We start from the raw sequence: 114,861 nt of genomic DNA, 5'->3' as shown, positions 1-114,861 counted from the left end.
CTGGTACCTCGGCCCCGACCTCGACCAGGCGCTCGGCACCCTCGTCCTGGGCATCCGCCCGAGCCGCCTCACCGTCTCCGCCGACTGACGCGACGCGCGACGCCGCGGCACCGGCCTCAGGCCGCGGCCGCCACCGGCACCACCGCGGACACCCGGAAGCCCCCCGCGTCCGTCGGCCCGGAGACGAACGCGCCGCCCAGCGCGGTGACCCGCTCCCGCATCCCCAGCAGGCCGTTCCCGCCGCTCGGCAGCCCGGCGTCGGTCGCCCCGCGCTCCGACGGGCCGTTCTCCACCTGCACCGCCACCTCGCCGACCCGGAGCGCCAGCCGCACCCGCGCCCGGGCCCCCGGCGCGTGCTTGTGCACGTTGGTCAGCGCCTCCTGCACGACCCGGTAGACGGCCTGCTCGACCCGCGCCGCATAGCGCGGCCCGGCGTCGTCCGCCGTGACCGACTCCCCCTCGTCGCCCTGCACCGAGAGTTCCACCGCCATCCCGGCGGCCCGGGACTGCTCGACCAGTTCGCCCAGTTCCACCAGCCACGGCCCTTCCCCCGCGGGCTCCGCGGCGTCCGCCGGCGCACCGGCCGGCCCCGCTCCCGCGGCCGACTCCGCCGACGCCGGCGCGGCGCTCCCGGCCGCCTGCCGCGACACCCGCGAGGCCACCGCCGCCAACCGCTCCGGCTCGTCCGAACCCGCCGGCCCGCGCCCCACCGCGCCCTCCGCGGTGCGCAGCACCCCGAGCATCTCCCGCAGCTCGGTCAGCGCCTGCCGCCCCATGTCCCCCACCAGGGCGGCGTTCCGCGACGCCTTCTCCGGGTCCTTCAACGCCACCGCCTGCAACGCCGCGGCATGCACCACCATCAGGCTCACCCGGTGGGCGACCACGTCGTGCATCTCCCGTGCGATCCGGGTCCGCTCCTCGTTACGGGCCCACTCCGCCCGTTCCTCGGCCCGGTCCGCCAGCAACGACAGCTCCCGCTCCAGGCCGTCCGCCCGCTCCCGCAGGCTCTCCACCAGTCGCCGCCGCGCGCCGACGTACAGGCCCCACAGCACCGGCGGGGCGGTCAGCACCAGCCCGACCGCCAGCGCCATCACGACCACGAACCACGCCGGTGGATGGAACTCCGGCTGCACCGTGACGTCCTGGCGCATGCTGAAGAACGTCGACACCACCGTGCCGGCCGCCGTCATCCCGGCCAGCAGCCCGATGATCCGTCGCGGCACGTGCGACGCCGCGAGGGTGTAGAGGCCGACGATGCTCAGCAGCGCGCCCATCTCCGCGGGGATCACCGCGATCGACGTGAGCACCACCACGACCGGCCAGCGGCGGCGCACCAGCAGCACCGGCCCGGCCACCAGGCCGAGCAGCACCCCGACGGCCACCGGCATCCCGGAGGTGTGCGCGAAGGGGATCCCCTCCGCCATGCACTCGACCGTGGACGCCAGCGCCAGCAGCACGTCCAACACCGCGCTGCGCCGCCGCGCCCACCACCAGGGACCGCCCCCCGGCCCGCCTCGTGCGGTCACGTTCTCACTTGCCCCCGTTGCGGTCATACCGACCAGCGTACGGGCGCCGGCCTGGCTTTCCCGGGCCCGCTCCCGGCCCGCCTCCGGCCCGTCACCGACCCTCACCATCCGTCATCGCGGGGGCCGTGGAATCTCCCGCGCCGACGGCCCGTCGACCGTTGCGCGGCCCGAGATTCGCGCGGTGATGATCCATACCGTCGCATCGAAGGCGGGTGGTACGGCATAGTGTTGGGTGTCGAGCGGCCAGCCTGACGGAATGTCCGGTTTGGCTGTCTTTACACTCCCCTGTGGTGTAATCGGCAGCACTGAGGTTTTTGGTACCTTAAGTCCGGGTTCGAGTCCTGGCGGGGGAGCGCAGCACTGCACGGGTCCTGACCAGCCGGTCGGGACCCGCCCTCGTTTCCTCCGTAAAACGCCCCGGTATCCTTCGGATGACCACCACCCGAAGTAGCCAAGAAGCCGAAGGGCATCCCGTGAGCGCCAACCGCCCGGCCGCCGTCGTCGTTCTCGCAGCGGGTGAGGGAACCCGCATGAAGTCGACGACCCCCAAGGTCCTGCACGCGATCTGCGGCCGATCCCTCGTCGGCCACGTCGTCGCCGCATCCCGTGAGCTGGACCCCGAGCACCTCGTCGTGGTCGTCGGCCACGCCCGCGAGCAGGTGCGGGAACACCTCGCCGCCATCGACCCCACCGCACGCACCGCCGTGCAGTACGAGCAGAACGGCACCGGCCACGCCGTCCGCACCGCGCTGGAGGAGCTGAGCGGCGACGGCATCACGCTGGACGGCACCGTCGTCGTGGTGTGCGGCGACACCCCGCTGCTGACCGGCGAGACGCTGCGCAGGCTCAGCGAGACGCACGCCGCGGACGGCAACGCCGTGACCGTGCTGTCGGCCGAGGTGCCGGACGCGACGGGCTACGGGCGGATCGTGCGGGACCCGGCGTCCGGCGCGGTGACCGAGATCGTCGAGCACAAGGACGCGACCGAGGACCAGCGGGCGATCCGGGAGATCAACTCCGGGGTGTTCGCGTTCGACGCGCGCCTGCTGGTCGACGCGCTGGGCAAGGTGCGCACGGACAACAGCCAGGGCGAGGAGTACCTGACGGACGTGCTGGGCATCGTGCGCGAGGCCGGACACCGGGTGGGGGCCGCGGTGGCGGCCGACCACCGGGAGATCCTCGGGATCAACAACCGCGTGCAACTGGCCCAGGCGCGGCGACTGCTGAACGCGCGGCTGCTGGAGCAGGCGATGCTGGCCGGCGTGACGGTCGTCGATCCGGCCTCCACGTGGGTCGACGTGTCGGTGACGTTCGAGCAGGACGCGACGGTGCACCCGGGGACCCAGCTGCTGGGCTCCACGCATCTGGCGTCGGGCGCCGAGGTGGGGCCGCAGTCCCGGCTCAAGGACACGGCCGTGGGCGCCGGGGCGACGGTGTCGTTCACGGTGGCGGACGGCGCGGAGGTCGGGCCGGAGGCGACGGTGGGCCCGTACGCGTATCTGCGTCCGGGCGCGGTCCTGGGGCGCAAGTCGAAGGCCGGCACGTTCGTCGAGATGAAGAACTCGCAGATCGGCGAGGGCACCAAGGTGCCGCACCTGTCGTACGTCGGGGATGCGACGATCGGCGAGTACACCAACATCGGTGCGGCGAGCGTGTTCGTGAACTACGACGGCGAGGCCAAGCACCACACGACGGTCGGTTCGCACTGCAAGACGGGCTCGGACAACATGTTCGTGGCGCCCGTCACGATCGGGGACGGCGCGTACACCGCGGCCGGTTCGGTCATCACCAAGGATGTGCCCCCGGGTTCGCTGGCGGTCGCGCGTGGCCAGCAGCGCAACATCGAGGGCTGGGTCGCGCGCAAGCGGCCCGGGAGCGCCGCCGCGCAGGCCGCTTCGTCCGCTCGTCAGGAATCGGAGTCGGGTCAGGGGTCTGACCGGAAGCCCGAGGGCGAGCGGTGACTGTGCCGACGGGTACGCCGTGCGGGGCGTACCGTGATGAGCGCACGCAAACTGTGATGCAAGGAGATTTGCTGTGACCGGGATCAAGACGACCGGCGAGAAGAAGCTGATGCTCTTCTCCGGCCGCGCCCACCCCGAGCTTGCCGAGGAGGTCGCGCACCAGCTGGGTGTGGGCCTGGTCCCGACGAAGGCTTTCGACTTCGCCAACGGCGAGATCTATGTCCGCTACCAGGAGTCGGCGCGCGGCGCGGACTGCTTCCTGATCCAGAGCCACACGGCTCCGATCAACAAGTGGATCATGGAACAGCTGATCATGATCGATGCGCTGAAGCGGGCCTCGGCCCGGAGCATCACCGTGGTCGTGCCGTTCTACGGGTACGCGCGCCAGGACAAGAAGCACCGTGGCCGCGAGCCGATCTCGGCGCGGCTGATCGCGGACCTGATGAAGACCGCGGGCGCGGACCGCATCGTCACCGTGGACCTGCACACGGACCAGATCATGGGCTTCTTCGACGGCCCGGTGGACCACCTCTTCGCGCTGCCGGTGCTGGCGGACTACGTCGGCGCGAAGGTGGACCGCGACAAGCTGACGGTGGTTTCGCCGGACGCGGGTCGGGTGCGGGTGGCGGACCGCTGGTGCGACCGGCTGGGTGCGCCGCTGGCGATCGTCCACAAGCGCCGGGACAAGGACGTGGCGAACCAGGTCACCGTCCACGAGGTCGTCGGTGACGTCAAGGGCCGGGTCTGCGTCCTGGTCGACGACATGATCGACACCGGTGGCACGATCTGCGCGGCGGCCGAGGCGCTGTACGCCAACGGCGCGGCCGACGTGATCGTGACGGCGACGCACGGCGTGCTGTCCGGCCCGGCCGCGGACCGGCTGAAGAACTCCAAGGTCAGCGAGTTCGTGTTCACCAACACGCTGCCGACGCCTTCGGAGCTGGAGCTGGACAAGATCACGGTGCTGTCGATGGCGCCGACGGTCGCGCGGGCGATCCGCGAGGTGTTCGAGGACGGCTCGGTGACGAGCCTGTTCGACGAGCAGTGAGCCGGCGGCCGGCGGTGGCCGGCTAGATCGACTTTGGGGCGGCCTTCCCGGCCGGGTAGACTCATCGAGTTGCTCGGCGAGGGAGGCCGCCTTCTCATGGCGGTGGTCCGTTATCGACGCGCTCTTCGTAGCAGGTCTGTCGTGGGCCGGGTGACGCCCCGCAGAGATTTCTTCCAGATACGAGGAGTGCGACATGGCCGAGATCAAGCTCGCCGCTGAGGCCCGGAACGACTTCGGTAAGGGCGCCGCGCGCCGCCTGCGCCGCGAGGCGAAGATCCCCGCGGTCATCTACGGCCACGGTGCGGAGCCGAAGCACGTGGCGGTCGACAGCCACGCGCTGATGATGGCCCTGAAGACCCCGAACGCGCTGATCCGCCTTGAGGGCGAGGGCACCGACGAGCTGGTGATCCCGAAGGCCGTGCAGCGCGAGGCGATCCGTCGCTTCCTGGTCCACGTCGACTTCCTGGCCGTCAAGAAGGGCGAGAAGGTCAGCGTCGAGCTGCCGCTCCAGACCGAGGGCGAGCTGGCCCCCGGCGGCAACCTGCTGGAGCACCTGCTCAACACCCTGCCGGTCGAGGCCGAGGCGACCCACATCCCCGAGTCCGTCACCGTGTCGATCGCGGGCCTGGACGCCGGTCACACCGTGCTCGCCAAGGACATCGAGCTGCCGGCCGGCGCGTCGCTGACCGTCGAGGGCGACACCCCGGTGCTGCAGGTCGTCGCCGCGCAGGCGGAGGCCCCGGCCGAGGCCCCCGAGGCCGAGGGCGCCGAGGGCTGAGCCCTCTCGCGGTAGTTTCTTCCCAACCGCTGTCGCGGCGCCGGGCGGCGTCGGGGCGGCGGTTGGGTCGTTTTTGAGGAGACGTGGACATGACCGATGCGGCGAGCCCCTGGCTCATCGTGGGGCTCGGCAATCCGGGCCCGGAGTACGCGGGCAACCGCCACAACGTGGGGTTCATGGTGGCGGATCTGCTGGCGGAGCGGATGGGGGGCCGTTTCAAGGCCCACAAGGCGCGGGCCCAGGTGGTGGAGGGGCGCATCGGTCCGCCGGGCCCGTCGAACCGTCGGGTGGTGGTGGCCAAGCCGTCGTCGTTCATGAACGTGTCGGGCGGGCCGACGACCGCGCTGCGGGACTTCTTCAAGGTGCCGGTGGCCAACATCGTCGTGGTGCATGACGAGTTGGACATCGACTACGGCGCGCTGCGGTTGAAGCTGGGCGGCGGCGACAACGGGCACAACGGACTGAAGTCGATCACGAAGTCGCTGGGCGCGGAGTACCACCGGGTGCGGTTCGGGATCGGCCGGCCGCCGGGGCGGATGCAGGTGGCGGACTTCGTGTTGAAGGACTTCTCGTCGACCGAGCGCAAGGAGCTCGGGTACTTCGTGGACCGGGCGGCGGACGCGGTGGAGGCGTTGGTCCTGGAGGGTCTGGAGCGGGCGCAGAGCACCTACAACTCGTGAGTGGCGCCCCGACGTACGACGGCGGGCCCGTCCGGAGGTTTCTCCGGGCGGGCCCGCCGTCGTACGGGGCGGGGGCGGTCAGCCGGTGTTGCGGAGGCCGGCGGCGACGCCGTTGACGGTGAGGAGGAGGGCGCGGGAGAGCAGCGGGTCGGGCTGCTCCTCGGCCGCGGCGGCGTCGCGCTGGCGCTTGAGGAGGGTGACCTGGAGGTAGGAGATCGGGTCCAGGTAGGCGTCGCGGACGTGGAAGGTCTGCTTGAGCACCGGGTTGGAGTCGAGGAGTTCGGCCTCGCCGGTGATGCGCAGCACCTCGGCGACGGTCAGCTCGTGCTCGGCCTTGATGACGTCGAAGACGTGCCGGAGCTCGTCCGGGACGAGGGTGTCGACGTAGTGCTGGGCGATCCGCAGGTCGGTCTTGGCCAGCGTCATCTCGACGTTGGACAGGAAGTTGCGGAAGAAGTGCCAGTGCTCGTGCATCTCGTCGAGGACGGTGTCCAGGCCGGCCTCGCGGGCGGCCTTGAGGCCGGTGCCGACGCCGAACCAGCCGGGGACGATCTGCCGGGACTGGGTCCAGCCGAAGACCCACGGGATGGCGCGGAGGCCGTCGAGGCCGGCGCCGGAGTCGGGGCGGCGGGACGGGCGGGAGCCGAGGTGGAGTTCGGCGAGCTGGTCGACGGGGGTGGAGGCGAAGAAGTAGGCGGGCAGGTCGGGGTCTTCGACGAGCCGGCGGTAGGCGCCGTGGGCGGCTTCGGAGACGGTCTCCATCGCGGCGTCCCAGCGGGCCAGGGCCTCGTCGGACTGGCGGGGGGCGGTGTGCAGCGCGGACGCCTGGAGGGTCGCGGCGACCGTCAGCTCCAGGTTCTCCCGGGCGAGCGACGGCACGAGGTACTTGTCGGAGATGACCTCGCCCTGCTCGGTGACCTTGATCTCGCCTTCGAGGGTGCCGTAGGGCTGGGCGAGGATCGCGTCGTGGGAGGGGCCGCCGCCGCGGCCGACGGTGCCGCCGCGGCCGTGGAAGAGCCGCAGCCGGACGCCGTGCCGGTGGGCGACGTCGCGGAGCAGGCGCTGGGCGCGGTGGATCTCCCACTGGCTGGTGGTGATGCCGCCGAACTTGGAGGAGTCGGAGTAGCCGAGCATGACCTCCTGGACGTCGCCGCGCAGGGCGACCAGGCGGCGGTAGGAGGGGTCGGAGAGCATGTCGTCGAGGAGCTGGTCGGCGATCTTCAGCTCGTCGGTGGTCTCCAGCAGCGGGACGATGCCGATCTTGGCCCAGCCGGCGTGCAGGTCGATCAGGCCGGCCTCGCGGGCGAGGACGGCGGCGGCGAAGACGTCGTCGGAGCCCTGGCACATCGAGATGATGTAGGACTCGATGACCTCGGGGCCGAAGGTCTTCTTGGCCTGGCGGATGGTGCGGAAGACGCCGAGGGTCTTGGCGCCGGCCTCGTCGAGGGGCGCCGGGGTGGGGGCGAGCGGCCGGCGGGAGCGGAGCTCCTTGGCGAGGAGCTTGCGGCGGTAGTCGCGCGGCATGTCCACGTAGCGCCAGGACTCCTCGCCGAGGCGGTCGAAGAGCTGGCCGAGGGCGTGGTGGTGGGCGTCGGCGTGCTCGCGGACGTCCATGGTGGCGAGCTGGAGGCCGAACGCGCCGATGGTGCGCAGGGTGCGCTCCAGGCGGCCGTCGGCGATCAGGCCGCCGCGGTGGGCGCGCAGCGAGGTCTGGATCAGGGTGAGGTCGTCGAGGAGTTCGCTGGTGCCGAGGTAGTCGCGGCCGGGCACGTGGGGGGTGTCGCTGGCCAGCCGCTCGCGGGTGTTGAGGAGCTTCTGGCGGATGCAGGTGGCCTTGAGGCGGTAGGGCTCTTCGCTGTTGAGGCGCTTGTAGCGGGGGCTGATCTCGGGGAGGAGGTCGAGGTCCCGCTGGAGGGAGGTCAGGAGTTCGTCGGTGGCGCCGCAGTTGCGGATGGAGTTGGAGAGGGCGCCGCGGAGTTCGTCGACGTGCTCCAGGGCGTCGGTGATGCCGTGCTCGTGCTGGAGGATCAGCACGTCCCAGGTGACCTGGGGGGTGACGTTGGGGTTGCCGTCGCGGTCGCCGCCGATCCAGGTGCCGAAGGTCAGCGGGCGGGTACCGGCGGGCAGCTCGGTGCCGGCGCGGGCGAGTTCGGCGGCGAGGTCCTCCAGGACGTCGCCGACCGCGCCGCGGCCGAGCTCGTCGAGGTAGTAGATGGCGTTCCGGGCCTCGTCGGTGGGCTCGGGGCGGGCCACCCGCAGCTCGTCGGTCTGCCAGATGAGGTCGATGTTCTCGGCGAGGCGGAGATCCACCCGGCGGCGGTCGGCGGCGTCGATGCGGTCCAGCAGCTCGGCGATCTTGCGGAGCTTGGTGAGGACGGAGCGGCGGGCGGCCTCGGTGGGGTGGGCGGTGAAGACCGGGCGGACGCCGAGGTTGCGGGCGGTCTCCCGCAGGTGCTCGGGGTCGGCGTCCTTGAGCATGTCGGCGGTGCGGGCGAGGATGCTGCCCTCGGCGGCGCGCCGGGCGCGGAGCTCGCGACCGCGGTGGACCTGCTCGGTGACGTTGGCCAGGTGGAAGTAGGTGGAGAAGGCGCGAACCAGCTTGGCGGCGGTGGCCAGGTCGGTCTCGCCGAGGAGCCGGGCAGCGGCCTCGCCGTCGGTGCGGGTCAGGGCGCGGACCTGTTCGACGAGGTCGAGGAGGTCCTGACCTTCCTGCCGGACGAGGGTCTCGCCGAGGAGGTCGCCGAGGCGGCGGATGTCGGCGCGCAGGGCACCGTTGTCACCCTTGGTGCCCTGGGGAGTTCCGGGGGTGGCGAGCTCGGCGGGGGTGTTGTCGGCACTGCTCACAGGTGCGGCTCCTTGCAGGGATGGTGCAGTCATTGAGCACGTCTGGGCGGGTGGCGGACCGCGCTGTCCGACGTCCCCAGGATAGGTCTCCCCGTCCAGGGGGAATCACACCGTCCGCAGGGTGGGCACCCGGCCCGGGACGACCGGGGCGGGGCCTGTCACGGCCTTGCTCGGAGCGGCGTCGCTGCCATACTTACGAGACCGTAGGTTACGGTCCCGTAGGCCGTAGCCGTGCCCCCGAGCCCCCGACGAGGGACACCACATGACCGCTGGTCCGAAAGCCGTGGAAGAGTCACCCATGCCGCTCGACACTCCCGCCGGTTCTTCTGCCGCCTCCGCCCTGCCGTCCGCGACGCTGGGCGGCGAGCAGCGCAGATCGCTGGAACAGATCACCCTGCTGTTGTTCATCACCGTGCCGTTCCTGGCCCTGGTCGCCGCGGTGCCGCTGGCCTGGGGCTGGGGCGTGAGCTGGCTGGACCTCGGGCTGATGACCGCGATGTACTACATCGGTTGTCACGGCATCACCATCGGCTTCCACCGTTACTTCACGCACGGCGCCTTCAAGGCGAGGCGCCCGCTGCGGATCGCGCTGGCGATCATGGGGTCGATGGCGGTGGAGGGGCCGCTGGTCCGCTGGGTCGCCGATCACCGCAAGCATCACAAGTTCTCCGACGCGGAGGGTGATCCGCACTCGCCGTGGCGGTACGGCGAGACGGTCCCGGCCCTGATGAAGGGCCTGTGGTGGGCACACGTCGGCTGGATGTTCGACGAGGAGCAGACGCCGCAGCACAAGTACGCACCGGATCTGATCAAGGACCCGGCGATCCGCACGGTCTCCCGCCAGTTCGTCCTGTGGACGACGGTGTCGCTGCTGATCCCGCCGCTGGTCGGCGGGCTGGTGACATGGTCCTGGCAGGGCGCGCTGACCGCGTTCTTCTGGGGTTCCCTGGTCCGGGTGGCGCTGCTGCACCACGTCACGTGGTCGATCAACTCCATCTGCCACGCGGTCGGCAAGCGCCCCTTCAAGTCCCGCGACCGCTCCGGCAACGTCTGGTGGCTCGCGGTCCTGTCCTGCGGCGAGTCCTGGCACAACCTGCACCACGCCGACCCGACCTGCGCCCGGCACGGCGTGCTGAAGGGGCAGCTGGACTCCAGCGCCCGGCTGATCCGCTGGTGCGAGCTGGCGGGATGGGCGTACGACGTGCGGTGGCCCAGCGCGGCCCGGCTCGACGCCCGCCGCAAGGACGACGCCCGGGGCGAGGAGAGGGCCCCGCTGGGGGCATGATTGACGAGTGGCGATCGACAGCAGTGCGAACAACGGCAGCAAGGGAAAGTCCTCCGCGTCCTCAAGAAACGCTGCCTCCGGATCCGCGTCCTCGGGGGGCCGGCGGGCCCGGCGGGTGCGGATGACCGGCGCGGAGCGCCGTGAGCAGTTGCTGGACATCGGCCGCACGCTCTTCGCCGAGCGCGGCTACGAGGGCACGTCGGTGGAGGAGATCGCGGCGAAGGCCGGGGTCTCCAAGCCGGTGGTCTACGAGCACTTCGGCGGCAAGGAGGGGCTGTACGCGGTGGTCGTGGACCGCGAGATGCGGCAGCTGCTGGACATGGTGACCGGCGCGCTGACCGCGGGGCATCCGCGGGAGCTCCTCGAACAGGCGGCGTTCGCGCTGCTCGACTACATCGAGACGTTCACCGACGGCTTCCGGATCCTCGTCCGCGACTCCCCCGTCGCCCAGTCGACGGGCACCTTCGCGTCGCTGATCAGCGATATCGCCACGCAGGTCGAGGACATCCTGGGCCTGGAGTTCAAGGCCCGCGGCTTCGATCCGAAGCTGGCGCCGCTGTACGCGCAGGCCCTGGTCGGCATGGTGGCCCTGACCGGCCAGTGGTGGGTCGACACCCGCAAGCCGAAGAAGGCGGAGGTGGCGGCGCACCTGGTGAACCTGGCGTGGCACGGGCTGGGGAATCTGGAGCCCAAGCCGCGGTTGATAGGGCACCGCAAGAACTGAGGTCGCCCCGTCGAGGGGCCGCGCCGCACGGCGCGCAGGGCACGCGCAGATCCGCGCCGGCCTCGAACCAGCAGCCTTCTCCTGCCTCCCCAGGCCGGCGGCGAGCTGGATGTGGTCGAGGCCGGTGCTCATTGCGGAGCGTCCGGTCAGTGGGTGGTCTTCTGGGCTACGACGAAGATGCGGCGGAACGGGAAGACCGTGCCGTGGCGGCCGGTCGGGTAGGCGCGGCGCAGGGCGTCGCGGTATTCGGCGAGGAAGGCGTCGCGGGCCTCCGGATCGTCTTCGAGGGCGGTGAGGACGGGGCGGAGGGCCGTGCCCTTGACCCAGTCGAGGACCGGGTCGTCGCCCTGGAGCAGTTGGACGTAGGTGGTCTCCCACACGTCGGTGGAGCAGCCGAGGTCGGTCAGGCGCTGTAGGTAGTCGGCGGGGTCGAGGATGTGGACGAAGCGGCGGCCGTGCCGGTCCAGCCGGTCGCGCCACTGGGGCGCGTCGCACAGTTCGCCCAGGAGGGCGTGGCTGGGCGAGGTGAAGTTGCCCGGGACCTGGAAGGCGAAGGTGCCGCCGGGGGTGAGGGCGTCGATCCAGCGGGCGAAGGAATCAGGGTGGTTGGGGACCCATTGCAGGGCCGCGTTGGAGACGATCAGGTCGTAGGGCTCTTCGGGGGTCCAGGTGGCGGCGTCGGCGGGGGCGAAGTCGAGGTGGCCGCCGCCGGGGGTCGGGCCGGCGTGGGACTCGGCTTCCTTGAGCATTTCGGGAGAGTTGTCGAAGCCGGTGATGTGCGCGTCCGGCCAGCGGTCGGCGAGTTGGACGGTGACATTGCCGGGGCCGCAGCCGAGATCGGCGATCCGGGCGGGGCGGCCGGGGCGGGGAAGTTGTGGTATCCGGGCGAGGAGGTCGTGGAAGGGCCGGGTGCGGTGACCGGAGTGGTGGAGATACTGCTGCGGATCCCAGGTCGGTACGTCGTGCATGTTCGATAACCCCTTTGCTCGTACAGGGCCGGCACGGGTTTGCGGTGCATCGATCCGAACGCCGTTCGATCGAGTTCTGGCCATCTCGGATGGATTCCGAGCTCGCGGCCACGATGCCCAGTAGTCCAGCAAAATATATCTCGACGTCGAGATACTTGTCATCAAGAGACTTTACATCGACAGACCCTTTACACTGATCGCCATGGAGGACGAGGTCGATCGACTGGTCGCAGCATGGCGCCGCGAGCGCCCGGACCTCGACGTGGAGCCGCTGGAGGTCCTCAGTCGCGTCTCCAGGCTGGCCAGGCACCTCGACCGGGCCCGCCGTCTCGCGTTCGCCGAGGTGGGCCTGGAGCCCTGGGAGTTCGACGTACTGACCGCGCTGCGGCGCGCCGGCGCCCCCTACCAGCTCTCCCCCGGCGCACTGCTCACCCAGACGCTGGTCACCTCCGGCACGATGACCAACCGCATCGACCGGCTCGCCAAGAAGGAGTTGGTCGAGCGGCTGCCGGACCCCAGCGACCGGCGCGGCGTGCTGGTCCGCCTGACGGCCAACGGCCGTGACAAGGCCGATGAGTCGCTGGCCGGGCTGCTGACACAGGAGCGCGCCATCCTGGCCGAGCTGTCGCGCGCGCAGCGCCACGAATTGGCCGGTCTGCTGCGTCGGTTGACCGGACCGTTTGACAACGTGCCGAGTTAAGGCCATAGGGCCCTAGGGCCATAGGTCCACGCGACCGGCGTCCTCTTGCCGGGCCGGCCCGGGGTGGGCTTGGATCATGGCATGAGCCAGCAGGGGACGGACGGGGCGCCAGTAGGTCCGTACTACGGCGGCGCGGGCAGACGGAGGCGGCGGTTCGCGGGGCGGACGGTGCTGGTGACCGGGGCCGCCGGCGGCATCGGAGCGGCGACCGCGGACCGGTTGGCGGCCGAGGGCGCCGCGGTGCTGCTGCTGGACATCGACGACGCCCGCGGGGAACGCACCGCGCGGCACATCCGGGCGGCCGGCGGACGGGCCTCCTACGAGCACTGCGACGTGGCCGGCGAGGACGACTGGCGGCGGGCCGTCGCCGCGGCACACACCCGCTACGGGCCGGTGGACGGCCTGGTCAGCAACGCCTACCTGCCGCACATGGCACCGGCCGACCAGACCTCGCCGGCGGACTGGGACCGGCAGTTGGGGGTGAATCTGACCGGGGCGTTCCTGGGCGTGCGGGCGGTGCTGGCGGACCTGCGGGCGCGCGGCGGCGCGGTGGTGCTCACGTCGTCGGTGCACGCGCTGGTGGGGCTGCCGGGACGGCCGGCGTACGCGGCGTCCAAGGCGGGCCTGACCGGGCTGGGGCGGCAGTTGGCGGTGGAGTACGGACCCGAGGTGCGGGTCAACTGCGTGCTGCCGGGGCCGGTGCTGACCGCCGCGTGGGACGGCATCGACGAGGAGCAGCGGCGGGCCAGCGCGGCGGAGACGGCGGCCCGGCGGCTGGGGCGGCCCGAGGAGGTCGCGGCGGCCATCGCGTTCCTGCTGTCCGAGGAGGCGTCGTTCGTGACGGGGGCGAGCCTGGTCGTGGACGGCGGCTGGAGCGTGTACAAGAACTCCTCGTGAGGCAGACCTGAAGGGGGCGGCGCTCCGCGGGCGGTCGTGGCGGGCGACGCCCGTGACGTGGCGCCGCGGTGTGCCCCAGGGCCGCCCGGCGCCGGAATCCCGTATGCGAGCCAGGAGGTCCGATGGGCATCCGATTCGGCGGCGACTACAACCCCGAGCAGTGGCCGGAGGAGGTGTGGGCGCAGGACCTGGAGCTGATGAAGGCGGCCCACGTCACCATGGTCACGGCCGGGATCTTCTCCTGGGCGAAGGTCGAACCCCGGCCGGGGGAATGGGACTTCGGGTGGTTCGACCGGGTGCTGGACGGGCTGGCGGGCGCCGGGATCGAGGTGTGTCTGGCGACCATGACCGCGTCGCCGCCGCCGTGGTTGAGCCGGGCGCACCCGGAGATCCTGCCGGAGGGGCCGGACGGGCAGCGCCGCTGGCCGGGCGCGCGGCAGCACTTCTGCCCGTCCAGCCCGGTGTTCCGGGCGCACGCGGTGCGGCTGGTGGAGCAGTTGGCGACCCGGTACGCCGACCATCCGGCGCTGGCCATGTGGCATGTGGGCAACGAGTACGGGTGCCACACCCGGCAGTGCTTCTGCGAGGTGTCGGCGCAGGACTTCCGGCGCTGGCTGCGGGAGCGCTACGGGACCGTGGCGGCGCTCAACGACGCCTGGTCGACGTCGTTCTGGTCGCAGGCGTACGGGGACTTCGCGGAGGTGCTGCCGCCGCGGACCGCGCCGACGTTCGCCAATCCGGCGCAGCAGCTGGACTATCTGCGGTTCGGCGACCAGGCGCTGAAGGACTGCTATCTGGCCGAGCGGGCGGTGCTCGACCGGCTGGCGCCGGGGGTGCCGGTGACCACCAATCTGATGCCGCAGCACAAACCGGTGGACGCGTTCGGCTGGGCGCCGTCGATGGACGTGGTGGCGCTGGACTTCTACCAGGACCCGTACGTGCCGGACGACCACGTCCGGGCGGGTTACGTCTTCGACCTGATGCGGTCGGCGCGCGGCGGGCAGCCGTGGCTGCTGCTGGAGCAGGCGGCCGGCGCGGTCAACTGGCGGCGCCGCAACGGGCCCAAGCCGCCCGGCGCGATGCGGCTGTGGAGCTGGCAGGCGGTGGCGCAGGGCGCGGACGCGGTGCTGTTCTTCCAGTGGCGGCAGTCGAGGGGCGGGGCGGAGAAGTTCCACTCGGCGATGCTGCCGCACGGCGGGACGGACACCCGGATCTTCCGTGAGGTGTGCGAGCTGGGGCGGGAGTTGGCGGCGGTACCGGGGATCGAGGGGACCCGGTCGCGGGCGTCGGTGGCGCTGCTGGCGGACTGGCAGAGCTGGTGGGCCCTGGAGCTGGACTCCCGGCCGTCCGCCGCGCTGGACCACTCGCACAGCGCGCTGGCGCACTACCGCCCGCTGTTCGAGGCGGGGGTGGCGTGCGACGTGGTGCCGCCGGACCGGGACCTCACGCCGTACCCGATGGTGGTGGTGCCCAACCTGTACCTGCTGACGGCCGACCACGCGGCGCGGCTGGCGGCGTACGTCCGGGGCGGCGGCCACCTGGTGGTGTCGTTCTTCTCGGGGATCGTCGACGCGTGCGACCGGGTGCACCCCGGGGGCTATCCGGGCCCGCTGCGGGAACTCCTGGGGCTGCGGGTGGCGGAGTTCTGGCCGCTGGCGGAGGGGGCGTCGGTGGCGGTGGGGGGCGCGGGGGCCCACGGCGGGCGGGCCGACCTGTGGACGGAGGAGATCGTGCCGGCGGGCGCGGAGGTGGTGGCGCGGTTCCTGGACGGGGAGCTGGCCGGGCGGCCCGCGGTGACCCGGCACGACTACGGGCGGGGCACGGCCTGGTACCTGGGCACCCGGCTCGAACCGGCGCTGCTGCGGGCCCTGTTGGACGACGTGCGGGCCGCGGCGGGGGTGGCGCCGGTGCTGCCGGGGCTGCCGGCGGGGGTGCAGGCGACGGTGCGGGAGGGCGCCGGGGGCCGGTATGTGTTCCTGCTCAACCACGGGTGCCGGGCGGTGGAGGTGCCGCTGCCGGAGCCGCTGCGGGACGCTCTGGCGCCCCGGGCGGCGGCGGTGACGCGGGTGGAGCTGGCCGCCCGGGGCGTGGCCGTGCTGACCGGTCCGGGTCCGGAGGGCGGTGGGGGCGCCGCGGGGTGATCCGTCCGGGCCGTCGGGCCGGGGCCGGGGTCAGGGCACGGTGAGCGGGCCCGCCGCGGCCCCTTCGAGCTCGGCGGGGCCGACGCCGGCCCGGCGTGCCAGGGCGACCGCGGCGAGGGTGGAGTGCACGCCGAGCTTGCCCAGCACGTTCTGCATGTGGGTGCGGACGGTGTGCGGGGAGAGGAAGAGCCGCTCGGCGACCGCCTTGCGGCCCAGCCCCGCGACCATGCAGCGCAGCACCTCGCGTTCGCGCGGGGTCAGCGACTCCACCAGCCGTTCGCTCTCGGTGCGGTGCTTGCGGGCCGCGGTCAGCTCCCGCAGGACGCCGGTGAGCAGGGCGGGCGGCAGATGCGTCTCGTCGCGCAGGACGCCGCGGATGACGGCCAGCAGCCGGGAGAGCGAGGAGTCCTTGGCGACCCAGCCGGAGGCGCCGGCCTGGAGGGCGGCGGCGGCCCGGCGCGGGTCGTCGCGGTCGGCGAGGACCACGGTCCGCAGGTACGGGTGGCTGGTGCGCAGGCCGGAGACGAGCGCGATGCCGTCCGTCGGGCCGCCGCGGGGCGGGCTCTCACGGGGCGCGCCGTCGCGGGCGGGCCCCTGGGCGGGCACCGCGAGCAGCGGTGCGGCCAGGTCGGCGTCGGCGAGCAGGACATCGAAGCGGCGGCCGTCGGAGGCGGCCCGGTCCAGTGTGCGCAGCGCCGCCGGGGCGCTGCCCGCCGCGGCGACGTCCACGTCCACTTCCGCGGCCAGTGCGGCCGCCAGGGATTCGGCGAAGATGCGGTGGTCGTCGACCACCAGAACCCGGATTCGTTGCACAGAGACCCCCTGTCTCGGTGAACGGACCATAGCGGGCACGGCGCCCGGTTTGAAGATCGCCTCAGCCGCACGGCTGACGCCGCGGCCCCCGGCCACCCGCCCCGGGCGTGCCCCCCACGGCCTCGCCCCCTGGTCGGCACCGGCCCCCACCGGCGCTGGTGACAGCGTACGGACGGGGTGCGGCGGGGGAAGGTGATTGACGAAAGTGGCGGGGGCGCGCGGCGGCAGGCGGGAGGTTGACGGGGGCCTACACCGCCAGGCGGTGGGCGCCGGGGCCGGGGACGGCCGGGAAGATCCGCGGGGCGGTGTGGCCGGCGGCGGCGAACGCCCCGTACAGCGCCTCGGTGACGGCCGGTGCGGCGTCCTCCTCGACGAGGACGAGGGCGGAGCCGCCGAAGCCGCCACCGGTCATCCGGGCGCCGAGCGCGCCGGCGGCGCGGGCGGTGTCGACGGCGAGGTCGAGTTCGGCGCAGGAGATCTTGAAGTCGTCGCGGAGGGAGGCGTGTCCGGCGGTGAGCAGGGGGCCGATGGCACGGGGGTGACCCGCGTCGAGATGGGCGACGGTCTGTTCCACCCGGTGGTTCTCGGTGACGATGTGGCGGACCAGGGCCTGGACGACCGGGTCGCCGGCGAGCGTGTCCAGGGCCGCGGACAGGTGCGCGTACGGGACGTCGCGCAGCGCACGCACGCCGAGCGCCCGCGCGCCGCGTTCGCATCCGGCGCGCCGCTCCGCGTATGCGCCGTCGCCCAGTTGGTGGCGGACGCGGGTGTCGACGACGAGGAGGCACAGCCCCTCCGCCGCCAAATCGAACGGAACGTGGCGGCGGGTGAGGTCGCGGGTGTCGAGGAAGAGGGCGTGGCCGGCGGTGCAGCAGGCGGCGGCGGTCTGGTCCATGATCCCGCAGGGCACGCCGACGAAGGCGTTCTCGGCGCGCTGGGCGAGCCGGGCCAGCTCCTCGCGGGGCAGGCCCAGGCCGTGCAGGTCGTCGAGGGCGAGCGCGGTGGCGACCTCCAGGGCGGCCGAGGAGGAGAGGCCGGCGCCGAGCGGGACGGTGCTGGTGTAGTGCAGGTCGGCGCCGCCGACCGGCAGGCCGGCCGCCCGCATCGCCCAGGCCACGCCCGCCGGGTAGGCGGCCCAGCCGGCCCCGGCGGACGGCGGGCGGAGCTCGTCGAGACGCAGCTCGACGACGCCGCCGTCGGCGCCGGCGGAGTGCAGCCGCAGCACCCCGTCGGTGCGGGGTGCGGCGGCGGCGAGGGTGGTGTGCGGGAGGGCCAGCGGCATCACGAAGCCGTCGTTGTAGTCGGTGTGTTCACCGATCAGGTTGACCCGGCCGGGGGCCGCCCAGATGCCGGTGGGCTCCGCCCCGTACACGGCGCGGAAGGCCGCCGCCGTGTGCTGTGCGCCGTGCGCCGTGTCTGTCACGTGGGTTCCTTCGTGCGGTCGGCTCGGGGCTCCGCCCCGGACCCCGGTCCTCAAACGCCGGACGGGCTGGAATTTTCCGGGTCGGAATGTGCCGGGTCGGCGGTGGCCTGCGCGAACTCCCAGGCGTCGGCGACGATTCCGGCCAGGTCGGTGCGGGTGGGGCGCCAGCCGAGGCGGTCGGTGGCGGTCCGTGCGGAGGCGACCAGGACGGCCGGGTCGCCGGGGCGGCGCGGGGCGGCGACCTCGGGGACGGGGTGGCCGGTGACCTTGCGGACGGTCTCGATCACCTCGCGGACCGAGAAGCCGTTGCCGTTGCCGAGGTTGCAGATGAGGTGTTCGCCCGGTTCGGCGGCCTTGAGGGCGAGGAGGTGGGCCTCGGCGAGGTCGGCGACGTGGATGTAGTCGCGCACGCAGGTGCCGTCGGGGGTCGGGTAGTCGTCGCCGTAGACGGAGATCGCCTCGCGGCGGCCCTGGGCGACCTGGAGGACCAGCGGGATGAGGTGCGACTCGGGGTCGTGGCGCTCGCCGCAGCCGCGGTAGGCGCCGGCGACGTTGAAGTAGCGCAGCGAGACGGCGGCCAGGCCGTGCGCGGCGGCCGCGCCGCCGATCATGTGGTCGACGGCGAGCTTGCTGGCGCCGTAGGGCGAGGTGGGGGCGGTCGGGTCGGTCTCGGTGATCGGGGTGTCGACCGGCTCGCCGTAGGTCGCGGCGGTGGAGGAGAAGACGAGGGTGCGCACACCGGCGGCGCGCATCGCGGCGAGCAGCGCCATGCTGCCGCCGACGTTGTTCTGCCAGTACTTCTCGGGCTTGGCCACGGACTCGCCGACCTGGGAGAACGCGGCGAAGTGCAGGACCGCGTCGTAGGAGGCGTCGAGCCAGCGGGCGGCGTCGTGGATGTCGCCCTCGACGAACGCGGCGCCGGCCGGGACGGCGGCGCGGAAGCCGGTGCTGAGGTTGTCGAGGACCGTGACGGTGTGTCCGGCCTCCAGCAGGTGCTGGGCCACCACGCTGCCCACGTAGCCCGCTCCGCCCGTCACCAGGTACTTGCTCATGACTTGCTCGCTACCTCTCGCAGTCGGTCGGCCGCGATCTCCGGCGGCACGTCGTTGATGAACACGTTCATGCCGGACTCGGAACCCGCGAGGAACTTCAGCTTGCCGGAAGTCCTGCGGACGGTGAAGAGCTCTAGGTGGAGGGCGAATTGGGAGCGGTCCGCGGCGTGTACGGGCGCCTGGTGCCAGGCGGAGATGTACGGCGTCGGGGGCGCTTCCGGGCCGAAGATCCGGTCGAACCGCCGCAAGACTTCCAGGTAGATCTGTGGGAACTCTGTGCGGGCGGGCTCGTCGAGGGCGAGCAGGTCGGGGACCCGGCGCCTGGGGTAGAGGTGGACCTCGTAGGGCCAGTGCGCGGCGTACGGGACGAAGGCGACCCAGTGGTCGCCGTCGAGGACGACCCGGCGGCCGTCGGCGCGTTCGCGGGCGACGACGTCGTCGAAGAGGTTGCGGCCGGTGGCCTCGCGGTGCGCGGCGAGCGAGGCGAGCATCCGCTCGGTGCGCGGGGTGACGAAGGGGTAGGCGTAGATCTGGCCGTGCGGGTGGCCGAGGGTGACGCCGATCTCGGCGCCGCGGTTCTCGAAGCAGAAGACCTGGGCGACGCCGGGGCGCCGGGAGAGGTCGGCGGTGCGGTCGGTCCAGGCGTCGAGGACGAGTGCGGCCTGGTCCTCGGTGAGGTCGGCGAACGAGGCGTCGTGGTCGGGGGTGAAGCAGACCACCTCGCAGCGGCCGTGGTCGCCGGCCAGGGAGGGGAAGCGGTTCTCGAAGACGGCGACGTCGTAGGCGTCGGCGGGGATCTCGGTGTGCCGGCCCTCGCGCGAGGGGCACAGCGGGCACTCGTCGGCCGGCGGGTGGTAGGTGCGGCCCTGGCGGTGGGAGGCGATCGCGACGGCGTCGCCGAGCAGCGGGTCGGCGCGGACCTCGGCGGCGGTGGCGACCGGGTCGAGGGGGCGGGGGTCGGTGGCGGTGCGGACGGTGTCGTCGGACGCGTCGTAGTAGATCAGCTCCCGGCCGTCCGCGAGCCGGGTCGTCGTCTTCTTCACCGGGAGCTCCTCACCATGGCGGCCACACCACCCAAACACAAACAAACACAATGAAGCACAACCGAACAGCATCGTCAACGCGCGGTCGTGATCGCTCCGTTGGGTTCAAGGTGCGGCCCCCCGACCTCGCATAACGGTCATAGCGGATAAATAGCGGCACATTCAAAAACCATCACCCATGATCCAACAACTGAATCAAACAAAACTATTCAGTTTTCGGACGACTGTGCGTACGTTTTTGTGCGTTCGCTTGGCGCACGCCGCTGCGCCCCCGAAAAGGCAGCACTCCCCGGAAAGAGGGCCCATGATCACTCTGGCCGACGGGCTACGACTCCCGACCAACGGGCTCGACTACGCGATCTTGGCCATCTATTTCGTCGTCGTCCTCGGCATCGGCTTCGCCGCCCGGCGCAGCGTGAAGACGAGCCTGGACTTCTTCCTGTCCGGGCGGTCGCTGCCCGCCTGGGTCACCGGGCTCGCGTTCGTCGCCGCCAACCTCGGCGCCACCGAGATCCTCGGGATGGCGGCCACCGGCGCGCAGTACGGCGTCGCGGTCGTCCACTGGTACTGGATCGGCGCCATCCCGGCCATGGTCTTCCTCGGCCTGGTCATGATGCCCTTCTACTACCGCTCGAAGGTCCGCTCCGTACCGGAGTTCCTGCTCCAGCGCTTCGACAGGTCGGCGCACCTGCTCAGCTCGATACTCTTCGCCTTCGCCGCCGTCCTGATCGCGGGCGTGAACCTCTACGCCCTGTCGATCGTCGTCGAGGCGCTGCTCGGCTGGCCGCAGTGGGTGGCCATCGTCGTCGCCGGGCTCTTCGTCCTCGCCTACATCACCGTCGGCGGCCTCTCCTCGGCGATCTACAACGAGGTGCTGCAGTTCTTCGTGATCCTCGCCGCGCTCATCCCGCTGGTCGTCCTCGGCCTCAAGCGGGTCGGCGGCTGGGGCGGCCTGACCCACTCGCTCACCTCGTCGCACGGCCACGACTTCCTGACGGCCTGGGGCGGTACGGGCATCGGCCAGGCCAACCCGCTGGGCGCCAACTGGCTGACGATCATCCTCGGCCTGGGCTTCGTGCTCTCCTTCGGCTACTGGACCACCAACTTCGCCGAGGTGCAGCGCGCACTGTCCGCGAAGAACCTCTCCGCCGCCCAGCGCACCCCCCTCATCGCCGCCTTCCCGAAGATGTTCATCGTCTTCCTGGTGATGATCCCGGGCCTGGTCGCCGCCGTCCTCGTCCCGAAGATCGGCGCCCCCGGCGGCCTGCAGTACAACGACGCGATCCCCTACCTGATGCAGGAGCTGCTGCCCAACGGCGTGCTGGGCATCGCCGTCACCGGCCTGCTCGCCGCCTTCATGGCCGGCATGGCCGCCAACGTCTCGTCCTTCAACACCGTCTTCACGTACGACATCTGGGCCAAGTACGTGAAGCCGGGCCGGCCCGACGGGTACTACCTGCGCTTCGGCCGGCTGATCACCGCGATCGGCGTGCTGGCCTCGATCGGCACCGCCTTCATCGCCTCGTCGTTCTCCAACATCATGGGTTACCTCCAGACCCTGTTCTCCTTCTTCAACGTGCCGATGTTCGTGGTCTTCATCATCGGCATGTTCTGGAAGCGGGCCTCGGTGAAGTCCGGTGTCTGGGGCCTGCTCGCCGGCACCACCGCCGCGATGCTCAACTACTTCTGGATCTACAAGCAGGGCATCATCACCATCCCCACCGACCAGGGCGCCAACTTCGTCTCCGCGATCGTCGGCTTCGTCGCGGGCGCGCTCGTCATGGTCGTCGTCACGCTCTTCACCGCGCCCAAGCCGGAGGCCGAGCTGGCCGGGCTGGTGTGGGGAACCACGGCACCGGGCCTGGAGGAGCTGCCCTCCGAGGGCGACGACGCCTGGTACCGCAAGCCCGCGCTGCTCGGCTGGGGCGCCGTCGCCCTCGCCGCACTCTGCTACCTGCCCTACTCGCTCTGACTCACCCTGACTCACCTTGACCGGAGACCCCGCCATGTCCGAACTGCACAACGAAGTGAGCGAGTTGGAGCGCACGTCGGCCACCGCGGCCCGGCTCTTCGACGTCCGGCGCATCATCGGCGGCCTGTTCGTCGTCTACGGCGTGATGGTCACGATCGCCGGGCTCACCGCCTCCGACGCCGACCTGCGCAAGGCGCAGGACATCAACATCAACCTCTGGACCGGCCTGGGCATGCTCGCGCTCGGCCTGTTCTTCCTGGTGTGGCTGAAGCTGCGGCCCACCGTCCCGCCCGCCGCGGAGGACCTCCCGGAGGAGCCGGGCGCCCGGTCCCAGGCCCGGCCCTAGGTCCGGTCCGGCCCCGACCCGCCCGATTGGCCCTGGCCCGACCGGGACCGCTGGACGCGTTCCAGCAGGCCGGTCCGGGCGGCCAGCGCGGCCGCCTCCAACCGGGAGCCCACCTCCAGCTTCATCAGCACCCGCTGGACATGCGTACGGGCGGTGCTCGGGGCGATCGCCATGCCCGCCGCGATCACCCGGGTGTCCTCGCCCTCCGCGACCCGGACCAGCACCTCCACCTCGCGCGGGGTGAGCAGCTGGAGCAGCCGCGCCCCCTCGTCGTCAGGCTGGGCGGCGGGGTGCAGCAGCTCCCCGAACGCCTGCTGGAGCAGTTGCGGGGCGACCGCCGCCTCGCCCGCCCGCGCCTTGAGCATCGCCCGCTCGACGCCCTCGATGCGCTCGTCGTTGCGGACGTAACCGGAGGCCCCGGCGGCGAAGGCGGCGGCGATCCCGCGCGGGCTGGGCACCGGCCCGAGCACCACCACCGCGATCTGCGGCCGTTCCTTCTTGATCCGGACGACCGGGTCGAAGACACCCGGCTCGGCCGGCCCCGCGGTGCCCAGCAGACACACCTCCGGCGACCGGCTCACCACCAGTTCCGCGGCCCCGGCGCTGGGCGCGGCGGCCGCCAGTACCCGGTGCCCCCGCAGTTTCAGGGCCGAGGCGAGCGCCTCGGCGAGCAGGCGGTGATCGTCGACGACCATGAGCCGCACGCCCATCGGGCGGACCCCCTCAACTCCCCGACTGCCCAGTCTCGCTCCGTGTGTCCGGGAAGCTACACGCTCGGCCGCCGATGCGCGCCCCTTAGGGGGGAGAAGACCACCGGAACGCGGGAATCCCGTCCCATCGGGGCCGATTGCCGCCCCTTTTCCGGCCCCCGGACCGGTGGCCGACACGGGCCTACGCGTCCTCGGCCAGCTCCAGCCAGCGCATCTCCAACTCCTCGCGCTGCCCGCCCAGTTCGCGCAGCTGCGCGTCCAGTCCGGCGATCTTCTCGAAGTCGGTGGCGTGCTCGGCCATCTGCGCGTGCAGCGCCGCCTCCTTCTCCCCGATCTTGTCCAGTTGGCGCTCGATCCGCTGGAGCTCCTTCTGCGCCGCGCGGTTGACGGCGGCCGGCTTCTTGGGCGCCGCGGCGGCCGGCTGGGCGGGCGCCGGCGTCGCCGCCTCGATCACCTTCTGCCGGCGCTCCAGGTACTCGTCCAGGCCGCGCGGCAGCATCCGCAGCGCCGCGTCGCCCAGCAGCGCGAACACCCGGTCCGTCGTCCGCTCCACGAAGTACCGGTCGTGGCTGATGACGATCATCGAGCCCGGCCAGCCGTCCAGCAGGTCCTCCAGCTGCGTCAACGTCTCGATGTCGAGATCATTGGTCGGCTCGTCCAGGAAGAGAACGTTCGGCTCGTCCATCAGCAGCCGCAGGATCTGCAACCGCCGCCGCTCACCGCCGGAGAGGTCCCCGACCGGCGTCCACTGCTTCTCCTTCGTGAACCCGAACTTCTCGCACAGCTGCCCCGCCGTCATCTCCCGGCCCTTGCCGAGGTCGACCCGGTCGCGGACCTGCTGGACGGCCTCCAGCACCCGCAGCGCGGGGTTGAGCTCGGCGACCTCCTGCGAGAGGTAGGCGAGCTTGACGGTCTTGCCGACCACGACCTTGCCGGCCGCCGGCTGCTGCTCGCCCCCACTACGGGCGGCGGCCTCCAGCGTCCGCAGCAGCGAGGTCTTGCCCGCGCCGTTGACGCCGACCAGACCGATCCGGTCGCCCGGGCCCAGCTGCCACGTCAGGTGCTTGAGCAGCACCTTCGGCCCGGCCTGGACGGTCACGCCCTCCAGCTCGAAGACCGTCTTGCCCAGCCGCGAGCTGGCGAACTTCATCAGTTCGGCGTTGTCCCGCGGCGGCGGCACGTCCGCGATCAGTTCGTTGGCCGCCTCGATCCGGAACCGCGGCTTGCTGGTCCGCGCCGGGGCGCCGCGCCGCAGCCAGGCCAGCTCCTTGCGCATCAGGTTCTGCCGCTTGGCCTCCTCGGAGGCCGCGATCCGCTCCCGCTCGGCCCGAGCGAAGACGTAGTCGCTGTACCCGCCCTCGTACTCGTGGACGGCGCCGCGCTGGACGTCCCACATCCGCGTCGCCACCTGGTCCAGGAACCACCGGTCGTGGGTGACGACGACGAGCGCGGAGCGCCGCGCCGCCAGATGCCGGGCGAGCCAGGAGATCCCCTCCACGTCGAGGTGGTTGGTCGGCTCGTCCAGCACGATCAGGTCCTGCTCGGCGATCAGCAGCTTGGCCAGCGCGATCCGCCGCCGCTCACCACCGGACAGCGGCCCGATGACGGTGTCCAGGCCCTGCGTGAACCCCGGCAGGTGCAGATCCCCGAACAGCCCGGTCAGCACGTCCCGGATCTTGGCGTTGCCGGCCCACTCGTGATCGGCGAGATCACCGATCACCTCGTGCCGGATGGTGGCGGCCGGGTCCAGCGAATCGTGCTGGGTCAGCACGCCCAACCGCAGGTCACCGGCGTGCGTGACCCGACCGGTGTCGGCGGACTCCAGCTTGGCGAGGATCCGAATCAGCGTGGTCTTGCCGTCGCCATTCCGACCCACGACGCCGATCCGGTCACCCTCGTTGACACCGAGGGAGACACCGTCGAGCAGCGCACGCGTCCCGTACACCTTGTCGACGGCTTCCAGATTGACGAGGTTGGCGGCCATCTCACTCCTGGTCTGTGCATCCCCGGGTCGGGGCTCGGTCGACCTCCAAGCGTAGTCGGCGCGGGGCGGGGGCCTTCGGGCGAGGACGGGGCGGCTGCCGTGGGCACGCGCGGGGGCGGTCACCCGTTGTGATGACCCACGGCGATACGGCCGCCCTGTGGACGATCAGGCCGAAGAATCCCACCCATGGAACGACACTGGCCGAGGCCCCCGGTGGACGGATACACGGTGGACGACCTGTTCACGCTGCCGGATCTCCCACGGCACACGGAACTGATCGACGGGAGCCTGGTCTTCGCGGCCCCGCGGAACAACTTCCACTGCACCGCGGTCGACCTGCTGATGAGCGGCCTGCATTCGAGTCGGCCGGCCGAGGTCAAGGTCAGTCGCGACATGACCGTCATCCTCGACAGCCGCAACGGCCCCGAGCCCGATGTGAGCGTGGTCCGGGCAGCAGCGGTCACCGGGCCGAACCAGATGAGCTTCCAGGGCAGGGATGTGCTCCTGGCCGTCGAGGTCGTCTCCCCGGACTCCGAATCCCGCGATCGCACGACCAAGCCGTGGAAGTACGCCGCCGCCGGGATCCCGAATTTCTGGCGCGTCGAGTGCGACGGAGACGACGACAGGCCCGTCATCCACGTCTACGAGCTAGACCCGCTGACCACGACGTACGTGCACATGGGCGTCCACGGCGACCGGATCAAGGTCGACAAGCCCTACCCCATCGACATCGACCTGACCGCCATCGACGAGCTCTAGGCGTCGCCCTTGAGGGCCGACACGAACGACGCCCACCCGGCGGCGGAGAAGACCAGCACAGGCCCCTGCGGCTGCTTGCTGTCCCGGACGGGGACGATGCCGGGGAGGCCGTCAGCCACCTCGACGCACTCGCCACCGGTGCCGTTGCTGTAGCTGCTCTTGCGCCAGATCGCGGCCCCAGGAAAGCCCTCGCCGACCTCGACGCAGTCCCCGCCGGTGCCGTTGCTGTAGCTGCTCTTACGCCACGAAGCGTCACTCAAGTCGAGTGCTCTGCTTGCCATTTCGGTAGTCCCCTGCCGCTGTCTCGATCACGGACAGAGACGCCGCGGGCGACAGTGCGGCGGCCCTGAGCAGATCGTACGACTCGCGGTACTGCTTCACGAGCGGCGGATAGTCGATGAGTTGGCCGCTGTGCAGGCTCTCGACGTACAGCACTGGTGGTGCATCCGCAAACGTCATGAACTTGGCCATCCCCATCGCGAACGGCCCCAGTCCGTCGTTTTCCGGAAGGAGCTGCAGAATCGAGTGTGTGGTCCTTACCACCCTCGCAATGTGCTCCAGCAGTTCCGCCATCTGCTCGCCTTGGAGGGCTGGACGACGAACCAGTGACTCGCTCAGGATCACCCAGAACTTCGGGGGTGCTTCCGCGTCGAAGATCACAGCCCGGGACATCCTGGCCGTCACCTTCTCCTCGACCTCATCGTCCGTCACCCTCGGCATAGCAGCCCGCACAACCCGCCCGCGTGTAGTCCGGCGTCTGCAGCAGGCCCGGAACAAGCAGCGGCGCCCACTCCTCGATGGTCTCCGCCCGCTGCTCCATCTCCAGCGCGTCTGCGAAGTACTCCGCGTGACCGGCCCGGCGGGCCTTCGCCGCCGCTTCGCAGCGACGCTCGAAGAATCCGTTCGTGTTGAGCTTCTTGTCCACGTGGAGGGCCAGGTCCAGCGGCATGCTCCGCTCGCCGCGTTCGATCTGGCTGAGCAGCGAGATGCCGCGATAGCTGCCCTCCGCCAGCTGTTCGAGCGTGAGGCCGGCCTGTTCCCGTAGGAAGCGCATCTCGGCGCCGTAGAAGCACGGGACACTGGCCGAGGGGTCTGCATCCTTGCGAGGGGGCATAACTCACCACCGCTGCTTGCTCGTTGCCCGGTACAAAGCGATTCCTCGGCACGCTACGCGCGCACGGCGCCGCCGCGTGGGCAATCCGCCGTAATGCGCACATGTGGGTGGCTCACTCGGGCGCCACCGGATCGTACGTTCCCTCGACCCGGTGGGCCACGTCGCGGCCCGGCACGACGTAAAGGCTCAAAGACCGGGGAAAGGACCTATCCCAACCCCTCCGACCTCCCCGTCACCCACGCCACCCACACGGGTGACTTGGGCCAACTCAGCTGGATTTGAGGAGGGTTGAGCGGCATATGCTCGCCGCGACACGTGCACCACCGCACACATGCTTCGGCCCCCGGCCGGGACGGCAATCCCGAACGAGGGCCTAACCAAGAAGGAAGCCGAAACCTTCCCTATGGCTACCACCAAGGAAGCCGAAACCTTCCCAATGGCTCTCAAGAACCCTAGCGCGCCCTCGCGCCCCGTGTCCCGCGTTCCCGCGCCGACTCCCTCGTCCGGCGTCATTCACGCCAACTCCCGTCACACCAGCCACTTCACAGTGGTGGGCAACCACCTCGCCCAGCACCGTGGACTGACGCTCGTGGCGATCGGGCTCGCCCTGCACATCCAGTCGCTGCCCGCCGGGGCCCGCATCGGCATCAAGTGCCTGGCCGCCCGCTTCCCCGAGAGCGAGGCACGGATCGCCTCCGCGCTGCGGGAGTTGGAGGCGGCCGGGTACCTGAAGCGCACGCGGGAGCGACTGCCGAGCGGGCGGGTGGTGACGCGCACGGTCTCGTACAACCAGCCGGGCGCGGCCCCCTGCCCCGTGGCCCGCCCCGCCCAACGGGCCGCGAGGCCGGAACGGGAACACGAGGCGAAGCCGACGCCACGGTCGACGCCGAAACCCGAACCGGCACCCAAACCGGCACCGAAACCGGCACGTGCACCGCTTCCCGCGCCGCGTCGCCCCAGCCCGGACGGGACGCGCCTGGCCCACCGCATACTCGTGGAGCTGCGGCGCGACGATCCGCGCCTGCTGCTCTCCGAGGCGGACGTGGCACGCCTCGCCCCGGCCGTGAGCGCCTGGCTCGAACGCGAGGCACCGCCTGATGCCGTACGCCGCACCCTCGCGGCCGATCTGCCGCCCGACCTCCGCAGTCCGGCGGCCTTGCTCGCCCACCGCCTCACGGCGTCGCTGCCGCCGCCGCTCCCAGCCAGCACACCGGCGCCTCCGCGCCCGGACCCCCTCCAGACCTGCGACGGCTGCGAACGCGCCTTCCGCGCGCCGCAACCGGGACTGTGCCGCGACTGCCGATCCAGCCTCATGGAGGCTGGCGGACGGCCTGCCGCGGTACCCGTGACGCCGCGCCCGCGCCGGCCCGTCAGTCGACGTACTCCATCGTGATGGGGGCGGTGTTGTTCGTCAGGTCCGGGTCCGGGTGCTCCGGATCGGGCTTCACGGAGATCGTGCCCTGCGCGCCCTCGACCCGCTTGTCGATGCGGAACCGCAGTATGGCGGGGTCGGTCAGGGGTGCCGGGCACAGCACCTTCCGGTTCTTCTGGTCGACGTAGCCGCAGTAGAGCGTTTCGTGCCCTTCGCCCGATGGGTGCCATCCCAGGCTGACGCCCTCGGGCAGGGTCAGGTACGTGTCACCCTCGAAGTAGCCGTTCACGTCCATCACGCTGATGTCGTTCGTCTGGCCCACCTGGCCCTTGAGGGTGAACCCGTTGACCTGCCGATCCTGGGTCCGGGCGGTGAGGAACCGCACTCCACCGTGGGCCGACTCCCGGCCGTACGTGGTGAAGAGGCTGCCGTCGACCGGGCGGAGCCCGAGCGGCGCACCGGATCCCCGCGGGGCCGAGTCGGGCAGCTGTGCATCGGCCGGTGTGTTGGGCGCGGGATACACGGTGTAGGTGATCAGGCCCTGTCTTCCGGTCTCGGCGACCGCGGCCGTGAACGGCCGGTCGGTCTCGTACGCCGCTCCGGCGGGCAGCGGCCCGGGGAACGCACAGACCGCCTTCGTCGGCGCGTCGGCCTTGTCGTAACGGCAGTTGCTGTACTGCCTGCGCAGCGTCGCCTGCCCCTTCACGTCCAGCACGACGCTGAGGGCGTCGTCCAGACCCGAGTGCCCCCTGTTGCCGAAGGCGGGCCGCACCTTCAGCTCGGAGCCGGGCGTCACATCGGAAAAGCCCTCTTCACTGCGTGCGGCCAGTTCGGGCGCCCCGATGACCAGTTGGGTGGTGTGATGGATGGCGGGGGCGTTGGCGCTGGTCACAGTGATCTTCATGGACCCGGCCGGGCCCTCCGGCGCACTCTCCCGCTGCGCCATGCTGAACAGCCAGAGGTTCGCGGAGTCTCCCGATGCGATGTTCTTCGGGGTGCAGGTGATGACGTCACCGGAGCGCTCGCATCCCTGCTGCCCCTTCGCGGTGTCGAACCTCACCGCCTTCGCGGCGGACAGCTCGACGGTCACCTTGACGTTCCTGGCAGTCACCGGCCCCGTGTCCGGGGAAAGGCCGCTCGCCTCCAGGTTGGCGTAGAACGGTTCGGAAGAGTCGGCTATTTGCTCCCGTTCCGACTTGTCGAACACCCGGAGGTAGTGCGTGTGCAGCGCGTCCTTGAACGCCAACTTCGCCCTCTGGGAAGGCTTGTCCGTCCGCTCGGAGTCCTTCGTGCCGCAGGACGTCACCGCCCCGCCGAGCGCCATCACCAGTGCGGCCGCCACGGCTGTGGTCGCGTGTCGTCGCCGGATGCTCGCTCGTGAATCCGTCATGCAAGATCAGACTCGAACGTCGTGTCGAGCGGTTGCCGGGCGGCGGACACGGTACGGACACGGCCCGGACGGCCTGGCGCCGGCGGCAGGCCGCCCGGCGGCGGAACGCGAACTCGCCGACACAGGGTGCGTGAAAGGCCCCGACCAGAAGGTCGGGGCCTTTCACCTATCACGGTCAACCGGACGCTCAGGCCGATCCGGCTACCCACCTCGAGCAGTTGTGGGGCTTGAGGTTGCCGTCCAACAGGCAAACCCTGATCTGGATGTAGCTCCACTCGGGAAGGTCCCAAGTGAGGTGGTTGCAGCTGCCGCGTCCGCCCCGCGTCCACAGGAGCTTCGACCCGTACCCCTTGGTCTGGATCTGCGTCTGCACGGTCATGCCGTCCGCCGCGTTGTCACACGCCTCGAGCCGGTCCCCGTACGACCTCCAGTTGGCCTTTCCTCCCCAGGTCGAACCATCGGTCGTATGCGCCATGGCATCCTCGGCGAACGCCGGCGTGCTGCCGAAAGCCACCATCGCCGCCGCGGCGACCCCTGTTGCAAGGAAGCGTCGTATCCTCATCTGTCCCCCATTTCGACCTCGCGTTTACTGGGCCGCGGGAAGCGGTATGCGAGGCGGAAACGCGCGCCACGTCAAGGGCTCCCCCGAGGCCGTGCTCATCCTATCCATTTGACGGGGGCATGCTCATTCGCGAATTGAGCCGCTGGGCGCTAGCCGTTGGCGACGACCCTCGCGCCCGCTACCGGACCGGCGGCGGTGCGGGCCGTGCGGCAGGTGCCCGAGGCGCGCAGCGCGGTGGCGACCCGGTCGGCCTGGTCTGCGTCGGCCGCCAGGAACGCGGTGGTCGGGCCGGAGCCGGAGACCAGGGCGGCCAGCGCCCCGGCGTCGGTGCCGGCGGCGAGGGTGGCGGCCAGCGACGGGCGGAGGGAGAGCGCCGCCGCCTGGAGGTCGTTGTCCAGGGCCGCGGCGAGGGCGGCCGGGTCGCCGGTGCGCAGCGCGGCCAGGAGGGCCGGGGACGGCTCGGGGTCGGGGATGTCGGCGGTGGTCGCGCCGGTGCCGGAGGCGTCGCGGAGGCGGTCGCACTCCTTGTAGACGGCGGGGGTGGACAGGCCGCCGTCGGCGACCGCGAAGACCCAGTGGAAGGTGCCGCCGACGGGCAGCGGCTCCAGCAGCTCACCCCGGCCACGGCCGAGCGCCGCACCGCCGACCAGGCTGAACGGTACGTCGCTGCCCAACTCCGCGCAGATGGCGAGCAGTTCGTCCTGGGTGGCGCCGGTGCCCCACAGGGTGTCGCAGGCCAGCAGGGCGCCGGCGGCGTCCGCGCTGCCACCGGCCATGCCGCCGGCGACCGGGATGTCCTTGGCGATGTGCAGGTGGACGGCGGGGTCCAGGCCGTGGCGGGCGGCCAGCGCGCGGGCCGCGCGGGCGGCGAGGTTGGTGTCGTCCAGCGGGACCTGGTCGGCGTCCGGGCCGGTGCAGGTGAGCGTCAGGGCGTCCGCGGGGGTGGCGGTGACCTCGTCGTACAGGCCGACGGCCAGGAAGACGTTGGCCAGGTCGTGGAAGCCGTCGGGGCGGCGCCCGCCGACGGCGAGTTGGACGTTGACCTTGGCGGGCACCCGGACGGTGGTGCCGGGGGCGCCGGTGCTGTCGGGGCGGCTCATCGGGTGGGCTCCTGGTCGGCGGCGTCGGCGGCCGGAACCTTGTTCTCGGCGATGGCGATGAACGACTCGATGGTCAGCGACTCGCCGCGGGCCTGCGGCGAGACGCCGGCCGCGACCAGGGCCGCCTCGGCCGCCGCGGCCGAGCCCGCCCAGCCGGCGAGGGCGGCCCGCAGGGTCTTGCGGCGCTGGGCGAAGGCCGCGTCGACGACGGCGAAGACCTCTTCGCGGGAGACCCGGGACGGGAGTGGTTCGGCGCGGCGGACGAGGGAGACCAGGCCGGACTCGACGTTCGGGGCGGGCCAGAAGACGTTGCGGCCGATCGCGCCGGCCCGCTTGACCTCGGCGTACCAGTTGGCCTTGACCGACGGGACGCCGTAGACCTTGTTGCCGGGCCCGGCGGCGAGCCGGTCGGCGACCTCGGCCTGGACCATGACCAGGGTCCGCTCGATGGTCGGGAACCGCTCCAGCATGTGGAGGAGGACCGGGACGGCGACGTTGTACGGGAGGTTGGCGACCAACGCGGTGGGCGCCGGGCCGGGGAGTTCGGTGACGTGCAGGGCGTCGCTGTGCACCAGGGCGAAGCGGTCGGCGCGCTCGGGCAGCCGGGCGGCGACGGTGCCGGGCAGCGCCGCGGCGAGCACGTCGTCGATCTCGACGGCGGTGACCCGGTCGGCGACCTCCAGCAGCGCCAGGGTCAGCGAGCCCAGGCCGGGGCCGACCTCGACGACCACGTCGTCGGGGCGGACCTGCGCGGTCCGGACGATCCGGCGGACGGTGTTGGCGTCGATGACGAAGTTCTGGCCGCGCTGCTTGGTGGGGCGTACGCCCAGCGCTGCGGCCAGTTCCCGGACATCGGCGGGGCCCAGCAGCGGGCCGATTTCGTCAGTGGTCTTGCGGTCGCTCACCCGTGAAGCTTACGGCCGCAGGCGGGCCAGGGGCTCGCGCCCCGGGTGACGTAGAGCTTCTTGGCCCGGTAGGTCTGCTCCTCGGCGGGTGCGTCCTGGGGGCGGCCGCTGCCGCCGAGCCGGCGCCAGGTGCCGACGTCGAACTGGTAGAGCCCGCCGTAGGTGCCGGAGGCGTCGACCGCGTCCGGCCGGCCGCCGGCCTCGCACGCGGCCAGTGCGCCCCAGGCGAGGCCGTCGGCGCCGCGGACGGTGGTGGGCAGCGCCCGGGTGCCGACATGGACGATCTGCGGGCGCGGCGCCTGGACCGTCTCGGTCGCGACCTTGCGGGGCTTGCGGCGCACGCCGTTGACGGTGTCCAGGCGGTAGGTGACCCGCCGCAGGCCGGGGACGCCGGGGCGGACCACGGCCTCGGTGCCGACGGTCAGCTGCGGGTCGGGCCGCTTGACGGTGCGGAACGGGATGGTCTCCTCGCGGACCTCGGTGGTGCCGGTGATCCGCAGCACCGAGACGGTCTGGTCCTCGCGGGGGAAGCTGTCCGGCGGCACCGAGGTGGTGTCGTGGTCGCGCAGTGCCAGCCCGGCCTCGGCGAGGGCCTCGCGGACGGTGGCGGCGTTGGTGCGGACCCGGTACTCGCGGCCGTCGGCGACGAAGACCAGGGAGCGCTCGGTGCGGACGTGCAGCTCCAGGCCGTGCCGGCCGATGGGCTGGGAGCGGGCGGTGGAGAGGTAGGCGCCCTCGGCGCGGACGCCGAGCTGGTGCAGCGCACCGGCGACGGTGTCGGCGGTGGTCCACACCTGGCGGCGCTCCCCGTCGAGGGTGAGCATGACCGGCCGGCCGTGGCGGACCACGACCTCGTCGCCGCTGGTGAGGTCGGAGCCGGGGGCGGGGGCGACGATGTCGTGGTCGCCGATCGCGAGGTTCTGGTCGGCGAGGAGTTCGTCGACGTCGTCGGCGAAGGTGTGCAGCGTGTGGGGGTCGCCGTCGACGCTGAGCTTGACGGCCTTGTCGTGCGCGACGAAGGCCGTGGTGCCGCCGGCGAGGAAGGCGACGACCAGGGCCCGGGGCACCAGCCGACGCAGTTGTTCGGGCCTCTCGCGGGTGCGCCGGCGGCGGCCCCGGCCGCGCCCGGCTCGGTGGCCACTGGGCGAAGGAGTCACGCTGCACCTGCCACGGGTCGTCCGGTAACCGCTCAACCGCGGAATGTAGCGGAGGGCGGGCGGCGAGGGCGAACTCGCGCCACGGCGGGGCGGGTCCGCCGGGCGCGGTGCGGCGGCCGTCAGTAGTCGAACGCGCGGGCGGTGTTGGCCGCGACGGCCGAGGCCAGCGCGTCCTCCGTCATGCCCTTGACGTCGGCCATGGCCCGCAGGGTGAGCGGGATGAGGTAGGGCGCGTTGGCCCGTCCGCGGTACGGCGCGGGGGTGAGGAAAGGCGCGTCGGTCTCGACGAGCAGCAGTTCGGGCGGGGCGATCGCGAGGGCGTCGCGCAGCGGCTGGGCGTTCTTGAAGGTGACGTTGCCGGCGAACGACATGAAGTAGCCGGCCGCGGCGCAGACCTCGGCCATCGCGGCGTCGCCGGAGTAGCAGTGGAAGACGACCCGGTCGGGCGCGCCCTCCTCGCGCAGGATGCGCAGCACGTCGTCGTGGGCCTCGCGGTCGTGGATGACCAGGGCCTTGCCGTGCCGCTTGGCGATCTCGATGTGGGCGCGGAAGGACCGCTCCTGGGCGGCCATGCCCTCGGGGCCGGTGCGGAAGTAGTCCAGACCGGTCTCGCCGACGCCGCGGACCTGAGGCAGGGCGGCGAGCGCGTCGATCTCGGCGAGGGCGGCGTCCAGCGCGGCGTCGCCGCCGGCCGCCCGGGCACCCTGCCGCGACCAGCCGTCGGAGTCACCGAGGACGATCCGCGGCGCCTCGTTGGGGTGCAGGGCGACGGTGGCGTGCACGGCCTCGTGGGCGGCGGCGGTGTCCGCCGCCCAGCGGGAGCCGTTCAGGTCGCAGCCGACCTGGACGAGGGTGGTCACGCCGACCGACGCGGCCGTGGCCAGGGCCTCCTCGACGGTGATGCCCTGTATGTCCAGGTGGGTGTGCGAGTCCGCGACCGGAACCCGGAGCGGTTCGGGCAGCGGCGGCGGGGTGTCTTTGTCCTGCTTGGCCATGGCCGCGATCCTACGAGGACCGCGGCCGCCGCCTCACTTGCGGTGGTGCTGGAAGGGGTGCAGCAGGTCGGAGAGGTGCCAGTGGTGCCGTCCCGACTCGGCGGCGGGGTCGCCGTCCGCGCCCTGGTGGGAGTTCTTCCGGTGATGCGGGCGCTGGTGCATGTTCGCGATCGCGTCGGAGACCATCGAGACCTGACCGGAGCGCATGATGCGGACGACGTGGCCGCCGCAGTTGAGGCACGTCGGACGGGTCAGGGGGGACGGGACCCGCTCGCCGTCCGTGAAGTAGACGGCGTGTGTGACGCCCTTGGCATCCACCTGGTGCTCGATCTCGTACGCCTGCTCCCAGCCGTGGCCGCAGCCCATGCAGCAGAACGCGTACGCCTCGTGGGCGGCGGGCTCGGACGGTCGGGGGCGGGGCGGGAGGGGGCTTGCAGGGGCCGCACCGGGGATGCCGGCGGTGGTCTTCGTGATGTCGCTCATGTGCGCTCCTCTTGTCCGCTGGACAAGCTCTCCGGGGACCGGACGTCCCGGTTCCCAGGGAACGCCTTTCGCGGCCGGAGCGCAGCCGAGCTGCTACCTATTGGCCCAGATTTGGCAGGTCGTAGGAAAAACGGACCGCAAGGGGGCGAATCGCTTTACCTTCGATGCCGGCCATTTACCTTCCTGTGGGTAGGTTCAGGGCTGTGGCCTGGGCTTTTATGCTCTCCCGAGCAGGGGCGCGCTCAGCGGGGCGCAGCGGGGCCCGGCGGAGCGCACCGGGGCCGGCCGCCCGATCACGACGTCCCGGCGGCACCCCGCTCGGCGTTCTTCGCCGCCACCACCGCGTCGAAGACCTCCCGCTTGGGCAGCCCGGCCTCCGCCGCCACCGCCGCGATCGCCTCCTTGCGACGCTCCCCGGCCTCCTCGCGGACCCGCACCCGGCGCACCAGCTCCGCGGCGTCCAGCTCCGCCGGCCCGCTCTCCGGCGCCCCCTCGACGACGATCGTGATCTCCCCGCGGACGCCCTCGGCGGCCCACGCCGCCAACTCGCCCAGCCCGCCCCGCCGGACCTCCTCGTAGGTCTTGGTCAGCTCCCGGCAGACCGCGGCCCGGCGGTCCGCGCCGAAGACCTCGGCCATCGCGGCGAGCGTGTCGTCCAGGCGGTGCGGCGCCTCGAAGTAGACCAGGGTGCGCCGCTCCCCGCCGACCTCGCGGAGCCGGGAGAGCCGCTCCCCCGCCTTGCGGGGCAGGAAGCCCTCGAAGCAGAACCGGTCCACCGGCAGCCCGGACACCGCGAGCGCGGTGAGCACCGCGCTCGGGCCGGGGACCGCGGTGACCTTGATGCCGCGCTCGACGGCCGCCGCCACCAGCCGGTAGCCGGGGTCGGAGACCGACGGCATCCCGGCGTCGGTGACCAGCAGCACCCGCGCACCGCCGGACAGCGCGTCCGCCAACTCGGGCGTCCGGGCCGCCTCGTTGCCCTCGAAGTACGACACGATCCGGCCGGTCGGCTGCACCTCCAGCGCCTGGGTGAGCCGGCGCAGCCGCCGGGTGTCCTCGGCGGCGATCACATCGGCGGCGGCCAGCTCGGCGGCGAGTCGCGGCGGGGCGTCCGCGACCTCGCCGATGGGCGTCCCTGCAAGTACCAGCGTTCCAGTCACCCTCCCATCCTCCCAGCCCCGCGCCGCTCCCCGGTCGGGCCCGTGCCGGTGACGCGCGCCACCGGCCGGCGCCGCGGACCCCCGCCGCACAGGCCGCTTCCCTACGATGGGCCGGGTGACAAGTGACACCACCGCGACGCACGCGGCCACCCTGCGCACCCCGGAGCCGACCGACCGGCCCCCCGTGTGGCAGCGGCGACTGCGCCGGTTCGGATACGTCGCCCGCCCCGGCGCCGACGTCCGGACGCGGCTGGTGGCGCCGTTCCCCGAGCCGGACGGGCGGGTGTGGGCGCTGCTCGGCGCCGGCCCGCGGCTCGCACGGCGCCTGGCGCGCTGGTCGGGCTGGCTCGGGCCGCTGCTGGTGACGCTGTTCGCGGGCGTGCTGACGTTCTGGAACCTCGGCAGCCCGCGCAAGGTGATATTCGACGAGACGTACTACCCCAAGGACGCCTGGTCGCTGCTCCAGTACGGCTACGAGGGCACCTGGGCGAAGAACGCCAACGACGCCCTGCTGGCCCATCCCCCGCAGATCCTGCTCTCGCCGGAGCACTCGTACGTCGTGCATCCGCCGATGGGCAAGTGGCTGATCGCGCTGGGCGAGTGGGCGTTCGGGATGAACCCCTTCGGCTGGCGGTTCATGACCGCGCTGCTGGGCACCCTGTCGGTGCTGCTGGTCTGCCGGATCGGGCGGCGGCTGCTGCGCTCGACGGCGCTGGGCTGCCTGGCCGGCGGGCTGCTGGCGGTGGACGGCCTGCACTTCGTGATGAGCCGCACCGCGCTGCTCGACCTGATCGTGATGTTCTGGGTGCTGGCCGGCTTCGGCTGCCTGCTGGTGGACCGGGACCGCACCCGGGCCCGGCTGGCGGCGGCGCTGCCCACGAACCCCGAGGGGCTGACCCGACCCGACGCGGAGGTCGGCGGCCGACTGCGGCTGGGCTGGCGCCCGTGGCGGATCGCGGCCGGGCTGTGCCTGGGCCTGTCGGCGGCGACGAAGTGGAACGGCCTGTACTTCCTGGCGGCGTTCGCGCTGATGTCGGTGCTGTGGGACATGGGGGCGCGGCGCACCGCCGGCGCCCGGCACCCGTTCCGGGCGGCGCTGTGGCGCGACGCGCTGCCCGCCTTCGTCTCCACCGTCGTGGTGGCGCTCGCCACCTACCTGGCGTCCTGGAGCGGCTGGATCGCCACCAAGGGCGGCTACTACCGCGACTGGGCCACCTCGCCCGAGGGCCGGAACAGCTCCTTCACCTGGCTGCCGGACTGGCTGCGCAGCCTGTGGCACTACCAGACCGAGGTCTACGCCTTCCACACCGGACTGACCACGCCCCACACCTACATGTCCAACCCGTGGAGCTGGCTGGTGCTGGGCCGCCCGGTCTCGTACTTCTACGAGGACCCCAAGGCCGGACAGGACGGCTGCACCGCCGCCGAGGGCTGCGCCCGCGAGGTACTGGCGCTGGGCACCCCGCTGCTGTGGTGGGCGGCCTGCTTCGCGCTGCTCTACGTGCTGTGGCGGTGGCTGTTCCGGCGGGACTGGCGGGCCGGGGCGATCGCCTGCGGCGTCGCCGCCGGCTACCTGCCGTGGTTCCTCTACCAGGAGCGGACCATCTTCCTCTTCTACGCGGTGGTCTTCGTCCCGTTCCTGTGTCTGGCGCTGGCGATGATGATCGGCGCGATCATCGGACCGCCGCGGGCCAGCGAGCGGCGCCGCACCATCGGCGCGGTCGGCGCCGGCGTCCTGGTGCTGCTGATCGTGTGGAATTTCGTCTACTTCTATCCCCTATATACGGGTCTGCCCATTTCCAAGAGCGCCTGGCACAACCGGATGTGGTTCGACAGCTGGGTCTAGCGCGGATCCACCGCGAGGCCCCGACCTGCCCCCTGTGACGAACCTGTGACGACGGTCGAACAGCGCGTCACCGGACCGTGCCCTGATCGAGACTCACCGCTTGCCCGTGTCCCTTAGAGTGCGATGGGCGTTCTTGGGTGCGTACTCAAGGACTCAAGCTCCTGGGAGGGGATCGGTGGCATGCGCCGCGAGGTGAAATACGGACTGATCGGCGGTTCGGTGGCCCTGGTGGCCGGAGTCGTCGGCGGCTTCACGCTGTTCGGCGGCTCGGACGGGTCGGCACCGCAGGCGGTCAGGGCGGCGGATGCCAAGTCCGGCGACGGCGGCCCCACGGTGCCCACCGGCCCGCTGACCGCCAAAGAGGTGAACACCACCACACAGATGTTCCTGACGGCCTGGCAGTCCGGCGACATCGACAAGGCCGCCGCGCTGACCGACGACCCGGGCGCCGCCCGCAGCGCGCTCACCTCCTTCGCCCAGCAGGCGAAGTTCTCCAAGGTGACGCTGAAGCCGGGCACCCCGGCCGGCTCCAAGGTGCCGTACACGGTCAACACCGACATCGCCTACAAGTCCGTCAAGACCCCCTTCTCGTACGACAGCGCGTTGACGCTCCAGCGCGCCAAGGCCACCGGGAAGCCGCAGGTCGCCTGGCAGCCGTCGACGCTCTACCCCGGCCTGGCCAAGGGCGACGAGCTGCGCACCGGGGAGGCCGAGGCGCCGCCGATCAAGGCGGTGGACCGCAACGGCGTCGAGCTGACCGCCAAGGACCACCCGACGCTCGCCGCGGTGCTGGACAGCCTGCGCACCAAGTACGGCAACAAGACCAACGGCAAGCCCGGCGTGGAGCTCTACGTCCACCGCGCCAAGACCACCGACAGCAACAAGCAGCAGCCCGACAAGACCCTGAAGGTGCTCTCCCAGGGCACCCCCGGCACGCTGCGCACGACGCTGGACGCCAAGCTCCAGGCCGCGGCCGAGAACGCGGTCAAGGGCAAGAAGTCGGCGTCCGCCGCGGCCGTCAAGCCCAGCACCGGCGAGATCCTGGCGCTCGCCAACTCCCCCGCGAACGGCTTCAACCTCGCCGCCCAGGGGTCGCTGGCACCCGGCTCGACGATGAAGATCGTCACCGCCGCGATGCTGATGGACAAGGGGCTGACGGCGCCGGACAAGAAGGACCCGTGCCCGAAGTTCGTCACGGTCGGCGGCTGGAAGTTCCAGAACCTCAACAAGTCCGAGATCCCGGACGGCACCTTCGCGCAGAGCTTCGCGGCGTCCTGCAACAACGCCTTCATCGGGCACGCCAAGGACCTCGGCGACGACGACCTGACCAACGAGGCCCGGGACGTCTTCGGCATCGGGCTGAACTGGGCGACCGGCATCCCCACCTTCGACGGCACCGTCCCGGTCATGCACGACGCCCAGATGGCGGCCTCGCTGATCGGTCAGGGCGGGGTCCGGATGAACCCGCTGAACGTCGCCTCGATCGCCGCCACCGCCCAGTCCGGCTCGTTCCACCAGCCGTACATCGTCGCCGCGTCGCTGGACAACCGGACGTTCGCCAAGGCCGCCCGCACCATGAAGCCGGACACCGCGTCCAACCTCAAGGCGCTGATGAAGCTGACCGCGACCTCCGGGACGGGCGCCGAGGCGATGCAGGGGATCAGCGGTGACATCGGCGCCAAGACCGGCTCCGCCGAGGTCGACAACCAGGACAAGCCGAACGCCTGGTTCGCCGCCTACCGCGACGACCTGGCGGCCGCCGCGGTCGTTCCGGCCAGTGGTCACGGCGGCACCAACGCGGGCCCGTTGGTCCGCGCCATCCTGACCGCCAACTAAGGGCCCGGGGGCGCCCCTTCACACGGGGTGTCCACCGGCCGGAAGTCGTTCGCATGGCCCGTACAGCTTTCGCTAGCGTGCGGGCCATGAGCGATTCCGGTACCGAGACCGCCCCTGCCGGCCAACCCCACCCCCGCTTCGCCGAGGCCCTCACCGCCCTCGGGCTGAGCGTGGAGGTGCGCCGGTTCCCCGAAGCCACCCCGACCGCCGCGCAGGCCGCCGCCGCGATCGGCTGCGACCTCGACCAGATCGTCAAGTCGCTGATCTTCACAGCATGGGGGTCCTCCCATGCGCCGGGCCATGAGGAAGGCGTACCGGTGCTGGTCCTGATGGACGGCGCCTCGCGGGTGGACGTGGAGCGGGTCCGGGCCGAGCTGGGCGCCACCAAGGTCCGCCGGGCCGATGCCGCGCTCGTCCGGGAGACCACCGGCTACGCCATCGGCGGCGTCCCCCCGTTCGGCCACCGCACCCGCACCACCGTGCTCGCCGACCGCGGCATCCTCGCCCACCACACCGTCTGGGCCGCGGCCGGCACCCCGCACACCGTCTTCCCGCTCGACCCGCAGACCCTGATCGCCCACGCCGGCGGCCGGGTGGTCGACGTGCGCGAGCAGACCTCATGACGCCGCTGGTCGTCGCCGCGGTGCTGCTGGCCGCCGTCACCCACGCCAGCTGGAACGCCCTCGCCCACGGCATACGCGACCAACTGCTGGCCTTCACCCTGGTCGGTGGCGGCGGGGCGGTCTGCGGCGCGGTCCTGGCCTGCTTCACCCCGCTGCCGGCGGCCGGCGCCTGGCCGTACCTGCTGGCCTCCTCGGTGCTGCACATCGTCTACCAAGGGCTGCTGATGCAGTCGTTCCGCCTGGGCGACTTCGGGCAGATGTATCCGATCGCCCGGGGCACCGCGCCGCTGGTCGTCACCGTGCTCGCGGCGGTCTTCGTGCACGAGGTACCGGACGGCTGGGCGCTGGCCGGCGTGGCCCTGGCGTCCGCGGGGCTGGTGGGCCTGGCGGTCTGGGGCATCCGGGGCTCCGGCCTCCGCCCTCACTGGCCGGCGATAGCCGCGGCGCTCGCCACCGGCCTGTCCATCGCCGCGTACACCACCGTCGACGGCCTGGGCGTCCGCGCCTCGGAGACCCCGCTGGGCTACATCGCCTGGCTGATGATCCTCGAAGGGCTGGTCATCCCGGCCTACGCCCTGGCCACCCGACGCGGCCGGCTCGCCGCCGAGCTGCGCCCCGTCGCACTGCGCGGCCTGGCCGGCGGGCTGCTGTCGGTCTTCGCCTACGGACTGGTGCTGTGGGCGCAGACCCGCGCGCCGCTCGCCCCCGTCGCGGCGCTCCGCGAGTCGTCGATCATCGTCGGGGCCGCCATAGGGACGCTCTTCTTCAAGGAGCGGTTCGGCCTGCCGAGGCTGGCGGCGGCGGGGGTGATGGTGGTGGGGATCGGCCTGATGATGGCGGGCTGACGGCCGCCTTGCGGCCGCCTTGCGGCCGGATTCTTCCCATGTTGTCGGCTTCCCCGCCGTGTGGCTGGCGCCGGGCTGCCCCTGACGTCGTCGCGTTTCCCGCCGTGCGGGTTGCGGTGTTTTCCGCCTTCGGCGGGAGGGGTGTGTGGGGCGGGGCCCCGCGTGGTGCGTGGTGGCGGTTCCGGGGGCTCCGGGGCGGGTTGTCGGACTGCTGCGCTTTACGTCCGACAACCCACCCCTGCGCCCCCGGAACCTCCCGTAGGGGACGGGAGACCCCGCCCCGGTGGGGGGATTCTCATCTGTCGTGCAGGGCGTGGCGCAGTTCGGCGTTGGCGACCAGGATGCCGCCGTCTACGGGGAGGGTGATGCCGGTGACCCAGGAGGCGTCGGGGGAGGCGAGGTAGGCGACGGCCGCGGCGATGTCCTCGGGGCGGCCGACCCGGCCCAGCGGGTAGGCGGCGGCCGCCCGCTCAAGGCGCTCCTCGCGGCCTGCCCAGTTGGGGGTGTCGACGGTGCCCGGTGCGACCAGGTTGACGCGGACGCCGCGGGGCGCGGCGTGGCCGGAGAGCGTACGGGTCAGGCTGGCCAGGCCCGCCTTGGCGGCGCTGTAGGCGTGGTTGCCGAAGTCCTGGATGCCGTTGACCGAGCCGATGTTGACGATCGAGCCGCGACCGCCGGCGGCGGCCAGGTGCGGCAGGGCGGCCCGGGCGCAGCGCATGGCGCCGCTCAGGGTGAGGTCGAGGTCGGCGGCCCATTCCCCGTCGGGGGTGTCCTCGAAGAGCGGCGGGTCGGGGTGGCAGCCGAAGGCGTTGTTGACCAGGGTGTCCAGGCCACCGAAGCGCGCCACGGCGTGATCGACGGCCGCCTCCACCGCGGCCCGGTCGCCGACGTCGCAGGCCCGTGCCTCGGCGGCGCCGCCGGCCGCGCGGAGGGCGTCGGCCGCCCGCTCGGCACGCGCCCCGTCGATGTCGGTGAGCAGCACCCGCGCGCCCTCGTCGGCCAGCCGCCGCGCGGTGGCCTCGCCGATGCCCCGCCCGGCCGCCGTGATCAGTACCCGATATCCCTCGAATCGCCTCATGGCCCGCTACCTACCCACCGGCCCGCACTTCTGCGACGGGCCCGGGTCCGTCCCTCACCCCCCACCGGGGCGGGGTCCCGTCCGCTACGGGAGGTTCCGGGGGCGCAGGGGTGGGTTGTCGGACGTAAAGCGCAGCAGTCCGACAACCCGCCCCGGAGCCCCCGGAACCGCCACCACGCACCACGCGGGGCCCCGCCCCACACACCCCTCCCGCCGAAGGCGGAACAACAGGCACCCGCGCGGCGGGAAACCCGACAACGTGGGGAGCGGCAAGGCGCCAGCCACACGGCGGGAAAACCGACAACGTGGGAAGAATCAGCCGCCCACGGCGGCAACCGCACGGACCAGCGCCTGCGCCCGCGGGTCCGCGGTCACGTTCCGCTGCATGCCGTTGGTGACGTAGCCGAAGGCGATCCCGCTCTCCGGGTCGGCGAAGGCGAGCGCGCCGCCGCGGCCGGGGTGGCCGAACGAGCCGGGGCCGAGGAGCGGCGACGCCGGGCCGTGCAGCATGAAGCCCAGGCCGAAGCGGGTGTTGACGAGGAGGGTGCGGTCGGGTCCTGCGGACTCCTCGGTGCGGGCGAGGGTCAGGGTGGCCGGCGCGAAGAGCCGCGGGTGGTCGTCGACCGGGCCGATCAGTGCGGCGTAGGCGCGGGCCAGCGCGGGGGCGGTGGCGATGCCGGCGGAGGCGGGGAGTTCGGCGGCGCGGTAGGCGTCGTCGTTCTCGTCGGGGGCCGGGGAGATCGCGGCGAAGGCGCGGCTGGTGAGGGAGTCCGGGTCGGCGTAGGCGTCGGCGACCGACCTCTTGGGGCGGACCCGCAGGCCGGCGGAGGCGGGGCGGGGCGGCGGCTCGACGGGCGCGAGGCGGCCGACGCGGGGGCGGGCCTCCTCCGGGAGGCCGATCCACAGGTCGAGGTCGAGCGGCCGGGATATCTCCTCGGCGACCCAGGCGCCGAGGGTGCGGCCGGTGACCCGCAGCACCAGCTCGCCCAGCAGCCAGCTGTAGGTCTGGGCGTGGTAGCCGTGGTCGGTGCCGGGTGTCCAGGCGGGGGCCTGGGCGGCGACCGCGGCCGGGCCGCTGACGCCGTCGATGGCCTGGGCGGGGCTGAGCGGGGTGTCCAGGGCCGGCAGGCCGGCGCGGTGCGCGAGCAGGTGGCGGACCAGGACGCGGTCCTTGCCGGCGGCCTTGAACTCGGGCCAGTACGTGCCGACCGGGGCGTCCAGGTCGAGCTGGCCGCGCTGGTGCAGCAGGAGCGGGACGGTGGCGGCGATGCCCTTGGTGGCGGAGCGGACGACCTGGGCGGTGCCGGGCTCCCAGGGGGCGGCCGTGGCGTCGTCGGGGTCGGCGTCGCCGTCCTTGGTGCCGGCCCGGAGGTCCACGACCTTGCGGCCGTCCCGGTAGACGGTGACCGCCGCGCCGCGCTCGCCGCGCTCGGCGAAGTTGGCTGCGAAGGCGTCCCGGACCGGCTCGTAGCCGTCCTCCACCGTGCCCTGGACGTCCACCACTGACTCGCTTCCCACTCTTCCGTCGCGTTCGATGACCCATCAATGGTGCAACGCCGGGATCCATGCTCATGACCAGGGGGACCGCCAGGGGGCGGGGGCGTGGCGTTCCTCACATCGGGCCACGGGGCGGCGGGCGGGGCCTGCGCACTGCGCAGGCTCACAGGCTCAGAGATAGATCTGTCGCTTGCAGTCGCGGCAGTGGGTCTTGCCGTCGCGCTTCACCGTCCGCCGGTGCTCACACTTCCCGGCTTTCGTCGTCGCCGTCACCGCGCGCACCCGATCCCGTCGGGCCGCACCGCCGCGGCGAGCGCGCGGACCGTCGCCACGTTGCAGCGCCCCAGCTCGATGAGCGCGAGCGGCGCGGGTCCGGTGCAGGAGGCGGCATCGAGCGAGAGGGAGGGCAGGCACACCCCCGCCGCCCGGAGTGCGTCGTTCAGTTCGTCGCGGGCCCGCTCCGCGTCCCTGACCTTCTCCGTCGCCGACTTCCGCCGGTCCGCTGCCACCATGCTCGTCAACTCCCTACGCATGTACGACTGTTGCCCCGACCAGGGGCCTCTTACGGTGCGTGTCTCCAGAGTTACGCTGCAAGAGCACGACCCGCCAGGCCGTTTCCGTCCCCACGTCCAGGTGGGGAGAAGGGAGTTGCACCGTGCCCGCACGTCCTCGGGAACTGACACCCGACCGCAGTGCCCGTCATCTCTTCGGCGCCAAGATGCGCGCCTACCGGGAACGGGGCGCCATAAGCCTTGAGGGGCTGTCGGACGTCGTGAAGATCAGCCGCAGCCACCTGTCCCGGATCGAAACGGCCGAGGCGATGCCGCCTCCGTCGCTCCCGGCGATGCTGGACGCCGCCTTCGGGACGGATGGGATCTTCGAGGAGCTGTACCGGCTGGCGAGCAAGGAGGTCCACCCCGATCAGTTCCGGCGCCGGATGGAGCTTGAGGCCCGGGCCCGGATCATCGACGAGTTCTCGTGTCAGCTCGTGACGGGGCTGGTGCAGACCGAGGAGTACGCCCGTGCGCTGTTCCAGACCTACGACCCGAGGCGAAGCCCGGAAAAGACCGAGGAGCTGTGGACGGCCCGTCTGAGCCGGCAGGCCCACCTGCGGGCCGACCCCCAACCGGATCTCTCGGTGATCCTTGACGAGGCGGTGCTCCGGCGGTCCTACGGCGGACCGGCCGTTATGCGGGCCCAACTGGCCCATCTCATCGACGTGACGCTGACCCCCACAAGCACCTTGCAGGTTCTCCCGTTCGAGCACGGGGGACATGGCCGGGGGCTCACTGGCGCTGTTCACCCTCGAAGACGGGACCCAGGTCGCCTGGGAGGAGGGGTTCGCGAGCGGGACATTGCTGGAGGACGCGGCGAAGGTCCGGCACCTTCGGCGGGCCTACGATCGGCTCAGGGCCTGCGCCCTGTCGCCGCGCGATTCGGCGGCGTTCATCCGGTCCGTCATGGAGGCACTACCCACATGAGCACCCCTTCGGACCTCTCCCGCGCGGAGTGGGTCAAGTCGAGCCACAGCAACGGTGAGGGCGGCGGCTGCGTCGAGTGGGCACCCGCTCACCTCACCTCGGGCACCGTCCCCGTCCGCGACAGCAAGGACCCGCACGGCCCGGCCATACGCTTCGGGACGGCCGCCTGGTCCTCGTTCGTCGCCGTCGTCAAGGGCGGGGAGCTGCCCGCCTGACGTTCGCGGCGGCACCGAGTGACCGGCCCTCGCGGAATGCGGGGGCCGGTGTCGTCGTCATGGCCGAGTTGCCGCCCACCCGCGGCGCCGAAACCATGGGGGCGTGAGCGATGCACCCGAGGCGTATCTGCGGTATCCGCACCTCCACGGCGACCTGCTCTGCTTCGCCGCCGAGGACGACCTGTGGCTGGCGCCGCTCGCGCCGGACGGCGAGGAGCCGGGCCGGGCCTGGCGGCTGACCGTGGACCGGACCCGGGTCGGGCACCCGCGGTTCTCCCCCGACGGCACCCGGATCGCCTTCACCAGCTGGCGCAGCCTCGACCCGGAGATCCACCTCGTGCCGGTGGCGGGTGGTCCGGCCCGGCGGCTGACGTACTGGGGCAGCACCGACGCCCGGGTCTGCGGCTGGACGCCGCCGGACCACGAGGGCCAGGCGCAGATCCTCGCGGTGTCCTCGCACGGCCAGCCGTTCTCGTACTACTCCTGGGCGTACAGCCTGCCCACCGACGGCAGCCCGGGCGGGCAGCTGCCCTGGGGGCCGGTCGCCCACATCGCGCTGGCCGACGTCGACGGGGAGCGCCGCACCCTGCTGCTCAGCGGCAAGCCGCCGCACGAGCCGGCGTCCTGGAAGCGCTACCGGGGCGGGGCGACGGGCCGGATGTGGCTGCACGGCACGCGGCTGCTGCCGGATCTGTGCGGGCACCTGGACTCGGTGATGTTCACCGGCGGCCGGATCGCCTTCCTCTCCGACCACGAGGGCGTCGGCAACGTCTACTCCTGCCTGCCGGACGGCACCGATCTGCGCCGGCACAGCGACCATCGCGACTTCTACGCCCGGCACGCCTCGACCGACGGTTCCCGGATCGTCTACCAGTGCGCCGGCGACCTCTGGCTGATCGACGACCTGGGCCCGGACGCGGTGCCGCGGAAGCTCGCGGTGCGGCTGGGCGGCCCGCGGGCCGGCCGCCGCGGCTACCAGGTCCCGGCCGCCTCGCACGTCACCGGGCTGGCGGTGGACGCCACCGGGCGGGCCAGCGCGGTCGGGATCCGCGGCAGCCTGTACTGGCTCACCCACCGCGACGGCCCGGCCCGCACGATCCACGACACCCCGGGCGTACGGGTCCGGCTGCCGGTGATGCTGGGCGCCACCGGGCGGATCGCGTACGTGACGGACGCCGAGGGCGAGGACGCCGTCGAGATCGCCAATCTGCCGCGGGCCAGCGGGCCGGGCACGCCGCGCCGGCTGGCGGCCGGGGCGCTGGGCCGGGTGCACGAGCTGGTCCCCGCGCCGGACGGCGAGCGGCTGGCGGTGGCCACCCACGACGGGCGGCTGTTGCTGGTGGAGACCGGCGCGCCGGAGGAACCGGGGAGCGGCCCGGCCGACGCCGGCGGCGAGGACGGTGCGGACGGCGGGAGCGGCCCGGCCGAACCGGTCACCGAGCTGACCCGGTCCGCCAACGGCCCGGTCCGCGACCTGGCCTTCTCCCCCGACTCCCGCTGGCTGACCTGGTCGCACCCGGGTATCGGCCGTTCGCTGCGCAAGATCAGCATGGCCCGGCTGTCCGACGGGCACGTCGTGGACGTCACCAACGGCCGCTTCGAGGACGAGCAGCCGGTGTTCACCCGGGACGGCCGCTACCTCGCGTTCCTGTCCTGGCGCGGCTTCGACCCGGTCTACGACGTGCACACCGGCGATCTGTCGTTCCCGCTGGGCTGCCGCCCCTATCTCGTCCCGCTGTCGTCGGCGACGCCGTCCCCGTTCGCGCTGTCCCCGGAGGGGCGGCCGGCGGCCGGCGGGCTGGACCCGGACGAGAACCCCCCACCGTCCGGGGAGGGGCCGGTGCTGGTGGAGGTCGAGGGGCTGGCCAACCGCGTCACGCCGTTCCCGGTCGCCGCCTCGAAGTACTCCTCGCTGCAACCGGTCGGCGGCGGTGGGCTGGTGTGGCTGCGCTGGCCGATCTCCGGGGCGCTGGGCGAGACCTTCGCCAACCCGGCCGACACCTCGGGCCGGCCCACCCTGGAGCACTTCGACCTGGTCAAGGCGCGGCGCACCGAACTCAGCAGCTCCCTGGACGGGTTCGCGCTCAGCGGCGACGGCACCCGGCTGGTCGTCAACGACGAGGGCGAGCTGCGCGCGGTGCCCGCCACCGAGCCGGCGGACAGCGACTCCACGGTCTATCTGGACCTGCGGCGGATCCTGCACGACGTCGATCCCGGGTCGGAGTGGCGGCAGGCGTTCGAGGAGGCCGGCCGGATCGTCCGGGCGTACTTCTGGGACCCGAAGCTGTGCGGGATCGACTGGGAGGAGGTGCTGGCGCAGTACCGGCCGCTGCTCGAACGGGTCGCCAGCCCCGACGAGTTCGCCGACCTGCTGCGCGAGGTGCTGGGCGAGCTGGGCACCTCGCACGCCTATGTCACCGGCGCCCGGCGCAACGAGGGGCCGCCGCACTACCAGCGTCCGATCGGGCTGCTCGGGGCCAACTTCGTGCGCCGGGACGGCCGTTGGGTGGTCCGACGGATCCTGCCCGGTGAGTCCTCGGACTCCAAGGCCCGCTCGCCGCTGGCCGGCACGGGCATCCGCGAGGGCAGCGCGCTCACCCACGTCGACGGGCGCCCGGTGGACCCGGTGGCCGGCCCGTACCCGCTGCTGGCCGCGGCCGGCGGCACGACCGTGGAGCTGACGTTCTCCCCGCCGGAAGGGGAGGGGACCGGCAACGGCCACGCCCGGCGGGTCGCGGTGGTCCCGCTGGTGGACGAGCGGCCGCTGCGCTACCAGGACTGGGTGGCCAAACGGCGCGCCGTGGTGCGGGAGTTGAGCGACGGCCGGTGCGGCTATCTGCACATCCCGGACATGGGCGGCTCGGGCTGGGCGCAGTTCAACCGCGATCTGCGGCGGGAGGTCGCGATGCCCGCGCTGATCGTGGACGTCCGCGGCAACGCCGGCGGCAACATCTCCGAGCTGGTCATCGAGAAGCTGACCCGGACCATCATGGGCTGGGACCTGACCCGGGACGCCGAGCCGGTGTCGTACACCAGCAACGCGCCGCGCGGCCCGGTGGTCGCCCTCGCCGACGAGATGACCTCGTCCGACGGCGACATGATCACCGCGGCGTTCAAACTGCAGGGCATCGGGCCGGTGGTCGGGACCCGGACGTGGGGCGGGGTGGTCGGCATGACCGGCCGGCACCGGCTGGCCGACGGCACCCAGATCACCGTGCCGATGAACGCCGCGTGGTTCCACCTCTACGGCTGGGGGGTGGAGAACCACGGCGTCGAGGTGGACATCGAGGCGCTGCGCTCGCCGCTGCACTGGGCGGAGGGCCGGCACCCGCAGCTCGGCGTCGCGGTGCGCACCGCGCTGGAACTCCTGGAGCGGCATCCCGCGGCGGACCCGCCGAACCTCTCCGACGTCCCGGACCGGCGGCGCCCGCCGCTCCCGCCGCGCGGCACCAACTGACCGCCGCCCACGCCCCGTCGAGGCCCCGTCGACACCGGCGTTGACGCCGGTACGCACGTCGACGCCGGTACGAAGCTGCGCACGACGAAGAGGCGCATCCGGATCCGGATGCGCCCCTCCACGAGGACGAACGACCCTCGTTCAGGACGTCGGACGCCCGTCACGCACGGACGGACGTCGTCGCGTCAGCTCTGGTAGCGGTCCTCCACGTCGTCCAGCGCCTGCTGGCCGCGCTCGCGGGCCTGCTGACCCCGCTCCTGGCCCTGCTTGCCGCGCTCCTGGGACTGCTTGCCGCGCTCCTGGCCCTGTTGGGCCCGCCGCTTGGCCTCGTCCTTGAGCTGCTGCGCCTTGTCCTTGAACTGGTCTTCGATGCCCATGGTGTTCACTCCTGTGGGGGTGTTGGGGATCGGGCTCGACAAGCGTGACATGAACCGGCATTCGTCGCATTTCGATCATAATCGGGCACTCTCCGTGGCCGGCTCCCGGGCCCGGTCCCACCCCGCCCCCGGCCCCGCTACCCGCTCAGCCGGGCCTTCTCGTCCGCCTCGCCGCCCGCGCCGACCAGCCCGGGCCGGAACCCGTCGAGCCGGCCCTCGAACCGCCGCATCTCGCGCTGCCCCACCGTCCCGATGAGCGACGGCAGACAGCCGCGCACCGACTGCATCCCGCGCAGCCACCACTGCGCGTAGACGTGCGCGGAGCGGCGCTCGATGCCGGCCACCAGCCGGTCCACCGCCGGGCCCAGCGGATAGGTCTTGTTGGCCGGCCAGGGCAGCCGGGCGCGCAACTCCCGCATCAGGTCCTCCCGGTCGGCACCGCGCACCATGTCGGTGTCGGTCCAGCTCAGGTACCCGACGCCGACCCGGACGCCCTTGTAGCCGACCTCGGCGCGCAGGCTGTGCGCGAACGCCTCCACGCCCGACTTGGAGGCGCAGTACGCGCTCATCATCGGCGCCGGCGTGATCGCCGCGAGCGAGGCGATCTGCAGGAAGTAGCCGCGGGATTCCATCAGCACCGGCAGGAACGCCCGCCCGGTGACCGCGCCGCCGATCAGGTTGACCTCGATGACCCGCCGCCAGGCCACCGGGTCGGAGTCCAGCAGCGGACCGCCGGTCGCCACCCCGGCGTTGGCGACCACCACATCGACCTTCCCGAAACGGAGCTTGACCTCCTTCGCCACCCGGGCCATCGACTCGTGGTCGGTGACGTCGGCGTGCCAGTGGTGGGCCGGGCCGTGCAACGAGGCCGCGACCTCGCGCAGTTCGTCGGGTTCCAGACCGATCAGCGCCAGGGTCGCCCCGCGCGCCGAGAGCTTGCGCGCCAGCAGCGCCCCGACCCCGCGCGCCGCGCCGGTGACGACCACGACCTGCCCGTCGAGCTTGCTTCCGTTCATGCCGCCTTCTCCTTCTTCTGCCGCCCCGCCGGCCGCTCGTCCCGGGAGGACGGGGCGGTGGCCAGATGGTCGCGGACGAGTTCCCGCAGCCGCCCGGCGACCGCGTCGGGGGCCTCGACGGGGGTCATGTGGCCGAGCCCGGGCAGCTCGGTCAGCCCTTCGCACCGCGGGAGGACGGAGGCCAGCCGCCGGGCGTGCACGAACGGGGTGAGCCGGTCCGCGGTGCCCGCCAGGACCGCGGTCGGCACCTCCAACCGGCTGACCCCGCGGGTGAGTTGGAGGTGGTAGAGCACCATGCCCCAGCGGGCCCGGACGTCGGTCGGGCAGGCGTGCACGATCCGCGCGCACGCCTCGATCTGCTCGGCGCTCGACCCGCCGCCCATCGTGGCGTAGCGCAGGGCCCACCTGGCGACCGGGGAGACCGGGCCGAGCGGGGCGCGCGAGCCCAGCAGCAGCCGGTGCGCCAGGCGGCGACCGCCGGGGGAGGGCAGCGGGAACACCCGGGACTCGGCGGCCAGGTCGGCGCAGCCGGTGCTGCACAGCAGGGCGGCCGCGGCCCGGGCGCGCAGCTCGGGCCGCTCGGCGGCGGCCATGATCGTCATCCCGCCCATGGAGTGCCCGCCGACGACGGCCCGCTCACCGGGGGCCAGGCTCTGTTCCAGGACGGCGACCAGGTCGTCGGCGAGCGCGCGGGTGCTGTGGCCGGCGGGCGGGACGGCCGGGCTGCGCCCGTGCCCCCGCTGGTCGTAGACCACCACCTTGTGGGTGTCGGCCAGCTCCCGGACGACCGGCGCCCAGAACGCGGTCGAGCAGGTCCAGCCGTGCGACAGGACCACCGCCGGGGCGCCCTCGGGCCCGTGGACCTCGGCGTACAGCCGCGACCCGTCGGCGGAGGTGACGTCCAGCGTCCTTCGGGGCACCGGCGGGGCGTAGCGGCCCCGGGTGGCGTGTGCCGGCCGCTTCATGCTCCCCCAGCTAACGCTGGGAGGTACCCCCACCACCTCCTCGGCGGTCGCCCGGCCGCCGACGGCGGGGGTCGGCTCGTCGTCCGGTTGCCGTTGCGCCGGTCGGATCACCCGGTACTCGGCGAGGTCCACCTGCCGGGTCGCCCGGCGGAACTCCGAGGTGGTGCCCGGCCAGGCGGTGGTGTTCCGCCCGCCGGCGTCCAGGTACCAGCTGTCGCAGCCGCCGGTGTTCCACACCGTGCGCTGCATCCGCTCCTGGATGGTGCGGGTCCATCCGTCGACCGCGGACTGCCGCGCGTCCAGCGCGATCCGGTCGCCGAGGACGTCCAACTGGCGCATGAAGTCGACGAGGTAGTTCAGCTGCGCCTCGATCATCAGGATCATCGAGCTGTTCCCCAGGCCGGTGTTGGGCCCGATGATGGTGAGGAAGTTGGGGAAGCCGGCCGCGCTGCTGCCGCGCAGCGCCGCCATGCCGTCCTTCCACTCCTCCGCCAGGGTGGTGCCGCGCGCCCCGGTGACCCGCTGCGCGATCGGCATGTCCGTGACGTGGAAGCCGGTCCCGAAGATGACGGCGTCCACCTCGGCCTCGCTGCCGTCCGTCGCGACCAGGACGTTGCCGCGGATCTCGCGCAGCCCGGAGGTCACCACGTCCACGTTGGGCCGGGCCAGCGCCGGGTACCAGGCGTTGGACAGCAGGATCCGCTTGCAGCCGATGCGGTAGTCGGGCGTCAGCCGGGCCTGCAGCGCCGGGTCCTTGATCGCCTTGCGCATGTGCGACGTGGCGAGGGACTCGATCAGCCCCAGTTCGCCCGGCCGCTTGGTGAACGCGCCGACCTGCAACTCCCGTATACCCCACAGGAGTTGGCGGCGCAGCTGGCGGGTGGCCGGCACCTTGGTGTGCAGCCACCGCTCCGCCCCGGTGATCCGCCGGTCGGCCCGCGGCATCACCCACGGCGGCGTCCGCTGGAACACCGTCAGCCGCTCGACCTCCGGCTGGATCGCCGGCACGATCTGGATCGCCGAGGCCCCGGTGCCCACCATGGCGACCCGCTTGCCCCGCAGGTCGTAGTCGTGGTCCCAGCGCGCCGAGTGGAAGACCTTGCCGGGGAAGTCCGCCAGCCCCGGGATGTCGGGGATCTGCGGGTCGGAGAGCGGCCCGGTGGCCGACACCACCACGTCGGCGGTGAGCGACCCCGCGGCGGTGTCGATCTCCCACCGCAGCTCCTCGCCGTTCCAACGCATCGCGCCCACCTCGGAGTTGAAGCGGAGGTGCGGCCGCAGCCCGAAGGTGTCCGTCACCCGCTCCAGGTACGCCCGGATGTGCGGCTGCCCGCTGAAGTTGCGCGGCCACTGCGGATTGGGGGCGAACGAGAACGAGTACAGGTGCGAGGGCACGTCGCAGGCGCACCCCGGATAACTGTTGTCCCGCCAGGTCCCGCCCACCGCGTCCGCCCGCTCCAGGATCACGAAGTCGGTGATCCCCGCACGCCGCAGCCGTATGGCGGCTCCCAGGCCGCCGAACCCCGATCCGATCACCGCCACCCGCACATGCCGCTGCCCGTCGTCGGCCATGCCGCCGCCACCTCCCGAGTCGATGCTTCACCGCCCCCAAACCATGCCAGCAATCACTGGCACGATTGGCACGGTTGGAGCGTAGGGCAGTTGCGTACCGAGCGGTAGGGGTCGGGCGACGGGAAGTTACCTTCGGTCATACGGGACGCCCCTCTCGCCGCCCCGCATAGGCTGACCCCGTGGCAGACCAGGCAGCAGCACCGAGCCCACAGGACCACCCCCGGCCCGCGAGCACCCGCGCCGAGCGAGGGGGCAGCACCGCCACGCCCTCCGAAGGCCCCCTGAAGGAACGCGAGTTCCGCATGGCCGACCTGGCCCGGGAGGCCGGCATCACCGTCCGTACCCTGCGCTTCTACCGCGAGCGCAAGCTCCTCCCGCCGCCCCGCCGGGAGGGCCGGATCGCCTGGTACGACGAGCACCACCTCGCCCGCCTGCGCACCATCGCCGCTCTCCTGGAGCGCGGCCACACCCTCGGCGGGATCGCCGAGCTGCTCACCGCCTTCGAGACCGGCCGCGACGTCGGCGAACTCCTCGGCCTCCCCAGCCCGCTGCTGACCCCCTGGTCCGAGGAGACCCCGGTCCGCCTCACCCCCGAGGAGCTGGCCGACCACTTCAGCGGCGAGGTCACCCCGGAGAACCTCACGGCCTCGCTCGCCCTGGGCTATCTGGCCGTGGACGGCGACGAGTTCGTGCACATCAGCCGCCGCCTGCTGGACGCCTCCACCAACCTCATCGCCCAGGGCATCCCGCTCGCCGCGGTGCTGGAGGCCGGCGGCAGGGTCCGCGCCCACGCCGACGCCCTCGCCGACCTCTTCACCACCCTCATACGCAGCCACCTCGTCCCCACGCTCCGGGACCTCCCCCGGGCCACCGAGGCCGTCGAGAGCCTCCGCCCGCTCGCCAAGGGCGTCGTCGAGGCGGAGCTCTCGATGGCCATGGACCGCCGCATCCGCGCGGAACTGGAGAGCCTGCTGGGCGGCGACCGGAACACCGGCCCGAAGCCGGCACCACACCCGGAACGGCCGGAGTAGACGCAGGGCCGCGCAGCAGGCACAGCAGGGCGGCTAACCGGTTGCACTCATGATCACGGTCCCCCTCGGTAGGCGACCTCCGACTCATCGCCTGAAGCCTGCCTGCCGGGGGCACGCTTGACGGAGGTGCCGTCAGCGGCTTTGCCGGAGGTACCGTCGGCGCCCTTGCTGGAGGTGGCGTCAGCCCCCTTGCCTGAGGTGGCGTCAGCGCCCTTGCCGAAGGCGTCTTCCGCGCCCTTGCCGGAAGCGTCCTCGGCGCCCTTGCTGGAGGCGTCGCCCGCCTCGCCCTTGCTGGAGGTACCGCCGTCCGCCTCGCCCTTGCCGGAGGCGTCTTCCGCACCCCTGCCGTAGGCGTCCTCCGCGCCCTTGCCGTAGGCGTCCTCGGCGCCCTTGCCGTAGGCGTCGCCCGCCTCGCCCTTGCTGGAGGTGCCGCCGTCCGCCTCCCGGCACCACTCGGCGTGTCCGGTGATCTTGACGTACCGGGCCGGGACCCACGCATGCCGGTCACGGAGTCGGAACCAGAACCTGTTGCCTTCGACTTCCTGGGCTTTGGTCATGCAGCGCAAGCCGACCAGAGCGCCGTATCCGAGACCTCCGGTGATGGCGGAGTCGGTGTTGGGGGACCGACGTTCGTTGACGCCGATGCGGCTGAGGACCGTGCCGTAGGGCGTTGAAGGCGCGGTATGCATCCTGAGGTTCGGGGCCTTGGGGCCGGCATCCGCGGATGCGGAGGAAGCCATTCCCGCGCTGGCGGCCAGGATGACGGCGGCCACAAAAGGGGCAGTAGCGTACTTTTCGATGGTCACACCGAGGTAACGGTCAGGCTTGACGGAGGTCACGCAATGCGGTGACTGCAATGCGCGGCCGCTCCGCTTCGCGAACCACGCCTCCGTCGGCCCCGCAACCAGATGAACCCGCCGATCGCCCCGCGCTCACCTCGGTGGGGCACCCGCCCACTACACCTCGTACGCCACCGTCACCGGCGCATGGTCGCTCCAGCGCTGGTCGTACGCCGCCGCCCGCTCCACGTACGCCTTGACGGCGCGGGCCGCCAGCCCGGCGGTGGCCAGGTGGTAGTCGATCCGCCAGCCCGCGTCGTTGTCGAAGGCCCGCCCGCGGTAGGACCACCACGAGTACGGCCCCTCGGTGTCGGGGTGCAGTCCGCGCACGACGTCCACGTAGCCGCCCCGGGCCTCGTCCAGCACGGCGGACAGCCAGTCCCGCTCCTCCGGCAGGAAGCCGGACTTCTTCTGGTTGGCCTTCCAGTTCTTCAGGTCGGCCTCCTGGTGGGCGATGTTCCAGTCGCCGCAGACGACCACCTCGCGGCCGTCCGCCGCGGCCCGCTCGCGCAGCCCGACGAGGTACGGCAGGAACTCCGCCATGAACCGTTCCTTCTCGTCCTGCCGCTCGGTGCCCACCTCACCGGACGGCAGATAGAGGCTGGCCACCGTCACGCCGGGGAGATCGGCCTCCACGTACCGCCCGCTGTCGTCGAACTCCGCCGACCCGAAGCCGACCCGCACCCGCTCCGGCTCGCGCCGGGTGTAGAGCGAGACGCCGGCCCGGCCCTTGGCGGCGGCCGGCGCGTGCACGACGTGCCAGCCGGCCGGCTCCCGCACCTCGGCCGGCAGCTGGGCGGTCTCGGCCCGCACCTCCTGGAGGCACAGCACATCGGCGTCGGTCCCGGCCAGCCACGGCACGAAGCCCTTCTTGGCCGCGGCCCGCAGCCCGTTCACGTTCACAGAGGTCACGGTCAGCATCCCGGCACCCTAACCCGGCATCCGCCGGCCGGGCCCACCGCGCTTGCGGCGAGACGGGCGGGGGTCCGGGCGCGTCGGCGCGTCACCGGGCGATCACGGGACCCCTCCGATTAGCCTTTCGTCACTCTATGAAGTCACCGGGCTTCAGAGCGCATCACCGCACCCTCTTGGAGATGACATGCACACGCTTCGCAAGGCCGCCACGGCCGCCGCCATCCTGGGCGGCGTCGGCCTCCTCGCCACCGGCACCTCCCACGCCGACAGCGGCCTGCTCGGGGTCAAGCAGTCCAGTTTGTGCCTCACGCAGGTCATCCCCGTCGACGCCCTCGGCGAGGTCGGGGTCGGCAGCGGCGCCCAGGTCACCGGCCTGCTTCCCAACCTGGGGTGCCACAACAGCGTCGGCAAGTGAAGGGCGTCCGACCGGGGGCGGCACCTCTCCAGTCCCGTCGGGGCCGCCCCACCCTCCCGTTCGACCCACCGCTTCCGTACGCTTCCTGAAATGGAGATACGCCCCGTCCGCTACGACCACCCCGACGCGGTCCGGCTCGACGAAGAGGTCCAGCAGGAGTACGCCCGGCGTTACGGCGACGGCGATCTGACGCGGCTGGAACCGGAGATGTTCGTCCCGCCGCTGGGGCTGTACCTGATCGCCTACGAGGACGGCGTGCCGTTGGCCACCGGCGGCTGGCGGGTCCAGGAGGACACCGCCGAGGGGTACGCCACCGGCGACGCCGAGATCAAGCGGATGTTCGTGGTGCCGCACGCCCGCGGCCGCGGGCTGGCCCGGCGGATCCTGGCCACGCTCGAAGCGGACGCCCTGGCCGCGGGCCGCACCCGGATGGTGCTGGAGACCGGCACCGAGCAGCCCGAGGCGCTCTCCCTCTACGCCTCCAGCGGCTATGCGATGGTCGAGAAGTTCGGCTTCTACCGGACCTACGATTCCAGCCGCTGCATGGGAAAGCCGCTGGTCGGGGCCGAGTAGCCCGGCCGTAGACCCGATCGCGGAACCCCCTTCACCGGCCCCCGCGGGCCGCCGTCACCCCTTCCCGCTTTGACAGGTCCCTGGCCTCTCTCCATACTCATTCCACTAATTAACTAGCTAAAGGGGGGATGCAGCGTGCGCGACTCGACCCCGGGCCCCTGGGCGATCGAGGCCGACAACCTGTGGAAGCGGTACCGCCGACGGTGGGCGCTCCAGGAATGTTCCTTCCGGCTCCCCGCCGGACGTGTCTGCGCGATGGTCGGCCCCAACGGCGCAGGCAAGAGCACCTTCCTGGGCATCGCGGCCCGCCTGATCCAGCCGTCCACCGGCACGCTGAAGCTGGGCGGCGTCCCGGTCGACGACCCCACCGTGCTGACCCGCGTCGCCTACCTCGCCCAGGACAAGCCGCTCTATCCGCGCTTCACGGTCGCCGAGACGCTCCGGCTCGGCCGCGAGCTGAACCCGCGCTGGGACCAGGCGCTGGCCGAGCGCATCGTCCGCTCCGGCGACGTGCCGCTGGCCGCCCGGGTCGGCACCCTCTCCGGCGGCCAGCGCACCCGCGTCGCCTTCGCGCTCGCCTTCGGCAAGCGCCCCGAGCTGCTGCTGCTCGACGAGCCGATGTCCGACCTGGACCCGCTGGCCCGGGACGAGCTGTCCGGGCTGCTGCTGGCCGAGGCCGCCGAGCACGGCACCACCGTCCTGATGTCGTCCCACATGCTGTCCGAGGTGGAGGAGATGTGCGACCACCTCCTCGTCCTGGCCGGCGGCCGGCTGCGGATGGCCGGCCCGACCGACGCACTGGTGCCCGCGCACACCCTGGTCACCGGGCGGGCGGTCGACGGCCGGGTCCCCAGGGAGCTGGCCGAGCGGCACACCCTCGTCGAATCCCGGGTCAGCGGGCGGCAGTTCAGCGCGATGATCCGGACCGACGGACCGCTCGCCGACCGCCCGGAGGCCGCCCCCGACGCACCCTGGGACGCCATGACGCCGAGCCTGGAGGAGATCCTGCTGGCCTGCATGCGCTCCCCCGACGCACCCGCCCTGATCATGGACGAGGCCCGGAAGGAGACCGCGGCATGAGCACCGCCACCACGACCCACGAGGCCGGAACGGGCAGCGGCACCGCCTCCGGACCGCTGCGCGGCACCCTCTGGCTGGTCTGGCGCCGGCACCGCGCCGCGCTGCTCACCGGCATCCTGGTCACCCTCGCCGCCTGCGCGCTCTTCTCGTACCAGCGGATCGGGCTGGTGGACTTCCTCGGCGGCAAGGACACCGGCACCGAGGCCCTCCAGGACGACTTCCGGAGCCGGTTCGGCTCGGCGTTCAGCAGCGACATCCAGTTCCTCCAGATGGTGCCGGTGATCGTCGCGGTGTTCCTGGGCGCCCCGCTGATCTCCGCCGAGTTGGAGCGCGGCACCCTCCGGCTGGTCACCACCCAGTCCGTGGGCCGCGGGCGGTGGCTCGCCGCCACGCTCGCCCTGCCGCTGACGGTCGTGGTGGTGTGCACCACCCTGCTGTCGGTGGTCTTCCAGTGGCTCTGGACGCCCGCCCACTCCCTGGTCGTGGGGGGCGACTGGCTCAGCAGCGGCCCGTTCGACGTCACCGGCCCGGTCCTGGTCGCCAAGACCCTCTTCCTCACCGCCGTCGGCATCGTCCTCGGAAAGCTGATCAAGCGGGTGGTGCCGGCGATGCTGGTCACCGCCTTCACCGCGGCGGCGGTCAGCCTGGTCTGGGGCGAGAAGGTGCGGCCGCTGCTGGGCACGGCGCGCAGCGTCACCTACCCGTACGACGGCAACGGCCCGGACCTGGCCTCCGACGCGGTCCGGATCGACGACTGGGTGGCCACCGCCGACGGCCGGCTCTTCGGCTTCGGCACCTGCGTCCACGACGCCCACCCCGACGCCTGCCGGGCCGAACTGGGCATCGTCCACCGCGTCACCGAGTACTTCTCCTACGACCAGATGGCCGGAATGCAGTGGCTCGGCACGGCCGGGCTGCTGGCGCTGACCGCCCTGGTGCTGGCGTTCGTGGTGTGGCGGGCCCGCAGGCGGCCGCTCTGAACGGGCGCCCGGCGCCGACCGGGAGGCGCTTTGACACCCGCCGCGGCCGGCCCGATCATCGAGCGGTCGGCCGGCGCGGCCCCGGCACACCGGCCGGCCCCGCCGGCAGCCAAGCACCGCGCACAGAGGCAGAGAGGTGGTGAGCGCCGTCGAATTCCGGATCGACCGCCGCAGCGGCGTCGCCACCTACCTCCAGATCGTCCAGCAGGTCCAGCAGGCGCTGCGGCTGGGCATCCTGGTGGAGGGCGACCGGCTGCCGACCGCCGCGCAGGTCGCCGCCAGCACCAAGGTCAACCCGAACACCACGCTCAAGGCGTACCGCGAGCTGGAGCGCGAGGGCCTGGTCGAGCCGCGGCCCGGCCTCGGCACGTTCGTCAGCCGCACCCTGGCCCGCCCCGACTCGGCCGCCGACGCCGTCCTGCGCGAGGAGCTGCGCGCCTGGATGGACCGCGCCCGGGCCGAGGGCCTGGACCGCGAGGACGTCCGGGCGCTGTTGAACTCCGTCCTGGAGGACCGCTTTTCGGAGGGGTGAGTCGCGCCGGGTCCGGGGCGGCGGCGGGCCGCGCCGGCTCACCGCCCGCCCTGGCCCCCGGTCTCCCCCGCACCGTCTCGCGGCCCGTGCACGCCGTCCGCCCCAGCGGGACCGTCCACCTCACCAGGACCGTCCGCCCCAGCGGGACCCTCCGTCCCAGCGGAACCGTCCATCCCCTCCGGCGCATCGTGCCCATCGGCCCCGTTCGGGCACAGTGCCCCCCGCAGGTCGACGGTGGCCTGCGCCCCGCCCCCGGGCGGATTGGCGAAGCACAGCCCGGCCCCCAGCACCCGCGCCTGCCCCGCGGCGATGGTGAGCCCCAGGCCCAGCCCCGACCCGCCCGGGCCGCCGCTGGTCCGGAACCGCTGCGGGCCGTGCGCCAGCAGCGCCGCCGGGAAGCCGGGCCCGGTGTCCCGCACCCGTATGACCCCGCCCTCGACCTCCACGGTCACCGGCGCCGCGCCGTGCCGTCGGGCGTTGCTGATCAGATTGACCAGGATCCGCTCGACCCGCCGCGGATCGGTCTCCACCAGCCCGTCCGCCAGCACCCGCACCCGTATCGCCCCGTCCACCGGCCGCGGGTCGCCGGGCAGCCGGTCCGCGCCGGCCGGCCCGCTCCCGGGCCCGCCCGGCTGCCCGGACGCCACGACCGCGCGCCGCACCAGCTCCCCCAGCGGCCGCACCTCCCGGTCCGCCTCCTCCGCGCGGGCGTCCAGCCGGGCCACCTCCAGCACGTCCTCCATCAGCCCGCGCACCCGCTCGGCCCGCTCCCGGACCATCGCGGCGGGCCGGGACGACGGCAGCAGCCCGGCGGCGGCGACCAGCCCGGCGACCGGGGTCCGCAGTTCGTGGGCGATGTTCGCGGTGACGTCGCGCTCCGCCCGCAGCCGCCCGGCCAGGGTCTCCGCCATGGTGTTCACCGCCGCGGTGAGCTGCGCGATCTCGTCGTTCCCGGTCCGCGGCAGACGGGCGCCCAGATCGCCCTCGGCGATCCGCTGGGCGGTCGCCGCCGAGGCGGTCAGCCGCCGCCCGAGCCGGTGCGCGACCAGCAGCCCGACCACGCAGCCCAGCGCCGTGCCGGCGACCCCGGCCACCCACAGGATCCGGTCCAGCGCCTCGACGGTCCGCTGCTCCCGGTCGTAGGCGCGTTTCAGCGCGACGATGTCCGGGCCCACCTTGGTCGCCGCCCACAGATACGGCGTGCGGCCGCCCTGCTCCAGATAGACGCCCCGTCGGCCGCGCTCGACCAGCGCCTTCAGCGGGCCCGGCAGGTCCTTCGGATTGATCATCCCCCGCCCGGTGTCGACCCCGGCCGCCCGGTCCTGGACGGTGGTCTGGAGCCGGCCGGAGAGGCTGTGCCCGGCGAGGTCGAGCTGGGCGTTGACGGTGTGGTGGTGGACGAGCACGCCGACGAGGACCGCGACCACCGCCGCGGTGGCGGAGATCGCGATACCGATCTTGGCGCGCAGCCCCATCCGTTCCCCTCTCCGTTCCTCTCGTCGCTCGACTCGTCCCCGGCATGTGCACTCCGTCCCGGACAGCCCCGCGCCCCGGCACCCGGGGCGGCCGGACTACTGGACGTCGGGAAGGTGCAGACTCACCCGCCCCAGCTCGGCGGCCTTCTCGCCGTGCACCTCGGGCGCGACCACACCGGCGCTGGAGTAGTACGCGAACCCTTCCTGCCGCTGCAGCCCGCTCAGCGTGACCTTCACGCGGTAGGGCGTGCGGACGCACTCCGGCGCGCACCAGTCGCCGACGAGCCTGCCGCCGGCCACCGCGGTCGGGCCGCCCCACGACTCCCAGCGCAGCCCGATCAGCCGCGCGGAGTCGCCGAGCGGGAGGGCGGCCGGGCGCTGCAGCGGGCGCCCGACGGTGTCCGCCACGTAGACCGGCCCGGTGCGGGTGGTCGGCGCGACCGCCGGGCCCTCGTCCCGCAGCAGCGGCGCCGGCCCGCCGCACCCGCCGAGCACCACGGCGAGCAGCGCCGCGAGCAGCACGGCACCGGCGCCCCAGGCGGCTCGGGCGGTGGTGTTCGCTGCGCTCACGGATTCCTCGGGCTGCGGGCGGACGGGCGGACGGCTGGCTCACCAGGTGCAACGGTTGCACCCAGCGCAGCAGATGTGCCCTGTGTGCACAAGGATGTACAGGATGCGCACACAAGAGCGAATACCTGTTTCCCGACAAATGTAACGGGGTCGCCCGCAATCCGACGCGTGCCCATGATCGCCATCGCCGCCGCACCGCCCGCCCTTGACCCTCACGTCACGTCAGGCCCCACCCTTGACCAGCGGCACACGCCGCCCGGCGCCGGTCCGCCGCGCACCACGCCCCACCCGCCCTCGCACCCACCCGCCACCACCGAAAGGCGCGCTCCCATGGGATACCCGGTAGGCCAGGTCTCCGCCTTCGCCGGGGTCACCGTCCGCACCCTGCACCACTACGACAGGACCGGCCTGCTCCGCCCCAGCGACCGCAGCCCCGCCGGCTACCGCCTCTACAGCGACGCCGACCTCGCCCGGCTCCAGCAGATCCTCTTCTACCGGGAGCTCGGCTTCCCGCTCGACGAGATCGCCACGATCCTGGCGGACCCTCAAGCCAACGCCCTCGACCAGCTCCGTGCCCGGCACCGCCGCCTCACCGAGGAGATCAACCGGCTGCGGCGCCTGGTCGAGGTCGCCGAGCAGGCCATGGAGGTCCAGCAGACCGGCGTCCGGCTGACCCCTCAGGAGCGCTTCGAGGTCTTCGGCGAGATCGCCTTCGACCTGACCTACGCCACCGACGCGGAGCGCAGGTGGCGCAACAGCGACGGCTACCGCCGCTCGATGGCCCGGGCCGCCACGCACTCCAAGGACGACTGGGCGCAGATCATGGCCGAGGCCGCCGACTGGCGGGCCCGACTGACCGCCGCCTTCGACGCCGGCGAGCCGGCCGACGGCGAGCGCGCCATGGACCTCGCCGAGGAGCACCGCCGCCACCTCACCCGGTGGTTCACGCCCTGCCCCACCGACATGCACGGCCGGATCGCCGACGACTTCGCCGCCGATCCGCGCGCCTTCGCCCTGCTCGTCCCGCCCACCGAACAGCGCCCGGGCCTCGCCCCTTACCTGCGCACCGCCGTCCACGCCAACGCGGTCCGCCAGTCGCCCCCGGCACCCGCCACCGAGCCGGACGACCGGCACCACCGCCCCTGACCCGAGGCCGATCCCATGAACATCCTCATCGCCGCCGCCGGCTCCTACGGCGACATCGCCCCGTACACCGGCCTCGGCGCCCGCCTCCGGGCCGCCGGCCACCAGGTCGCCCTCGCCACCCACGACGGCCACGCCCCGCTGGTCCGCGCCGCCGGCCTGGACTTCCGCAGCCTCCCCGCCGACCCCCGCGCCGCCGGCCCCGGGGAGCCGGACACCGCCGGCACCCCCACCGGCCGCCGCGCCCTGATGCGCCGCGCCGCCGCCTTCGTCGAACAGCTCGGCACCGGCATGGCCGACGCCGTCGCCCCGGACACCGAGCTGCTCCTGCTGACCACCACCACGGCCCCGCTCGGCTGGCACCTCGCCGAGGCGCTGGACATCCCGTCCGTCGGCGCCTACCTCGTGCCCACCGCGCCGACCCGCGCCTTCTCCCCCGTCGTCAGCGGCGGCCGGCAGCTGGGAGGTTGGGGCAACCGCACCGCCGGCCGCTTCTCCGTCCGCGTCGTCGACCGCCTCTACACCGGCGCCGCCCGCGCCCTGCGCACCCGGCTGGGCCTGCCGCCGGCCACCCCGGCGACGGTCCGCCGCCGCGTCGAGGCCGCCAACTGGCCCGTCCTGCACGGCTTCAGCGAACTGGTGGTACCCCGTCCCGCCGACTGGCGCCCCGGCCTGGACGTCACCGGTTACTGGTGGCCCCACCACGCCCCGGACGCCCAACTCCCGCCCGCCCTGGAGGACTTCCTCGCCGCCGGCCCGCCGCCGGTCTCCCTCGGCTTCGGCAGCATGGCCGCCGACGACGCCGAGCGGCTGAGCGCCCTCGCCGTCCGTGCCCTGCGCCGCGCCGGCCTCCGCGGCGTCCTGCTGTCCGGCAACGCCGCCCTGACCGCCGCCGACGCCCCGGGCGACGACATCCTCACCGTCCCCACCGCGGTCCCGCACGCCCTCCTCTTCCCGCGCGTCGCGGCCGCCGTGCACCACTGCGGCGCCGGCACCTCGGCCGCGGCGCTGCGCGCCGGCGTCCCGTCGGTCCCGGTCCCGTTCACCGCCGACCAGCCCTTCTGGGCCGCCCGCCTGGCCGCCCTGGGCGCCGCCACCGCCGCCCTCCCCTTCCCCGCCCTCGCCACGAAGCTCTCCCTCGACGACGCGGTGGCCCGCCTCGCCGCCGCCCTCACCGAGGCCACCACCGCCCCGGCCCTGCGCACCCGGGCCCGGGCCGCCGCCGGACACCTCGCCGCCGAGGACGGCGCCACCGCCGCCCTGGCCGCCCTCGACCGCCTCGCGCACTGACCCTCGCCCCACCCGCACACGGGAAAGCCCCCGCCGGACGGCCCCGGCGGGGGCTTCAGCGCGCGGCCGACGGCTCTACCGGGCCGGCTCCGTCCAGGTGACCGGCAGCGCGTGGACGCCGTAGATGCTCATGTCGGTCCTGAGTTTCACCTCGCCGGCGGGGACGGCGAGTTCGAGGGTCGGGAAGCGGCGCAGCAGGCCGCCGAACCCGGCACGCATCTCGACCCGGGCCAGCTGCTGGCCGAGGCACTGGTGGACGCCGTGCCCGAAGGAGAGATGACCGCGGGCCCTGCGGTGGACGTCCAGGGTGTCGGGGTCGTCGAAGCGCCGGGGGTCGCGGTTGGCGGCCGACAACGCGACGACGACGGTCGATCCCCTGCCGATGGTCTCGCCGGCGAGCTCGATGTCCTCCGTGGCGTAGCGGTAGAAGATGTCGGCGACGGACAGGTGGCGCAGGAGTTCCTCGACGGCGTCGGGCAGCAGCTCCGGTTCGGCGCGCAGTGCGGCCAGCTGCTCGGGGTGCTCCAGGAGCGCGAAGGTGCCCAGTGCCAGCATGTTGGCGGTGGTCTCGTGGCCCGCGAGCAGCAGCAGGAAGGCGATGCCGACCAGTTCCTCGACGGCGAGGTCGTCGTCGCGGGCCAGGTCGGACAGGATGTCCTCGCCGGGCTCGGCCCGCTTGCGGGTGACCAGTTGGGCGAGGTACGTGGTCAGCGCGTCGTACGCGGCCATCTTCTCGTCGAGCGACTGGTCCTTGACCAGGATCTGGGCGGAGTTGGCCTGGAAGGTCTCGCGGTCCTCGTAGGGGACGCCGAGCAGTTCGCAGATCACCAGCGAGGGCACCGGCAGCGCGAACTCCTTGACCAAGTCGACCGGCGGGGCGTGCCGCGCCATCTCGTCCAGCTGCCGCTCGACGATGTCGCCGATGTGCGCTTCGAGTTGCTTCATGCGCCGGACGGTGAAGGCGCCGGTGAGCTTGCGCCGCAGCCGGGTGTGGTCCGGCGGGTCCATGGCGACGAACAGGCCCGGCACCTGCGGGGACGGTTCGGTCATGGCGGGCATGCCGGGGGTCTCGTACGGCAGGTGCAGCACCCCGATGTCCTGGCGGGAGCTGAAGCGGGTGTCGGCCATGAGCTGGCGGACCGCGTCGTAGCCGGTGACCAGCCAGCCCTCGTGGCCGTCGGGGAAGACCAGGGGACTGACCGGGCGGCCTTCGCGCAGCCGGGTGAGGTCGCGGGGCGGGTCGAAGGGGCCCGCATCGCGCTCCGTGGGGAGGCCGTGCGGGATGCGAACCGTTTCGCTCATCGGATGTCCTTTCGTGGCAGCTCGTGCGGTCACGATCGCCGACGCCCCTGACACCCCGCTGACACGGCTCTGACACCGACCGCGCCCGGGGACGGCCCGTCTCCCGGCAGCGGATCGTGCCCCGGGCCGGCGTCCCGAAAACCCTTGCCCGGCAACGGTCTCCGCCGCGTCGAACCGCCGGGGGCGCGCCCCTGGCCCATGGCAAAATCAGCCGGGTGCAGATCGGGATACTGGGGCCCTTCGAGGTGCGCACGGCGGACGGCGTCCTCACCGACGTGCCCGGCGCCCGGCTGCGCGGGCTGCTGATCGCCCTCGCGCTCGAAGCAGGCCACCTCGTCCCGAAGGCGACGCTCATCGACTGGATCTGGGGTGAGCGCCCGCCCGCCGACGCGACAAACGCCTTGCAGCGCCTGGTTTCCCGGCTGCGGAAGGCACTGCCGGAGAAGTCCGTCGAGGGGCGGCCGAACGGCTACCGGCTGTTGGTGGCACCCGACGCCGTCGACGCCCTGCGGTTCGAACGCCTCGTCGGCCGGGCCCGCGACGACGACGATCCGCGGCGGCTGCGCGAGGCCCTCGCACTGTGGCGCGGTGCGGCCCTGCAGGACGTCGGTCTGCAGGACAGCGCGGCGTTCGACGCGGCCGTCACCCGGCTCGACGGGCTGCGCCTGACGGCCATGGAGGATCGGTTCGACGCGGAGATCGACCTCGGCCGCGGCAGGGAACTGGTCACGGAACTGACCGACCTGGTGGCCGCACATCCGGTCCGGGAACGGCTGGTCGCCGCGTTGATGCGGGCCCTCGTCGCGACCGGTCGCGACACCGAGGCGCTGCTCGTGTACCAGCGCACCAGGGAAACCCTGGCCCACACGCTCGGCGTCGGCCCCTCCCCGGAGCTGTCCGCCGTCCATGTCGCGCTGCTGCGGGGCGAGTTGGGCCGCCCTGCGGAGCACCGCAGGACCAATGTGCGCGCCGAGCTGACCAGCTTCGTCGGCAAGGACGCCGATGTCGCCGCGGTCCGCGAACTCACCGCCGAGCACCGGCTCACCACCCTGATCGGGCCGGGCGGCTCGGGAAAGACCAGACTCGCCACGGAAACCGCGCGCACCCTGCTCGACGACCTGCCGGACGGGGCCTGGCTGGTGGAGCTGGCGACCGTCGCCGCGGACGGCGACGTGGCGCACGCGGCGCTCGCCGCGCTCGGCCTGCGGGACGCGCTGCTCGGCGAGGCACCGCCGGACGCGGACCCCACGGACCGGGCCGTCGCCGCGGCCCGCGACCGGGCGATGCTGCTGATCCTGGACAACTGCGAGCACATGATCGAGTCCGCGGCGGCGTTCGCCCACCGGATGCTCGGGGAGTGCCGGCGGCTGCGGATCCTCGCGACGAGCCGGGAACCCCTCGGCATCATCGGCGAGGCACTGTGGCCGGTCGCGCCGTTGGCCCTCCCCGCCAAGGACGCCGACCCCGACGAGATCGCGTCCTCCCCGGCCGTCCGGCTGCTGCGGAGCCGGGCCAGCGCGGTGCGCAAGGACCTCGTGGCGGACGCCCGCACCCTGTCGACCATGGCGCGGATCTGCCGGGCGCTGGACGGCATGCCGCTGGCGATCGAACTCGCCGCGGCCAGGTCGCGCACCCTCTCCCTCGACCAGCTCGCCCATCGGCTCGACGACCGGTTCCGCCTGCTGACCGGCGGCAGCCGCACCGCGCTACCACGGCACCGGACACTGCGCGCGGTGATCGACTGGAGCTGGGAACTGCTCACCGACGCCGAACGGACGGTGCTGCGCAGGCTCTCGGTGTTCTCCGGGGGCGCGAGCCTGGAAGCGGCCGAGCGGGTCTGCGCGGGCGGCGCGGTCGGGACGGGTCAGGTGCTCGATCTGCTGACCGCGCTGACCGAGAAATCCCTGGTGCTCGCCGAGGGCGACCGGGCGCCCCGCTACCGGATGCTCGGCACGGTCAAGGAGTACGCCGAGCAGCGCCTCGCGGAGGCGGGGGAAGCGGATCCGACCCGCCGTGCGCACCTCGCGTGCTTCACCGCACTCGCCGCCGTCGCGGAGCCGCACCTGCGCCGCGCCGGCCAGTTGGAATGGCTTGCCGCGCTCACGGCCGAGCACGACAACATCGGCGCCGCGATGCGCGGTGCGCTCGCGGCCGGCGACGCGGACGGGGCGATGCGGCTCGCCGCCGCCGCCGGCTGGTACTGGTGGCTCGGCGGGCACAAGGCCGAGGGCAACGAGCTGATCATGGCGGCGGTCGCCCTGCCCGGCGAGGTGCCCGACGAGGTCCGGGCCCTCGTGTACGCCTTCGTCGTACAGTTCGTGACCTCCGGGCAGCAGAGCGACCAGTACCGCGCGGCCGAGTGGATCCACCGGGCCTACGCGGTCAGCCGGGGGGTGCGGAGCCGGCACCCGGCGCTGGAGTTCGTCGTCCCCCTGGAACGCATGCTGCACGCGCCGGACGCGTTCCTGCCGGCGCTCGAACCGCTGCTCGCCCACGAGGACCCCTGGGTGTGCGCCATGGCCCGGCTGCACCTCGGCAAGACGCGGATCATGCTCGGCCACGCCGGCCGGGACGCCGACGCCCATCTTCAGACCGCGCTCACCGAGTTCCGCGCGCTCGGTGAGCGGTGGGGAATCGCGTTCGCCCAGACCGAACTGGCGGAACGCCTCGCCGTCCGCGGCGATTTCGCCGGCGCGTGCGCCCACTACGAACAGGCCGTCGCGGTCGTCACCGAGGTCGGTGCCATCGAGGACGCCGCACGGATGCGGTCGCTACAGGCCCAGTTGTACTGGCTGTTGGGCGATGCGGAGTCGAGCGCGGCCGCGATGGCCGAGGCGGAGCGGTACGCGGAACGCGCCGCCTGGCCGAACGTACTGGCCGAGCTGGCCCTGGCGAAGGCGGAGCTCGCACGCTGGAACGGCGACGCCGCGCAGGCGCACCGCCAACTCGACCTCGCCACGGCGATGTTGGGCGAGGACGCCGGGCGCGCGATCGTCCGCGCGATACTCCAGGACCTCCTCGGCTACCTCGCCACGGACCACGACGAGGCCCGCACGCACCGCATCGCGGCCTTCCGGGCGGCGTCCGAGGCGGGGCACGCGCCCCTGATCGCCCGGGCGCTCGTCGGAACCGCGGATCTGGCGCTGCGCGACGAGCAGTACGAGCAGGCCGCGCGGCTGCTGGCGGCGAGCGCCCGCGTGCGCGGTCTGCCGGACCGCTCCCAACCGGATGTGGCCCGCATCGAACGGGCCGCACGGCAGCACCTCGGCGCCGCCCGGTTCACCGGGGCGGCACAGGAAGGCACCCGGGCCGACTGGCGCGACCTGGCCGCCCGCACGCTCCCCGGCTGACCTCGCCCGACGGCACGCCACGGCACCGCACCGTGCGAAGGGGCCCCGTCAGCCCCGCGTCCCCGACGCCGGTGACAGCGGCGGTTCCTGGTGGGAGCCGTAGCGCTCCATGCGCTGCCAGCGCAGGCGGCTGCCGGACAGGGCCGTGGCCACCGACTGGACCACCACGAGGTACATCAGCTGGCGGTAGACGAACTGCTGGAACGGCAGGCTCCACAGCGGTCCGAGCCGTTCGCCGTCGAGCCGGAACGCATAGACGCCGGTGACGACCTGGACGAGCAGGAACGAGCACCACAGCAGCAGTACGTGGACGGGATCGAGGAAGAGCAGCCCGTACACGCTCAGCACGTCGACCAAGGGTGCCAGCAACGGCAGCAGCACCTGGAAGAGCAGCAGGAAGAGCAGCCCGCGACGGCCGAACGTGCCGGCTGCCCCGCTCTGGCGGGCGGCGCCGCGGTGCTTCCACATCGCCTGCAGGGTCCCGTAGCACCAGCGGTAGCGCTGCCGCCACAGGGCGCCGAGGGAAGCGGGAGCCTCGGTCCAGGCGATGGCCTTCTCCTCGTAGACCACGCGCCAACCGTCGCGCCAGATCGCCATGGTGAGATCGGTGTCCTCGGCGAGCGTCGCCTCGGAGACACCGCCGACGCGCACCAGCGCGGCCCGGCGCCAGGCGCCGATCGCGCCCGGCACCGTGGGCATGCACCGGGCCAGGTCGAAGAGCCGCCGGTCCAGGTTGAAGCCGACGACGTACTCGATGTGCTGCCAACGGCCCAGCAGACCGCGCCGGTTGACGACCTTGGCGTTGCCGGAAACCGCTCCGACCCCTGGGTCGGAGAACGGCTGCACCAGATGGCGGACCGCGTCCGGCTCGAAGACCGTGTCGCCGTCCATCATCACCACGATCTCGTGCGAGGCGGCGGCGATCCCCGTGTTGAGCGCGGCGGGCTTGCCCGCGTTCCGCTGGCGGATCACCCGTACGCCCGGCAGGCCGAGCGCCTCGACGATGTCGGCGGTGCCGTCGCTGGAGCCGTCGTCCACGACGATGATCTCGACCGGGTGGTCGGAGGCGACCAGGGACCGGACGGTCGCCTCGATACCGGCCGACTCGTTGTAGGCCGGCACGATCACCGACACCGGTTCGGTGACCGGCGCTCCCCACTCCTTCCTGGCCTCCCGCCGGTGCCTGGCCGCGGCGATCATGGAGATCACCGCGCGCAGGATGCCCAGCAGTCCGGCGACGAGCAGCAGCATGTCGAGTGCGTCGAGACCCCAGACCGCCCCCTTGAGCAGCCACAGCAGCCCGACGCCGAGCAGGTGCTCGCCGGTGGAGGACGGGAGGTTGGCGTCGGCGAGGTGGAATGCCTGGCTGACCGTCTGGAAGCGGTAGCCGCGCGCCTTCAGGCGCGGGATCAGTGTGTCCAGCGCGGCCACGGTCTGTGCGCGGTCACCGCCCGCGTCGTGGAAGAGGAGCACCTGCCCGGTGGCCCCGGGCGGAGTGGCGTTCCGGACGATCGTCTTCACGCCCGGCTTCTGCCAGTCCTCGCTGTCCTGGGTGACCAGCACGGTCAGGTAGCCCAGCTTGCCGAGCTGTCGCATCGTGGCCCAGTCGGCGTTGCCCACCGCGTCGGCGCCGGACGAGTACGGCGGGCGGAAGAGGTTGCTGGTGACACCCGCGGCGCCGGCCACGGCGAGCTGGTCCTCGCGCATCTCCATCGTGCGCTGCCAGCCGGGCAGGCTGGGCAGATAGGGGTGGGTGAAGCTGTGCAGGCCGAGTTCGTCGTGGTCCTTCGCCATCCGCGCGACCAGGTCGGGTTGTGCGGTCACGCCGGTGCCCACGAGGAAGAAGGTCGCGGGCACGTGGTGCCGTTCCAGCGTCGCCAGGACCTTGGGGGTCCAGGTCGGGTCCGGGCCGTCGTCGAAGCTGAGCACCACGGTGTGCGCGGGCGGCGTGAGCGAGACCGGTTTGGCTCCGCCTGCCGAGATCACCGGGCCGCCGTTCTCGACCGAGGTCGGCACCTGGTCGACGGGACCCTGCGGAGGGTTCCCGCCGTCGTCCTGGAAGCCGAACATGTGCTGCGTGTAGCCCTCGATGAGCAGCGTGAGGGTGAGGGTCAGCACCATGGTCACCAGCAGCACCCAATGGGTGCGCACCGGCGTTTCGCGGGCGGTACGGCCACGCTGTGGAGAAGTGGTCACATCGGTGATTTCTGGATGGGTGACGAGTTCTGGAACGGGTCGGCCGGCCGGGGAGGTGCCGAGGAAGGGCCGCGCGGCGCCACGAGGAGTCGGTGGGGCGCTGCGGGCGCGGCCCGGGGGCCGAGCGGTTCCTGACGGATCGTCAGGCGTGTCAGGGCGTGCCGTGGGTGGGCAGGAAGGGGGGCGGCGCGGTCGGGGTCTGCTTCGGGTGCGGGGACGGCTTGGGGTGCGGGGACGGCTTGGGGCTCGGGGACCGCTTCGGGCCCGGGGACGGTTTCGGGCTCGGCGACGGTTTCGCCGTCGAGCGCGACTTCACCTTGGCGGAGGCGCCGCCGACCGCCTTCGACACCGTCGTCACCCGGCCCGGGCTCCGATGCCGCTGGACGGTGGCCACGGCCGTCGGGGATGTCCGGGGCCGGGGCGCCTTGTGCGCGGCGACGGCGCTCGCGCCCGGCTTCGGCCGCATGGGGTGCGGCAGCAGCGCCGGCAGGGTCGGGCCGCCCAGGAGGGTGCTGACGAGCAGGGCGACGTACGCCACCGCCGGAGCCACCAACGCGGCCACCAGGAGGCGCAGCCGTCTGCGGCGGCCTCCCGACGCGTCGACGAAAATGGGTTTGGGAGTGGGGCGCCGGATCGCTTTGCCACTCAGCCGCAGCGTGTCACCGGTGGTCTCGGCCGGGGATCCGGCCGCGGTAGGCCCCTGAGAGGGAACATCGGGAGACGCGGACGCATCAGGCATCACTTCGTCCCCGGCGGGCGCCTGGCCCTCCGGAATGGTCTGCACAAGATCCGGACACTAGTGGCCGAATTTATACGCGCGGTACAGGGGCCGTTAAGCCCGCGAAAAATCTCAGCAAAGCCGATGCCCGACCCGGCGCGGCCGGTGGCGCGAAGTGGGTCAGTCCTGCGGCCTGTTGATGGTCCTTCTGAAGTCGGCGCCCACGGTCAGCGGACCCTTCAGATCCCACGCGCCGCGGTCCGCGAGCTCCTGCAGGGCCCGCGACCGGTCGACCGCCTGCGGCCAGTCGTTCTGACGGTCGGGGGTGCAGGGGTGCTTCATGTGCTTCTGGCGGACGGCGTTGAACCGGGCCAGCCACTGCGCCTCGTTCACCCCCGAGGCCGGGTTCCCCCCGAGCGCCTCGTCGGTCTCCTGGGCGATCTTCACCATGCCGTCGCAGTCGTCCGCACCCTGGCCCATCATCAGGGCGGTGTCGAAGAGGTTCTCCAGACCCAGTTGGCTCTTGACCCCCTCCCGCGCGCCCAGCTTCACGGCCGGGGCGAGGTACGTGTCGTGGCCCACCCGGATCTGCAGCCTCCGGAAGATCGGGTCCAGGGCGGCCTTCTTCCAGTCGCGCACGAACGCCCCGCCCAGCGCGCCGGTGTCCTCGCTCCCCGAGTCGGCCAGTCGCTGGAGGACGGGCGTGTACTTCGCGAGCACGTTGTGGGGTGCGGCGGCGTTGTACGACGTGACCAGCCCGAGCATGTCGCCGCTCTGGCTGCAGAACCCGACCCACCCCGCCGTGTAGCCGCAGCCGTCGTGCAGATCGGTGATGTAGCCGTACTGCGGAACGGTGGCACCGTTCTCGAACACCGCGGTGATGTCGTCCATCATCAGGATCGCCGCCGGACCCGCCGCGGGAGCAGCCGGAGCCCCGGCCGCACCACCGGCCTTGTCGGCCCCGTCGGCCTGGTTGCCCTGGTCGGCCGTCCCGGACGTGCAACCGCCCAAGGTGAGCACCGCACCGAGGACGACGAGCAAGGTGCGACGCATTCTGGTCAACTCCACGAACCGCTCCGGCCTGTTCCTGCCTCTTCTTGCCCCCGGGTCTCGCCGGAGACCTTAGCCTGCCGAGTATGCGCTGGTCAGGGCAGCGGGGGGAGACGCCAGCCGGCTCCGGCCCCGCGCCCACCACCCGCCATGCCACGCCGCCCGAACCCCGGCTCACCAAGCGGGAGTTCGCCGCCCGGACGGACAACCCCGACGCCCGGCACACCCGCCCGCACGCGACCCACCACACGTGCGGCCCGCCGCCGGCGACACCCGACACACACCCCCGGATCGCACTCCGGCCCCTTCACCGCAACAAGATCGCCGACGCCACGACATTTGCGGCACTTCGCCGCCGCACGACACCAAAGAGCCCCTGCCGGATCTCTCCGACAGGGGCTCTTTCGCACGGTGAGGGGTTCGCGGGTGGTGCTGACCTGCAGTTACCGGGGATGGACACTTGAGGCTTCCCAACGCCTGCTGGCCGATTTCCCCTATGGATGCACCGTACACGCAGCACGCCGCCACCCGGGCTCGCTCGGGCCCCGCACGCATGGCCGCAGCGAGGCAGATGGCGGGTCCTGCACGAGCCGGGCCCATTGCGCGACACCGACGTGATCCCGCCGAAGCACCCGAGCCCACCTTTGGGGGGGGAATGCCTTTGACTCTCACGGCGTAACTGCCACCCCATCGACGTATGGGGCCTCAACCAGCTGGGGTGCTCGCCCGTCAGGAGACCTGCTTGAGGACGACGGTCGCCTGCGCAGGGGGGCGTCGTCCCGTCGGCCCTTGCAGTTCGGCGGCGAAGAGCTGCCAACTCTGGGCGTAGATCTGCGCGAGGCGACCCACGGCCTCCTTGCAGTGCGAGGGGAGGCTGGCCGCGATGCCTTCCGGGTCCCGGGCGACTGCGGCGCCGGCGTCCAGCAGCCGCAGGACCAAGCGCCCGGTCTCGTTTAGGCGGAGTGAAGGATCCCGCCGCAGCAGGTTGAAGATGTCGGCCGGATCCGGGAGCTGTGCCCTGCGGACGGAGGCGGTTCCGGCGCCGGCTCCGACCAGGCTCCTTTCGGCCGCCCTGGCGCCACCGCACCGGGAACCGCCTGCTCTGCGGGCGGACTGCCGCGCCACCGTCACATCTTCACCCCGCGCGATCCGCCCCCGCACGTCGGCGACGGTGGCCGGCGAGATGCCCGCTTCCCGTGCGATCTGGCGGAGGGAGGCTGTCGGGTTCTTCCGGAGGAGCGTGGCGGCCAGCTTGCGGCCCTGGGACGGATCGACGGGCCGGGCGCGACCATCTCGGCCCACGCGCTTGGCGACAAGCTCTGGCGCGTCGCCGAGCAGTCCCCGGCGGATGTCCGCCGTCTTCCGCGAGGACAGGCCCGCCACCGAGGCCACCGACCGGTCAGACCACTCCGGATGTGCCGCGAGGATCCGCTCGGCGGCCGCCGTGCGCTCCTCCACTGACAGCGGAAGACCGGCGGCCACGTTCAGGGCCACCGCCAACAGGCGGCCGTCCTCTGCGCTGCCGTCGAAGAACCGGACGGAAATGCTGGACCAACCGCGGAGTTCAGCCGCGCGTAACCGATGGATCCCGTCGATGACGGTCATCGATGCGCGGTGCACCAGAACGGGCGGAAGCAACTCCCCGAGCTCCGCGAGGGTGCGTGTGTGTTCTGGGGTTTCCACGCTGCTGCGCGGGGAGGCCGCTATCTTTACGGCTCGCAGGGGGACACTCTCCACGGGGGAGTCGAGCAGCTCGTCTCGAAGTCTGAGCAGGTAATCGGAGTCCGTTCGCCGGGACGGCTCCGTTTGCTGGGACGACACCGCTGTTACAACCTCCTTGAGGGATCCGGATGCGAGGGACACGGACCGGGTCTGCTACTGCCAGCCCGAGTCCCCCGGGACCTTGAGCTGCTCCCCCAAGGAAGAGGCAAGAGTAAGTGGGGCCGCCAGGGCGACCGGGGACTGCCAGCCCGAGTCCGCCTGGACCCTGGCCGGGTGCGAGCCCTGCGTGGCCGCCACCCCGCAGGCCGTGGCCGTCACGGCCGCAACTCCAGCCCCTAAGAGTGCGATGCGACGCATCATTCTGTTACTCCCCCTCGTGTCGATGCTGGGTTCTTCGTTCTCCGGCCGCTGTGCGACCTGTGACCGAGTCTTGCTTTGACGGGGAGCCGGGAAAAGTGGTGAGGGGAGGGGCAGAGCGGCCATGTCCGCCAGAGGACAGGTCCGCGTCCAGAGGTATGCGGCGCGCGGGTCACCACTGCCCTTGCGGGATCAGTGGTACCTCCGCCCGGAGGAAGGCCCATCCGCCCATACATGGCAGGTTGCCGACGGTATTCCGCCAAAGGGTGTACCCCGCCGCCTCAGCTGACTCCAGCGTCTCCGACCTGAGATAGACACCGATGACCGGATTCGGCCCGCCCATCGGGTGCGCGGTGACATGCACGACGCCCGCGTCGCGCGGAGAGGCGTCGGCAACGGCCGCAGCCGCGCACAGAGGCAGCGGGATACCCATGGGGTGCGGTGCCAGGTGGATGTGGACGAGGTACAACATGTCTCCCTCACAGAGACAAGGCGGAGGTCGCGTGCGATTCGGCGTGGGGATATACCAGCGTGCGGCAGAACGGCGTCAGAAGCTTCTCGCCCCAAGCCCGGGCTGTCATCCATATAATCTGCGCTGCTATCTCGGTTTCTCGCTCACAGAGCAGGGTGTCCAGGGGAGAAAGGGTGCGCATGCTTTCCGGCTTAGGTATTGATTCGGTCACCGAAGCTGTGTATAGGACGATTCTGGCCCGTCCGGACGGAGACGTCGCGGACTGGGCTACCGAACTCAATCTGTCGGAGCGTGAGGTACGGGAGGCGCTGGACCGGCTGAGCGGCCTGGCACTGGTCCGGCACTCAGCGGCGGACCAGGTGCAGGTGCGCGCCGTCAATCCGCTGCTCGGCCTGGAGGCTCTGCTCGCTCGACAACAGGCGGAGCTGGCGGCGCATCAGCAGCACGTCGAGGCGAGCCGCGCGGCAGCGGCTGATGTCATCGCCCAGTACGCCCAGCAGTACGCGCCGGGAGCCGGCTCGGGCTTCCGGTACCTGGCCGGTATCGACACTATTCGTGAGCACCTCGAAATCCTCAACAGTCAGGTCGAGCAGGAGTTTCTGACGTTCGCCCCCGGAGGCCCTCAGACCCCGGAAAACATGGCGGCCTCACGCCCTCTCAACCTTCGGCTCCTGAATAGGGGAATACGGATGCGCACCGTATACCTGGACAGCATTCGGCGCGACCAAGCGACGGTTGAACATGCGGAATGGCTAACGGCCCAGGGAGCCGAGGTTCGCACGGCACCAACTCTGCCCAACCGGCTCATCGTCATCGACCGCAAGGTCGCCCTCATCGCGGCCGACAGCCAGAACACCGGCACCGGTGCATTGGTGATCGACAACCCGGGCACGATTACCCTGCTGTGCGCGCTCTTTGAAAGCACGTGGCAGTCCTCGCAGCCGGTCGGCACCCGGCCGGAGCGCAGCCCGAGCGGACTCACCAAGCAGCAAGGCGAGGTGCTGCGTCTGATGGCCAAAGGGTGCACGGACGAGGCGATCGCGCACCACCTCGGGGTCTCCAGCCGGACTGTACGAAGGATCGCCGCGACCCTGCTCGTCCACCTCGACGCGCAGAGCCGGTTCCAAGCTGGTGCCCACGCCGCCCAGCGGGGCTACCTGAAGACCCACTCGGACTGACATGCCATCACTCAGCTATGCGACGCGCTCTCGCCCTTGTCCAACTGTGGATGGCCCGCAGTTGGACAAGGGCGAGGGCGCCGTCCTCCCGGCTTCCCACGAACAGCCGGGCACAGCCGGGGCTTTTGAATTTCTGCCGTTCGACCATCCGTCGGCGATCCATTGACCGAACATCGTCAGACGTGTGAACTTCTCTCTCGCCAATCCACGGATCCCCGCAACGGGGAAGAAGAGGAGAAGAGAAATGCCTCAGCAGGTTGTCGGCTACACCGCCGCGCAGGTCGCTGCCGCAAATCAGGCGGCCCTCACCATGGAGGCCATGATCGGGCGTCTCAGCTACGACGAGTCCTTCGCCTCGCACCTTGCCAACAACCCCCGCGAAGCCCTGGAAGGCTCCGGAATGCTGATGGAGAAGGAGGCCGTCGAGGTCCTCCTGGCGACCGACCCTGAGCGTTTCGACAAGCTCTGCGAGGCGCTGTTCGACCTCGTCGACTCCGACTTCCTGCACGCAATGGTGGGGCCTTCCTGCGCCTGATCCGCATCCGGGTCGCAGAAAGTCATAGCGTCGTTCCGGCGTAGCCCTCGACGCGCAAGGTGAACAGCCCTGGAAGGACGGGGACAGGCCGCTCTCTGCGGCCTGTCCCCGCTGTCTGGCCGCCGCCTGTCAGCTGTTCAACTGCCCGTCACTGCGCAGAATCTTTTCGGAGGACCGAAGATGGCCCGCGTCGCACTCGTCAATCTGGCCAGTCTCCCCATGCCGGGCAACGAGCCGATTTTCCCGATCGGCCTGCGGTGTGTTCAGGATGCCCTCGACCGAGCGGACCACCGGACCCGCCTGATCGATTTCGTCGAGGACCCCGGTGCCCTGGAGGACCTCTCCTGGGCCACCGAGCCCTGGGACGCCATCGGGTTCACCATCCGCAACATCGACCCCATCGACATGTCCTGCGACGGCCACGTCGAGCACTACGAGGCCTTCGTCAATCGAGTGCGCCAAGCGCTTGCTGCGGCCGGCCAGAACCCCCTGTTGGTCGGCGGAGGCCCCGGATACAGCCTGTTCGCCGACCAGTTGCTGGCCCGTCTCGGATTTGATGTGGGCGTCGTCGGCCCCGGTGAGCAGGCCATGCTGGATATTCTCAGCGACCCGGAACGTTACCGGGAGGCAGGCAGGAACATCACGGGCCGGCGGTACAGCGGCTTCATGACGGACTTACTCCAGCACCCCAAGTCGCTGATGGAGACCTACACCAAGTTCGAAGACGCCATGATCGGCGTGGAGACGCGCAGGAAGACCTGCTATCAGGGGTGCGTCTACTGCCCGTACGCCTACATCAGCGGCGAGAATAGTGGCGACCTCAAGCCGCTGGACCTCATCGCTTCCGAACTCCGCGCCATTCACGCCTCAGGGATCCGCCGGGTGTTCTTCACCGACGGAATCTTCAACAGCGAGCTCCGCTACGCCAAGGAAGTCGTACGGCTGGTCACGGACCTGAACCTGCCCGGACTGACATGGTCCGCTTACTTCACCCCCAAGCCGTTTGACGACGAATTCGCCGAACTGCTCGCCGGAAGCAAGGTCGAATTCGTCGTCATCTCTCCGGACAGCCTCGATGACCGCGTGATGAAACTGCTCGGCAAGACCTTCGGCACCCGCCATGTCGACCGGTGCCTGGAACGGTGCAGACGGCACGGCATTCCCACCCGCGTGAGCGTCGTCTTCGGCGGGCCTGGGGAGGACCGCGAAAGCGTGCGCAACAGTGCGCAGTACATCAATTCCAGACTTGAGGACGGCGAGCTGGTGATGCACGTGGGCTACCGGGTGCTGCCTCAGACCGGTATGGCCCGACAGCTCAACATGCCCGACGACGACCTGGTCGGCCCGACGTTCTACCCGTTCCACCCCGATCTTTTCTCGTGGATCATCCAGGACCTCGACAGCCGTTTCATGCCAGCCAAGGTGTTGATCAATTTCATGGCCGTCCGCAGCTCTAGCAAGCGGATGACCAAGGTCCCCCTCCCGGCGGGGCTTCAGGACGCGGCGCCAACGGAGTTCCCTTACCTCGCGCTGAGCCGCCAACTGCCCCTCGTATGAACGCTCGACTGTAGGTGAATGCCCATGACGACCGACCGAGTGCGCCGACTGACGCCGGCGGACACCGACGAGATCCTCCGAATCATCGATCTCGAAGAACTCGACGCCAAGACGCTGGCCAGGGAGCTGGCAGCTGGGGACGACTACCTGTGGCTGGGCCTCGACACTGCTGAAGGACGCCTGGGCGCCGTGCATCGCAGCATGAAGTGGGGGGAACTCCTTCTGCTCAAGGGAGTCTTCGTCGCCGAGTCCGCGCGTGGCAGCGGTGCGGCGCTGGAGCTGGCCTTCGCGCTGCGCGACGCCGCCCGCCGCGGCGGGTATGCCGGCCTCGCCGTGTGGGTCGAGCCGCACAAGCCAGAGGCCGGACTGGCCCGGATGCTACGGCTACGGGAGACGGGACCGCTGATCCACCGGTTTGAGGTATCTGTACCGGCCGACGGCCCGCCCATTTCCGGGCCTGTTCCCGACGCCGCCAGCGGCACGCTCTTACCCGGCTCGCCAGAGCACGGGGCTTATGCCCTGGCCCCTCTGGTGGTTGACCTGCTGAGCGGCGGCGCCCCCGCGACGGTCCACTGGGTACTCGACCGCCACCGCCTGGTACTCAGCGGCTTCCCGCTGCCCTCTGTCGTGGATCTCCACCGTCTAATCACAGATGTAGGACCGTTGGCCAAGGCGAAGGGGGCAGCCTTCATCGAGTTCCCCGTTCCGGCGGCGGATATCCCGTCCGCACTGTCCCTGGCCGCGATCAAGGCACGGCGCCTGAGCCGCACGCCGGTCCGCCTGGGCCGCCTCGACTTCGGTACGGATCGTGACGCAGGGAGGCGGGACACGGATGAAGCCGCGTGACATCCGCGCTCTGTGCCTGCGCGCCGACCCGGAACTAGCCCTGGCGGAATTGCGCCGCCGGGGCATCGGCCCGGCCCGGCTGCGGGAGCTGCTCGGCCGTCCCGACCAGGCTGAGTGGCAAGCCTGGTCCGGCGCGGCGGAGCTGTACGACGAGCAAGGCCGCCGCACGGAGATGGCGGTGCACGTACCCCCTTATGCTCCGGGCCGCCGGCTCGGTGCTCTGATCGTGCTGCACGGTGCCGGAGGCAGCGGGGACCAGGTGCTGCCGTCCTTCACCGCACTCGGCGACCGACTGTCGATGGCCGTCCTCTGCCCGACGGCACAGATTCCGACGCGGAAGTCGAACAACCTCGACCTCGCCGGAATCTTCGGGAGCAGGTTCCACATGCCTCGCTGGGACCTGGCCGGCCGGGACTTCCCGCTGGCCGCCCTGCGTTGGGCGCGCACCGAACTCGACGTCGACCCGGACCGCTGCGTCCTCGCCGGAGTCTCCATGGGCGGCCTGGCCACCTGGAACCTGGCCATGAGGTTCTGGCACTCGTACGCGGCCGCTGTCCCGCTCAACGGAGCCCTCTCGGTCTGGGAGTCCTTCGGCACCGACGCCCGGACCCAGGCCCTGCTGCCCAACACCCTTCCGCTTCCCCTTTACGTCGTGCACGGAGCCGAGGACGAGCAGATTCCGGCGCAGTTCGACCGGGAATCCGTCAGCACACTGCGGGCTCTCGGCCACCCTGACGTGGCGTACGAGGAGGTCCCGAACGGCGCGCACGGGCTGGAGACGCTGGGGCTGGCGGAAGACGGTCCACTGTTCCACCGGCTCGCCGGCTGGTTGGCAAACCGTACACGCCGTACCGGGCAGTCGGACGAGATCCGTCACCGGGCCGAGGAGGACGCCCACGGCCGCGCCCATTGGGTGAGCCTTGGCGGAATCACCCCGCAGCAGGCGGCCGTGGTCCACGCCCGCCGGACCCTCCCCGACCGGATCGACATCGAGGTCAGCGGGGCTCACCAAGTCACCCTGCACCTGAGCGGGGAGCGGATCGCTCCGGGGGACACCATCACGGTGGCGGTCAACGGTGCCGTCACGACGGTGCGCTTCGCGCCGGACCTAGCCACCGTCCTCCGCTCCTACCGGGAGACGGCGGACCCCAGGCTCGTCGCCGAACAAGTCGTCAACTTCGACGTCCCCCACAACCCCAGTGCCGGCACCGACAGCGAGCCGACCGGGTCCAGCAACGAGGAGAGGTGTGGCCATGCTCAATCGATCTGAAATACGAACGTATCTCACGGCCAGGGGCCCGGCTCAGGAAGAACTCTTCGCCGAGGCCCGACGGGTCCGCGAGGAGCACTTCGGACCCACCGTGATCCTGCGCGGGGTCATCGAGGTCAGCAACGTGTGCCGGGTGAACTGCGACTACTGTCCGATGCGCCGCGACAACACCCGTGAGAACGACCGCTATTTCATGAGCAGCGACGACATCCTGGAACGGGCGCGCGAGATCCGGGCCGCCGGCATCGACATCATCCTCCTCCAGGGCGGCGAGACCCCGCGGAACCTCTCAGCCATTGAGGACGCCATCCCCCGGATCCGCGCACTGTACGACGGCCGCGTCGAGATCCTGCTCAACCTCGGGAACATGCGCCGGGAGCAGTACGAGCGCCTCCGCGCCCTCGGCGCGACCAGTTACATCCTCAAGCACGAGACCAGCGACGTTCGCCTGTTCGAGGCGATGCGGCACGAATCGCTCGACGACCGGCTGCGCTGCATGCGGGATTTGCTGGACCTCGGCTACCGGGTGGGCACAGGCCTGATCTCCAGCCTGCCCGGCCAGACTCTCGACAGCATCGTCGACGACATCGAACTGGCCGAGACGATGGGAGTCCACATGTGCAGCGTGAGCCCCTTCGTGCCCGCGCCGAACACCCCGCTCCAGCTCTCCCCCATCGGCGACAACGAGCTCGCCCTCAACGCCCTAGCCACCCTCCGGCTGCACCGCCCCCAGCTGCTCGTCCCGTCGGTGAGCGCTTTGGAGAAGACCTCCTCGGGCGGACAGTCCCGGGGACTGGCCGCCGGCGCGAACGTCATGACGGTGAATTTCACGGGCGACACCGACCGGCAGCGTTACCTGATCTACGGAAAGGACCGATTCGTGGTCAAGAAGCAGTACGTGGACGGCCTCGTCCGCGCGTCGGGACTCCGACTGCGGGGATCCGTGTTCCTGTCCCCTGAGACGGAACCGGGTGCTCCGATCAGTGCGGGTATTACGGACGGCAGGTCCCGCCTGAGGTACGCGTCATGACCATCCACTCGGTGAACTCCGCCAACTTCAAACGCTTCTGGCTCGGGCAGACCCTCTCCCAATTCGGCACCCGCATCGGCACCCTCGGCCTGTCCGTGACCGCCGTGGAACTTCTCCACGCGGACAGCCAGGAGGTCGGCATCCTGGGCGCCGCGTCCACCGTCTGCTACCTCCTGATCGGCCTCCCTGCGGGCGCATGGGTGGACCGGATGCTCAAACGCCGGACCATGATGGTCGCCGCCCTCATCCGCTGCCTTGCCGTCCTCGCTGTTCCCGGCCTGTGGCTCACCGGGGGGCTGCGGATTGAAGTGCTGTACGCCGTCGCGCTCGTCGTCGGCGTGGTGTCCGTCTTCTTCGACGTCGCCTACCAGTCCTACGTGCCGGTGCTGGTGCTCGAGGACGACATCGCCGCCGCCAACGCCCGCCTCGAAGCCACCGCCCAGGTGTCCACCCTCGGCGGGCCGGCACTGGCCGGGCTGCTCATGCGGGCCATCAGCGCGCCAGTTGTCATGCTCGTGGACGCCTTCACCTATCTCGCCTGCTTCCTGTGCCTGTCGGTGACCAAGGACGCTGAGCAGCGGGCCGTGCCGACCCCCGAGACCAAGGGCCGCCTCGCGGCAGACATCGCGGAGGGCCTGCGCTTCGTCCGCGACCAGCCGGTCGTCCGGCGGCTCGCGGCGGCCATGGGGGTGTCCAACTTTTTCGCCACCATGGTGGCGACCCTGGTTCCGGTCCTGGTCATACGCACCCTCGGCTTCGACTCGTTCATGCTCGGCCTCGTCATGACCTGCGGCGCAGTCGGAGGCGTTCTGGGAGCACTGCTCGCCCCCAGGGCACGGCAGCGGTTCAGTGTCGGCGCAGTCATGTCCTTCGGCCTGCTCACGACAGCGTTCTTCACCGTGTCCAGCCCGCTGGCGGCCTTAGTGGCCGCGCATAGCCGGATCCTCGCGGGAGCGGTCCTGCTGGTAGGCGAGTTTGGCCTCACCGCCGGGGCACTGCTCTTCAATGTGACCCAGGTCAGCCTGCGGCAGAGTCTCTGCCCCAAGAACCTCCTCGGGCGGATGAACGCCTCCATCCGCTTCGTCGTCTGGGGCAGCATGCCGCTCGCAGCACTGCTCGCGGGCTGGCTCGGCTCAGCGATCGGCATGGTGCCGACGCTGTGGATCGGGGTGGTCGGCAGCGTCGTGACGGTCCTGCCGATCCTCACCGTCGACAAGGTCATGACGGCGGCTACCTCCCCGACGGATGCCGGGACTCCGGAGGTTGCACGGTGAGCAGCGGCCGTCAGGCTCTGGTGATGCGCATTCTGGCACAGGGGGTACACGTCAACGGCGAGCGCATCGACGCCACCGGGTCCCCCTTCCTTTCTCTTTGCGACCGCCTCGGCCGAGCCGGGGTACGGCCCGGCGAGATCGCCGTACTGGCCGGTCTACAAGGCCGCGACCTGATCGTCGCTACCCTGGCGGTGTGGCGGCTGGACGCAGTGCCAATGCCCGTGCCCGAGCCCGCGCCGGCCCTGGACGGCGTGCCCGACCGGACAGTGCGCGAGGCCTGCCGAATCACCCCGGACCTATCCGTGACCCCAGCCACCACCGCACCGGATCAGCGCGGCGCAGCCTTGGACCGGACCGCCGTGCTCCACCTCAGCTCGGGCAGCACTGACCGGCCCAAGGTCGCCCAGCGCGGTGTGGCCAGCGTGCTGTACGACGCCCAGGGCTACCGCGCGGGGCTGGGTTTAGTGCCCGGCGACTGCGTCGCGGTACCCGTCCCGCTGGCGCACTCCTTCGGCTGGGGCGTCGCCATGAGCGCGCTCATCAGCGGCTGCGACATCGACGTAACGCCTTTCGTCCGGGCCAGCTCCTTGGCCCGCAAGGCCGACTCCGGCGCCGTGTCGGTACTCGCCCTCACTCCGCCGCTGGCCAGGCTGCTGACCGATACTCGGCGACAGGGCGGCGACGCAACACTGCGCGCCGCGATGGCCGGGGCCGGCCAGGTCCCCGACGAACTCGAGGACGCCTTCCGTGAACGTTTTGGGCTGCCGCTTCTACGCGGATACGGCTCCACGGAGACCGGCGGCACCTTCTTCGGGGACCGCGGCATGGGCAGGCCGGTGCCGGGCGTCGACATCGTCCAGCCGCTGCCTGGGCAACGCGGTGAACTGGTACTGCGGCTGGCGGCACCCTTGGAGGGGTACCTCGGCGAGGACCAGGGGCCGGCTGCGGAATGGCATACCGGCGACATCGTCCAGCTCGACACCGACGGCATCGTCCACTTCCAGGAACGTGTGCGCGGCCCCCTCCGTCTGAACGGGCGATTCATCCAGGCGGACGCCACTGAGGCGGCGCTACGCGCCGTGCCCGGGGTAACAGATGTCTTCCTACTCGTCCTCCCGCGCAGCGACACACCCGAGACCGAGGACTTCTACGCCGTGGTCGAAGGCGACTCCTCTGAGGAAGGCCTGCTGGCGGCCCTGGCCGGTTGCCCCGCCGGAACACCAGTGCCGCGCGTGGTGGTGTTCCGGGAACTTCCTCGGACCGCGGTGGGCAAACGGGACCGGGGCATGGTCATCGACAAGGTACGGAAAGTGAGCAGGTGTGCCTAGTCTCACGGAGCGCCACGCATGTGAACTACTGGTGGCGCGTCATGTTGTACGAACGCTAGGCGAACGGGGGATCAGTACCTCGACCGCCGAGGAGCTGATCGAGGATGCCGACCTGCGGATCCTCGACCTGTCACTGCTTGGTCTGAGCTCGCTCGACTGGATCGCCCTCGCTACGCGGCTGGAAGACGAGACTGGCGGCGAGCTGCCCGATCACGTGCTGGTGAGCCCCGAGCATCGCAGTGTCGCGGGGTGGGGCGCGGCGATCCTCGCCGCCCGGACGGGGCGCAACAGCTGACTCATTGACCTGGAGGTGGAGAACATGAAGGAAATCCAGCGCGGAAGGCGCTACATCGTCATCGACGACTTCCTCGGCGAGCAGGACTTCGCCGCCGCCCAGGAGATGATGGACCGCGCGGCGTTCACCCGCCGCGAGAGCGTCATCTCGGACGAGGACGGATACGCCTTCCGCTCGAAGGGGGTGCAGTTCCGGGAGGACCTCGGCGCCGCGGAAGCCGGCGGGCGGCCGAAGGTGTACGAGGAACTGGCCCGGACGGTGCGGGCGTACAGCGGCTTCTACGGGGAGGCGGGCACCGACTGGGACCGGCTGGCGTTCGCGTTCTGGAAGTACCCGGCAGGCAGCCGTCTGGGCTGGCACAACGATGCCGGCCGCGGGCGTCAGGGCGAGTTCATTCTCTTCTTGCACGACCGGTGGCGGCTGTCCTGGGGCGGGGAGCTGAAGCTGCTCGATGAGGATCCGCCGCCCGAGGCCGAGGCCGAGGCCACAGAAAACGACCTGGTGCTGCGCATGGAGGCACGGATCGCCCGGAGCACGACGAGCCCGGTGGCCATCGCGCCAAAGCCGAACCGGCTGGTGCTGGTGAAGTCGGACACCGTCCACACCATCGGCCGCGTGGACCATACCGCGGGAAACACTCTGCGCCGTACGCTCACCGGCTTCGTCTCCAAGCGCCCGGAGCGGGAGCGCCCCCAGGTGGACGCACGACAGAAGTTCGAGGAGATCCTCACCACCGGCTGACCAGAGTCACACCCCCCTCACGCACATCTGTTGACCAACTATGCCTGGGAGGCGTTCATGCAATCGTGGCTTGCCGAGAGCCCGGCCTATCTGCACCACTGGATCGAGGAGCACGGAGTCGATCGAGCATCCCTCAGTCGTGTGTTGGACGGCCTAGATATCGCACTCCGCAACGAGGTGCTGGAGCACACGTCCGGTGGCCAGGAACCGAACATCTTCATCCCAGGTCTCTCCGAGATCGCCTGGTGGGACAACGACCGCTTCCCATGGATCGCGGACCTGGAAGCAGCTACCGAGGCCATCACAGCGGAGTTCGAATCCTTGGGTGGCCTGACCGGCAAGCGGACCCTGTCCAAGCCGAGCGAACTCGCGGACGAGGGACGGTGGTCGGCGCACTACCTCTATTACACGGCCAAGGCCTACCCGAGGAATCTTCGGGCCTGCCCGAGGACTGTCAAGACGCTCGAACCGGTCCCCGGGGCTTTGGGCTGTGGGATGACCTACTTCTCAGTGTTGGACCCGGGCACCCATATCGCGGCGCACACCGGCTACACGAACGCACATCTGCGGTGCCACCTGGGCCTCATCACTCCGCAGGGCCCCCGTATCCGGGTCGGTGACGATACGAGGGAATGGGAGCGAGGCAAGGCGTTCGTCTTCGACGACTCCTTCGAGCACGAGGTTTGGAACGACAGCACCGAGGGCCGAGCAGTCCTACTGTTCGACATATGGCACCCCGAGCTGACGGACATCGAGATCCGGGCCATCGCCTACCTGATGGAGACTTCCCGCAAATTGATCTACCGCAGCTTCTGGACCAAAGAGTTCGCCTCCTGACCCTCATCGAGGCCGGCCGCACACGCCATCGTCCGGCCCGGCTGTCGCTACCTGGGCCCTCGTGACCGAACTGCTGGGACACCTGTGCAACGACTCCAGCTCGCTCGCCCAAGTCACAGCCTTGGCCTCGATGCCCACGTCCCACCAACGCTGCCCATCCGGTGAGTCACGAACCACCGACTACCTAGCGCCACGTCAGCCCGAAGGCTCGATACAGTGCGCCGGCCAGCAGAAACGGAGAGCCGCTGCTGGAGCACTAGCCCATGCCCGTGACCGACGAGTAGCGCAGCGGGTTCCTTCCCTGGCCCCCAAGTGGCTACTTGTGCAGACATCGCTCATGATGAGTCGTGCCCGTTCCGGCTCCCCGCTTCCAGCGCATCGCCATCGACGCCGACCACCGGGTGGCACTGCTGCGCACCCCCATGCAAGTACACCCATATGGGGGCTGCCACAGCGCCGAGTCGGGCTCACGGAGTCATACCGCGGAACAGTGAGGCACCTAGGCCGTGTCTCTCCGATCATGTGACTCGTTGTTCGAGTCATGTTGAGCAGGGGGGACCTGACGGATGACGAGTGGGCGGTGCTGGAGCCGTTGCTGCCGTTGAGCAACAACCGGTGCGGCCGGTGGCGGGACCACCAGCAAGTGATCAACGGGATCATTCACCGGCTCGGCACCAGCTGTCAGTGGCGTGAGCTGCCCGAGCGTTTCGGCCCGTGGCAGACAGTGCACAAGCGGCATCTGCTGTGGTCGGCCGACGGCACCTGGGAGAGGCTGCTCCAGCATGTTCAGGCCGAAGCCGATGGCGTCGGCGGAATCGACTGGGACATCAACATCGACTCCACCTCCGTGCGGGCCCACCAGCATGCCGCAGGAGCCCGCAAGGACCCGCCGCCGGCACAACCTCTCACGCCAAAGGGGGCCACTCCAGGGGACCTTCGCCTGAGTCTGCTGCCGTTCCTGGAGGAGGCGGTCCGGCAGGCGAGGCCCTCGGCCGTTCCCGGGGCGGGCTGACCACCAAGCTCCATCTGGCCGCGGACGGCCAGTGCCGTCCGCTGTCCCTGCTCGTCACCCCGGGCCAGCGGGCGGACTGCACCCAGTTCGAACCGGTGCTGGACAAAATCCGCGTGCCCCGCACGGGGCCTGGCCGGCCGCGCCGAAGGCCGGACAGCGTCAGCGCAGACCGGGCCTACAGCAACGGCGTCATCCGCTCCTACCTGCGACGACGCGGAATCCGGCACGTGATCCCGGAAAAGAGCGACAGCCAGGCTGCCCGCCTGCGCAAAGGCTCTCGCGGCGGACGGCCCCCGGTCTTCGACGCAGGGCGGTACAAGCAACGCAACACCGTCGAGCGGGCGGTGAACAAACTGAAGCAGTTCAGAGCCGTCGCGACCCGCTATGACAAGCGCGGATACGTCTACCTCGGCACCGTCACCGCCGCAGCCCTTCTCATCTGGCTCCGATCATGATCGGAGAGACAGAACCTAGCTGGTCAGCTCATGTGCGGGCGTTCGGTTCGCTGGGGTGACGTCACCGGACACCTCTGGGCTCCCATGCCTGAGAGCAATGCGGCACGCGCCGAGACGCACTACTTCATCGCACGGACCAGCCCTACCTCGCACAGCGGATTTTCTGGTGGCTACCCCTTCTGGGTCCCACGAACTTCCCTTACTGGTCGTTTCAGAATGCGGCGCGTAGTCGTCTCAAGCAGATGATGCTGCAGGCGAGTTCGAGGAGTCCTTGGTGGAGCTTGGCGCGTATCTCGTAGCGGATGCGAAGGCGTGTGAACTGGTGGAGCCAGGCGAAGGTGCGCCCTACCACCCAGCGGGTCTTGCCGAGTCCGGAGCCGTGCGGGGCGCCGCAGCGGGCGATCTTCGGTGTGATGCCGCGCTTGCGGATCAAACGCCGGTACTTGTCAAAGTCGTAGCCGCGGTCGGCGAACAGCCGTCGGGGCCGGTGCAGTGGGCGGCCGCGTAGTCCCCGTATGTGGGGATGACATCCAGCAGCGGCATCAACTGGGTGACGTCGTGCCGGTTGCCGCCAGTCAGTGCGACCGCGAGCGGAGTGCCGTGCCGGTCGACGGTCAGGTGGTGCTTGCTGCCCGGCCTACTCCGGTCGACTGGCGAAGGTCCGGTGTGAGCCCCCCTTTGAGGGCTCTGACGTGCGAGCCGTCCACTGCTGCGTCGTCCATCTCCAGCAGGTCGGACCTGCGCAGTTCGACGAGCAGCGTCTCGTGCAGGCGGGGCCATACGCCGGCCTCGGTCCAGTCCCGCAGTCGACGCCAGCAGGTCACCCCCACTGCAACCGATCCGCTCGGCCGGGACATCCCGCCAGCTCACTCCCTTGCGCAGCACGTAGACGATGCCGGCCAAGGCAACGCGGTCGTCCGCCGGCAGCCTGCCGGGGAAGCGGTACCGCCGCGGCGGACGGGTCGGGAGCAGCGGGGCTGTCCGCTCACACAGACCGTCAGGAACGAGATCGTCTAATTCCCTGCAGACCCTGCCCGATGCCGCCCTCAACTACCAATCACCACAGGGAACTCATTCTGAAACGATCAGTTAGTGCTTTTCTGAACCCTCACCGGCTTGAGGTCACGACCATCCTGGTCGACAGCCACCTCGACGGCTGGCTGCCCGACGGGCCCATCGCCCTCGACTGAATCTGCACGACAGATGGTTCCCTCACCCGCACACGAGCGGATACTGGAGTCGTACGCTTCAGCCCGCGCTGCGACATTATGGCGCAGTTCTACCTAGTTGCTCTTTCGGCACCCCGACGGTCGGGGCCCTGCCTTGTGCCACACAGGTCCCAGGTGGTCCGGACTCTAGGCAGCACCTCTTGCCTAATCCCTGGAGTCACTCTCAGCGGTGACGTCGGCAGGCACAATGGAAAACCACCCTGTCGGCCCCTCGGTCACCCGTCCTTCCACCGCCAGCCGCTTGAGCCTTGCGCGGGTCGTTTCTGTCCGAGCGTGGACCTCACCGATCGACAACGTGATGTCCCTGACTTTCATAGGCCGCCCGGAACACGCCAGCAGCGCAAGCGCTCGTTTCCGGGCCTCTTCCAGCGCGAGCGGCTCGGACGTCGGCGACTCCACCGCTTCGCCTACGTTGACCGCCTCGGCGGGCTGGTCCCCTCCCCTGTCCGAGTCATGTGGGGACGCGTCATCTGCCGCATCCTCTTCCGGCTTCGGGGGGCCGTCAGCTGACAGTGACCGTAGAGTGTCGCGGGTGATCGTCAGTCGGATCAGGCGTTCCTCGATAACAGCGACCTTTTCCCGCAGCGTATCCAACTCGCCGCGAATGATGGCCTCTTCCCTGTCCAACCGATCAAATAGTGACGTCATCGCCCACCCTGATTCTCAACCGTGAGTGTGAGCTCCAGCAGACACGAGCGCCGCCAGAGTTCGGGTACCACGGTAAGGGATCCGCCGGAAGACCGCAGGCGTACGGCGCAGCTCACCCGGCTCTCGACAGGCTAAGCGCACAGTAGCGACAGCCCTCGCACGTACCGCGAACCATCCGTCAGCGACCGGGCAGAGCTGAAGGCGACGTCCCCTCCCTCGCACCTGGGGGCTACACGCGGAAAACCCCCACACACAACCCCGGAGGCCCATTCCACGCCATGAGTCAACCTCAGCAGACAGTTCGAGGGCGACATATCACCTGGTCAGGCCAACCCCCTGACCAGCTGAAGGCGCTGCGGTAGCGGCCTCGCAGTCTTCGATACCAAGGAGAGCTAGCCCCAAGGGCATCGAGGCACCAAGCCTCTTGGGGGCATCCATTTTTTTCATGACGATCTCCAGGATTCACTTCGAGCGCCCCTTGAGATCCTCTACAGTGAGCACGCATCGTGCACCGCGGGCCAGGAGATCACCGACGCCAGGCCCACCAAACCTGCCTAGAAGTTCAGCAGTTGATGGAGCCTCATTGGTACCTGACACGGTCATCCAGCGCCTAGAGAGCGAGGAAGATGCCGCACGGGCAGAGTTGACTGCCCTTCAGGGGAGGCTCATAGCCTTGGAAGAGCGCCTCACCGCACTCTTCATCACGCGGCGCACGCTCACAGAGCTCCTACCTGCACCTCCCGCCGATGAGACATCCTCTGAAGAGGAACCCCCTGGCACCGAGCAGGTCAGGCCGTCGGTCGAGAAGCCCTCGGATCCGAATGGGACGCAGCAGACTGCTCCACACAAGGCGCTAGGAGGGCTCAAGGCATCCGAGGACCTGAAGATCGTCACGCTCATAGCGAGTGCCGACCGGCCCTTGCGCGCACGCGAGGTGACGGTTGCTCTGGGCCAAGACCCCTCGCGCTCGCAAGTGGAGGTGATTCGCCGCGCCTGCCTCAAACTTGCGAGGGCGGGCCATTTGCGGATGCTCAGCACAGGGGAGTTCGCCGGCCCTGGGGGAGCTGCCTAACGCAGGGCAACAGAGCGCGGTGAATACCGCTCGACGTCGGAAGGATCAGCCGGCGCCGCGCGAGGAGAAATGGTGGTGCCGCCGAGGGATCAGTCCCGGCGGCACCGGCACACGTCAGTCCACGTAACGGCTTCGGCATGCCCACCTGAGCGTAGTCCAGCCCGGGCTACGCATGGGCGTGCTGAGCCGAATTTGTCCTGCCCGCGCATACCGCGCGGGCATTCGGAGGTTCAGCAATGCCCCGATCCGGGCCCTTTGCCCCCCGGGTAGAGACCAACCCCGAGCCCGTCCTCCAGTCGGCTCAGCGTGGCCACGTCCGGCCAGCTGCCGCCAGCGAGGAGGTTGGCTACCGCCTGGCGGTTGACGCCAGTGAGGGACGCAACGCGCCGCAGCCCCAGCCCCTGCCGAGCCATATGCCTGGTCAGGGCATATGCGATGGCTTGCACCACCCGGGCTTCGGGGTAGTCGGCGATAGCCGCCTCGGGCCAGTTCTCCGGATCCCGGGCCAGCTCCCTCGGTGGCACACTGCGCCCCCTTCCTCCGGTCATCGGAATGCGCTCCTGACGGTCGAAGTGCACACTCACGACACAGGCGGCTCTTTGTGTAGCCACTTCACGTGGTGTGTCCCTTTGGAGACGGAGATGAGCGGCGCGATCCTCGATTACCGGCCGTCGGAAGAGCCGGCGGAGTGGCCTCTGGTCTCCGACGGCGTCCGCATGGTGGCCGCCGCAACCTGTGATTCCGTCCCATACCCGGTGCAGAGGCTGATGCCTGTGCTCTCCGGGCTGGCTGTGTACGCCGAGCGCGTCGGCATCGCCCGCGACCCGCTGGCCTGGCTGGCGCCCGAGACGATGACCAGGTTCCTGCTCGCTCTGTCGAATTTGGAGGGCAACTCGGTCCAGACGTACCGGAGCATCCTGCTGCGCATCCGCGAGGCACTGCTGTGGCTGGAGTACGGGCAGCAACCCACCCCCCGGATGAGCGCCAAATCCCAGCGCGCCACCCCTTACACGCCGCCGGAACTCGCCCGCTACCTGATGTGGGCCAGAGCCCTGCCCCCAACGTCCGCCATCGGAGGTAGTGCGCTGGCTCTGCTGGCGCTTGGGGCGGGCTGTGGGCTCACGCGGCGCGAGTTGCTTGCCACTCGCGGCACCGATATCACCGTGCTGCCGTCCGAGGCGGTCGTCGTCGCGGCACCGGGCAGTGACCGCCTGGTCGTCTGCCGGGCAATGTGGGAGGAGGACCTCGCCGCACGGGCCCGCGCGGCCGGCGACGGTCTCCTGTTCCTTCCCCAGCGCCAGACCGCCGCCCCCAAGAACGGCATCTCCAACTGGGTCAAGCGAAACCTCATGGGCTCCTCTGGCCTGCCCGCCCTGAAACTGGCACGGTTGCGCAGTACCTGGATCGTGGAGCTGCTGCGACAGCGCGTCCCTGAGGATGTGATCGCCAGGGCGGCCGGCATGAAGTCGACCGCGGCATTGGCCCCTTACCGGGCGTCGGTCCCACCGCTGACCACTGCAGCCACCACCCGCATGCTGCGGGGCTCCGTATGAGGACTCCTGCCGACGACCCTCGCTACCAGCCCGGCAACGGACGCCCCCGGCGCCCGTATCCGCACTCATACGAACCGTCCGAGCTGGCTGCCAGCAAGGTCTTGAAGCTCCGCCGGATCCTCCACCGAAGCGGCATCGTGGACCTGATCGAAGCGCAGTTCGCCGAGCAGCCGGGCCCGCCCGGCTACCCCATCCGCCTGGTCCTCCTCGGCTTGCTCTGCGCCAACTACGAGCGGGCCAGCAGCAATCTCGACGACGCCTTCGAGATCATCACCTTCGGCACCAGCGAGCGTCTGCAAGCCGAACTCTCTATCCCCACCTGCGACATCGAGGACCAAGACGCGGTCAACGCACTGTACAACCGCTTCCACCGCGCCTGGACCCGCATGAACAGGCTGCTTGACGCGGCGCCACATCAGCGCCGCAGTCGGCTCCCCAGAGCCGCAGGCCGCAAGATCGCCGCGCAGTGGAACGGCAAGAGCGGAGAACAGGCCCTTCGCCATCTGGAAGAGCTCGCCAACCGGCTGGTCACCGCCCCGGTCCGTACCGCCTTCGCCAAGGGCCTGATGCGCCACTGGCGCGGCGATACGGCGATCGACACCACCGCCGTGCCGACCTGGGCCCGCCACCACACCCGCAAGCGCTCCGCGCTGGAGGTCAGCGCCAATTGGCATTACAAGGGCGGTGGGGACCGGGAGTTCGGCTACAGCGCCACCCTCGCCATCGCGGCCCACGCCGACCCGGACCGGGCCGGCCGCTACCCACAGCTCATCCTCGGCATGGTGCTGCACACGCCCGAGAAGGACATGGGCCGTCACGCACATTACGTCAGCGCCGTCCTGGCCCAGCTCACGGAACTCCGTGGCTTCACGGCGGCCGACCGTGCGTACACGAAGCTGCTGCCTGAGAACTTCCACAGGCCGATGCGCGCCCTCGGGTTCCTGCCGGTGCTCGACTTCTCCAAGACCCAGGTCGCCGACGAGGCAGAACGCAACCACCAGGGCGCCATCGCGAAAGTGGGCCGACTGTTCTGCCCCCTCACCCCGCGCCGACTGCTCGACCTCTACCAGCAGATCCGCAGTGCCAAGAACGAACGTGAGCGCATCCCACTGCGCGAGCAGCTGCAGGAGATCGAGTCGTACGCACTCACCCGCAAGGACACCCTCGACGACCGCGGTACCGAGCGGTTCTCCTGCCCCGCCACCAAGCTCAACTGCCCCTGGGCACAGGAACGTGAAGGTCGCGGCACACCGAAGAAGAAGCGGCCCGTGCCGGTCGTCATCGACCTCGACTCCCACAGGGCGCGGGCCACGCACCCCGCCGCCCGGCCCACCGTTGAGCCCCCTGAGCTTCCCCCCGACGACCGCCCCAAGTGCTGCCGTCAGTCCTCGGTCACGGTGCAGGCACACGTCATGCCCCGGATGCGGCAGGAGCTGCCCTGGCAGACGCCTTCCTGGGCCCTGGCCTACCAGACGTTGCGTGCACACATCGAGGGCGGCAACGGACGCCTGAAGTCCGTCGACTCCGCCTTGCACGCACGTGAGAGGCGTCAGCCTCGGGGCCGTGTGGCTCAGACCCTCCTGTCCGCCATCACCGTCATGATTCACAACATCAAGGAGCTTGAGCGGTACCTGGCCGCCAGCAAGAAGAGTGCCGTCACGGGCCTCGACCTCGAGGCGAGCGATGTCCTTCCGCCCTATCCGACGGCCGGCGAAACAGCCACGCCCAGTTCCCGTTCTGTCGGGATAAGCCGCAGCCCTTGAGCGGGCCCACATCCCGTAATTGAAGATCGACACGTCACGAGACCGCAGGAGTCTGGCTCCACGCCTGCGGTCCCCGCGGCATGTCCGCATCTCCACCCCCGGTCCGTTCCAACGCGGACCGGCCCGCTCCCCAGCGGCCCGGCAGGCTGACTTTCACACAACTAGAGGCTCAAACGCCGAGATCCCGGTCAGACGGTGACCGTCTGACCGGGATCTCGTGAACAGTTCGGGGGCGAACCCGCGAACGGCCCCACGGTGGACCTGAGGGGACTCGAACCCCTGACCCCCTCGTTGCGAACGAGGTGCGCTACCAGCTGCGCCACAGGCCCTTGCGACGAGTGAAACTCTAGCATCCCGTTCGCCGTGCCCGGAAATCGCTTCCGGTGCTGGTCAGTGGGAGGTCCGTCACTCGTTCGCCGCGCGCGGGCGGTCCTCGTCCTCGTACTGGTCGAAGAGCGGCGTCCGGCCGCGGGCGCGGCGGCCCGGGTGGGTGGGGCGGTCCTGCGAGGGGCTGGGCTGCGGGCGCTCGGGGACGGAGCTGGAGCGGGCGGAGCTCCAGGCGTCGTCGGCGTCCAGGTCGACGTGGCTGGTGGCGCGCGGGGCGACCGGGGCGGTGACGTAGGTGGGCAGCGGGACCGGGACGGGCTCCCAGCTGCCGGTGGCCGGGCGAGGGCGCTCCCGCTCGCGCTGCTGGTCGACCCACTCGGCGTGGTCGGTCTCCTCGACGAGGGCGCGGGCGCCGGCGGTGTGCGGGGGCGCCGGCGGGCGGGGCGGCTCGGGGGCGGCCTCTACGGCGTCAGCGTGGGCGGCGGGCTGGTAGTCGGCGGCGGGCGGCTGGTCGGCCGCCTGGTGAGGGCGGGGTCGGCCCTCCCGCAGTCGTCGCGCTGCCGCCTCCGCCTTGCGCTGGTCCATGGTGAAGGTGAAGCGGCGGCGCTCCTGGGCGCGCAGATAGACGATGTAGGCGGTCAGGAGCACGGCGGGGAGGGCGGGGGCCCAGAAGAAGGGGAGGCCGCCCACGGCCGCGGCGATGGCGCCGGCGGTGAAGGCGACGAACAGGATGGTGATGGTGCGCCGGCGACGGGCCAGGACCTTGGCGCGCTTGGTGCGCTCGGCGAGCGAGGGGCGCAGCGGGGCGCCGTGGGCCCGGGTGGGGGTGTCGTCGGGGAGCGCCGGAGCCGGTGCGGGGTCGCCGAAGGACCGGTCGCCGGCCGGGTCGTCCAGGGCGTCCGGTTCCTGCTCGTCGCCGGCATCGTCGGCGGGGCGCGCCCCGTGCTCCTTGTCGTAGCGGCGCTGCATGCCCGCACGCCCGGACAGGAGCCGGATGGCCGTGCTGAAGCGCTCGGTGGGACGGGCCTCGTTGAGCTCGTCCTGCCTACGGAGCCACATCGGCACCAAATAGGCGGCCCAGGCCCCGACGATGACTGCGTAGATGAGGCCGCTGCTTCTCACAACTCACACGGTAGAGGGGTTTGCGTGGGGCCATCCGCCAATTGGGCCGGTGTGTCGCACGATCTGGCTGATATCTCGAACTTTTTTTGTGATTGTTGCGATGGAGTTGTGGCGAATGCGGGGACGACGGCGCTGCAATTCGAACAGGCTTTTTATTTGTGGGATGCGTCGGAGCGGCCGGGCGCTCCGGGGCTCCGGCTCCGCCAGCGGCTGAGAAGCCCTTCCGGCACTTCCTCCGCGGTCAGCGCGAAAACCGCGTGGTCGCGCCAGGCGCCGTCGATGTGGAGGTAGCGGGGGCGGATGCCTTCCTCGCGGAAGCCGAGTTTCTCCACGACGCGACGGCTGGGGATGTTTTCCGGCCGAATGCAGACCTCGATGCGGTGCAGTCCGACGGTGCGGAAACAGTGGTCGACGGCGAGCGCCACCGCGGTCGGCATGACCCCCCGGCCGGCGACTTCCTGGTCGACCCAGTAACCGATATGGCCCGAGCACATCGAGCCCCAGGTGATGCCCGCGACGGTGAGTTGGCCGACGAGCCGGCCGCGGTATTCGACGACGAACGGCAGCATCCGGCCGGCGTGCGCCTCGGCCCGCAGATGGCGCACCATCTGCCGGAAGGTGGGGCGGTGCGGCACCGGGGCACCGGGCGGGGCCGGCGGGACGGTCGCCTCCCAGGGGCGCAGCCAGTCGCGGTTGCGGCGGTTGACCTCCCGCCAGGGGCGTTGGTCGCGCAGCCTTATGGGGCGGAGGGAGATCTCTCCGTCCGTCAGGACCACCGGCCAGGGCGTGTTCAGCTGGGGCTCCCGGAAGGTCTGGGGTGGTCGCCGCCGCGGATCTGGTCGACGGCGTGCGGGAGGAGGTCGGCGAGGACGGCCAGGCCGTCGCGCACCCCACCGGTCGAGCCGGGGAGGTTGACGATCAGGGTGCGGCCGGCGACGCCCGCCAGGCCGCGGGAGAGGGCGGCGGTGGGGACCTTGGCGCGGCCGGCGGCGCGGATCGCCTCGGGGATGCCGGGGACCTCGTGGTCGAGGACCCTGCGGGTGGCCTCGGGGGTGCGGTCGGTGGGCGAGATACCGGTGCCGCCGGTGGTCAGCACCACGTCGTAGCCGGCGGCGACGGCGTCGCGCAGGGCGGCCTCCACCGGGTCGCCGTCGGGGACCACCCGCGGGCCGTCGACCGCGAAGCCCATGGCGGTCAGGCCCTCGACGAGCAGCGGGCCGCCCTTGTCCTCGTAGACGCCGGCGGCGGCGCGGTTGGAGGCCGTGACGACCAGGGCGCGGGCGGGGCTCACGACCGGCTCCAGTCGCCGGACTTGCCGCCGGTCTTCTCCTCGACCCGGACGTCGGAGATCACTGCGGCCTTGTCGACCGCCTTGACCATGTCGACGACGGTGAGCGCGGCGACCGAAACGGCGGTCAGGGCCTCCATCTCGACGCCGGTGCGGTCGGTGGTCTTGACGGTGGCGGTGATCTCGACGGCCTCGTCGGTGACGGCGAGGTCGACCGTGACGCCGGAGACCGCGAGCGGGTGGCACAGCGGGATCAGTTCGGGGGTGCGCTTGGCGCCCATGATGCCGGCGATGCGGGCGGTGGAAAGGGCGTCGCCCTTGGGGACTCCCTCACCGCGCAGCAGCTCGACGACGCGCGGTGCGACCAGCACACGGCCGCGGGCGCGGGCGGTCCGGGCGGTGACGTCCTTGCCGGAGACGTCGACCATGCGGGCCGCGCCGGCCGCGTCGAGATGGGTGAGGTGTTGCTGGCCGCTGCTCATCGTTCTCCCGCTCCATACTGCCGCCTGTGGGACGACACCGTACCCCCGGCCCCGGAGGGCCTCCGCTACGGGCCGTCCCCGCCACCGGTGCTCCCGGTGGGCGTCAGTGGTGTCCGAGCGGGATGACCTCCACGGTGGCGTCCGCGGGGACCTCGGTGGCGTCCTCGGGGACGACGATCAGGGCGTCGGCGTGCGCCATCGCCTTGATGAGGTGGGAGCCGCTGCCGCCGACGGGGGTGACCGTGCCGGCCACCGGGTCGTAGGAGCCGCGGAGGAACTGCCGCCGGCCGCGGGGCGAGGAGCCGAGCGGCTCGGTGACGCGGGCGCGGGCGGTGCGGCGGTGCACCTCGGGGTGGCGCATCAGCGTGCGGATGACGGGGCGGACGAACAGTTCGAAGGAGACGTAGGAGCTGACCGGATTGCCGGGCAGGGCGAGCAGCGGGATGCGGTCGGGGCCGATCAGGCCGAAGCCCTGGGGCTTGCCGGGCTGCATGGCGAGCTTGCGGAACTCGACCCGGCCCTCGTCGCTGGAGAGGTCGGCCAGGGTCTCCTTGACGACGTCGTACGCGCCGACGCTGACGCCGCCGCTGGTGACCAGGACGTCGGCGCGGGCGTACTGGTCCTCCAGGGCCGCGCGCAGGGCCTTCGCGTCGTCGGCGACGACGCCGACGCGGTAGGCGAGGGCGCCGGCCTCACGGGCGGCGGCGGTGAGCTGGAAGCTGTTGGAGTCGTGGATCTGGCCGGGGCCCAACGGCTCGCCGGGCGGGACCAGTTCGCTGCCGGTGGAGAGCACCACGACCCGGGGGCGGCGGTGGACCGTGACGGTGTCCAGGCCGAGGGCGGCGAGCAGGCCGAGCTGGGTGGGGCCGAGGACGGTGCCGGCGGACAGGGCCGGCTCGCCGGCCTGCGCGTCGCCACCGGCCCGGCGGATGTGGGCGCCGGCCGCGGCCGGGCGGTGCACCCGGACCTCGCCGCCCGCGTCCTGCGGGGCGGCGCTGTGGGCGCGCATCGTGGCGGCCGGGCCCTGGCCGGTGCCGCCGTCGGTCCACTCGACGGGGACCACCGCGTCGGCGCCGGGCGGCACCGGGGCGCCGGTCATGATGCGGGCGGCCTGGCCGGGCCCCACGGTGGGGAGTTCACCGCTGCCGGCGGCGACGTCGCCGATGACGGTGAGGGTGGCCGGGGACGCCTCGGTGGCGGCCGCGACGTCGGCGGCGCGCACCGCGTAGCCGTCCATGGAGCTGTTGTCGAACGGCGGCAGTGGCAACGGGACGGTGAGGTCCTCGGCGAGGACGCAGCCCTGGGCGTCGAGGAGTTGCCGGGTGACCGGGGCCGGCGGGCACAGCCTCGCCAGCACGTCGTCGAGATGTTCGGCCACCGACCAGACGCGGTCAGGGTGGGAGGTCCGGTCGGTGGAGCCGTTCAACGTCCTACATCTCCTCGGTGACGTAACTGCGCAGCCAGGCCCGGAAGTCGGGCCCCAGGTCCTCACGTTCGCATGCCAGTCTGACAATGGCACGCAGATAGTCTCCGCGGTCGCCGGTGTCATAGCGGCGGCCCTTGAAGACCACGCCGTGCACCGGCCCGCCCAGCTCGGGGTGGGCGGCCAGCACCTGGAGGGCGTCGGTGAGCTGGATCTCGCCGCCGCGGCCGGGGTCGGTCTTGCGCAGCACCTCGAAGACGGCCGGGTCGAGGATGTAGCGGCCGATGATGGCGAGGTTGCTGGGCGCCTCGGCCGGCTCGGGCTTCTCGACCAGGTCGGAGACGGTGACCACGTCGTCGTCGCCGGTGGGGGCGGCGGCCGCGCAGCCGTAGAGGTGGATGGTGGCGGGCTCGACCTCCATCAGGGCGATGACCGAGCCGCCGTACTCCTCGCGGACCTCTATCATCCGGCGCAGCAGGGGGTCGCGGGGGTCGATGAGGTCGTCGCCCAGCAGGACCGCGAACGGCTGGTCGCCGACGTGCGGCGCGGCACACAGCACGGCGTGGCCCAGGCCCTTGGGGTTGCCCTGGCGGACGTAGTGGATGGTGGCCAGATCGCTGGATTCCTGGACCTTGGCGAGCCGGGACCCGTCGCCCTTGCGGTTCAGGGCTTCTTCGAGCTCGTAGTTGCGGTCGAAGTGGTCCTCCAGGGGACGCTTGTTCCGACCGGTCACCATGAGGACGTCGGAGAGTCCGGCCGCGGCTGCCTCCTCCACCACGTACTGGATGGCGGGCTTGTCGACGACCGGCAGCATTTCCTTGGGTGTGGCCTTGGTCGCCGGCAGGAACCGGGTGCCGAGCCCTGCTGCCGGGATGACAGCCTTGCTGATCCGTGCATGCGATGGGGTCATGCGCGACACCCTAACCGGACCGGACGGACCGATGATGAGCGTCCGGTTAAGAGATCATGAGAGCCCGAGCGAGGCCCACGATGAGCGTTGAGCACGAGGAAAAGCGCAGGTTGCGGCGGGATCTCCTGGAGGTGAGGAGGGCGTTGCCGGCCGATGTCGTCGCGGCCCGGGGCGCCGCGCTGGCCCTTCGGGTGCGGGAGCTGGACGAGCTGCGGGCGGTGTCCGCGAAGGGCGCCGCGGACAGCCCGCCGACCGTCGCCGCGTATGTGTCGATCGGCGGCGAACCGGACACCCGGGCGCTGATCGACGAGCTGCGGGCGGCCGGGGTGCGGGTGCTGCTGCCGGTGCTGCTGCCGGACAACGACCTGGACTGGGCGGTATACGAAGGGCCCGAGCACCTGGTCCCGGCGGGCTGGGGGCTGCACGAGCCGGACGGGCCGCGGCTGACGCCGGAGGCCGTCACGCAGGCGGATGTGGTGCTGCTGCCGGGGCTGGCCGTGGACCGGACGGGACTGCGGCTGGGCCGCGGCGGCGGCTCGTACGACCGGGTGCTGGCCCGGCTGGAGCGGGCCGGGGGACGGACGTCGCTGGTGGTGCTGGTCTACGACGACGAGGTGGTGGACGCGGTCCCGGCCGAGCCGCACGACCGCCGGGTGCACGCCGCGGTGACGCCGTCGGGGGTGCACCGCTTCCGGCACTGACCGCTCGGCGCGCGGGGCGGCGGCGGTGTTTCACGTGAAACGCCGTCGGGCGGGCCGGAGGAGTCCGGCCCGCCCGACGCGGTGTGCTTCCGCCGCCCGTTACGGCGACAGGGTCAGGGTGTCCTGCCCGGCCTTCTTCACGGCGTCCTCGCTGAACGCCCAGGGCAGCAGCTCGCCCTTGGCCCACTTGTCGGTCTGGTCGTAGTAGTGGGCGTGGTAGGCGTGCCCGGAGGCGCCGGTGAGGTTGATCCAGCGGGACTTGTCGAGGTCGGCGAGGTTGACCACCATCCGCATGGACGGGACCCAGGTCACCTTGTAGCCGCCGGCGGCGTTCCAGCCGGTGGCGTCGACCGCGGCCTCGCCGCCGCCGAGGTTCCAGGGCCCGCGGTTGAGCAGGTCCTGGAGGAAGCCCGGCCCCTCCTTGCCGAGGGTCTGGTTCTTGAGGTCCATCTGGTGCAGGCGGCCCCAGGTCCAGTTGTCGATGTTCTTGCCGAGCTTGGAGGTCAGCTCGTAGCGGGCGTCCTTCATGGCCTGGGCGAGGAGCTGGTCGCGGTTCTTCAGGCCGGGGTGGCCGGGCCGGTCCTCGGTCTTCCACCAGGCGTTGTTCGGGTCGTCGAGGATGTTCCGGACGACCTCGTACCAGCGGTCGCCGCCGTCGGGCTGGGCGGTGTCGCCGGCCCGCTGGCCGCACTCGCGGACCAGCTTGTTCTGGTCGTCGGCCGGGCCGGTGTCGCTGGCCGGGCGGACGTAGAGGCACTGGCCCTCGACCCGCAGCTCCTTGGGCATCTTGTTGCCGAAGGCGAGCTTGAGGGTGTTGCGCCAGACGGCGTTGAAGTAGGCGGCCGCGGCGGAGTCGGGCTCCTGGGTGAAGTCCCAGCCGTTGAGCAGCTGCTGGGCGTCGCGGACGTACTTGTCCTGGATGTCGATCTTCGTCAGGTAGGGCGTCAGCAGGCGGGCGATCTCGCTGCTGTTGTCCTTCTGGAAGGACTGCATGTCGTCGGTGGAGACCTTGCCGCCGTCCTTGATCTTGGACTCGATCAGGTCGCTGATCCGCTGGCTGCGGGCGCCGTAGCCCCAGTCCTTGGTGATCAGGTACGGGTACTTCTCGTTGATGACGGCCTGGTTGGCGGTGACGATGAAGCCGCGCTTGGGGTTGTACTCGTACGGCAGGGCGCTCTGCGGGACGTAGCCCTTCCACTGGTAGGCGGGGTCCCAGCCGGGCGCCGGGTAGGTGCCGTCGCCCTTGCCGCGGACCGGGATCTGCCCGGGGGCCTGGTAGCCGATGTTGCCCTTGGTGTCGGCGTAGATGAGGTTCTGCGAGGGGACCTCGAAGCCGGCCGCGGCTTTGCGGAAGCCGGTCCAGTCCTTGGCGCGGTCGAGCTCGAAGATGGCGTCCATGGACTTGCTGGGGGTCAGCGCGGTCCAGCGCAGCGAGACGGCGTAACCGTCGCCGCGGTCGGGGGCGCCGTCGGCGACCGGGGCGTCCTTGCCGACCCCGGCCAGCTCGTCGTCGCGGTCGGAGATGATCGGGCCGTTGTTGGTGGACCGGACGGTGATCTTGCGGCTCTCGCCGCCGGCGACCTTGATGGTCTCCTGGCGGGTGAGGAACGGCTGCTGCTTGCCGTCGTACAGGTAGCCGTCGGCGTTGATCTTCTCCAGGTAGAGGTCGGTGACGTCGGCGCCCAGGTTGGTCATGCCCCAGGAGATGTCCTGGTTGTGGCCGATGACGACGCCGGGCATCCCGGAGAAGGTGAAGCCGGCCACGTCGTAGTTGCACTTGGGGCCGGTGGTGCGGCAGTGCAGGCCCATCTGGTACCAGAGCGAGGGCATCTGCGGTGCCAGGTGCGGGTCGTTGGCGAGCAGCGGCTTGCCGGTGGTGGTGTGGTCCCCGGAGACGACCCAGGAGTTGGAGCCGATGCCGTTGCCGTTGGGGCCGAGCAGCGCCGGGACCTGTTCGAGGGTCTTCGACAGCGAGGACAGCTGCGTCTGGATCCCGGTGGTGGCGCCGCGGGTGGACCGGGCGCCGGCCCCCGCGCCCGTGCCGCCGGTCCCGGTGCCGGTGCCGCCCGTCCCGGTGCCGCCGGTGCTGGTGCCCTTGGGGTCGAACTCCTTGGTGGCCGGGTCGACGCTGCCCCCGTCGACGATCGGCCGGTTCCGCTGGTACGGGTACTCCGGGTAGAGCTGCGCGATCTGCTGCGGGGTGAACCGGCTGGTCATCAGGGACCGGTCGATCTCGTCCTGCATGTTGCCGCGCAGGTCCCAGGCCATCGCCTTGAGCCACGCCACCGAGTCGACCGGGGTCCAGGGCTCGGGCTTGTAGTCGTTGGTGAAGCCGAGCGCGGCGTATTCCAGGGAGAGCTCGGAGCCCTGGTGGTCCTTGAGGTAGGCGTTGACACCGGCGGAGTACGCCTGGAGGTATTTCTTGGTGGTGGCCGAGAGCTTGGTGTCGTATTCCTTCTGCGCCACCTGGTGCCAGCCGAGGGTGCGCAGGAACTCGTCGCTCTTGACCTGGCTCGCGCCGAACATCTCGGAGAGCCGACCGGCCGTCATGTGGCGGCGGACGTCCATCTCCCAGAAGCGGTCCTGGGCCTGGACGTAGCCCTGGGCGCGGAAGAGGTCCTCGTCGGTGTCGGCGTAGATCTGCGGGATGCCGTTGGCGTCACGGACGACGTCCACCGGGTCGGTCAGGCCCGGGAGTTTGAGCGACCCCGTGGTCTCCGGGAAGGAGGCGCGAACGGTACTGACGCCCCAGTACGCGCCGAAGCCGATGCCCGCCACGAGCAGCAGCACGACCGTGAGCGCGACGAGGCGGCCGCGCCGCCCCTTCTTCTTTTTGGGGGCTGGACCGGACTTGTTGGCGGGCATCTCTGTCCTTCGAGGGGCAGGGTGGGAGTGCTGGAGCAACCATAGGCGCACCGGTTTGAGGACCCCTACGCGGAGTCAGCGCCGGGCACATTAAACTTTCAAGCAATGGTAAATTGTTAGAGTCAGTAACTAGATACGGTAAGGACAACCAGCCCACACCGACTGAGGCGCGAGGAAGGATCAGCTCCTGACTGTCGAACACCTCAACGAACTCCTGCTGATCTGCTCGCTCGTACTGCTCGTCGCAGTCGCCGCGGTACGGCTCTCCTCGCGCAGCGGGCTCCCCAGCCTGCTCATCTACCTGGGGATAGGCATCGCGATGGGGCAGGACGGCGTCGGCGGCGTCATCTTCGACAACGCCGAACTGACCCAACTCCTCGGCTATGCCGCCCTGGTGGTGATCCTCGCCGAGGGCGGCCTGGGCACCAAGTGGAAGGAGATCAAACCAGCCCTGCCCCAAGCCGCGATGCTCTCGACGGTCGGCGTCGCGGTGAGCGTGGGGGTCACCGCGGCCGGCGCGCACTACCTCGCCGGACTCGAATGGCGCCAGGCGCTGCTGATCGGCGCGGTGGTCTCGTCCACGGACGCCGCGGCCGTCTTCTCCGTCCTGCGCAGCGTGCCCCTGCCGTCCCGTCTGACGGGTGTCCTGGAAGCCGAGTCCGGCTTCAACGACGCCCCGGTGGTCATCCTCGTCGTGGCCTTCTCCACCGCCGGACCCACCGAACACTGGTACGTCCTGCTCGGCGAGATAGCGCTGGAGCTGGCGATCGGCGCCGCCATCGGCCTGGCCATCGGCTGGATCGGCTCGTACGGCATGCGGCACGTGGCGCTGCCCGCCTCCGGCCTCTATCCGATCGCGGTGATGGCCATCGCGGTCTCCGCCTACGCGGCCGGCGCGCTGGCGCACGGTTCCGGCTTCCTCGCCGTCTACCTGGCCGCGGTCGTCCTCGGCAACGCCAAGCTGCCGCACGCCCCGGCCACCCGCGGTTTCGCCGAGGGGGTCGGCTGGATCGGCCAGATCGGCATGTTCGTCCTGCTGGGTCTGCTGGTCACCCCGCACAACCTGCTCGACGACATCGTGCCCGCGCTGCTCATCGGCATGATCCTGACGCTGGTCGCCCGCCCGCTGTCCGTCTTCTCCTCGCTGCTGCCCTTCCGGGTGCCGTGGCAGGAGAAGACCCTGCTGTCCTGGGCCGGGTTGCGCGGCGCGGTGCCGATCGTGCTGGCCACCATCCCGATGGTGGGCGACGTCCCCGGCAGCGAGACGGTCTTCAACATCGTCTTCGTCCTGGTCGTGGTCTACACCCTGATCCAGGGCCCGACGCTGCCGTGGCTGGCCCGGCGGCTGCGGCTCGGCGAGGGCGAGGAGCCCGCCGACCTGGGCATCGAGTCGGCCCCGCTGGAGCGGCTGCGCGGCCATCTGCTGTCCACGTCCATAGGCCCCACCTCCCTGATGCACGGCGTGGAGGTCGGCGAGCTGCGGATGCCGGCGGGTGCCGCGGTCACCCTCGTCGTCCGGGACGGCACCAGCTTCGTGCCCTCCCCGACGACGGTGCTGCGGCGCGGCGACGAGCTGCTGGTGGTGGCCACCGACCCGGTGCGGGACGTGGCCGAGCGGCGGCTGCAGGCGGTGTCCCAGGGCGGCAAGCTGGCCGGCTGGCTGGGGACCGGCGCACCGCAGCAGCCCCAGGAGAAGCGCGGCCGGCGGCGCGAGGTGGGGTGAGGCGGCGGGCCCCGGCCCGCCCGCACCCGCCCACGCGCCGCCCGGCTTGCCCGGCCGGACGCCGAATGTGCGCTATCTCTCCAGAGATACCAAGGAAAACTGCGTGAAGCCCTGGTTAATCCCAGGGCTTCATTGCATCCGGCCTGTACAATCGAGACGGAAATTTGTACGGATCACGAACCAACTCTGCCTGACGCAGAGCTGGCGCGACCGCTCGGCGGCCGCGGTCCCCTGCCACACGCAGCCACCTTTCCCGGGTGTGGACCACGCGGTATCACTCGGTCCTGCGCGAGAGGACAGCTCTCGGCGCGTACCCGTGACGACCTCGCGGGGCAGCGCTACCAGGCGGCAGAAAGGCCCGGCCGTGGCATCCGCGGTCAAGGACTCCCGTCCCGGTTACGGTCAACTGTTGCGCACGCCCGGCGCATGGACCTTCGTGTTGCCCGGCTTTCTGGCCCGGCAGCCGTTCGCGATGCTGACGATCGGCATCGTCCTGCTCGTCCAGTCCACCACCGGCTCCTACGGCACCGCCGGCGCGGTCTCCGCCGCCACCGGCGTCTCGATGGCGCTGTTCGCCCCGCAGAGCGGCAAGCTCGCCGACCGGTTCGGTCAGCGCACGGTGCTGATCCCCGGCATCCTGGTGCACGTCGCCGGCGTCTGCGCCCTGATCGCCCTGGCCCTCGCCCACGCCCCCCTGTGGGCGCTGCTCGCCGTCGCCGTCCCCACGGGCGCCTCGACACCGCAGGTCGGCCCGATGGTGCGGGCCCGCTGGGCGACGAAGCTGGGCGGCAGCCCGCTGATGCCCACCGCCGCCGCCTTCGAGTCGGTGACCGACGAGTTCACCTTCGTCGTCGGCCCGGTGCTGGCGACCGCGCTGTGCACTGGCGTCCACCCGGCCGCCGGCCTGGTCGCCGAGGCCGTGCTGACGCTGGCCGGCGGCCTGCTGTTCGCCTCCCAGCGGCGCACCCAGCCGCCCGTCCACCGCGGCTCGTCGGACGACCACCCGCGCGTCTCGGCGCTGTCCGTCCCCGGCGTGCGGGTGCTGATCGTGGCGTTCCTCGGCATCGGCTCGGTCTTCGGCGGCATGCAGGTCTCGCTGACCGCGCTCACCGAGCACATCGGCCAGCCCGGCATCAACGGCGTCCTCTACGGGATCTTCGCGGGCGGCAACATGCTCGCCGGCATCGCCTGCGGCGCGATCGCCTGGAAGGTCGGCCCGCGCCGCCGGCTGCTGGTCGCCTACGGTCTGCTGGCGCTGGCCACCACCCCGCTGTGGGCGGTGACCGCGGTGCCGCTGCTGGGCGCCGTCGGCCTGGTCGTCGGCCTGTGCATCGCCCCGGCGCTGATCACCGGCTACACCCTCGTCGAGTCCCTGGTCCCGGCCACCGCCCGGACCGAGGCGTTCACCTGGCTGACCGGTGCGGTGGCGCTGGGCCAGGCGGCTGCGGCCACCGCCGCCGGCCAGCTGGCGGACCGCTTCGGCCCGAGCTCCGGCTTCCTGGTGCCGCTGGCCGGCACGGCGCTGGCCCTGGTGGTGCTGCTCTCCCTGCGGGCCTACCTGGCGCCCCGGCCCTCGAAGGTGGTCACCGGGTCGGCGGCTGCCGCCGACACCGGCGCCGAGGCCCCCGCGGAGACCGTCGCCGACGAGCGGGAACGCGAGCTGAGCCGCGCCTGAACGGGCGTGGAACCGGGTCCGGGGCCGGGCGTGGAGTCGGTCACCGTGCAGCGTTCACGGTGGACTGATGCGCCGGAATACTGCAAGATGGAGCGTCGTTAGCACTCAATGAGTGAGAGTGCCAGGAGGAAGTCAAGTGCCGACCTACCAGTACCAGTGCACCGCGTGCGGCGAGGGCCTTGAGGCCGTGCAGAAGTTCACCGACGACGCGCTCACCGAGTGCCCCAGCTGCAACGGACGCCTCAAGAAGGTGTTCTCGGCGGTCGGCATCGTCTTCAAGGGCTCCGGCTTCTACCGCAACGACAGCCGCGGCTCGTCGTCCAGCAGCAGCCCGGCCAGCAGCTCCACGTCGTCGAGCGGCTCCACCTCCTCGACGTCCTCGTCCTCGGCGTCCTCCTCGTCCTCGACGTCGTCCGCTTCGTCCTCGGACAGCAAGTCGACGGCCTCGGCGAGCACCGGCTCCGCCGCCTGACCTGCGCCGACGGTCGGCCTCACAGCGGCACCGGCCACCGGACCTCCGGGCCCCGCCACTCCCCACCAGGGAGCGGCGGGGCCCGCTGCGTTCCCCGGCCCGCAGCCGATCCACCGGGTCACCGGCGGGCCGCCGTCGCGCCCCGATAGTGTGACCGCATGGCTGACGCGGAGATTGGCGTTATCGGCGGGTCGGGGTTCTACTCCTTCCTGGACGACGTGACCGAGATCACTGTGGACACCCCCTACGGGCGCCCCAGCGATTCCCTGTTCCTCGGCGAGATCGCCGGCCGTTCGGTCGCGTTCCTGCCCCGGCACGGCCGCGGGCATCACCTGCCGCCGCACGGCATCAACTACCGCGCCAACCTCTGGGCGCTGCGCTCCGTCGGCGTGCGGCAGGTCCTCGGGCCGTGCGCGGTGGGCGGGCTGCGACCCGAGTACGGCCCCGGCACGCTGCTCGTCCCCGACCAGCTCGTGGACCGCACCAAGTCCCGCGTCCAGTCGTACTTCGACGGCATACCGCGCCCGGACGGCAGCGTTCCCCACGTCGTCCACCTGACCTTCGCCGACCCGTACTGCCCCGCCGGCCGCCAGGCCGCCCTCGCCGCCGCCCGCGGCCGGGACTGGGAGCCGGTCGACGGCGGCACCCTCGTGGTGATCGAGGGCCCGCGCTTCTCCACCCGCGCCGAGTCGCGCTGGCACGCCGCCCAGGGCTGGTCGGTGGTCGGCATGACCGGTCACCCCGAGGCCGTCCTGGCCCGCGAGCTGAGCCTGTGCTACACCTCGCTGACCCTGGTCACCGACCTGGACGCGGGCACCGAGACCGGCGAGGGCGTCTCCCACGAGGAGGTCCTCAAGGTCTTCGGCGAGAACATCAGCCGGCTGCGCGAGGTCCTCTTCGACACCGTCGCCGCGCTGCCCGCCACCACCGAACGCGCCTGCCTGTGCACGGACGCGCACCAGGGGTGGGATCTGGGGATAGACCTGCCGTAGCGGCCGGGGGGGGCGGCTTCCGCTGGGGCGGGGCCGGCCCTGGTCGGGGCGGGGCGGCAGCTGCCACCCCCTGCCGGGTGACGGAGTTGTCCACAACCGTGGGGCCGTCCACAGGCCGGAGCGGGTCGCGGCGATGTGCGGCACGGTGGTGATCGCCGGGTCCGAACGTCGGTCCCGCTTTCCGCACCACAGGCGGTGACGACCATGCCCTTCCCCACCCCGACCCCGTCCCTTCCCGCACCCCCGCGGTGTGAAGTGCCCCACTTCGTCCCTGTCCGCCCGGGCGGCGTCCGCGCCCGATGGCGCGGGGCGGGACGCCGGCGCCTGCTCGCCGCCGCGCTGGCAACGACCGCCGCAGCACTGGCCACCGGCCTGACGCACGGCCCCGCCCGCACCGCGTCCGCCCCCGTCGCCCACCCCGCCGCGGCGGGGTGCGGGGAGCGATGACGATGCCGGGTACGCGTCAAGATCGAGTGGCGTCTCCCGCTCCGGGCCGCGAGACTTCTCCGAGTGGCGGGGCACCTGCCGCGCGCCCGTCCCGAGGGCGCGCCCGCACCACCGATACCGATGCCGTTATCGGCACCGCCGCACCCATCACCGCCGCGAGGACTCCGCCGAGCGGCCGGGTCCGCCGTTCCCCGGCGGCTCCCCGATCCCGCCCGGCCGCACCTCCGCCTCCTGCGATCCGGCCTCGGCACGGCCCGGTCCCCCCGGTCCGTCGCTCCCGGCCGGCTCTCCGCACTGACGCTCTGGTCGATCGCCGGTTCGTGTTGCGTGATTGGACACCCGCGCCCCGCCCTGCCGTAAGTTGCGGTGCTGATTGTCGGTGCACCGTCCAGAGCAAGCGTGGAAAGAGGCTGTCAGGTGAGCGAGAACAAGAGCGTCCTTCAGGGGTTCAAGGATTTCCTGATGCGCGGCAACGTCATCGAACTCGCGGTGGCGGTCGTCGTCGGTGCGGCGTTCACGAGCATCGTCAACGCGGTCGTCAAGGGCGTCATCAACCCGATCGTCGGTGCCTTCGGCTCGAAGAACCTCGACAACTACCAGACCTGCCTCAGCACCTGCTCGGTGGACAAGAAGACCGGCCTGTACGTGGACGGCATCTACGTCCTGTGGGGCTCGGTGCTCAGCGCGGCGCTGACCTTCCTGATCACCGCGGGCGTCGTCTACTTCCTCATGATCCTGCCGATGAACAAGTGGAAGGCCCGTCAGGACGCCAAGAAGCCGGTCGAGGACGCTCCGGCGGCCCCGACCGAGATCGAACTGCTCACCGAGATCCGGGACGCCCTGATCGCCCAGCGCAACGGCACCTCGGCCGCTCCCGGGGCGGCCGCGGCGGCCATCATCACGCAGAAGACCCAGCAGTAGCGGGCGCTCCGGCCGGCCCTCGCCGCCCCGTCGCCTCGCTCAGAGGTGGTGGGGCGGCTTTTCGTCGAGGAAGCGGGCCAGGTCGGCGGCGCTGCCCGCGGCGGTCGGCCGCTCGCCCCAACCGCGGTCGGTGTCGTCCGCGGACTGCTGGCTCAGCGGGTCGTCGAAGATCAAGGCGGCGGCGGCCGTGGGCGCCGGGGCCGCGTCCTGGGCGGCGGGGGTGTCCCGACTGCCGCGGGCGGTCGGCTCGGGCTCGGGCTGCGACGGGGAGGTGGTGCTCACCCCTTCAGGGTACGGGCGGGACCGCACGGCCCGAGCGGCACACCCTGTCCGACCCTGATCCGTCAGGAGCGCCCTAGGAGCCCCGGCCGCCGTTCTCGTGGGTCGGTATCGGGTGGGGACGGTGCGCAGCGTGCGGGCGGGTGGGCGGCCCGTGCTCGGCGCGCCCCCGCCCGAGCGGCCGCCCGCGCTCGGAACCGGGGAGCGGCAGGGGGTGCGGGTGGGGGTGATGACCACGGGCGTTGCGGTGCGACATGGCTACCGGGCTTCCGTAGGGGGTGGGAAGGCCCACGCTAGGAGCGCCCGCGGCGCACGGCCCGTCGGGTGGTGCAGCGGAGTGGTGCGCGCGGGGGTCAGTCCTCGGCGAGCTCCTCGTGCCACCACCGGTCGCGGCCGGGCTTCCAGGAGACCGGGCGCGAGCAGCGGTTCACCACCAGCACGGTGTGCGGCAGGCGGCTCGCGTCGATGGCGGCGCTCCGCGCCAGCGCATGGTCCAGGACCGGCTTCACCGGCCGCACGGACCCGTCCCAGAACGCCGCGTCCGCCGTGATCAGCACCCGGGCTCCCGACTCCCGTAGGCGCGCGGCGAGTTCGGGGATGGTCAGCGACACCGGCAGCGTGGTGCGTATCGCGTCCAGTCTGCCGCAGGCGAGGGTGGCGATCACCGACTCGGGCACCAGCGGCAGGTGCACCGCGACCCGGTCGCCGGCCCGCACCCCGAGGCGGGTGAGCGCCGCCGCCGCCCGTGCGGCCTGATCCAGGAGCATGCCGTGCGTCAGCTCTTCTAAGCGGCCCGGCTCTCCGCTCCAGGTAAGGGCGATCTGCGACGCATCGGGCCCTTGCACGTCCCGGTCGTCCTCTACAGGCTCTGAGATCACACTGCGCAACATGCGCCTCAGCATGGAGAGCGGCGATCAACGTTCGCTGAACGTCCGCTGTACGGCCGTCTCGGCTCCGTACGGCTCCGCGGGGCCGGTGACCGGCCTCTTCTCGCACTCCGCACGGTAGCGCGGCACGCTCCCGCCTCTTCCTGCCCCGGTCCGGTGCACTTCATCCCTCCCCTGCGCACCTTCCACGGATACGCCTGCGTTTCTGCATGTCCGCAGGCGTATCTGTGGGAGGCGGGTCGCCGACGCCTGGTCCGTGGCTCCGGTGAACGGAATTCCCCCGCCCGGCCGTTGGGCGCGGCGCGCGCCGGCCCTCGGGGCGGTGCTCTCGGGGCGGTGCTCTCGGGGCGGTGCTCTCGGGGGGGGAGGGCCGGGAGCCCTCCCCCGGGGTCAGGCGGCCTCGGCGTACGCGGCGTATCCGCCGGACACGTCGCTCACCTCGGCGAAGCCGTGGGCCTCCAGGAGTGCCGCGGCGACCACCGAGCGGTTGCCGCTGCGGCAGTAGAGGATGACCGGGCGGGTGGGGTCCAGCTCGTCGAGCCGGTCGAGCAGGGCGGCCAGCGGGATGTTGCGGGCGCCGGGCAGCGCGCCCGTCGCGTACTCGGCCGGATTGCGGACGTCGATCAGCTGGGCGCCGGCCACCGGGTCCAGCGGCAGGCGTGCGAGCAGGTCCGAGACGTGCAGGCGGTTGCTGCGGCGGGTGAGTTCGGGGGCGCCCGCCAGGGCACCGGCGAGGTCGGGGAGATGGCCGAGGACCCGGTCGTAGCCGATGCGGCCGAGGCGGAGGCGGGCCTCGTGCTCCGTTCCGGGGGCGGCGAGGAGGACGATCGGTGTGCCGGGGGCCACCACGCTGCCGGCGTACTCCGCGAACCGGGTGTCCAGTCCGGCGTTCAGGGAGCCGACGAGGTGGGCGCGGGCGTAGTCGGCGGCCGGGCGGCAGTCGAGCAGGGCGGCGCCGTGTTCGTCACGGGCGGCGAGCGCCTCGTCCAGGGTGAGCGCGGCGGGCGGGGCCGGGTCCCGTAGGGGGTGGCCGTCGCGGTTGAGGGCCGCGTCGTGCGCGAAGTAGCCGGGGGTGGCGGGCTGTTCGGCGGTGACCAGTCGGACGAAGGCGTCCTGTGTCATGGGCTGGAGCGCGTAGTTGAGGCGGCGCTGGTCGCCGAGGGTGGAGCTGGTCTCGGTGGAGATGCTGCGGCCGCAGGCCGAACCGGCGCCGTGGGCGGGAAAGATCCGGGTCGCGTCCGGGAGGGGCAGCAGTTTGGTGTGCAGGGAACGGTAGAGGCGCGCGGCCATGTCCTGCGGGGAGTGTCCGGCGGCGGAGAGCAGATCGGGGCGGCCGACGTCACCGATGAAGAGGGTGTCGCCGGTCAGCACGCCGAACGGCTCGTCGTCGGGGTCCTCCCGGACGACCAGGCAGATGGATTCCAGGGTGTGGCCGGGGGTGGCGAGGACCGTGAGCGTCACCCCGGACTCCGCCCCGGGGCGCGCTTCCGGATCGGCGCCCAGGCAGATGCGTTCGCCGTCGTGTAACCGCCGTATCGGGAAGCCGGTTTCGGCGGCGGCGCCGAAGGCGATCTCGGCTCCGGTGGCCCGGGCCGTCTCCAGGTGCCCGGAGAGGAAGTCGGCGTGAACGTGGGTCTCGATGACGAGTTCGATGCGCAGGCCGGCCGCTTCGGCGTCGGCCAGGTACGCGTCGATGTCGCGGCGCGGGTCGACGAGAACGGCGCGTCCGGTGCTCTGATCGCCGATCAGATACGACGCCTGGGACAGGCAGTCGAGGTAGTACTGCGCGAAGTGCACGGTCGGGCCTCCAGGGGTGCGCGGCGCCCGTGAGCGGCGGGTCGGCCCGCTCGGGCTGGGAGCGTGGGCGGCTGAATGCACCGTGCATATCGCTCCGTTGTGCGGATGCACGGATGTACGTACATTAAGTACCCGGCCGGCAGGGGACAAGCTGAGCCCCCCCCGCAGGCCGGACGACGGACGAGAGGACCGACATGACGCCGCCCCAGCCCGAACCACCGGGCGCGCACGGCCGGATGAGCCCGCACGGCGCCGACGGCGACCACGCCCCTTACGGGCCACGCCCGTTGGACCGCGGCGACCCGCTGCCCCTGTGGGCGCAGCTGCTGGCCGATCTGCGCCGCCGGATGGAAGCCGGGGCGTTCACCGAGGAGTTCCCGGCAGAGCACCGGCTGACGGGCGAGTACGAGGTCAGCCGGCACACCGTCCGGGAGGCGCTGCGCAAACTGCGCGCCGACGGCCTGGTGATCGCCGAGCGCGGGCGCGCCAGCCGCCTCGACGCCCGTCGCATACAGCAGCCGCTCGGCTCCCTCTACAGCCTCTTCCGCGACCTGGAGGCCCAGGGTGTGGAGCAGCGCAGCGAGGTGCTGCGGCTGGAGCGGACCGCGGACGCGACGGTCGCCGGCCACCTGGGGCTGGTCCCGGACGCACCGCTGGTCGTCCTGGAACGGCTGCGGCTCGCGGACGGCGAACCGCTCGCCCACGACACCGCGTATCTCCCGGCGGACCTCGCCGAGCCCCTGCTGGCGACCGATTTCGGACACACCTCCCTCTACGGCGAACTGTCCCGGCGCTGCGGGGTGAAGGTGAACGGCGGGCGGGAGCGGATCGCTCCGTTCCTGCCGGACATCCGGCAGGCGTGGTTGCTCGGACTGGCCGACCGGGAGGCGGCGTTCGCCATCGAACGGATCGGGCGGGCCGGGGAGCGGCCGGTGGAGTGGCGCGAGACGGTGGTCCGCGGCGACCGCTTCGCGTTCGTCGCCGAGTGGTCCGATGCCAGCCGGGCGGTCGCCCTCGCGCCGCGCGCCGCGGCGCCGTCCGCGTAGCCGGCCGCCGTGTCCGTTCTCATAGCCGTGACGGCGCTGCCCTGCGGGCTGCTGATCGGGCTGCTGCTGGGTGCGCTCGGCGGCGGCGGTTCGGTGCTGGCGGTGCCGGCGCTGGTCTATCTGCTGGGGCAGTCCCCGCACGCGGCGACGGCGGGGGCCCTGGTGGTCGTCGCGGTCGGCGCGGTCAGCGGTCTGGCCTGCCACGCCCGTGCGGGCCGGGTCCGCTGGGTCGCGGGCGCCGCGTTCGGCGCCCTGGGAACGGCGGGCAGCTTCACCGGCTCCCGTTGGAGCGCGTCCGTGCCCCCCGGGGTCCTGATGGCGGCGTTCTCGGGGCTGATGCTGGTGGTGGCGGTGGGGATGGTGATGCGCGGCAACCGTGGCAACCGCGACGGCCGACGGGCCGCTGCGGAGGAGACGGGGGCCGTGGCGGCAGCGGGGGCGGCAGGGACAGCGACGGCAGCGGGGTCGGTAAGGCCAGCGGAGCCGGAGAGGTCAAAGAGGTCAAAGAGGCCAGAGAGGTCCAAGAGGCCGCGGGAGTGGGCGACGGGGGCGGTGTCCTTATGGGACGCGGTGCGCACGTCCTCAGGGCGGCGCACGGCCGCGCGTGCCTCCCGCGACTCCGGCGCCGGCTCCCACCGCACCCGGCCGCTCCGTACCGTCGTGACCGCCTCCGCGGTGGGGCTGCTGACCGGCTTCTTCGGGGTGGGCGGCGGCTTCGTCGTCGTACCGGCCCTCACCCTCGTCCTCGGCCTGGAGATGCCGGTCGCCGTCGGCACCTCGCTGCTGGTGATACTGATCAACTCCGGTGCCGCGCTGGCCACCCGGGCCGGCACCGGATCCCTGGACTGGCCCCTGCTGGCCACCCTCGCGGCCTGTGCCGCGGCCGGCAGCAGCCTCGGCAACCGCCTGGCCGGCCAGCTGCGCCCGCAGACCCTCACCACCTCCTTCGCCGCCCTCGTCACCGTCCTGGCCCTGGCCATGGCGGCCACCACACTGCCCAGCCTCTGACCACCGGGAACACCCCGACAACTTTCGTATCGCTTGCCGTCTCTCGCCCATCACCCATCGCCCATAACCCCCGTAACGCCCCTATCCCGCCCAGGAGTCAGGAGAACCGCATGACCCGGCCCGCAACCGACGCGGAATCCGCGCCCAGCGCCGCCCCCGCCCCCGTCCACCACCAGATCCTGATCGTCGGCGGCGGCACCGCGGGCATCACCGTCGCCGCCCGGTTACGCCGTGCCGGCCTCCGTGACATCGCCCTGCTGGAGCCCGCCGAGACGCACTGGTACCAGCCGCTGTGGACCCTGGTCGGCGGCGGCCAGGCGCCGCTGCGGGCCGCGCTGCGCCCCGAGGCCGAGGTGATCCCGCCCGGCGTGCGCTGGCTGCGCGAGCGCGCCACCGCCGTCGACCCGGTGGCCCGTACGGTCAGCACCGCCACCGGCCGGGTGTTCTCCTACGGGCGGCTGGTGCTGGCGCCCGGCCTGAGCCTCGACTGGGACGGCGTGCCGGGGCTGGCGTCGGCCGTCGGGCACGACGGGGTGAGCAGCAACTACCGGGCCGATCTCGCGCCGTACACCTGGGAGTTGATCCGCCGGATGCGGAGCGGTACGGCCGTGTTCACCATGCCGTCCGGGCCGGTCAAGTGCGGCGGGGCGCCGCAGAAGATCGCCTACCTGGCCGCCGACCACTGGCGCAAGCGCGGCGTCCTGGGCAACATCCGCACGATTCTCGCCCTCCCGGAACCCACCCTCTTCAAGGTGCCGGTCTTCGCCCGGGCCCTGGAGCAGACCGCCCGCCGCTACGGCATAGAGGTGCGCCTCCAGACCGAACTGACCCGTCTGGACGGCCCGGAGCGCGCGGCCGTCCTCACCGACCACGCCACCGGCCGCGCCGAGACCGTCCACTACGACCTGCTGCACGCGGTACCGCCGCAGCGCGCCCCGCGGTGGCTCGCCGACGGCCCGCTGGCCGACCCGGGCTCCCCCCACGGGTACGTCAAGACGGACCCGCACACCCTCCAGAACCCTGATTTCCCCGAGGTGTTCGCCCTGGGGGACGTGGCGCACCTCCCGACGTCCAAGACGGGTGCCGCCGTGCGCAAGCAGGCCCCGGTGCTCGTCACCAACCTCCTCGCCGGCCTCCGCGGGCGCCCCGCCACCGCCCGCTAC

The 114,861-nt window shown here is 71.7% G+C and carries 98 protein-coding genes, 2 tRNA genes and 5 pseudogenes (2 of these 105 cut by a window edge); 55 read left to right on the top strand and 50 right to left on the bottom strand.

What is annotated here, in order from left to right; all coding sequences use genetic code 11:
* Positions 1–88: the 3' portion of an SUKH-3 domain-containing protein gene (locus MOV08_RS25000; protein WP_039635746.1), read on the top strand. 458 nt of this gene lie to the left of the window's left edge; only the last 88 of its 546 coding nucleotides appear in the window; its start codon lies beyond the left edge, outside the window; it ends in the stop codon at positions 86–88.
* Positions 89–116: 28 nt separating this feature from the next.
* Here the strand turns inward: MOV08_RS25000 and MOV08_RS24995 are convergent, their stop codons facing one another.
* A complete protein-coding gene (locus MOV08_RS24995) occupies positions 117–1,553 on the bottom strand; it encodes a sensor histidine kinase (RefSeq protein WP_275308889.1) in 1,437 nt (478 codons plus the stop codon).
* 254 nt (positions 1,554–1,807) lie between these two features.
* Here MOV08_RS24995 and MOV08_RS24990 point away from each other — a divergent pair.
* The 5 genes from MOV08_RS24990 to pth all read left to right on the top strand — a co-directional run bounded on the left by MOV08_RS24990 (position 1,808) and on the right by pth (position 5,993).
* A tRNA-Gln gene (locus tag MOV08_RS24990) sits at positions 1,808–1,879 on the top strand.
* Between the two features lie 120 nt (positions 1,880–1,999).
* The gene (gene glmU, locus MOV08_RS24985; protein ID WP_078875874.1) at positions 2,000–3,487 is read left to right on the top strand and encodes a bifunctional UDP-N-acetylglucosamine diphosphorylase/glucosamine-1-phosphate N-acetyltransferase GlmU; all 1,488 of its coding nucleotides are present in this window, start codon (positions 2,000–2,002) and stop codon (positions 3,485–3,487) included.
* A gap of 73 nt (positions 3,488–3,560) precedes the next feature.
* Positions 3,561–4,535, top strand: a complete 975-nt coding sequence (locus tag MOV08_RS24980) for a ribose-phosphate diphosphokinase (RefSeq protein ID WP_039635741.1) — start codon at positions 3,561–3,563, stop codon at positions 4,533–4,535.
* 193 nt (positions 4,536–4,728) lie between these two features.
* On the top strand, positions 4,729–5,313 hold the full coding sequence (locus MOV08_RS24975) for a 50S ribosomal protein L25/general stress protein Ctc (RefSeq protein ID WP_275308888.1): 585 nt from the start codon (positions 4,729–4,731) through the stop codon (positions 5,311–5,313).
* 89 nt (positions 5,314–5,402) lie between these two features.
* Complete coding sequence (pth, locus tag MOV08_RS24970) at positions 5,403–5,993, top strand: aminoacyl-tRNA hydrolase (RefSeq protein ID WP_275308887.1); 591 nt, start codon at positions 5,403–5,405, stop codon at positions 5,991–5,993.
* Positions 5,994–6,071: 78 nt separating this feature from the next.
* On the opposite strand, the gene ppc is transcribed toward pth, so the two are convergent.
* A complete protein-coding gene (ppc, locus tag MOV08_RS24965; protein WP_275308886.1) occupies positions 6,072–8,837 on the bottom strand; it encodes a phosphoenolpyruvate carboxylase in 2,766 nt (921 codons plus the stop codon).
* 262 nt (positions 8,838–9,099) lie between these two features.
* On the opposite strand from ppc, the gene MOV08_RS24960 reads away from it, so the two are divergent.
* Entirely contained in the window at positions 9,100–10,122 is a 1,023-nt protein-coding gene (locus MOV08_RS24960) for an acyl-CoA desaturase (protein ID WP_078875873.1), read from the top strand.
* A 121-nt stretch (positions 10,123–10,243) separates the two neighbouring features.
* Complete coding sequence (locus MOV08_RS24955; RefSeq protein WP_239010383.1) at positions 10,244–10,846, top strand: TetR/AcrR family transcriptional regulator; 603 nt, start codon at positions 10,244–10,246, stop codon at positions 10,844–10,846.
* A gap of 146 nt (positions 10,847–10,992) precedes the next feature.
* Here MOV08_RS24955 and MOV08_RS24950 read toward each other — a convergent pair whose 3' ends face one another.
* On the bottom strand, positions 10,993–11,814 hold the full coding sequence (locus MOV08_RS24950) for a trans-aconitate 2-methyltransferase (RefSeq protein ID WP_039635729.1): 822 nt from the start codon (positions 11,812–11,814) through the stop codon (positions 10,993–10,995).
* A gap of 202 nt (positions 11,815–12,016) precedes the next feature.
* On the opposite strand from MOV08_RS24950, the gene MOV08_RS24945 reads away from it, so the two are divergent.
* The 3 genes from MOV08_RS24945 (at position 12,017) to MOV08_RS24935 (ending at position 15,552) form a co-directional block, all read left to right on the top strand.
* The gene (locus tag MOV08_RS24945; RefSeq protein WP_039635727.1) at positions 12,017–12,514 is read left to right on the top strand and encodes a MarR family winged helix-turn-helix transcriptional regulator; all 498 of its coding nucleotides are present in this window, start codon (positions 12,017–12,019) and stop codon (positions 12,512–12,514) included.
* A gap of 81 nt (positions 12,515–12,595) precedes the next feature.
* Positions 12,596–13,411 carry an SDR family NAD(P)-dependent oxidoreductase gene (locus MOV08_RS24940; protein WP_107080337.1) on the top strand — a complete coding sequence of 272 codons (816 nt, stop codon included), beginning with the start codon at positions 12,596–12,598 and terminating at the stop codon, positions 13,409–13,411.
* Positions 13,412–13,533: 122 nt separating this feature from the next.
* On the top strand, positions 13,534–15,552 hold the full coding sequence (locus MOV08_RS24935; protein WP_275308885.1) for a beta-galactosidase: 2,019 nt from the start codon (positions 13,534–13,536) through the stop codon (positions 15,550–15,552).
* Between the two features lie 30 nt (positions 15,553–15,582).
* On the opposite strand, the gene MOV08_RS24930 is transcribed toward MOV08_RS24935, so the two are convergent.
* The 4 genes from MOV08_RS24930 to galT form a co-directional block, all read right to left on the bottom strand.
* Positions 15,583–16,365: a response regulator transcription factor gene (locus MOV08_RS24930; protein ID WP_039635722.1), complete on the bottom strand. Its 783-nt coding sequence runs from the start codon at positions 16,363–16,365 to the stop codon at positions 15,583–15,585.
* A gap of 247 nt (positions 16,366–16,612) precedes the next feature.
* Positions 16,613–17,788, bottom strand: coding sequence for a galactokinase (galK, locus tag MOV08_RS24925; RefSeq protein ID WP_275308884.1), 1,176 nt, complete (start codon positions 17,786–17,788; stop codon positions 16,613–16,615).
* Between the two features lie 50 nt (positions 17,789–17,838).
* Complete coding sequence (gene galE, locus MOV08_RS24920) at positions 17,839–18,840, bottom strand: UDP-glucose 4-epimerase GalE (RefSeq protein ID WP_275308883.1); 1,002 nt, start codon at positions 18,838–18,840, stop codon at positions 17,839–17,841.
* Positions 18,837–19,883 carry a galactose-1-phosphate uridylyltransferase gene (gene galT / locus MOV08_RS24915; protein WP_275308882.1) on the bottom strand — a complete coding sequence of 349 codons (1,047 nt, stop codon included), beginning with the start codon at positions 19,881–19,883 and terminating at the stop codon, positions 18,837–18,839. Before galT ends, galE begins: the two co-directional genes overlap by 4 nt.
* A gap of 304 nt (positions 19,884–20,187) precedes the next feature.
* Between galT and MOV08_RS24910 the strand changes: the two genes are divergently transcribed.
* Together MOV08_RS24910 and MOV08_RS24905 are read left to right on the top strand one after the other, a co-directional pair.
* Positions 20,188–21,855: a sodium:solute symporter family protein gene (locus MOV08_RS24910; RefSeq protein WP_039635715.1), complete on the top strand. Its 1,668-nt coding sequence runs from the start codon at positions 20,188–20,190 to the stop codon at positions 21,853–21,855.
* 34 nt (positions 21,856–21,889) lie between these two features.
* Positions 21,890–22,201 (top strand): hypothetical protein, encoded by a 312-nt coding sequence (locus MOV08_RS24905; RefSeq protein WP_039635714.1) that lies wholly within the window; start codon positions 21,890–21,892, stop codon positions 22,199–22,201.
* Here the strand turns inward: MOV08_RS24905 and MOV08_RS24900 are convergent.
* A complete protein-coding gene (locus MOV08_RS24900) occupies positions 22,198–22,911 on the bottom strand; it encodes a response regulator transcription factor (RefSeq protein WP_275308881.1) in 714 nt (237 codons plus the stop codon). The two genes, MOV08_RS24905 and MOV08_RS24900, sit on opposite strands and share 4 nt — an antisense overlap.
* A gap of 181 nt (positions 22,912–23,092) precedes the next feature.
* Positions 23,093–24,895, bottom strand: a complete 1,803-nt coding sequence (locus tag MOV08_RS24895) for an ABC-F family ATP-binding cassette domain-containing protein (RefSeq protein ID WP_275308880.1) — start codon at positions 24,893–24,895, stop codon at positions 23,093–23,095.
* A gap of 186 nt (positions 24,896–25,081) precedes the next feature.
* Between MOV08_RS24895 and MOV08_RS24890 the strand changes: the two genes are divergently transcribed.
* Positions 25,082–25,654, top strand: a complete 573-nt coding sequence (locus tag MOV08_RS24890) for a Uma2 family endonuclease (protein WP_275308879.1) — start codon at positions 25,082–25,084, stop codon at positions 25,652–25,654.
* Here MOV08_RS24890 and MOV08_RS24885 read toward each other — a convergent pair.
* Together MOV08_RS24885 and MOV08_RS24880 are read right to left on the bottom strand one after the other, a co-directional pair.
* Complete coding sequence (locus MOV08_RS24885; RefSeq protein WP_275308878.1) at positions 25,651–25,935, bottom strand: DUF397 domain-containing protein; 285 nt, start codon at positions 25,933–25,935, stop codon at positions 25,651–25,653. The genes MOV08_RS24890 and MOV08_RS24885 overlap by 4 nt on opposite strands.
* Positions 25,907–26,768: pseudogene (locus MOV08_RS24880) on the bottom strand (helix-turn-helix domain-containing protein). The gene MOV08_RS24885 and the pseudogene MOV08_RS24880 overlap by 29 nt, the downstream one beginning before the upstream one ends.
* A gap of 436 nt (positions 26,769–27,204) precedes the next feature.
* On the opposite strand from MOV08_RS24880, the gene MOV08_RS24875 reads away from it, so the two are divergent.
* A complete protein-coding gene (locus MOV08_RS24875; RefSeq protein WP_275308877.1) occupies positions 27,205–28,161 on the top strand; it encodes a helix-turn-helix domain-containing protein in 957 nt (318 codons plus the stop codon).
* Here the strand turns inward: MOV08_RS24875 and MOV08_RS24870 are convergent.
* From MOV08_RS24870 to rsmI, 8 genes are all read right to left on the bottom strand, one after another.
* The gene (locus tag MOV08_RS24870; protein WP_275308876.1) at positions 28,139–29,530 is read right to left on the bottom strand and encodes a hypothetical protein; all 1,392 of its coding nucleotides are present in this window, start codon (positions 29,528–29,530) and stop codon (positions 28,139–28,141) included. The two genes, MOV08_RS24875 and MOV08_RS24870, sit on opposite strands and share 23 nt — an antisense overlap.
* Positions 29,531–29,717: 187 nt before the next feature.
* Positions 29,718–30,092, bottom strand: coding sequence for a hypothetical protein (locus MOV08_RS24865; protein WP_275308875.1), 375 nt, complete (start codon positions 30,090–30,092; stop codon positions 29,718–29,720).
* Positions 30,093–30,241: 149 nt separating this feature from the next.
* A complete protein-coding gene (locus MOV08_RS24860; RefSeq protein WP_275308874.1) occupies positions 30,242–31,192 on the bottom strand; it encodes a 4-(cytidine 5'-diphospho)-2-C-methyl-D-erythritol kinase in 951 nt (316 codons plus the stop codon).
* Complete coding sequence (gene rsmA / locus MOV08_RS24855) at positions 31,189–32,097, bottom strand: 16S rRNA (adenine(1518)-N(6)/adenine(1519)-N(6))-dimethyltransferase RsmA (RefSeq protein ID WP_052286860.1); 909 nt, start codon at positions 32,095–32,097, stop codon at positions 31,189–31,191. The genes MOV08_RS24860 and rsmA overlap by 4 nt, the downstream gene beginning before the upstream one ends.
* Complete coding sequence (locus MOV08_RS24850; protein WP_039635697.1) at positions 32,094–33,254, bottom strand: ubiquitin-like domain-containing protein; 1,161 nt, start codon at positions 33,252–33,254, stop codon at positions 32,094–32,096. The genes rsmA and MOV08_RS24850 overlap by 4 nt, the downstream gene beginning before the upstream one ends.
* Before the next feature lie 119 nt (positions 33,255–33,373).
* Complete coding sequence (locus MOV08_RS24845) at positions 33,374–34,249, bottom strand: TatD family hydrolase (RefSeq protein WP_039635695.1); 876 nt, start codon at positions 34,247–34,249, stop codon at positions 33,374–33,376.
* Between the two features lie 33 nt (positions 34,250–34,282).
* On the bottom strand, positions 34,283–34,732 hold the full coding sequence (locus MOV08_RS24840; protein ID WP_039635693.1) for a hypothetical protein: 450 nt from the start codon (positions 34,730–34,732) through the stop codon (positions 34,283–34,285).
* 293 nt (positions 34,733–35,025) lie between these two features.
* Positions 35,026–35,892, bottom strand: a complete 867-nt coding sequence (gene rsmI, locus MOV08_RS24835; protein WP_039635691.1) for a 16S rRNA (cytidine(1402)-2'-O)-methyltransferase — start codon at positions 35,890–35,892, stop codon at positions 35,026–35,028.
* A gap of 106 nt (positions 35,893–35,998) precedes the next feature.
* Here rsmI and MOV08_RS24830 point away from each other — a divergent pair, with 106 nt between their 5' ends.
* The 4 genes from MOV08_RS24830 (at position 35,999) to MOV08_RS24815 (ending at position 41,042) form a co-directional block, all read left to right on the top strand.
* Entirely contained in the window at positions 35,999–37,738 is a 1,740-nt protein-coding gene (locus MOV08_RS24830) for a dolichyl-phosphate-mannose--protein mannosyltransferase (RefSeq protein WP_275308873.1), read from the top strand.
* Positions 37,739–37,918: 180 nt separating this feature from the next.
* Positions 37,919–39,574 carry a penicillin-binding transpeptidase domain-containing protein gene (locus MOV08_RS24825; RefSeq protein ID WP_039635688.1) on the top strand — a complete coding sequence of 552 codons (1,656 nt, stop codon included), beginning with the start codon at positions 37,919–37,921 and terminating at the stop codon, positions 39,572–39,574.
* 86 nt (positions 39,575–39,660) lie between these two features.
* Positions 39,661–40,197 (top strand): YbaK/EbsC family protein, encoded by a 537-nt coding sequence (locus MOV08_RS24820; RefSeq protein ID WP_275308872.1) that lies wholly within the window; start codon positions 39,661–39,663, stop codon positions 40,195–40,197.
* Entirely contained in the window at positions 40,194–41,042 is an 849-nt protein-coding gene (locus tag MOV08_RS24815) for a DMT family transporter (RefSeq protein WP_275308871.1), read from the top strand. Before MOV08_RS24820 ends, MOV08_RS24815 begins: the two co-directional genes overlap by 4 nt.
* Before the next feature lie 295 nt (positions 41,043–41,337).
* On the opposite strand, the gene MOV08_RS24810 is transcribed toward MOV08_RS24815, so the two are convergent.
* From MOV08_RS24810 to MOV08_RS24800, 3 genes are all read right to left on the bottom strand, one after another.
* Positions 41,338–42,120, bottom strand: coding sequence for an SDR family NAD(P)-dependent oxidoreductase (locus MOV08_RS24810; RefSeq protein ID WP_039635683.1), 783 nt, complete (start codon positions 42,118–42,120; stop codon positions 41,338–41,340).
* 315 nt (positions 42,121–42,435) lie between these two features.
* Complete coding sequence (locus MOV08_RS24805; protein ID WP_039635681.1) at positions 42,436–43,623, bottom strand: serine hydrolase domain-containing protein; 1,188 nt, start codon at positions 43,621–43,623, stop codon at positions 42,436–42,438.
* 263 nt (positions 43,624–43,886) lie between these two features.
* Positions 43,887–44,129 carry a hypothetical protein gene (locus MOV08_RS24800; RefSeq protein WP_275308870.1) on the bottom strand — a complete coding sequence of 81 codons (243 nt, stop codon included), beginning with the start codon at positions 44,127–44,129 and terminating at the stop codon, positions 43,887–43,889.
* A 206-nt stretch (positions 44,130–44,335) separates the two neighbouring features.
* Here MOV08_RS24800 and MOV08_RS24795 point away from each other — a divergent pair.
* The 3 genes and pseudogenes from MOV08_RS24795 (at position 44,336) to MOV08_RS24785 (ending at position 48,770) form a co-directional block, all read left to right on the top strand.
* Positions 44,336–45,098: pseudogene (locus MOV08_RS24795) on the top strand (helix-turn-helix domain-containing protein).
* Complete coding sequence (locus MOV08_RS24790) at positions 45,095–45,313, top strand: DUF397 domain-containing protein (RefSeq protein WP_275308869.1); 219 nt, start codon at positions 45,095–45,097, stop codon at positions 45,311–45,313. Before MOV08_RS24795 ends, MOV08_RS24790 begins: the two are co-directional and overlap by 4 nt.
* A gap of 103 nt (positions 45,314–45,416) precedes the next feature.
* Positions 45,417–48,770, top strand: a complete 3,354-nt coding sequence (locus MOV08_RS24785; RefSeq protein WP_275308868.1) for a S41 family peptidase — start codon at positions 45,417–45,419, stop codon at positions 48,768–48,770.
* A 185-nt stretch (positions 48,771–48,955) separates the two neighbouring features.
* Here MOV08_RS24785 and MOV08_RS24780 read toward each other — a convergent pair whose 3' ends face one another.
* The 4 genes and pseudogenes from MOV08_RS24780 to MOV08_RS24765 form a co-directional block, all read right to left on the bottom strand.
* Positions 48,956–49,147 carry a hypothetical protein gene (locus MOV08_RS24780; protein WP_039635671.1) on the bottom strand — a complete coding sequence of 64 codons (192 nt, stop codon included), beginning with the start codon at positions 49,145–49,147 and terminating at the stop codon, positions 48,956–48,958.
* 137 nt (positions 49,148–49,284) lie between these two features.
* Positions 49,285–50,163, bottom strand: coding sequence for an SDR family oxidoreductase (locus tag MOV08_RS24775; protein ID WP_275308867.1), 879 nt, complete (start codon positions 50,161–50,163; stop codon positions 49,285–49,287).
* Positions 50,160–50,945, bottom strand: a pseudogene (locus tag MOV08_RS24770) (alpha/beta fold hydrolase); the annotation flags it as partial. The pseudogene MOV08_RS24770 and the gene MOV08_RS24775, both read right to left, overlap by 4 nt.
* Before the next feature lie 222 nt (positions 50,946–51,167).
* Positions 51,168–52,700, bottom strand: a pseudogene (locus tag MOV08_RS24765) (flavin-containing monooxygenase); the annotation flags it as partial.
* A 179-nt stretch (positions 52,701–52,879) separates the two neighbouring features.
* Between MOV08_RS24765 and MOV08_RS24760 the strand changes: the two are divergent.
* Positions 52,880–53,731 (top strand): MerR family transcriptional regulator, encoded by an 852-nt coding sequence (locus tag MOV08_RS24760; protein ID WP_420834207.1) that lies wholly within the window; start codon positions 52,880–52,882, stop codon positions 53,729–53,731.
* A gap of 53 nt (positions 53,732–53,784) precedes the next feature.
* On the opposite strand, the gene MOV08_RS24755 is transcribed toward MOV08_RS24760, so the two are convergent.
* Together MOV08_RS24755 and MOV08_RS24750 are read right to left on the bottom strand one after the other, a co-directional pair.
* A complete protein-coding gene (locus tag MOV08_RS24755) occupies positions 53,785–54,288 on the bottom strand; it encodes a hypothetical protein (RefSeq protein WP_275308866.1) in 504 nt (167 codons plus the stop codon).
* 399 nt (positions 54,289–54,687) lie between these two features.
* Positions 54,688–55,491 carry an exodeoxyribonuclease III gene (locus tag MOV08_RS24750; RefSeq protein WP_039635662.1) on the bottom strand — a complete coding sequence of 268 codons (804 nt, stop codon included), beginning with the start codon at positions 55,489–55,491 and terminating at the stop codon, positions 54,688–54,690.
* 178 nt (positions 55,492–55,669) lie between these two features.
* On the opposite strand from MOV08_RS24750, the gene MOV08_RS24745 reads away from it, so the two are divergent.
* The 5 genes from MOV08_RS24745 to MOV08_RS24725 all read left to right on the top strand — a co-directional run bounded on the left by MOV08_RS24745 (position 55,670) and on the right by MOV08_RS24725 (position 59,065).
* Positions 55,670–55,900, top strand: coding sequence for a hypothetical protein (locus MOV08_RS24745; RefSeq protein WP_275308865.1), 231 nt, complete (start codon positions 55,670–55,672; stop codon positions 55,898–55,900).
* 90 nt (positions 55,901–55,990) lie between these two features.
* Positions 55,991–56,473 (top strand): GNAT family N-acetyltransferase, encoded by a 483-nt coding sequence (locus MOV08_RS24740; RefSeq protein ID WP_275308864.1) that lies wholly within the window; start codon positions 55,991–55,993, stop codon positions 56,471–56,473.
* A gap of 135 nt (positions 56,474–56,608) precedes the next feature.
* Positions 56,609–57,553: an ABC transporter ATP-binding protein gene (locus MOV08_RS24735; RefSeq protein WP_275308863.1), complete on the top strand. Its 945-nt coding sequence runs from the start codon at positions 56,609–56,611 to the stop codon at positions 57,551–57,553.
* A complete protein-coding gene (locus MOV08_RS24730) occupies positions 57,550–58,533 on the top strand; it encodes an ABC transporter permease subunit (protein WP_275308862.1) in 984 nt (327 codons plus the stop codon). Before MOV08_RS24735 ends, MOV08_RS24730 begins: the two co-directional genes overlap by 4 nt.
* A 136-nt stretch (positions 58,534–58,669) precedes the next feature.
* A complete protein-coding gene (locus MOV08_RS24725; protein ID WP_039635653.1) occupies positions 58,670–59,065 on the top strand; it encodes a GntR family transcriptional regulator in 396 nt (131 codons plus the stop codon).
* 38 nt (positions 59,066–59,103) lie between these two features.
* On the opposite strand, the gene MOV08_RS24720 is transcribed toward MOV08_RS24725, so the two are convergent.
* Positions 59,104–60,540 (bottom strand): ATP-binding protein, encoded by a 1,437-nt coding sequence (locus MOV08_RS24720; protein ID WP_275308861.1) that lies wholly within the window; start codon positions 60,538–60,540, stop codon positions 59,104–59,106.
* Between the two features lie 96 nt (positions 60,541–60,636).
* Positions 60,637–61,110, bottom strand: a complete 474-nt coding sequence (locus MOV08_RS24715) for a hypothetical protein (RefSeq protein ID WP_039635651.1) — start codon at positions 61,108–61,110, stop codon at positions 60,637–60,639.
* 330 nt (positions 61,111–61,440) lie between these two features.
* Here MOV08_RS24715 and MOV08_RS24710 point away from each other — a divergent pair, with 330 nt between their 5' ends.
* Both MOV08_RS24710 and MOV08_RS24705 read left to right on the top strand, forming a co-directional pair.
* Positions 61,441–62,256, top strand: a complete 816-nt coding sequence (locus MOV08_RS24710) for a MerR family transcriptional regulator (RefSeq protein WP_275308860.1) — start codon at positions 61,441–61,443, stop codon at positions 62,254–62,256.
* Positions 62,257–62,271: 15 nt separating this feature from the next.
* A complete protein-coding gene (locus tag MOV08_RS24705; RefSeq protein ID WP_275308859.1) occupies positions 62,272–63,543 on the top strand; it encodes a glycosyltransferase in 1,272 nt (423 codons plus the stop codon).
* 75 nt (positions 63,544–63,618) lie between these two features.
* Here MOV08_RS24705 and MOV08_RS24700 read toward each other — a convergent pair whose 3' ends face one another.
* Positions 63,619–64,845: a cytochrome P450 gene (locus MOV08_RS24700; RefSeq protein WP_039635645.1), complete on the bottom strand. Its 1,227-nt coding sequence runs from the start codon at positions 64,843–64,845 to the stop codon at positions 63,619–63,621.
* A 215-nt stretch (positions 64,846–65,060) separates the two neighbouring features.
* On the opposite strand from MOV08_RS24700, the gene MOV08_RS24695 reads away from it, so the two are divergent.
* Positions 65,061–68,195, top strand: a complete 3,135-nt coding sequence (locus tag MOV08_RS24695; protein WP_275308858.1) for an ATP-binding protein — start codon at positions 65,061–65,063, stop codon at positions 68,193–68,195.
* Between the two features lie 48 nt (positions 68,196–68,243).
* On the opposite strand, the gene MOV08_RS24690 is transcribed toward MOV08_RS24695, so the two are convergent.
* The 5 genes from MOV08_RS24690 to MOV08_RS24670 form a co-directional block, all read right to left on the bottom strand.
* Entirely contained in the window at positions 68,244–70,346 is a 2,103-nt protein-coding gene (locus MOV08_RS24690) for a bifunctional polysaccharide deacetylase/glycosyltransferase family 2 protein (RefSeq protein WP_275308857.1), read from the bottom strand.
* A gap of 196 nt (positions 70,347–70,542) precedes the next feature.
* Entirely contained in the window at positions 70,543–71,130 is a 588-nt protein-coding gene (locus MOV08_RS24685; protein WP_275308856.1) for a hypothetical protein, read from the bottom strand.
* A 159-nt stretch (positions 71,131–71,289) separates the two neighbouring features.
* On the bottom strand, positions 71,290–72,162 hold the full coding sequence (locus MOV08_RS24680) for a chitosanase (RefSeq protein WP_275308855.1): 873 nt from the start codon (positions 72,160–72,162) through the stop codon (positions 71,290–71,292).
* Between the two features lie 726 nt (positions 72,163–72,888).
* Positions 72,889–73,764 (bottom strand): ParB/RepB/Spo0J family partition protein, encoded by an 876-nt coding sequence (locus MOV08_RS24675; protein ID WP_476718403.1) that lies wholly within the window; start codon positions 73,762–73,764, stop codon positions 72,889–72,891.
* A 646-nt stretch (positions 73,765–74,410) separates the two neighbouring features.
* Positions 74,411–74,710 carry a hypothetical protein gene (locus MOV08_RS24670; RefSeq protein WP_275308853.1) on the bottom strand — a complete coding sequence of 100 codons (300 nt, stop codon included), beginning with the start codon at positions 74,708–74,710 and terminating at the stop codon, positions 74,411–74,413.
* Between the two features lie 179 nt (positions 74,711–74,889).
* On the opposite strand from MOV08_RS24670, the gene MOV08_RS24665 reads away from it, so the two are divergent.
* The 12 genes from MOV08_RS24665 to MOV08_RS24610 all read left to right on the top strand — a co-directional run bounded on the left by MOV08_RS24665 (position 74,890) and on the right by MOV08_RS24610 (position 87,068).
* Positions 74,890–75,888, top strand: a complete 999-nt coding sequence (locus MOV08_RS24665) for a LuxR C-terminal-related transcriptional regulator (protein ID WP_275311875.1) — start codon at positions 74,890–74,892, stop codon at positions 75,886–75,888.
* A gap of 244 nt (positions 75,889–76,132) precedes the next feature.
* Positions 76,133–76,423, top strand: coding sequence for a hypothetical protein (locus MOV08_RS24660; RefSeq protein ID WP_275308852.1), 291 nt, complete (start codon positions 76,133–76,135; stop codon positions 76,421–76,423).
* Between the two features lie 180 nt (positions 76,424–76,603).
* Entirely contained in the window at positions 76,604–77,980 is a 1,377-nt protein-coding gene (locus tag MOV08_RS24655) for a B12-binding domain-containing radical SAM protein (RefSeq protein WP_275308851.1), read from the top strand.
* A gap of 24 nt (positions 77,981–78,004) precedes the next feature.
* A complete protein-coding gene (locus MOV08_RS24650; RefSeq protein ID WP_275308850.1) occupies positions 78,005–78,826 on the top strand; it encodes a GNAT family N-acetyltransferase in 822 nt (273 codons plus the stop codon).
* On the top strand, positions 78,813–80,096 hold the full coding sequence (locus tag MOV08_RS24645) for a dienelactone hydrolase family protein (RefSeq protein ID WP_275308849.1): 1,284 nt from the start codon (positions 78,813–78,815) through the stop codon (positions 80,094–80,096). Before MOV08_RS24650 ends, MOV08_RS24645 begins: the two co-directional genes overlap by 14 nt.
* A complete protein-coding gene (locus MOV08_RS24640) occupies positions 80,080–81,126 on the top strand; it encodes a biotin synthase BioB (protein ID WP_275308848.1) in 1,047 nt (348 codons plus the stop codon). The genes MOV08_RS24645 and MOV08_RS24640 overlap by 17 nt, the downstream gene beginning before the upstream one ends.
* Positions 81,123–82,400, top strand: coding sequence for an MFS transporter (locus tag MOV08_RS24635; RefSeq protein WP_275308847.1), 1,278 nt, complete (start codon positions 81,123–81,125; stop codon positions 82,398–82,400). Before MOV08_RS24640 ends, MOV08_RS24635 begins: the two co-directional genes overlap by 4 nt.
* Positions 82,397–83,728 (top strand): class I adenylate-forming enzyme family protein, encoded by a 1,332-nt coding sequence (locus MOV08_RS24630; RefSeq protein ID WP_275308846.1) that lies wholly within the window; start codon positions 82,397–82,399, stop codon positions 83,726–83,728. Before MOV08_RS24635 ends, MOV08_RS24630 begins: the two co-directional genes overlap by 4 nt.
* A gap of 31 nt (positions 83,729–83,759) precedes the next feature.
* Positions 83,760–84,023 carry a phosphopantetheine-binding protein gene (locus MOV08_RS24625; RefSeq protein ID WP_275308845.1) on the top strand — a complete coding sequence of 88 codons (264 nt, stop codon included), beginning with the start codon at positions 83,760–83,762 and terminating at the stop codon, positions 84,021–84,023.
* A gap of 24 nt (positions 84,024–84,047) precedes the next feature.
* Positions 84,048–84,764 (top strand): 2OG-Fe(II) oxygenase, encoded by a 717-nt coding sequence (locus MOV08_RS24620; protein WP_275308844.1) that lies wholly within the window; start codon positions 84,048–84,050, stop codon positions 84,762–84,764.
* A 30-nt stretch (positions 84,765–84,794) separates the two neighbouring features.
* Positions 84,795–85,601: an aspartyl/asparaginyl beta-hydroxylase domain-containing protein gene (locus MOV08_RS24615; RefSeq protein WP_275308843.1), complete on the top strand. Its 807-nt coding sequence runs from the start codon at positions 84,795–84,797 to the stop codon at positions 85,599–85,601.
* Between the two features lie 541 nt (positions 85,602–86,142).
* A protein-coding gene (locus MOV08_RS24610; RefSeq protein WP_420834206.1) for an IS5 family transposase occupies positions 86,143–87,068 on the top strand; the annotation gives its coding sequence in 2 pieces (ribosomal slippage) (positions 86,143–86,535 and positions 86,538–87,068; 924 coding nt in all).
* Between the two features lie 211 nt (positions 87,069–87,279).
* On the opposite strand, the pseudogene MOV08_RS24605 reads toward MOV08_RS24610, so the two are convergent.
* From MOV08_RS24605 to MOV08_RS24595, 3 genes and pseudogenes are all read right to left on the bottom strand, one after another.
* Positions 87,280–88,118: pseudogene (locus tag MOV08_RS24605) on the bottom strand (IS5 family transposase).
* A gap of 323 nt (positions 88,119–88,441) precedes the next feature.
* Complete coding sequence (locus MOV08_RS24600) at positions 88,442–88,924, bottom strand: hypothetical protein (RefSeq protein ID WP_275308842.1); 483 nt, start codon at positions 88,922–88,924, stop codon at positions 88,442–88,444.
* Positions 88,925–90,247: 1,323 nt separating this feature from the next.
* Positions 90,248–90,430 (bottom strand): helix-turn-helix domain-containing protein, encoded by a 183-nt coding sequence (locus MOV08_RS24595; RefSeq protein WP_275311874.1) that lies wholly within the window; start codon positions 90,428–90,430, stop codon positions 90,248–90,250.
* A 228-nt stretch (positions 90,431–90,658) separates the two neighbouring features.
* Between MOV08_RS24595 and MOV08_RS24590 the strand changes: the two genes are divergently transcribed.
* Both MOV08_RS24590 and MOV08_RS24585 read left to right on the top strand, forming a co-directional pair.
* Positions 90,659–91,570, top strand: a complete 912-nt coding sequence (locus tag MOV08_RS24590) for a hypothetical protein (RefSeq protein WP_275308841.1) — start codon at positions 90,659–90,661, stop codon at positions 91,568–91,570.
* A complete protein-coding gene (locus tag MOV08_RS24585; RefSeq protein WP_275308840.1) occupies positions 91,567–93,333 on the top strand; it encodes a hypothetical protein in 1,767 nt (588 codons plus the stop codon). The genes MOV08_RS24590 and MOV08_RS24585 overlap by 4 nt, the downstream gene beginning before the upstream one ends.
* Before the next feature lie 256 nt (positions 93,334–93,589).
* On the opposite strand, the gene MOV08_RS24580 is transcribed toward MOV08_RS24585, so the two are convergent.
* From MOV08_RS24580 to galU, 7 genes are all read right to left on the bottom strand, one after another.
* Positions 93,590–93,662: transfer RNA gene (locus tag MOV08_RS24580), tRNA-Ala, on the bottom strand.
* A 76-nt stretch (positions 93,663–93,738) separates the two neighbouring features.
* A complete protein-coding gene (sepX, locus tag MOV08_RS24575) occupies positions 93,739–94,782 on the bottom strand; it encodes a divisome protein SepX/GlpR (RefSeq protein ID WP_275308839.1) in 1,044 nt (347 codons plus the stop codon).
* Positions 94,783–94,934: 152 nt separating this feature from the next.
* The gene (locus tag MOV08_RS24570; protein ID WP_039635634.1) at positions 94,935–95,558 is read right to left on the bottom strand and encodes a GNAT family N-acetyltransferase; all 624 of its coding nucleotides are present in this window, start codon (positions 95,556–95,558) and stop codon (positions 94,935–94,937) included.
* 14 nt (positions 95,559–95,572) lie between these two features.
* Positions 95,573–96,073 (bottom strand): MogA/MoaB family molybdenum cofactor biosynthesis protein, encoded by a 501-nt coding sequence (locus tag MOV08_RS24565; protein ID WP_039635632.1) that lies wholly within the window; start codon positions 96,071–96,073, stop codon positions 95,573–95,575.
* Positions 96,070–96,552, bottom strand: coding sequence for a cyclic pyranopterin monophosphate synthase MoaC (gene moaC, locus MOV08_RS24560; RefSeq protein WP_039635630.1), 483 nt, complete (start codon positions 96,550–96,552; stop codon positions 96,070–96,072). Before moaC ends, MOV08_RS24565 begins: the two co-directional genes overlap by 4 nt.
* Before the next feature lie 103 nt (positions 96,553–96,655).
* Positions 96,656–97,978 carry a molybdotransferase-like divisome protein Glp gene (gene glp / locus MOV08_RS24555; protein ID WP_275308838.1) on the bottom strand — a complete coding sequence of 441 codons (1,323 nt, stop codon included), beginning with the start codon at positions 97,976–97,978 and terminating at the stop codon, positions 96,656–96,658.
* Between the two features lie 4 nt (positions 97,979–97,982).
* Entirely contained in the window at positions 97,983–98,885 is a 903-nt protein-coding gene (galU, locus tag MOV08_RS24550; RefSeq protein ID WP_275308837.1) for a UTP--glucose-1-phosphate uridylyltransferase GalU, read from the bottom strand.
* An 80-nt stretch (positions 98,886–98,965) separates the two neighbouring features.
* On the opposite strand from galU, the gene MOV08_RS24545 reads away from it, so the two are divergent.
* Positions 98,966–99,586 carry a 5-formyltetrahydrofolate cyclo-ligase gene (locus MOV08_RS24545; protein ID WP_275308836.1) on the top strand — a complete coding sequence of 207 codons (621 nt, stop codon included), beginning with the start codon at positions 98,966–98,968 and terminating at the stop codon, positions 99,584–99,586.
* Positions 99,587–99,685: 99 nt separating this feature from the next.
* Here the strand turns inward: MOV08_RS24545 and MOV08_RS24540 are convergent, their stop codons facing one another.
* Positions 99,686–102,451 carry a penicillin acylase family protein gene (locus MOV08_RS24540; protein WP_275308835.1) on the bottom strand — a complete coding sequence of 922 codons (2,766 nt, stop codon included), beginning with the start codon at positions 102,449–102,451 and terminating at the stop codon, positions 99,686–99,688.
* Between the two features lie 187 nt (positions 102,452–102,638).
* Between MOV08_RS24540 and MOV08_RS24535 the strand changes: the two genes are divergently transcribed.
* From MOV08_RS24535 to mscL, 6 genes are all read left to right on the top strand, one after another.
* On the top strand, positions 102,639–104,174 hold the full coding sequence (locus tag MOV08_RS24535; protein WP_275311873.1) for a potassium/proton antiporter: 1,536 nt from the start codon (positions 102,639–102,641) through the stop codon (positions 104,172–104,174).
* A 364-nt stretch (positions 104,175–104,538) separates the two neighbouring features.
* Positions 104,539–105,849 carry an MFS transporter gene (locus MOV08_RS24530; RefSeq protein ID WP_275308834.1) on the top strand — a complete coding sequence of 437 codons (1,311 nt, stop codon included), beginning with the start codon at positions 104,539–104,541 and terminating at the stop codon, positions 105,847–105,849.
* 136 nt (positions 105,850–105,985) lie between these two features.
* Positions 105,986–106,321, top strand: a complete 336-nt coding sequence (locus MOV08_RS24525) for an FmdB family zinc ribbon protein (RefSeq protein ID WP_102924341.1) — start codon at positions 105,986–105,988, stop codon at positions 106,319–106,321.
* A gap of 158 nt (positions 106,322–106,479) precedes the next feature.
* Positions 106,480–107,313: an S-methyl-5'-thioadenosine phosphorylase gene (locus MOV08_RS24520; RefSeq protein WP_039635617.1), complete on the top strand. Its 834-nt coding sequence runs from the start codon at positions 106,480–106,482 to the stop codon at positions 107,311–107,313.
* 255 nt (positions 107,314–107,568) lie between these two features.
* A complete protein-coding gene (locus tag MOV08_RS24515; RefSeq protein WP_275308833.1) occupies positions 107,569–107,760 on the top strand; it encodes a hypothetical protein in 192 nt (63 codons plus the stop codon).
* Between the two features lie 417 nt (positions 107,761–108,177).
* Positions 108,178–108,681: a large conductance mechanosensitive channel protein MscL gene (gene mscL / locus MOV08_RS24510; protein ID WP_275308832.1), complete on the top strand. Its 504-nt coding sequence runs from the start codon at positions 108,178–108,180 to the stop codon at positions 108,679–108,681.
* Positions 108,682–108,720: 39 nt separating this feature from the next.
* Here the strand turns inward: mscL and MOV08_RS24505 are convergent, their stop codons facing one another.
* The 3 genes from MOV08_RS24505 to MOV08_RS24495 form a co-directional block, all read right to left on the bottom strand.
* A complete protein-coding gene (locus MOV08_RS24505; protein ID WP_039635613.1) occupies positions 108,721–108,963 on the bottom strand; it encodes a hypothetical protein in 243 nt (80 codons plus the stop codon).
* Between the two features lie 350 nt (positions 108,964–109,313).
* The gene (locus tag MOV08_RS24500; protein WP_275298621.1) at positions 109,314–109,805 is read right to left on the bottom strand and encodes an AMP-binding protein; all 492 of its coding nucleotides are present in this window, start codon (positions 109,803–109,805) and stop codon (positions 109,314–109,316) included.
* Between the two features lie 432 nt (positions 109,806–110,237).
* Positions 110,238–111,644: an MBL fold metallo-hydrolase gene (locus MOV08_RS24495; RefSeq protein WP_275308831.1), complete on the bottom strand. Its 1,407-nt coding sequence runs from the start codon at positions 111,642–111,644 to the stop codon at positions 110,238–110,240.
* Between the two features lie 194 nt (positions 111,645–111,838).
* On the opposite strand from MOV08_RS24495, the gene MOV08_RS24490 reads away from it, so the two are divergent.
* The 3 genes from MOV08_RS24490 to MOV08_RS24480 all read left to right on the top strand — a co-directional run.
* The gene (locus tag MOV08_RS24490; RefSeq protein WP_275308830.1) at positions 111,839–112,690 is read left to right on the top strand and encodes a GntR family transcriptional regulator; all 852 of its coding nucleotides are present in this window, start codon (positions 111,839–111,841) and stop codon (positions 112,688–112,690) included.
* A 9-nt stretch (positions 112,691–112,699) separates the two neighbouring features.
* Positions 112,700–113,698 (top strand): sulfite exporter TauE/SafE family protein, encoded by a 999-nt coding sequence (locus tag MOV08_RS24485; protein WP_275308829.1) that lies wholly within the window; start codon positions 112,700–112,702, stop codon positions 113,696–113,698.
* 110 nt (positions 113,699–113,808) lie between these two features.
* Positions 113,809–114,861, top strand: partial view of an NAD(P)/FAD-dependent oxidoreductase gene (locus MOV08_RS24480; protein ID WP_039635604.1) — the 5' portion only. It continues 192 nt past the right edge of the window; 1,053 of the gene's 1,245 nt are visible here — the first part of the coding sequence; its start codon is at positions 113,809–113,811; the stop codon falls past the right edge of the window.

Source organism: Streptomyces yunnanensis, from assembly GCF_029011865.1.
Taxonomy (GTDB): domain Bacteria; phylum Actinomycetota; class Actinomycetes; order Streptomycetales; family Streptomycetaceae; genus Streptomyces; species Streptomyces yunnanensis.
This window is presented reverse-complemented; position numbering and strand designations above follow the sequence as displayed.

Coding starts and splice junctions, on each gene's coding strand:
- MOV08_RS24995 (WP_275308889.1), bottom strand. CDS start 1,553: ATGACCGCAACGGGGGCAAGTGAGAACGTGACCGCACGAGGCGGGCCG.
- MOV08_RS24975 (WP_275308888.1), top strand. CDS start 4,729: ATGGCCGAGATCAAGCTCGCCGCTGAGGCCCGGAACGACTTCGGTAAG.
- pth (WP_275308887.1), top strand. CDS start 5,403: ATGACCGATGCGGCGAGCCCCTGGCTCATCGTGGGGCTCGGCAATCCG.
- MOV08_RS24960 (WP_078875873.1), top strand. CDS start 9,100: ATGACCGCTGGTCCGAAAGCCGTGGAAGAGTCACCCATGCCGCTCGAC.
- MOV08_RS24955 (WP_239010383.1), top strand. CDS start 10,244: ATGACCGGCGCGGAGCGCCGTGAGCAGTTGCTGGACATCGGCCGCACG.
- MOV08_RS24950 (WP_039635729.1), bottom strand. CDS start 11,814: ATGCACGACGTACCGACCTGGGATCCGCAGCAGTATCTCCACCACTCC.
- MOV08_RS24945 (WP_039635727.1), top strand. CDS start 12,017: ATGGAGGACGAGGTCGATCGACTGGTCGCAGCATGGCGCCGCGAGCGC.
- MOV08_RS24940 (WP_107080337.1), top strand. CDS start 12,596: ATGAGCCAGCAGGGGACGGACGGGGCGCCAGTAGGTCCGTACTACGGC.
- MOV08_RS24935 (WP_275308885.1), top strand. CDS start 13,534: ATGGGCATCCGATTCGGCGGCGACTACAACCCCGAGCAGTGGCCGGAG.
- galE (WP_275308883.1), bottom strand. CDS start 18,840: ATGAGCAAGTACCTGGTGACGGGCGGAGCGGGCTACGTGGGCAGCGTG.
- MOV08_RS24910 (WP_039635715.1), top strand. CDS start 20,188: ATGATCACTCTGGCCGACGGGCTACGACTCCCGACCAACGGGCTCGAC.
- MOV08_RS24905 (WP_039635714.1), top strand. CDS start 21,890: ATGTCCGAACTGCACAACGAAGTGAGCGAGTTGGAGCGCACGTCGGCC.
- MOV08_RS24900 (WP_275308881.1), bottom strand. CDS start 22,911: ATGGGCGTGCGGCTCATGGTCGTCGACGATCACCGCCTGCTCGCCGAG.
- MOV08_RS24895 (WP_275308880.1), bottom strand. CDS start 24,895: ATGGCCGCCAACCTCGTCAATCTGGAAGCCGTCGACAAGGTGTACGGG.
- MOV08_RS24890 (WP_275308879.1), top strand. CDS start 25,082: ATGGAACGACACTGGCCGAGGCCCCCGGTGGACGGATACACGGTGGAC.
- MOV08_RS24885 (WP_275308878.1), bottom strand. CDS start 25,935: ATGGCAAGCAGAGCACTCGACTTGAGTGACGCTTCGTGGCGTAAGAGC.
- MOV08_RS24875 (WP_275308877.1), top strand. CDS start 27,205: ATGGCTCTCAAGAACCCTAGCGCGCCCTCGCGCCCCGTGTCCCGCGTT.
- MOV08_RS24870 (WP_275308876.1), bottom strand. CDS start 29,530: ATGACGGATTCACGAGCGAGCATCCGGCGACGACACGCGACCACAGCC.
- MOV08_RS24865 (WP_275308875.1), bottom strand. CDS start 30,092: ATGAGGATACGACGCTTCCTTGCAACAGGGGTCGCCGCGGCGGCGATG.
- MOV08_RS24860 (WP_275308874.1), bottom strand. CDS start 31,192: ATGAGCCGCCCCGACAGCACCGGCGCCCCCGGCACCACCGTCCGGGTG.
- MOV08_RS24845 (WP_039635695.1), bottom strand. CDS start 34,249: ATGGCCAAGCAGGACAAAGACACCCCGCCGCCGCTGCCCGAACCGCTC.
- MOV08_RS24840 (WP_039635693.1), bottom strand. CDS start 34,732: ATGAGCGACATCACGAAGACCACCGCCGGCATCCCCGGTGCGGCCCCT.
- MOV08_RS24830 (WP_275308873.1), top strand. CDS start 35,999: ATGGGCCGGGTGACAAGTGACACCACCGCGACGCACGCGGCCACCCTG.
- MOV08_RS24825 (WP_039635688.1), top strand. CDS start 37,919: ATGCGCCGCGAGGTGAAATACGGACTGATCGGCGGTTCGGTGGCCCTG.
- MOV08_RS24820 (WP_275308872.1), top strand. CDS start 39,661: ATGAGCGATTCCGGTACCGAGACCGCCCCTGCCGGCCAACCCCACCCC.
- MOV08_RS24815 (WP_275308871.1), top strand. CDS start 40,194: ATGACGCCGCTGGTCGTCGCCGCGGTGCTGCTGGCCGCCGTCACCCAC.
- MOV08_RS24810 (WP_039635683.1), bottom strand. CDS start 42,120: ATGAGGCGATTCGAGGGATATCGGGTACTGATCACGGCGGCCGGGCGG.
- MOV08_RS24800 (WP_275308870.1), bottom strand. CDS start 44,129: ATGGTGGCAGCGGACCGGCGGAAGTCGGCGACGGAGAAGGTCAGGGAC.
- MOV08_RS24790 (WP_275308869.1), top strand. CDS start 45,095: ATGAGCACCCCTTCGGACCTCTCCCGCGCGGAGTGGGTCAAGTCGAGC.
- MOV08_RS24780 (WP_039635671.1), bottom strand. CDS start 49,147: ATGGGCATCGAAGACCAGTTCAAGGACAAGGCGCAGCAGCTCAAGGAC.
- MOV08_RS24775 (WP_275308867.1), bottom strand. CDS start 50,163: ATGAACGGAAGCAAGCTCGACGGGCAGGTCGTGGTCGTCACCGGCGCG.
- MOV08_RS24755 (WP_275308866.1), bottom strand. CDS start 54,288: ATGACCAAAGCCCAGGAAGTCGAAGGCAACAGGTTCTGGTTCCGACTC.
- MOV08_RS24750 (WP_039635662.1), bottom strand. CDS start 55,491: ATGCTGACCGTGACCTCTGTGAACGTGAACGGGCTGCGGGCCGCGGCC.
- MOV08_RS24745 (WP_275308865.1), top strand. CDS start 55,670: ATGCACACGCTTCGCAAGGCCGCCACGGCCGCCGCCATCCTGGGCGGC.
- MOV08_RS24740 (WP_275308864.1), top strand. CDS start 55,991: ATGGAGATACGCCCCGTCCGCTACGACCACCCCGACGCGGTCCGGCTC.
- MOV08_RS24730 (WP_275308862.1), top strand. CDS start 57,550: ATGAGCACCGCCACCACGACCCACGAGGCCGGAACGGGCAGCGGCACC.
- MOV08_RS24720 (WP_275308861.1), bottom strand. CDS start 60,540: ATGGGGCTGCGCGCCAAGATCGGTATCGCGATCTCCGCCACCGCGGCG.
- MOV08_RS24710 (WP_275308860.1), top strand. CDS start 61,441: ATGGGATACCCGGTAGGCCAGGTCTCCGCCTTCGCCGGGGTCACCGTC.
- MOV08_RS24705 (WP_275308859.1), top strand. CDS start 62,272: ATGAACATCCTCATCGCCGCCGCCGGCTCCTACGGCGACATCGCCCCG.
- MOV08_RS24700 (WP_039635645.1), bottom strand. CDS start 64,845: ATGAGCGAAACGGTTCGCATCCCGCACGGCCTCCCCACGGAGCGCGAT.
- MOV08_RS24685 (WP_275308856.1), bottom strand. CDS start 71,130: ATGCCTGATGCGTCCGCGTCTCCCGATGTTCCCTCTCAGGGGCCTACC.
- MOV08_RS24680 (WP_275308855.1), bottom strand. CDS start 72,162: ATGCGTCGCACCTTGCTCGTCGTCCTCGGTGCGGTGCTCACCTTGGGC.
- MOV08_RS24675 (WP_476718403.1), bottom strand. CDS start 73,764: ATGACCGTCATCGACGGGATCCATCGGTTACGCGCGGCTGAACTCCGC.
- MOV08_RS24670 (WP_275308853.1), bottom strand. CDS start 74,710: ATGTTGTACCTCGTCCACATCCACCTGGCACCGCACCCCATGGGTATC.
- MOV08_RS24665 (WP_275311875.1), top strand. CDS start 74,890: ATGCTTTCCGGCTTAGGTATTGATTCGGTCACCGAAGCTGTGTATAGG.
- MOV08_RS24660 (WP_275308852.1), top strand. CDS start 76,133: ATGCCTCAGCAGGTTGTCGGCTACACCGCCGCGCAGGTCGCTGCCGCA.
- MOV08_RS24655 (WP_275308851.1), top strand. CDS start 76,604: ATGGCCCGCGTCGCACTCGTCAATCTGGCCAGTCTCCCCATGCCGGGC.
- MOV08_RS24650 (WP_275308850.1), top strand. CDS start 78,005: ATGACGACCGACCGAGTGCGCCGACTGACGCCGGCGGACACCGACGAG.
- MOV08_RS24645 (WP_275308849.1), top strand. CDS start 78,813: ATGAAGCCGCGTGACATCCGCGCTCTGTGCCTGCGCGCCGACCCGGAA.
- MOV08_RS24640 (WP_275308848.1), top strand. CDS start 80,080: ATGCTCAATCGATCTGAAATACGAACGTATCTCACGGCCAGGGGCCCG.
- MOV08_RS24635 (WP_275308847.1), top strand. CDS start 81,123: ATGACCATCCACTCGGTGAACTCCGCCAACTTCAAACGCTTCTGGCTC.
- MOV08_RS24620 (WP_275308844.1), top strand. CDS start 84,048: ATGAAGGAAATCCAGCGCGGAAGGCGCTACATCGTCATCGACGACTTC.
- MOV08_RS24595 (WP_275311874.1), bottom strand. CDS start 90,430: ATGGCTCGGCAGGGGCTGGGGCTGCGGCGCGTTGCGTCCCTCACTGGC.
- MOV08_RS24590 (WP_275308841.1), top strand. CDS start 90,659: ATGAGCGGCGCGATCCTCGATTACCGGCCGTCGGAAGAGCCGGCGGAG.
- MOV08_RS24585 (WP_275308840.1), top strand. CDS start 91,567: ATGAGGACTCCTGCCGACGACCCTCGCTACCAGCCCGGCAACGGACGC.
- moaC (WP_039635630.1), bottom strand. CDS start 96,552: ATGAGCAGCGGCCAGCAACACCTCACCCATCTCGACGCGGCCGGCGCG.
- galU (WP_275308837.1), bottom strand. CDS start 98,885: ATGACCCCATCGCATGCACGGATCAGCAAGGCTGTCATCCCGGCAGCA.
- MOV08_RS24545 (WP_275308836.1), top strand. CDS start 98,966: ATGAGCGTTGAGCACGAGGAAAAGCGCAGGTTGCGGCGGGATCTCCTG.
- MOV08_RS24540 (WP_275308835.1), bottom strand. CDS start 102,451: ATGCCCGCCAACAAGTCCGGTCCAGCCCCCAAAAAGAAGAAGGGGCGG.
- MOV08_RS24520 (WP_039635617.1), top strand. CDS start 106,480: ATGGCTGACGCGGAGATTGGCGTTATCGGCGGGTCGGGGTTCTACTCC.
- MOV08_RS24490 (WP_275308830.1), top strand. CDS start 111,839: ATGACGCCGCCCCAGCCCGAACCACCGGGCGCGCACGGCCGGATGAGC.